This window comes from Pseudoalteromonas tetraodonis, from assembly GCF_002310835.1.
Classification (GTDB): Bacteria; Pseudomonadota; Gammaproteobacteria; order Enterobacterales; family Alteromonadaceae; genus Pseudoalteromonas; species Pseudoalteromonas tetraodonis.
Window position 1 is genome coordinate 460,021 of sequence record NZ_CP011041.1, and the last position, 115,343, is coordinate 575,363.

Here is a 115,343-nt window from a genome sequence, read left to right on the forward strand (position 1 = left end):
CCAGATTCAGACATGTTATTACTTGATGTGTTACCGTTGTCGTTAGGCCTTGAAACAATGGGTGGCTTGGTTGAAAAAATCATTCCACGCAATACCACGATTCCGGTTGCGCGTGCGCAAGAATTTACTACGTTTAAAGATGGTCAAACGGCTATGTCGTTGCATGTTTTACAAGGTGAACGTGAACTGGTTGACGATTGTCGATCGCTGGCTAAATTTAGCTTAAAAGGCATTCCTCCTATGGCGGCGGGGGCGGCGCATATTCGCGTTACCTTTAAAGTAGACGCTGATGGTTTATTAAGCGTGTCGGCAATGGAAAAATCAACGGGTGTTCAAGCAGAAATACAAGTAAAACCGTCGTTTGGTTTGTCTGACGACCAAGTTGCTAATATGCTTAAAGAGTCGATGAGTAACGCTAAAGGCGATATGCAAGCGCGTATGCTTAAAGAGCAACAAGTTGAAGCGCTTCGTGTAATAGAAGCGATGGAAGCCTCATTAGCTGCTGATGGCGATTTACTTGAGCCTGAGCAATTAGCGACGCTAAAAGTGGAAATAAGCGAACTTGCGAAAGTACGCGAGAGTGCGCAAGAGCCAAGCGAAATTAAAGCGGCCATTGAAAAAATGGATAATGCGAGCAGTGATTTTGCCGCGCGCAGAATGGACGCGTCAATTAAAAAAGCCTTAACGGGTCAGTCAGTAGACAATATATAAGAGAGATTAGAATGCCACAAATTGTTTTTCTTCCCCATCCGGAGTTGTGTCCTGACGGTGCAGCAATAGAAGCGCCCGCTGGCGAAACGGTACTTGATATCGCGCTTAAAAATGGCATTAGCATTCCTCATGCCTGTGAAAAATCATGTGCATGTACAACGTGTCATTTAGTGATCCGTGAAGGTTTTGACTCATTAGATGAAAGTGATGACCTAGAAGATGACATGCTAGATAAAGCATGGGGTTTAGAGCCTGAATCGCGCTTAGGTTGCCAGGCAATTATTAGAGATGAAGACTTAGTGGTTGAAATACCTAAGTACAATCTCAATATCGTTAATGAAGAACACTAGTTTTTAATTAATGACTATCATATTAAAAGCCGCTGTTTGATACAGCGGCTTTTTTGTTTGTATTTGGTAGCAGCGGGTTTACCCCGCGTCTTTTTAAAGTTAAAGGCGAAAGGTTAAAGGCGAAAGGTTAAAGGGTTACGAGCTTCGGGTGACGGGCCTCGAACCTAGTACCTGCGCAAGCTTTTTTCTCTGTGTAGCGCGCAGCGCCTCGGTGCACTCTGTGGTAAAAAACATTTTGTAGCAGCGGGTTTACCCCGCGTCTTTTTAAAGGTTAAAGGCGAAAGGCAAAATGTTACGAGCGACGGGCGGCGGGTAAATTAAAATTAAAAAGTCTTGTAGCGTTAACCACAAGGCTTTTTTAATTTATCGAAGCCCGAAGCCCAAAACCCGAAGCCCAAAACCCAAAACCCATTTTGGAGGTATATTTTGAGTGATCTTATTTTTTCAGACTCGTTTATTAACGGTGAATTTTATCAAACCAACTCACGCTTTAGCGTTGATGATCCGGCCACCGAACAAAGTATTGTTGATGTAAGTGATATTGACGAGCAAGGCGTAAAAAATGCCATAACAGCAGCACAAGGCGCTTTTGTAAAATTAAAAGCCACCAATGCGACCGAGCGAAGCGAAACCCTGATGCGTTGGTATGATCTAGTAATAAAGCACAAAAAAACGCTAGCTACACTTATGACTAAAGAGCAGGGAAAACCGCTTAAAGAATCTCTTGGTGAAATAGATTATGGCGCCGGTTTTATTAAATGGTTTGCAGAGGAAGCTAAACGCAGCTACGGCGATGTGATCCCCGCCACCGATAACAGTCATCGTTTAACTAGCTTCAAGCAACCTATTGGCGTGGTAGCAGGTATTACGCCATGGAATTTTCCTGTTGCTATGGTGACTCGAAAAGTCGCGCCGGCTTATGCCGCGGGCTGTAGTTTTATACTCAAGCCTTCTGAGCACACACCATTATGTGCTATCGCTTTAGCTTATTTAGCTGATCAGGCTGGCTTTGTTAAAGGTGCATTTAATGTGCTTGTGTCACAAGATGCCAAAAAGGTTGGCAAAATGCTGACAGACTCAGAGGTGGTACGTAAGTTTACTTTTACTGGCTCTACAGGTGTAGGTAAGCAGTTACTCTCTCAATGTGCATCTACAATAAAGCGTACTTCAATGGAATTGGGGGGAAATGCCCCGTTTATAATATTTGATAATGCTGATATTGACGATGCGATTGATGGATTAATGGCGGCCAAATTTAGAAACTCAGGACAAGCTTGTGTTGCAGCAAATCGTATTTTTATTCAGCGTAATATATTAAATGACGTGCTTGAAAAAATTACACCCAAAGTCGCTGCGCTCAAAGTTGCGAACGGTTTTGATGAAAATGCCGACATAGGGCCGCTTATTTACCCCAAAGCAAAAGAGAAAGTGCAACAACTGATTAAAGACGCTCTTGATAAAGGCGCTACGCTAATTGGAGATAACAGCAATTTAGGTGGCAGTTTTCAAAACCCATTAATAGTCACCAATGTCACTACACAAATGGATATTTATCACGAAGAAGTGTTTGGTCCTGTATTAACGGTGATCCCATTTGATGAAGAAAGCGAAGTACTTGCGCTCGCTAATGACGTCCCTTATGGGTTAGCTGCGTACTTTTATAGCCAAAACATTAAACAAATCTATCGTATAAGCGAAGGGCTAGAGTTTGGCATGGTAGGTGTAAATGAGGGAGTTATATCAAACCCAGTTGCGCCGTTTGGTGGTGTAAAGCAATCAGGTCTTGGTCGTGAAGGCGGGCATCAGGGTTTAGATGAGTACTTAGAAGAAAAATACGTATGTATTAAGCTGTAATGATTAAGACTGTTCCGATGAGTTAATGGTTGTAAGATAAAACTCGGTTAAATGTTGCTAGATAATGGGCTAAATGTTACCTTTTTAATATATATTTTTCGTAACAAAATAGTAAAAAAATTTCTATAAGTAGAAATACCCCCGTGTGTAAATGCCACCATTTGGTGGCATTTTTTTTAGCCACTTTTGTGGCGAACCTTATCGCTTCGGTCTAAAATTACTCTATAAGCAGTGATTGGTGTTTAAACTTTGTATATAAGCTTAAAATAAAGTAATAACTATTCTCGTTTGTTTTTGTGAGTTTTTGTAACCTTATGTTTTTAAATGTATATTTTTACTAAGCTGAGGTGTAATATGAAGTTTCAGGCTCTTTTGAACTGTTAGAATATAGTAATAATGTATAATTGTGTTTTATACATTTATAAATTAACATCCCGCAAATTCACCCATTAAAAAATAATGAAGCACCCACTATGAGTAGAAGAAATCAAGCAACGGTAGACCAGGAAGTTTCGTTTGGCATTGACGAAGAATTAGTTTCTACAACAGATTTACGAGGGGTTATCACCTATGCAAATGATAGCTTTTGTAAAGTTTCAGGGTATACCATCAATGAGTTAAAAGGGAAAAATCATAATATGGTTCGTCACCCAGATATGCCACCTGCGGCATTTGGTGATATGTGGTCTAATTTAAAAAGCGATACCGCATGGCGAGGAGCTGTAAAAAATAGATGTAAAGATGGGCGTTATTACTGGGTTGATGCATTTGTTACCCCTATTTACGAAAACGGTAAAAAAGTAGGTTATCAATCAGTTCGCCAACAACTCCTTCCAGAATATAAACACCGCGCAGAAAAGCTTTACCAACGTTTAAACAACGGTCAATCAATTACGCCTTTAAGTGAAAAATTAGCTGCATTTAAATTGCCTCTATTTATTGGGTGTGCCGCTTTAATTGCTTGGTTAACAAGTTACATGTTCTGGTTATGTTTGCTGTTTGTTCCTCTGCCTTTTGTTATTTTTTATGAAGAGTTAATTCGCTCGCAAAGCAAAATCAAAAAAACCAAGGCAGGCCCAGATAGCGTATCTCGGCATATTTATTCTGGTAGCGATAGCCTCAGCTATAGTGATTTTCGGATTAAATTACTTGAGGGTAAAGTAACGACCATTGTTGGGCGTATTATTGATGGCACTTTAAGCCTTAGCAAAGGAGCTGATTCGCTTAAAGTTTGTGCTGAAGCTGCGCAGGCTGGCGTTGAAAAAGAAGCATCTGAATTACATCAGGTATCGTCTGCGGTCGAAGAAATGGTGCATTCAATTGACGAGGTAGCAAAAAACACCTTAGTCACTAATCAACGAGTGCAACAAGCTCACCAAGATTGTGAGTCAGCAACGCAAGCCATGTCTGGGACAATGCGAGAGGTGTCGTTACTTGCAACTGAAGTTGATAACTCAGCAAGCTCTGCGAGTGAGTTAGCAACAGAGGCTGAAAAAATTGGTGGTATAATGCAAGAGATACAAGGGATTGCCGATCAAACAAATTTACTTGCACTCAATGCCGCTATTGAGGCTGCGCGTGCTGGTGAACATGGTAGAGGCTTCTCGGTTGTTGCTGATGAGGTACGTGCACTCTCAAGCAGAACGCATACCGCCACAGAGCAAATTCAAGTCTCAATATCTGAAATGCAATCTACGCTACTCAACTGGTCCAAAACAATGGAAGCGGGTAAACACGCTGCTGAAACATGTGTTAAAGAAACCCGTAATAGCCAAGATATCGTCTCAAAAGTCTATGCGGCAATTACAGATATTTCCGATTTAGCAACGCAAATATCAACCGCTGCGGAAGAGCAAAGTATGGTATCGCAAGAAATTAGCCGCAATATTTCCAATATTAGTAGTGCGTCTTCAGAAAATTTAGCCCAAGCGCATTGTGTAGGGGCAGAGTCTGATGCGATTGAAAAGCACTCTAAAGCATTAGCGTCATTAGGTCTTTCTTTCAAAGTAGGTTAGTAAAGTGAGCAAGGATAGCAAGCAGTTAGATATAGGTGCAGCCTATGATGTATCGTATTCTCAATGTGCAAATTTAAGTGCACAATTGAGAGTACTGCAGCACGAAATTAAAGCCGATTACTTATTTATTGCCTCTGTAAATGAAGATAAATTAGCAACTACGCAGTTGGTTTTATATAACGCAGAGGTCGTTGATAACTTTTCTTATTCGCTAGAAGGCTCGCCTTGTGAACAGCTGCCTTCAAAAAGTGCGTGTTTTATAACGGATGAATTACAACAACACTATCCTGAAAATAAGCTACTAAAAACTATAAATGCGCAAGCTTACATTGGCGTCTCTATAAGCAATGATGAAGGCCAATTAAGCGGCGTACTGGTTGGTCTTTATTTAAATAGTGATCCAACAATCGAACGCTACCTACCAAGGCTAATTAGCTTTGCGAGTTATACAGCAGTGTTCTTGCAAAAGTGTTTTTTAGAAGATAAATCAAGCTCACAGCAATCACTATTTAGTGCTGTTGAAGCTATGTCGAAGGTAGGCACGTGGGAATACACAATTTCAACCGGCGAGCTAAATTATTCACCCGAGGTTTATAATATTTATGGCCTTGATAAGCACAAACCGCTCACGACCACACAAGCGATTGCGCATTATGCTGGTGAAAAAGAGCAAGCGCGTATTCGTGATTTTTTTAATCGTTTGCAAACACATGGTCTTCCTTATTGTGAAGACTTTGAGTTTGTAGATGCTCATGGCAATAAAAAGTGGGTACGGACGAGTGGTCACCCTGTTTTTAATGATGATCATCAGGTTATTAAAGTGCATGGTGCTTTTGAAGATGTCACTTTAGAGTATGAATTAAAGGCCAAGGTTGATGATAAAAATAATCGCCTTGAAGCTATTTTAAATAACTTAAATGATGCAGTGATCACTATTAATCAGCAAGGCGTTATTGTTCACTGTAACTCAACCGCATTAACTATGTTTGGCTATAAGCAAAATGAAATGCTTGGCTTGTCGATTAACAACTTAATGCCTGAGCCTTATGCATCTAAGCATCACTCGTATATGCGAAATTATGAGCAAACAGGTGAGGCTAAAATTATTGGTGTTGGTAGGCAACTACCTGCAAGAAAAAAAGACGGCACTATTTTTCAAATAGAATTGTCACTTACCAAAGCCGTTAATGAGCAAAGCGTTGAATATATTGGTGTAGTTAGAGATATTAGTGAAAAACTCAAAGCGCAAGATACCATTTATAATTTAGCTTATTCAGATCCCATAACAGGATTAAAAAATAAGCGGTGGTTTGAGCGCGAATGCAGAAGTTTACTTCAAAGTGCCAGCATTAATAATGGCTATATATATGCTGCATTATTAGATATGGATAAGTTAGCGCAATTTAACTTTAAGTACGGTATTGAGGCGGGCAACGAAGCACTCATTTTAACGGCTAAAAAACTATCAAATGCGGTACAGGGCGAGTACAAGCTATACAAAAGCGGAGTCGATTCTTTTTTAATTATAAGCGCCAATATAAGTAATGACTTATCCTACCTAGAGCAACAACAACCAAGTATAGACTCTAAAATATTAGCGCTAGATAACTTCTCACATAAGATCAGTGATCTTGATGTGGTACTAAGCGCCTCGTTGGGCAGTACAATTATTAATGCGAGTAGAGACTCCTATAGCTCTATGTTTGATAAGTTGGAATACGCACTAAAACAAGCCAAAAAGTTGTCTCCTTTTGGTTATTACTTTGCAGATTTAGATGCATTAAAACGTTACGAACGTACCAATAAAATTCGTTACTTACTAATAAATGTTGATAAAAGTGATGAATTAACACTGGTACTACAGCCACAATTTATTAATGAAAATACCTTTAATTCAGCCGAAGCATTATTACGTTGGGATTCTGAGGAATTAGGCGTAATAAGCCCTGGGGAATTTATACCCCTAGCAGAAGAGAGTGAAGCCATTATTAAAATTGGCGATTGGGTGGTTGATCAAGTATGTAAGTTGCTGCATGAAGTCAGCCGAGCAGGAAAAAACACCTGTATTGCCGTTAACATTAGCGCTAAACAAATTGTAGCCCCCGATTTTAAGGAAAAATTGCTCGCCAGTGTTCATAAGTGGCAAGTGTCACCACGTAACTTAGTGATAGAGCTGACCGAAACGACTTTAGTGTCAGACATCGAACTAGTAAAAGAGACTATGCTTGAACTTAATAAAAAGGGCTTTAGGTTTTCAATTGATGACTTTGGAACGGGTTATTCAAGCCTGAGTTATTTGAAAGAGTTGCCAATTTCTGAGCTTAAAATAGATAAATACTTTGTCGATGGCATTATGGATACTGACGATAATTCAAGTAAAACTATTGTGAATATGATCATCGACATGGCCAGTGCTTTAGGCGTAAATAGCGTTGCTGAAGGCGTTGAGGAACCTGCGCAATTTAATTATTTAAAGCAGCGCGGTTGCAACTTATTTCAAGGCTATTTATTTTCAAAGCCACTGCCTATTGCACAGTGGAAAGAACGCCTTAAATAATATGTAGCAGCGACTTTATTTTGCGTTTATTAAGTTTATATGTTCAAAGCTTCAAATGCGGGCATCGGGCTTCGAGACGCGGGGTAAATCCACTGCTACGTGTGTAGTTTTTAAATCTATGGTAGCAGCGACGTTATGTCGCGTCAGGTTTAAGATCTAATAAATGCGTAAGGTAAACTCATGCCTACAGACAAGTTGGCGTAGTTTCTTTATTTCTGACTTGGCTTTGTATCGGGTAAATATAATTTAGAGATTAGCTTTAGATATTACTGAGGAGACTTAGAAATAGTGGGGCGATTGACGGGGCTCGAACCCGCGACAACCGGAATCACAATCCGGGGCTCTACCAACTGAGCTACAACCGCCACTACATACACCTTGTTTGGTGTGGCGCGCATAATACATAATATCCCCATGCTTGTGAAGCAAAAAATCAAAAAAATTAAACTTATTTTAAGTATTCTATATTTAAGCTATTGGCAACGGGTAACGGGCAGCTCGAATCCCTAATTCCGCGCAAGATTTTCTTCTCTGTGTAGCGCGAAGCGCCTCGGTGTACTCTGTGGTTCAAAATGGTTTTTTAGGCGGGGGTTATCACGCGCAGGTGGTTTTAGGCAATAAACTTATTCACAAAGAGGTTAAGAGACGCTGCTCTTTTAGAGCTAGTGAAAAAACAATTAATCACTCGGGCTCATGGTTATTGTTTTCTCATTTACTCCTCATTCACCTCTCTTTGTGCAAAAAGATCTTAAAGAGATTTTATTCACCACAGAGGGTTAGTGCACACAGAGGAAATGATTAAAGACATGTTTTATTTGTTTTGTCTTCTCTGTGAAGCGCGTAGCGCCTCGGTGTACTCTGTGGTTCAAAATGGTTTGTAGGCGGGGGTTATCACGCGCAGGTGGTTTTAGGCAATAAACTTATTCACAAAGAGGTTAAGAGACGCTGCGCTTTTAGAGCTAGTGAAAAACAATTAATCACTCGGGCTCATGGTTATTGTTTTCTCATTTACTCCTCATTCACTTCTCTTTGTGTAAAAAGATCTTAAAGAGATTTTATTCACCACAGAGGGTTAGAGCACACAGAGGAAATGATTAAAGACATGTTTTATTTGTTTTGTCTTCTCTGTGAAGCGCGTAGCGCCTCGGTGTACTCTGTGGTGCAAAAAATTAAAACACTATTTACCACAGAGGTCACAGAGGAAGAGATTAAAGACAAAGATTTTAGGTTTTAGGTAGAGATTAAGCCAAGCATGATGTTTGTATTGAACGTGAGCGGTGGTTATCCCGCGCATTTCACTAAACCCTGCGCGAGGTAAACTCCCGCCTACGGGTATAAAAAACCTTGCTATATTAACCGTAAGGTTTTTAAATTCCTCGAACCTCGAACCTCGAACCTCGAACCTCGAACCTCGAACCTTGTAAAACGCTGTTGCAAACACGTATTAAAGATTTACAATACAATAAACAACACCGCTAAACTGCTTAATAACACTATCAGGAGTTAATATGGATTCAATACTCAATTGGCTGAATGAAAATTCAGGCTTAATCTTACACTACGGTATTCAGGCAGTTATAGCGCTTGTTATATTTTTACTGGGTGGACGAATTGCTAAATTTTGTGCAAAGTTAACCGAAAAAGCATTCGACAAGAAAAAAGTAGATAAAGCGGTTTCATCGTTTGTCTCTAGTATTGTATATGCCATTGTATTTGCAGCCACTATTTTAATGGCGCTGTCACAAATTGGTATCGAAACTACGTCATTTATTGCTATTTTAGGTGCGGCAGGTTTAGCCGTTGGCTTAGCACTGCAAGGGTCGTTATCTAACTTTGCGTCAGGCGTATTAATTATTCTACTTCGCCCATTTAAATCAGGTGACTATGTTGAAGCGGGCGGTAAAGCCGGTACGATTAAAAAAATCGAAATATTCTCAACTGAAATGCGCACACCCGATAACAAAGTTATTGTAATGCCTAATTCAAAAATCATGTCAGATGCGATCATTAATTACTCGCGCGAATCAACACGCCGCGTTGATCTTGTGATTGGTGTTGGCTACGACGCCGACTTACGAAAAGCAAAAGAAGTACTTAAATCAGTGCTTGATAACGAATCGCGTATTTTAAAAGATCCTGCATACAATGTATCAGTTTCTGAACTTGCCGATTCAAGCGTTAACTTTATAGTGCGCCCGTGGGTTAACTCAGAGGATTACTGGCCAACATATTGGTCGTTAATGGAAAACATTAAAATAGCGTTAGACGACGCAGACATTACCATTCCATTCCCGCAAATGGATGTACATTTACACAAGCAAGACTAATTTTTTAAAATACTTATTTATTAAGGCTGCGCTCAAATTCGATTTATTAATATGCGCGCTGCCTTTTTAATAGGTATTAATACATTTTTTACAGGGTTATTTTTTAATGAAACTTAAGCTTTTATCAATTTTAGTAGCAGCCTCAGCTACAACCAATGCATTTGCAGCAGAAGAAGAACAAAAAACCTGGGAAGTTACCAGTGAAGTAGGCGCTATTATTACCAGCGGTAATACCGAAACAACCACCCTCAAAGGCGGTATTAAAGTATTACATAACTTAGAAAATTGGAACAACGAGTATAAGTTAGACGGCATCTACAAAGAAGACGAAGTAGAAAACGACGACGGTACTAAAGAAAAGCAGCGTACTAACGAAAAGTACTCTATTTCAGCGCAGGGTAATTACAAATTAAATGAGAAACACGCTCATTTATTTATTTATGGGTCGCACGTATCTGATTACTTTGGCGCATACCGAAGCGAGTCGGTTATTTCAGCGGGTTATGGTTTACGTTTATTAAACGAGTCAAACATGAAACTAAACGCTGAAATTGGTCCAGGTTATAAGTACTTTAAATACCCAGATGTAAGCGAAGAGGTTGATGAAAACGGCAACTCACTAGCGGGTGAATACGAAGGTGAAGTAATTGCGCTAGGTAAAGTAGACTTTAGCTGGAAAATTTCAGACAACGCACGTTTTACTCAGTTAGTATCGGTAGAATATGGTGATACCAATACCAAAACGCGCTCAGAAACCGCACTTCTGACTAAAATTAATGGCTCACTACAAATGAAAGTAGCCTACAATATTACTAATAACTCAGATGTTGCTGACGATAAAGAGGCAACTGATACAGAGACCTCATTAACATTGGTGTATAGCTTTTAACATCAAGTAGTAAATTAATTGTAATAAAACTATGAAAGGGGCTAAAGTCCCTTTTTTATTTGCTCATAAATAATGTATGATACCCACCAATTTTGGTTGTAGACCTAGGGAAATACCTACTCGTGAACGTTATTAAACATTTATTAAGTGCTTTTGTACTTATATGTAGCTTTAGCACATTAGCATTTGCGCCAACAGCCGCTCAACTTGAGCAGTTTCAAAAGTTGCCTAAGTCTCAACAGCAGGCACTTGCAAAGCAATATGGCGTAGACATTTCAAGCCTTGAAGGTGCAGGCAATGCCAGTGGCAAAAATAACGAACAAGATAAACCCACAGTAGGTGAGCGTAATACCGCCGACGAACAAGCTTTTACAGATGAAGAACGCTTTAAGCCCGAAGATAACACGGTAAAACCATTCGGTTATGACTTATTTGCCGGCGAACCCACCACATTTATGCCCAACGAAAATGCTGCAGTACCCGATACGTATTTAGTGGGGCGTGGCGATCAGCTATTAATCAACTTTTACGGTAAAGAAAGCGCAAGCTACGAAGTCATCGTTGATAGGGAAGGACGTATTAACATTCCCGACTTAAGTCCTGTTCAGGTAGCTGGTTTAACCTTTGCTGAAGTTAAAGAGTTAATAAAAGTAAAAGTTGAACAAGAGATTATAGGTGTTAAAGCGTTCGTATCGCTTGGTAAACTTCGCAGCATTCGTATTTTAGTATTGGGTGAAGCATACAAACCAGGTAGCTATAGTGTGTCGTCATTGACTACAGTGTCGCATGCATTATTTGTAAGTGGTGGCGTGTCGGATATTGCCTCACTGCGTAATATTCAAGTAAAGCGCGGTGGTAAGGTTGTTACTAACTTTGATTTATACGACTTACTTATTCGCGGTGATAGCAGCAACGATATTATTTTAAAACCGGGTGACGTGGTATTTATACCGTCGGTTGGCGAGCAAGTAACCGTTGATGGTTTAGTAAAACGCCCTGCTATTTTTGAGCTTAAAAAAGGCGAAACGGCAGAACAATTATTAAAAATGGCGGGCGGCATCAAGCCAAATGCTTACGCTAAAAGCGTGATAGTTGAACGTTTTAATAACCAACATAAAGAAGTGCTTTCGGTAGATTTTAGCAAAGAGCAAGTTAACTACATTCCACAAGATGGCGATCGTATTCGTTTTAGCGCGATTGGTGAGCAATACCAAACTTCAATTAGTTTAATTGGTGCTGTAGTACGCCCTGGTAATTACCAGTGGTACAAGGGTAAGCGCATTTCAGACATATTAGGCTCAGTACGTGGTGACTTACTACCGCAAGCCGATTTAGATTATGCATTAGTAGTGCGCGAAACCAACGTAAATGGTGATATTGAAATTCATCAGTTCGATTTAGCAAAAGCTATTACAAAAGATACTGAGAACAACTTACAACTTAACCCTAACGATAAAATTATTGTATTCAGTCGTTTTGAAGAAAAAGCATTAGAAGATATAGCGCTTGCAAATTTAGCGTTAACTAAAGAGCAGCAAGATCAACAACGCAAAGCAGAGCTTTGGCATGAATACCAACAAAAAGAGTTCGAAAAGTATGTTGGTGTAGCGACTAAAAAGTCAGAGTTTGAAGAGGTAAACCCAAATTTAAGCATGGCGGAAATGCTTGAGAAAAAGCTTAAAGAACAAGAAGAAGATGCAAAAAGCTATGCCTTGTTCAGCCGCCATAATTTACTTAAACCGGTAATTGCTAAGTTAGAGCAGCAGGCCGGTGTAATGCAGGCGATGCAAATAGTGGAAATTAGCGGCAGTGTAATGTACCCAGGCATTTACCCGTTAATGGAAGGCGGTGAAGTAAAAGACCTAATTACTGCTGCGGGGGGCTTATTAGAGTCGGCTTATACACAACAAGCTGAAGTAACAAGAATTGCCAATAACGATGTATCAAACATTGAGCATATTAAGTTTGATTTAAAAAGTGCTATGCAAGGTAAAGCGGCATCTAATATTTCATTACAAAGTAAAGACAGCGTAAATATATTTGCTATACCAAACTGGCAAGAAAACCTAAAAGTAGAGCTAAGGGGGGAGCTTAAATTTCCGGGCACCTATACTATTCGCCGCGGTGAAACCTTAAGTAACTTACTTGAGCGCGCCGGTGGCTTTTCTGAGTTTGCTGCAACCAATGCCGCTGTATTTACTCGCCAATCAATTAAAAAGCAAGAGCAACAACAGCTAGCGCGTTTATCTACCGAGCTTCGCCGTGATATAGCATCAAAAAGCTTTCAAAGTTCAGTTAGTAGCAACACACTTACTTACGATGAAATGAATAAACTTCTCGCAGATTTAGCAAATGTAGATGCCGTAGGCCGTTTAGTTATAGATTTACCGCTTATTGTTAATAATGAGCAAAACCTAGTACTGCAAGATGGCGATGTACTTTATGTGCCTAGTGAACGCGACTCAATCAGTGTAATAGGTGAGGTTAATTACTCTACCTCGCATCTATATAAAGCAGGCATAAGCGTAGACGAATACATAGACCTAAGCGGTGGCTTAAAAGAGCGCGCTGCTGATGACCGTATTTATATAATTAAAGCAAATGGCTCAGTAAAAATACCAAATACCGGCAACTGGTTTGCAGTTAATAACTCAAACCAACTTGAACCTGGCGATACCATTGTTGTCCCACTAGATGCAGGCCATATGGATAAGCTAACGCTTTGGAGCACCGCAACACAGATTCTATATCAACTAGGTGTAGCAGTAGCAGCCATAAGCGGTATTTAATATAATGTAGCTGCGGGTTTATCCCGCAGCTGTTCTAAGGTTTTAGGCACAAGGTACTAGGTGCGAGGAAAGCCTAGAACCTAGAACTTAAAAAAGGAATTACTATGAAGTTTGAACAGTTGGATGTTTGGAAAAGAGCTTCAAGGCTGGCTTGTGATATTTATAAAGCAACAGCCAAATGTAAAGACTATGGTTTTAAGGATCAAGTTACGCGTTCTGCTATTTCAATTCCTTCTAACATAGCGGAGGGCTTAGAAAGAGACTCGCAGGCCGATCAAGCTAGGTTTTTATATTATGGCAAAGGCTCTGCCGGTGAGCTGGTAACGCAGATATATATAGGTATTGAAATAGGTTTTATAGAGCGAGAACTGGGTTTGAAATTGATTAATGAATCGAAAGAAGTTGCTAGTATGCTTGCAGCATTAATTAACATTAGGAAAAGTCATATTAAAGAGCCTGAGCCGAATTATAATTTTGACGAACCTAGAACCTAGAACCTAGAACCTAGAACCTAGAACCTAGAACCTAGAACCTAGAACCTAGAACCTAGAACCTAGAACCTAGAACCTAGAACCTAGAACCTAGAACCTAGAACCTAGAACCTAGAACCTAGAACCTAGAACCTAGAACCTAGAACCTAGAACCTAGAACCTAGAACCTAGAACCTAGAACCTAGAACCTAGAACCTAGAACCTAGAACCTAGAACCTAGAACCTAGAACCTAGAACCTAGAACCTAGAACCTAGAACCTAGAACCTAGAACCTAGAACCTAGAACCTAGAACCTAGAACCTAGAACCTAGAACCTAGAACCTAGAACCTAGAACCTAGAACCTAGAACCTAGAACCTAGAACCTAGAACCTAGAACCTAGAACCTAGAACCTAGAACCTAGAACCTAGAACCTAGAACCTAGAACCTAGAACCTAGAACCTAGAACCTAGAACCTAGAACCTAGAACCTAGAACCTAGAACCTAGAACCTAGAACCTAGAACCTAGAACCTAGAACCTAGAACCTAGAACCTAGAACCTAGAACCTAGAACCTAGAACCTAGAACCTAAAACCTAGAACCTAAAACAATAACTTGACCTAATGTTCTCGTTATTCAATTTTTGATAGCTGATAGCTGATAGCTGATAGCTGATAGCTGATAGCTGATAGCTGATAGCTGATAGCTGAACTTATGAGATTTAAATGGAAAACAACTCAAACAATCTAAATCAGGCAAATACACCAGTGGTTAATTATAATGCTGCTGATGACGAAATAGATCTACGCGAACTATTTACCGCTATTTGGCAAGGCAAGTGGATTATCATTGCTGTAACTACCTTATTTGCTGTTGCATCTGTTTTTTACGCCATTAACCAGCCTAATATTTATAAATCAGAGGCGTTACTTGCTCCTGCAGAGCAAGACAAAGCGGGTGGCTTAGGTGCATTAGCCGGCCAGTTTGGTGGCCTAGCAAGTTTAGCTGGGGTTAACTTAGGTTCCGGTGGCAGGGTCGATAAAACGCAAATGGCGCTTGAGGTACTAAAATCACGCCAGTTCACCAGCGAGTTTATTAAAAAGCACAATATACTACCCGATTTAATGGCAGCTAAAGCGTGGAACCGTGAAACTAATACAGTTATTTACGACGATAAGCTTTATATTGCAGAGCAAAATAAATGGATACGTAAAGTTGAATTACCCTTTAAACCCGAGCCTTCAATGCAAGAGGCGTATAAAGAATTTAGTAAAACTATTAGTGCAAATAAAGATAAAGAAACTGGCATGGTTAAAATTGCCATAGAGCACGTATCGCCTTATGTAGCGCAGCAATGGGTAAACTGGTTAATACAAGACATAAACGCCACCATGAAACAGCGCGAAGTGCTAGAGGCAAACAAAAGCACCGATTTTTTAACTCAGCAATTAGAGCAAACTAAAATAGCTGACATACGAGCTGTACTTTATAAGCTAGTAGAAGAGCAAACAAAAACAATTATGTTTGCCAATGTGCGTGATGAATATGTGTTTAAAACGATTGACCCAGCGATAATTCCAGAGCAAAAGTTCAAACCTAAAAGAGCCCTGATTTGTATCTTAGGGACATTAATAGGTGTCTTTTTAAGTAGTGTACTTGTGCTAATAAAGTACTTTCTTAAACAAGACAAAGAATGACAAGGTAAAAACAAATTAGACCTAGTTGGTAAATGATAAGGAACCGAGGTTTAGGTCTTTAATCATTATAGGCAAGGTGTTCACTAGCATATTAGACTAATTGGAAGTTTTCATTGTTTACTAAGAGTTTTAAGTCAAAAAAAGAGGCGTTAAAGCAAAATATAATTTATGTATTTTGCCCAGATGAATGTGCTTCTAATATAATAGAAATTATTAATGATCACACATTTGAGCTCGTTATTAATGATTTTTCGATAACTGACTTTACAGAAAAAGTAATATGCCACTATAGAAGTGCGCATTTGACCAAAGAGCAACGTGCATTTTTAGTTAGAGCAACTGAAAGTGGTGCCTGGGTTGAGCCGTTAGTAAGCTACTTAGACGATAGATTAAAGTATACTGAAGTGCGCTTATTACATAGTAGCTATTTTCTACACCAAAAAGCTTTTTCAATTTTATCTAACAAAAGAACTCAAATAACGAAAAGAGCTTTAGACGTAGTAAGTTCAGTTTTTTTACTTTTTGTAACTATGCCTCTTTCGTTAATAGCGGTTTTGCTTATAAAGTTAGAAAGCCCTGGGCCTGTTTTATATAAACAGAAAAGGACTGGCCAATATAATGAAGAGTTTAAAGTTTATAAGTTTAGGTCGATGCGAAATGATGCTGAAAAAAATGGCGCGCAATGGGCTAGCGAAAATGATGCCCGCATTACTAAAGTAGGTAAGTTTATTCGTAAAACACGTATTGATGAAATACCGCAGCTTATAAATGTTTTGCAAGGAACTATGTCAATAGTTGGTCCAAGGCCTGAAAGAGAAGTTTTTATTAAGGATCTTGAGCAAGAAATTCCATATTATCGTTTCCGCCATGCTGTTAAGCCGGGTGTTACAGGATTGGCCCAAGTCAGCTATCCTTATGGGGCCTCTGTTGAAGATGCTGTTTGGAAACACAAATATGATATTTATTACATTAAACATCATTCAAGTATGCTGGATCTGAAAATATTATTGCTGACGGTTAAAACTGTAATCTTTGGTATGGGGCGATGATAGAAAATAAACCTTTAGTTTCGATTATTATGCCTGCATATAACTCAGAGCTATATATAGGCGAAGCGATTAAATCCGTACTTTCGCAAACTTATGATAATTGGCAGTTATTAATAACTGATGATTGCTCAACCGATAATACAAGAGATATTGTAAATGCATTTATTGCTACAGATAATAGAATAAAACTTTTTATAAGCAATGAAAATGGTGGAGCTGGAAAGGCACGGAATAATTCTATAGAGAAGGCAAAAGGGAGGTTTGTAGCTTTTTTAGATGCTGACGATCAATGGCTCCCTGAAAAGTTAACTACTCAAATTAGTTTTATGCTCCAACATAATTATGCTTTTACATTTACAGCATATCAAAAAGTTGAAGGTGGTGTTAGAAAACGAAAAGTGCTGCCTCCTAAATCTACTTGTTATAAAAGGTTGTTAAGTAGTAATGTTATAGGCTGCCTCACAGTAATATATGACACTTACACTTTGGGAAAGAGATACATGCCTATAATACGGAAAAGGCAAGATATGGGGTTATGGTTAAATATATTAAAGGATGTACCCAATGCATATAGTATAAATAAAGTTCTAGCACTTTATCGCGTAGATTCAGGTATGACTCAAAATAAGTTTAAAATACTTAAATGGCAATGGTTATTTTATAGGGATGTAGTCAAATTAAGTCTCCCCCAAACGATTTATCATTTTTTCTTTTATTCACTCAAAGGCTTTTCAAAGTATTTTAGTTGAGATTGATAGATTAAATAATAGAACATTAATCACAAGGTATTTAGTTACCAAAGTCACTACTTAACAATACTGCTTAAATTTTTAATGAGGAAAAAAATGAGAATAACAGTTGTAGGAACAGGATATGTTGGCCTTTCTAATGCGATGCTATTAGCGAAGGAAAATGAGGTTATAGCGTTTGATATTGATGAAAAAAAAGTAGCACTTTTAAATAATAATAAATCTCCTATAGTTGATAAAAATATCAGTGAATACTTAACTCGAGCTAATTTAAATTTTGAAGCTACTTCAAATAAAGAGTTCGCGTATAAAAACGCTGATTTCGTAATTATTGCTACACCTACTGATTATGAGCCCACTACAAATCACTTTAATACCAGCACGGTTGAGTCTGTTATTGCTGATGTTTTAAAAATAACTCCAAAGGCTGTTATAGTCATAAAATCGACCGTACCGGTGGGTTACACGCAATCGGTTAAAGAGAAGTTTGCTAGTAATAATATAATATTTTCTCCTGAATTTCTTCGCGAAGGTAAAGCGCTACACGACAATTTATACCCATCTCGAATTGTAGTCGGTGAGCAAAGCGAACGCGCTATTGTATTTGCGGAGTTGCTTAAACAGGGCGCTATTAAGAAAAATGTTGAGGTTTTGTTCACAGATTCAACAGAAGCTGAGGCAATTAAATTATTCTCTAACACTTATCTTGCAATGCGTGTTGCCTATTTTAATGAACTCGACAGCTACGCTGAGGCACATGGCTTAAATAGCAAGCAAATTATACAAGGTGTTAGCTTAGATCCACGTATAGGTGACCACTATAATAATCCGTCGTTTGGTTACGGTGGTTATTGTTTACCTAAAGATACCAAACAGCTCCGCGCTAATTATGCCGATGTACCAAACAACATTATAGGCGCAATCGTTGATGCTAATACGACTCGTAAGGATTTTATTGCAGATTCAATTATTAAACGTAACCCAAAAGTGGTTGGTGTATACCGATTAGTAATGAAAACAGGGTCAGATAATTTTAGAGCTTCAGCCATACAAGGTATAATGAAGCGCATTAAGGCAAAGGGAATTGAGGTTATAGTATTCGAGCCTGAGCTTCGAGAAAACGAGTTTTTCCATTCGCGTGTAGTTAATGATTTAAATGAGTTTAAACAGCTTTCAGATGTTGTTTTATCAAACCGTATGGTTGATGAGTTAAATGATATTGTTGATAAAGTATATACACGAGACTTGTTTGGAACTGACTAACTAAGTTTAGTTAAGTTCCTCCTTAGATGAATAACTTTGTGTGGTTTTAAGTAATAATGATCACAAAATATCAACTATTTCTATTTGAATTAAACATGCTCTCACTTGATACGTTTAAAACAGTTATAAAGTCAACACCGTTAGTGTCGATAGATCTAATTATAAAGAACAAAAAAAAGCAAATTCTATTGGGTAAGCGCACTAACCGCCCAGCTAAAAGCTTATGGTTTGTGCCAGGTGGAAGAGTATTGAAAGATGAATCACTTGAAGCAGCTTTTAAGCGCTTAATTAAAGATGAATTAGACTTATTAAACGTCAATTCACATTTTAAAGGTGTATATCAGCATTTTTATAATGATAACTTTACAGGTGATGACTTTACCACTCATTACGTGGTACTTGCTTATGAAATTAATTTTAATATTGAATTATCAACATTACCTAAAGAGCAGCACTCAGCTTATAAGTGGTTTACAGAAAGAGAGTTGTTATTAAATGAGGAAGTGCACGAACACACGAAATGGTACTTTGAAAGTGATAAACAAGCAGATAGTCTGTTTAAATAATTAATATTCAAGTTTCACTTAAATTATAAATTGGAAAATACTTTATGATCACTCCTATTATTATGGCTGGCGGGACTGGCTCTCGATTATGGCCACTTTCGCGTGAGTTATACCCAAAACAGTTTTTAAAAGTAATTGGGGAGCAATCGATGCTTCAACAAACAATAGCGCGTCTGTCAGGTTTAGAGCATAAAGCTCCTGTGTTAATCTGTAATGAAGAACACCGCTTTATTGCCGCTGAGCAAATGAGAATAGGTGGCTTTGAGCATAGCGGAATTATTTTGGAGCCCATAGGGCGAAATACAGCTCCTGCAATTGCATTAGCCGCTTTACAAGCTGTCAGTAATGCAGCAGAAGGGGAAGAGCCTATTCTATTAGTACTTGCAGCGGATCATGTTATTGAAAATATAACTGCTTTTGAGAGCGCAGTACAAAGAGCGCTACCTTATGCGTTAGAGGATCAACTAGTCACTTTTGGAATAGTACCTACAGCTCCAGAAACAGGTTACGGCTATATAAAAGCGGGTAAGCAAAATGGTAATGCATTTACAGTTAGTGAATTTGTTGAAAAGCCTAACTTAGCAACCGCCCAAAAGTATATATCAAATGGTAGTTATTATTGGAATAGTGGAATGTTTTTATTTAAAGCTAGTCGCTACCTTAAAGAGTTGGAAGTATTTTCACCTGAAATATTAAGTATTTGTAAGCAAGCAATAGCAAACCCTAAGCAAGACTTAGACTTAGACTTTGTAAGGGTAGATAAAGATATATTTGAAACCTGTCCTGATGACTCTATTGATTATGCGGTAATGGAAAAAAGTCAAAATGTAATGGTTGTTCCAATGGATGCAGGCTGGAGCGATGTCGGATCTTTTTCATCTTTATGGGAAGTATCAGCTAAAGATAATAATAAAAATGTTATAAAAGGCGATGTAATTTCTGTTGATTCGACTAATAACTATATTTACGCTGAAAATAAACTCGTTTCTACAGTTGGGGTTGATAACTTGGTCATTATTGAAACTAAAGATGCCATTTTAGTAGCAGATAAAGATCAAGTACAAAATGTTAAGACGATCGTAAAAAAATTAAAAGATGCGGGTCGGACTGAGCATAAATTACACCGTGAGGTTTATCGACCTTGGGGTAAGTATGACTCAATTGATTTTGGTAAACGAGATCAGGTGAAGCGAATTACGGTTAAGCCGGGTGAAAAGCTGTCTATTCAAAAACATCATCATCGTTCAGAACACTGGATTGTAGTATCAGGCACTGCAAGCGTATTAAATGGAGATAAAACTATTTTAGTAACTGAAGATGAGTCTACTTATATCCCTTTAGGTACAATACATGCGTTAGAAAACCCAGGTAAAATTCCTCTTGAAATGATAGAAGTTCAAACGGGTAGCTACTTAGGTGAAGATGATATTGTACGTTTTGAAGACCGCTATGGTCGAGTATAATAGGTCGATTCAGTTTAAATAAGTATGGATGATAATGAATAAGATATTGGTAAGCACAGATGTTTTAGAACAAAGTGGTGTTACTTTTGGTACCAGCGGTGCAAGAGGATTGGTGACCCAGCTAACATCTAATGTTTGTGCTGCATTCAGCGTTGCGTTTATTCAAAGTATGCAACAAAGCTTTAGCTTCAGTACAGTAGCACTTGCAATTGATAATAGGCCTAGTAGTTATGCAATGGCGCAAGCATGTGCAACAGCGTTACAACAGCGTAACATTCATGTTGTATATTACGGAGTAATACCCACCCCAGCTCTAGCATACAAAGCAATGCAAGATAATATACCTGCAATAATGGTAACGGGAAGTCATATTCCGTTTGATCGCAACGGGCTTAAGTTTTATCGACCTGATGGCGAAATTAGCAAAGTAGACGAACGAGCAATTATTACTGAACAAGTTGAGTTTTTTGAACTTACAGAGCTTGTTGAACTAACTGTAAGTAACCAAGCCACTGAAGAATATATTAATCGTTACACATCTTTATTTACTAAACAATGGCTTACTGGTAAGCAGATCGGTATATATGAACACTCTAGTGCTGGTCGTGACCTCTACTTTAGAATATTCGAAGCACTAGGCGCTGATGTTTTTCGTTTAGAGAGAAGTGATAAGTTTGTACCTATAGATACAGAGGCTGTTTCCGAGCAAGACACTATCAAAGCAATAAATTGGTCAAAAGAATATAATTTAGATATGGTGTTTTCAACAGACGGTGATGGTGATCGGCCCCTCGTATCCGATGAAAATGGAAACTGGTTACGTGGCGATATTTTAGGCTTATTATGTGCAGACATACTGGGTATTGAAGCCTTATCCGTACCTATTAGTTGTAACACTGCTATTGAAACTAGTCATAAATTTAAGCATGTTGAAAGAACGAAGATAGGATCGCCATACGTTATTGCTGAGTTTTCTAAGCTATCTAAAAGGTTTAACACTGTTGCGGGTTTTGAGGCTAATGGTGGTTTTTTATTAGGTAGTGACGTTCTATTAAATAATAAGCAATTAAAAACACTACCGACTCGCGATGCTATGTTACCAGCTATTATGCTTCTGCTTGCAGCCGATGATACTAAAATTTCAGCCTTAGTAAATGCACTTCCAGAACGATTTACCTACAGTGAGCGAGTTCAAAACTTTGCTACCCAAAAAAGCCAAGAAATTATTTCCCTAGTCAAAAAGAATCCTGAAAAGCTTCTAGTTAAACTCGGTTTAACCAACATTAAGGTTAATACTATCGATGAAACTGATGGATTAAGAATTGCGCTTAAAGATGGAGATATTATTCACTTACGGCCGTCTGGTAATGCGCCAGAGCTTCGGTGTTATGGAGAGTCAAATAACTTTCAATCGGCAAAGAAGATTGTTATGACCGCATTAAGCAAAATTAAAGAACTTAATACAAATTTAGATACGTAACTCTTGAATTTGGGTATTATCTAGAAAATTTCCAAATTTTAAGTAAAGGAATTAAAAATGACAGAAAAGAAAGTAGCATTAATCACGGGCGTTACAGGCCAAGACGGTTCATATTTAGCTGAGTTATTGTTAGAAAAAGGCTACGAAGTACATGGTATTAAGCGTCGTGCATCATCATTAAATACTGAGCGCGTTGATCATATCTATCAAGATAATCACGAGGAAAATCAAAGTTTTTTCCTGCACTATGGCGATTTAACCGACTCATCAAACTTAACGCGTATTATTAAAGATGTACAACCAGATGAAGTTTATAACTTGGGTGCGCAATCACACGTTGCTGTTTCGTTTGAATGCCCAGAGTATACAGCAGATGTAGATGCGATGGGCACACTGCGCTTACTTGAAGCAATTCGCTTTTTAGGGCTTGAGAAAAAAACTAAATTCTATCAGGCTTCAACTTCAGAGTTGTACGGCGAAGTACAAGAGATTCCTCAGAAAGAGACAACTCCGTTTCACCCTCGCTCCCCATATGCAGTCGCTAAAATGTATGCTTATTGGATAGTCGTCAATTATCGTGAATCGTATGGTATGTACGCATGTAATGGTATTTTGTTTAATCATGAATCGCCTCGACGTGGTGAAACCTTTGTAACACGTAAAATTACTCGTGGTATTGCTAATATTGCTCAAGGATTAGAAAGTTGTTTATACCTAGGTAATATGGATGCTTTACGTGATTGGGGCCATGCTAAAGATTATGTTCGTATGCAGTGGATGATGTTACAGCAAGAAGAAGCTGATGATTTTGTTATTGCAACAGGGAAGCAAATATCAGTGCGTGAGTTTGTAACACTCTCAGCTAAAGAAGCAGGCATTGAGCTTGAATTTAGTGGTGAAGGAGTTGATGAGGTAGCAACAGTTAAGTCGATTGCAGGTAATAACGCGCCAGCTCTTAGCGTTGGTGATGTTATTGTTAAAGTTGATCCTCGATACTTTAGGCCTGCTGAAGTTGAAACGCTCCTTGGTGATCCATCAAAAGCAAAGGCAAAATTAGGTTGGGTACCTCAAATTACTGTAGAGCAAATGTGTTCAGAAATGGTCGCAAATGACTTAGATAAAGCTAAGCAGCACGCAATTTTGAAAGAGCACGGTTACACAAATTCAGTAGCAGTTGAATAGGTTTAAACTAGATGAAAATTTTATTAACCGGTGCTAATGGCATGGTTGGCAGAAATATTTTAGAAGTAGCTAAACAGTACGACTATGATTTTTTGTCACCAAGTAGCAGTGAACTAAATTTACTTGATTCTAACTCAGTCAACCAGTATGTAAGCATACACAAGCCCGACATGGTAATACACGCTGCAGGTATTGTTGGTGGTATTCAAGCTAATATGGCACAGCCTGTAAAGTTTTTGGTTGAAAACATGCAAATGGGGCTTAATATTCTCACTGCAGCTAATAATTCAAATGTTAATACCTTTCTAAACTTGAGTAGCTCTTGTATGTATCCTCGTGATGCTGCAAACCCTTTAAGTGAAGATTTGATTTTAAAAGGTGAGTTGGAGCCAACGAATGAAGGTTATGCGCTTGCAAAAGTGACTAGTACACGGCTTTGTGAGTATATTATAAAAGAAAATCCAAACCGCCAATATAAAACAATTATTCCATGTAATTTATATGGGTGTTTTGATAAGTTCGATCCGAATCATTCACATATGATTCCTGCGGTTATTCGAAAAATAGATGAAGGGAAGAAAAATAATCTTCCTGAAATAGATATTTGGGGAGATGGCGAAGCTCGTCGTGAATTTATGTATGCAGAAGATCTAGCCGATTTTATTTTTTATGCAATAAGAAACTTTGAAAAAATGCCTCAAAACTTGAACGTTGGTTTAGGTACTGATTATTCAATTAATGATTATTACCAAACTATAGCAAAGGTAGTTGGTTTTAAAGGAAAATTTAAGCATGACTTAGATAAGCCTGTTGGTATGAAGCAAAAATTAATAGACGATAAAAAGTTAAAAGAATTTGGCTGGCACTATAAAACTAAATTAGAAGCCGGTATTAAGAAAACGTATGAATTTTATTTAAGAGAGTATTGTAATGACTAATTACGCACTAGCAAGCAGCACATGGGATGAGAACGAGTATTCTGCAATTCAAAGAGTAATAGATTCTGACATGTTTACCATGGGTAAAGAAGTTGCTCAATACGAAAAAGATTTCGCTGAGTTTTTTGGTTCGAAATATGCGCTAATGGTCAGTTCAGGTTCGACAGCTAATTTATTAATGATCGCCGCATTATTTTTTACCAAAAATGAGTCTTTAAAGTTAAAACGTGGTGATGAAGTAATTGTACCTGCCGTCTCTTGGTCGACTACTTACTTCCCATTGCAACAATATGGCTTAAAAGTTAAGTTTGTAGATATAGATCGCAATACTTTAAATATGGATCTAGACAAATTAGAAGCTGCTATTACAGATAAAACACGAGCTATTTTGTCGGTAAATTTATTAGGCAACCCTAATGACTTTAATCGCATGAACGAAATTATTGCAGATCGTAACATTTTTGTTTTAGAAGATAACTGTGAGTCAATGGGCGCAACCTTAAACGGTAAGCAAGCAGGTACATTTGGTGTTATGGGGACGTTTAGCTCATTCTTTTCTCATCATATCGCCACAATGGAAGGTGGTTGCGTAGTTACGGATGATGAAGAACTTTATCATATCCTTCTTTGTATTCGAGCCCATGGTTGGACGCGTAACTTACCTAAATTTAATAAAGTCAGTGGCGAGAAAAGTGATGACCCATTCGAAGAGTCATTTAAGTTTATGTTACCAGGCTACAATGTACGTCCACTTGAGATGAGTGGTGCACTAGGAATAGAGCAGCTTAAAAAATTACCTCGTTTTATTGAAATGCGTCGTGAAAATGCAAAGTTATTCCAATCATTATTTGCTAATCATCCTTATATTGATATTCAGCAAGAAACGGGCTTAAGTAGTTGGTTTGGTTTTTCATTAATTTTAAAGGAAAATGCACCATATACCCGTGCCGATTTAGTTAAATTACTAACTGAAAATGGTATTGAATGCAGACCAATTGTAACTGGTAATTTCTTAAAAAATAAAGAAGTACTTGAGTACTTTGACTATGAAGTCGCTGGTTCATTAGAAGCTGCCGAATATTTAGATGAAAATGGTTTATTTGTGGGTAATCATCAAAATAGTATTACTAAAGAAATTAAATTGTTAGCAGATAGCCTTAGCTAAAAACCAATTGTAACTATATTAGAACCTTTATTTTATATGGATTGTTAGTGTGTTATTAATATTAAAAAGTATTGCGAGTAAGCTTTATCGTCAAATTAGGTTGATCTTCTCCCAGCGAGATAACCGAATATTTAGTTATAATGTAAGCTTAAAGTCTCTTAACGGTAGTAGTATTGAAGTTAAAGAGGATACTTTTATAGATTCAAACTCAACTATTGGTTCGTATAGTTACATTGGACGGCATTGCTCTATTAGTAAATCATCAATTGGAAGATATTGCTCAATTGCAAATAATGTTTCAATAGGGCAAGGTGAGCACGACTTAAAGGAAATAAGTACAAGTAGTATCTTCTATCATTCGCCATACGATTTACTCACAAGTAAAAGTTGCAAAATAGAGGATGATGTTTGGATAGGAGTTGATGTTATCATCTTACGCGGTGTTACAATTGGCACTGGTGCTGTTGTAGGGGCAAACTCTGTTGTTACTAAAGATGTGCCACCATTTGCGGTGGTTGTAGGATCGCCAGCAAAACTAATTAAATATAGATTTGATGAAGATAAAATAACTGCAATTTTAAAAAGTAAATGGTGGAATGAGAAACCTGAAATGGCGAAAATAATATTTACTGAGTTAAATAAAAAATGAAAGCATCCTTAGTAATAGATTACCATTTAAATAATAAAATATTCGATGTGAGTGATAGATCTGTAAACAGAGATGATTATGCTTATAGCATTTGGTTATTAAAACAGAAGTGCAAGAGCGTGAATATTGAGCTTTCAACATGCGATATTAATAAATTATCAGATTCAGATATGGCCTTTTATTTTGACTTACCCAAGCATGAGGAAAAAGTTGAAACGGAAATAGCCTATCTTTTTTTATTTGAAAGCGAAGTAATTAAATTAAATAATTGGGAAAAACTAAATCATAATCAATACAGTAAAGTTTTCACCTGGAATGATGAGCTAGTTGATAATAAAAAATATTTTAAGATCAATTTCACTCATAAGTTTCCTGAGAGTCGAGAGGCTCATAGAAGTAATCAAAAAAAAATTGCATCTAAAAAGTTGTGCACATTAATTGCGGGTAATAAAAAAGTTAATCACCCACTAGAATTATACTCAGAAAGAGAGAAAACAATTCGTTGGTTTGAACAAAACACCAATAATGAGTTTGACTTTTATGGAATAGGGTGGCAAAAACATACGTCAAGTAATCGATTATTGCGCGCACTTCTATCTAAAATGAGTTTCTTAAACACACTTTTTCCTCCTAGCTATCCCTCTTATAAAGGGCCAGTGGATAGTAAAAAGGCGACATTAAACAATTATAAGTTTGCAATTTGCTATGAAAATGCTCAACTAATTCCAGGCTACATAACGGAAAAAATATTTGATTGTTTTTTCGCCGGATGCATTCCAATTTATTGGGGAGCGCCCAACGTTACTGACCATATCCCTGCTAATTGTTTTATAGATAGACGAAAATTTAACTCTCATGAGGAACTCTACCATTACATCAGTAACATGTCCGAAGTGGAATACAGCGTTATTCTATCAAACATAGAGGATTATCTGTTTTCAGAACAATCGACCCCCTACAGAGCTGAAACATTTGCAAAGACGATAGTTAAACATGTCTTAGCTGATTTGAAGTAAACAGCATTTTATATACAATTTATTAGGTTAATAATGATAAAAGTTAAAGCAATTGGAGGCTTAGGCAACCAACTTTTTCAATATGCGGCAGCCAGATCTATTGCTGAAAAGCGTAAAGATAAAGTCTTGGTCGATGTGTCTGCTTTTCAGTCTTATGAAACACATCCATTTTGTTTAAATAAGTTTAATTGTAAAGCTACTTTCGATAATCGGTTAAATCTTAAAAAAAAGTTACTAAGCAATAGTAGAATTAATAAAATACTTTTTAGTTTTGGTTTTTTAAAAAATCACTATATTGAGAAAAGTTTAAAATTTGATGACTCTTTATCGCAAAATACAAATATTACTCAAATTACTGGTTTTTTTCAGTCAGAAAAATACTTTTTAAGTATCCGTGATTGTTTGTTAGACGAGTTAACTTTGGTTAACGAGCTCAATGAGTATGAGCTGTCTGTTAGTAATGCAATTAGAAATGCTAAAAATAGTGTATCAATCCATATAAGGCGAGGTGACTATGTTTCTGATGAGGGGGCTAACAAAACGCATGGCGTCTGTGATAGTGAGTATTTTAAAAAGGCGCTAAGGTATCTTTCGACAAAAGAAATATTAGATAAAAACACGGAACTTTTTATTTTTTCTGATGATATAAAGTGGTGTCGTAACAATCTAAGTTTTGACTACAAAATGAATTTTGTCGATGGCTCGAGTGAACGACCTGAAGTAGACATGATATTGATGTCAGAGTGTGAGCATCAAATCATTTCAAATAGTACTTTTAGTTGGTGGGGAGCTTGGCTTAATCAAAATGAAGATAAAGTTATTATTGCGCCCAAGGTTTGGTTTCAATCAGCCGAGCTGGATTCTACAGATATAATTCCTGATAATTGGGTTAAGTTGTAATTAGATGTTGAATATTTTAAGTAAAGTTAATAAAGATATTACAGCATTAGCTATAGGAAAGATGCTACAGGTAACCCTGGCTCTCCTTTCTGTCCGGTTATTGACAACGTTTTTATCAGAGACACAAATAGGAAGTTATTACCTTTTACTTACTCTATTAACTTTATTTAACTTCGCATTCTTGAACCCAGTTGGCCAGTACTATAATAGATATGTTCTTTACTGGAAAAATAATAGTAATTTATCAAATGCTAATGTAATGCTATTTCTTGCCCGCACATTGGGAATTGTTTTATCGTTGTTTGTAGCTGCATTTATTTTTTATATTTTTGACTATTCTGAATTATTTACAATAGGAAGCTTTCTTTTCTTTATTTTTTTTTCCTTGGCTGCAGGTAGCTATTTAGTCTTTTTGAATGTTATTAATCTATTAGGAAATCGCCTTTGTTTTATCAAATATTTATTAGCTTCCCTAATTCTAGGCATTGTTATCGCTATAGTGACTAATTTATTCATTAGCAAGACAGGTATGGCTTGGCTGTATGGAGTAGCTATCGCTCAAATTATCTTATTTGTGCCTATGTATAAAGTGATTGGCAACTACGATAAAGTAGACGTTAGCTATTTATTCCAAAAAATAAACTTAGCAACGTGTAAAAAGGTACTCATATTCTCTCTACCTGTGACTCTCACTCTTTTTTTACAATGGGGTCAAAATAGTTCGTATCGGATCATTGTTGAAGACAAGTATACTGTTGAGGTGCTCTCCTATATTGCAGTCGGTTTAGCTGTATCAACGTCTATTTTCACAGCGGTTGAAGGTTTGGCTACGCAGTATTTTATGCCAGATTACTTAAAAAATATTAATAATAGTACTAAAGATACTCGGGCTTTGGCTTGGAATTATTTAGCGAGCTATATGATACCTATATATTTTTTATTGATGATTTTTGTAATATGTACTTCCCCTTTTTTAATGACGCTGTTAGTTAATGAAAAATATCACAACGCTTATCCTTACGTAATGATAGGTGCTTCTATTGAGTTTTTTAGAGTAACCTCTAATTTGATTTATTTGGTTTCACAGTCAGAAATGAGAACTAAAACTACTATTTTTCCCTATCTATTAGGTTTTTTATTAATGATGGTTGGCTTATATAGCCTGAGTGAAAGTAGTCCTTTATGGTTTGTCCCTATTATTTTATCTTTTACATATTTTCTAATTTCTACGCTACTTTTCTTTAATATGAGAAAGCTATTAATAATTAAGATTCCTTTTAAAAGTTTAGGCATAGCTATTATTTTGTCATTACCATTTATTACTTTGCTATTTATTAATAGTAATATTGGGCTTGTTGCTAGTTTTATTGCTGTTGGTGCTTTTGGTTGTTTTTTCTTGTTTTCTAGCTTTCTTATAATAAAAAGAGCTAAAAATAATAACGTATATCTTGATAGAAACTGATCTTATATAACTACTTATTCAATTATTGGATTTATAAAAACTGTGAAAATAAGTGACAAAATGATTAGGCGCTTTTAATGTTATTCTATATTACTATGTTTTTAACTATAGTTATTCTTGGGCTATCAAAATTTAAGTATAAAAATTTATCAATGATTTTTATTCTATTTTTAGTATCTGCGCTGCGTTTTGACGTTGGTTTCGACTTTCTTTCATACTACACCTCGATTGTTGAATTTAAACCTGGCGATATGACGTATATAAGATTTGGCTTACTGCATGGGGCTTTAATAGAGTTTTCTAATAGAATAAATTTTACGCAGCTTTATTTTATAATCACCTCTGCGGTCATGTACTTTTTTATTCATTTAGCATTAAAAAACCATAGTAAAAACTATTTTTATTCAGTACTCATTTTTATCTCAATACCTTTTTTTTTCCTTATGTCGGTTAATTTTATAAAACAATTTACGGCGATGGCGGTAGTTTTATATAGCACCAAATATATTTTAAACCGTAATTTCATTAAATTTTCTTTCGCTATTATATTTGCTGCTATGCTCCATAGTACTGCGTTGGCTTGTATTTTCTTGTACTTTCTCTATCCTAGAAGAATATCTAGCTGGGTACTAATTTCTTTATTCGTAGGTTCTTTCTTCTCTTTTTCTTTAGCACAAAAAGCCGTCGATGCTGTTCTACCATTTTATTCTCATTATTTGCTCGTCAAAGTGGATGGGGGTAAAGTATTCCAGGTTTTGTTGGTTATCCTTTTTTCTTTATTTATTATTATTAGGCGATTACTTCCGAGCGCAGAAGCTAACTTTTATTTTTATGTTTTTACTTTGGGCGCTTGTATTTATAATACGTTTCAGCCTATAGGTTTTTCAGCAACAAGGGTAAGCTATTATTTATTAGTTTATCTGATCTTTTTGGTTCCTTTACTAAGTGTCAGGATACGCAAAAATCAATTTTTACTTGTCATTTTGACTATAACTTTTCCCCTTTTTGTAATTTCACTTTATATGAATTCAAAGGTAGGAACACGAAGTCCAAGTATACCTTATCAAGTGTTTTTTAATAAAGATATTCATGATATCCGTCCTTATGGATGGGTCAAAAAAGATGAATAACAGAGGATTTAATGTCTATTTCAATAATATTACCTGTATATAATGCTGAAAAATTCTTAGATAAAGCAATTAAAAGTATTTTGATACAAACACATAAACAATTTGAACTTATATGCATTGATGACGGTTCAACAGATCAGAGTTTAAATATTCTAAAAAAATATGCGACGTTAGATGATAGAGTTATAGTTATAAGTCGTGAAAATAAGGGGCTTATTTATACTCTTAATCAAGCTATTGATATGTCAAAATACAACTATATTGCAAGAATGGATGCTGATGATGTTTGTTTATCGACACGTTTAGAAGCGCAGCTCAAACTGATGCGAAAAGAAAGGCTAGCAATAGTTGGTTCTTCTTATACTTACATTGATATTGCTGGAAACATTATTGGGTCGCGATCTTTACCTTCAAGTAATAGCGTTATTTCATGGTTGATGGATCTTGGTTCTCCGTTGTGCCACCCCTCTGTTATGTTTGATAAAACGCTTTTAGGCAAAGAATTGTACTATAATGCAGATTTCAAGCATTGTGAAGATTATGAACTATGGTTTAGGTGTCGCTCCATAGGAGTAAAATTTGGGAATTTAAAAGAAAAACTTTTTAATTATAGAGTATTGGATACAAGTGTATCGCGACAAAATCGTCAAGAGCAAAAACAGACCTCGATTAATCTTGTAACACGTTATTGTTCTTATGCACATAATAAAACTGAAGCTGAATATCTTTTATTTGACCGAAATACAAAAAGAAATACAAAGTTAAACTTAAAATTCTTTTTTAGAATTTTTAAGAAACTTAGTTTTGCAAAAGCTATTTTTGTTTTCTTGTATCTTACAAAATAAAAAGGAATTTACATTGCTTAGTGTTCTTATCTCATGCTTGTTTAATCGTCTTGAAAACATAGAAAAAGTTATTAAATCCAAGGTTGTGTATGTTGAATATGTAGTTATAGTGCAAGGCACTAATCAAGATACTTTATCTACTTTTAAAGAATGTAATTTGTGGACAAACCGCGATGATTTGAAAATCATTTGCGATCCTAACATTGGAGTAACTTACAGCCGTAATCTAGCAATTGAACATGCTAATGGTGATTTAGCTTTATTTACAGATGACGATGTAACCTTGTGCGATGACTTTATCGAATTGGTGAATGAAAGTTTTCTTTATAATAAGAATTGTGACTTTTTAACTTTTAATGTTGAAGATGAAAACGGGGATTTTTTAAAGCCTCCTTTATCTAAAAAAGAGCATAATCTTAGAACGATTCTTGGAGTTGGTACCATCCAAATAGCTGTACGATTAAATGCTTTAACGCGAACTTATAAATTTCCTTTAAATCTAGGGGCTGGCGCAAAATATCCCTGTTGTGATGAACCCGTATATTTATCTATATTTTTAAACCAAGGGCACAAAGGAATGCATATACATAAAACCATCTGTCAACACCCTAAAGAGTCATCTGGGAGCTCACTTGATAGTTACGTTAAGGTAATATCTAGATTAATTGCTTTTAAATATATCTTTGGAAAAGGGCTAGGTTACATTTTTTTTATAGTTTTCATTATGAAAAATATAAATAAAGTGTTTACTAAATAACTTACCTAATCGATGACTCATTTTAGTTATTCAGTTAAGAGTTACTAATTAATTGTATACTAACCAGAATATTAACTACCTAAAGGACTACCCTTGAAAGCTGTAATTCCTGTTGCCGGTTTAGGCACCCGTATGTTGCCTATGACTAAGGCAATCCCAAAAGAAATGCTCCCCTTGGTTGATAAACCGCTTATTCAATACATAGTAAATGAATGTGTGGCGGCGGGTATTAAAGAAATTGTGCTCGTGACACATAGCTCTAAAAATGCCATTGAAAACCATTTTGATACCAGTTTTGAGTTAGAAGCCACGTTAGAAAAACGCGTAAAACGTACTTTGCTAGATGAGGTGCGCTCTATTTGCCCAGCAGATGTTACTATTATGCACGTTCGCCAAGGTGAAGCTAAAGGCTTAGGGCACGCTATTTTATGTGCCAAGCCAATAGTTGGTGATAGTGACTTTGTTGTGGTTTTACCCGATGTAATTTTAGATGCTTATACGGCAGATCAAAAAACTGAAAACTTAGCGGCGATGATCGCACGCTTTAAGCAAACCCATGCCAGCCAAATTATGTTAGAGCCTGTTGCTATTGAAGATGTAAGTAAGTACGGCATTGCTGATATTAATGGTGCAGAGCTTGCTGCTGGTGAAAGTGCAGCAATTAAAAAAATGGTTGAAAAACCAGCCGCAGATGTTGCTCCCTCAAACTTAGCCGTTGTTGGTCGTTATGTTTTAAGTAAAAATATTTGGCCATTACTCGCTAAAACTCATGTAGGCGCAGGCGGTGAAATACAGCTAACAGATGCTATTGATGCATTATTGGCTATTGATACGGTAGAAGCGTTTCATATGAGTGGTCGCTCACACGACTGTGGCGATAAACTCGGTTATTTAAAAGCGATTGTAGAATACAGCATGCGCGATAAAAGCTTAGGCGATGAGTTTACTGAATATATGAAAGAGTTGGTTAAAGGATAACGGGCGATGGGCATCGGGTAACGAGCTACGAGCGACGGGGTATGGGCATCGAGCCTAGAACCTCGAATTAACCAGTTGGGCTAATGGTTTTATTTTCTCATTTACTCCTCATTCACTTCTCTTTGTGAATAAGATCTTAAAATATTTATGCACAAAGAGTTTAAGAGACGCAGCGCTTTTAGAGGAAGTTACGGACTGCGAGCTTCGGGTTACGGGCGACGAGCTTCGGGCCTAGAACCTAAATCCTAATACCGACGCGGGGTGAACCCGCTGCTACAGGTATAAAAAAACCTTGCGATATTAGCCGCAAGGTTTTTAAATATCTGGAACCTTTAACCTTTAACCTTTAACCTTTAACCTTTAACCTTTAACCTTTAACCTTTAACCTCGCAGCTCGAACCTAGCACCCTTTTAAGCCCGACCTCGCAGCGCAGAAATACAGCTTGCCAGCATGACAAATCCTAATGACATTTTAAACGCCAATGAAATGGTGCTCATTAGTGCGTAGCTATTTTGCGCTGAGAAGGTGCTGTCGCCAAGGTAATAGTGCACAATTAAGTTGATTAAGCTCATGCCAAATAAATTACCAATAGTGCGTGATAAGTTCATTGAGGAAGACGCCACACCTAGCTCACTTTTATCCACTGCACCCATAATGGCATTGTTGTTAGGGGTCGAAAATAAGCCAAACCCAATCCCTAATAATAACAGTGAGCCACTAATGTAAGTGGTGCTTGAACTAACCGATAGCTGGGATAACAGAAAGAATCCAACCAGAACAATTACACAGCCTAGCGTGGCAAGTAAGCGTGGTTGTATTTTATCGGCAAGCTTGCCTGCTAGGGGCGCCATAATAGCCATTGAAACCGCTTGTAGTAATACTATTTGTCCTGCATGTGCGGGGCTTAATCCTTTTATATATTGCAGGTACAAACTTAACAAAAAGGCCAGTGAAAAGTTACTAGCATACATGAGAAACGAAGTAGACAACGATAGGCTGAATACACGACTTTCTAAAAACATTTGTACTCTAATTAAGGGGCGCCGACTGCGACTTTGGTGAACAATAAATAGCATTAAACAAATGATTGAAAGTGCGGTTAATAGCCAGCCAGCTATATTCGGTAAATCACTTAACCCTAATACCAAGCACAGTGCAAAGAGCGAGAAAATAACCATACCCCACCAGTCAAACGGCGATTTTTTATCGTTTTTCCATTCGCCATGTAAAAATAGTTTAATGGCAATAAGTAGCATAAGTACCAAGGGGATTTGCGAGTAAAACACGGCGCGCCATCCCCATATTTCAGTGAGCCAGCCACCAACCGCAGGCGCTGCACTGAGTCCTATGTATACACACGCCGCAGAGATGCCCAGTGCCATTCCGCGTTTATTATCAGGCGTAACAGAGGTAATAATGGCAACGCCTATACCAAAAATCATGGCGCCTGCTGCCCCTTGTATAAAGCGCCAAAAAAGCACCCACTCAATAGAGTTTGCTAACGCACACATTAGCGAGGCCAGCGCATTTAAACCTAAACCAAATGCATACACGCGTTTGCGACCATAGTTGTCTGCTATTTTACCGCACGGCAGCATAAAAATGACGCTACTGAGTAAATACAAGGTGGGCATCCACGCAATCATTTTTGCGCTTGCGTGTAAATCTTCAGCAAGGTCAGGAATAGCGATATTAACGCCTGCCATGCCAAGCGGTCCAATAATAGAGCCGCTACAAACGATAATAAGTGCAATCGTAGTGGGGGGGAGATTAAACAAGAGGTATCCTTTTATTTACTGGCCTTAAAATGATACGTGAATATACTTGCTTGTACAGGATTTAAAGGGCCGCGGGTTGCGGGCGACGAGCGGTGGGCAACGGGCTATGGGCTGCGAGCTACGAGTTACGAGTTACGAGCCTAGAGCTAAACACCGAACCTCAAACCTAAAGCCTAAATCCTGCGCGAGGTAAACTCCCGCCTACGGGCAAGTTAATATGGGTGTGTGAATGTAGGCGTGGCTTTATACCGCGTATTTTACGTTTTGGATTAAAGGTTAAAGGTTGAGATTAAGCCAAGCACGGTGTTTGGATTGAACGTAGGCGGGGCTTTATGCCGCGCACTGGTAGCTTTATGTCGCGTCAAAGGTAAAAAATTATTCACCACAGAGGTCACAGAGGTCACAGAGGAAGTGATTAAAAGTAAAAACAGTTAGCTGTCAGCGTTCAAAAAGGTATTACTCTGTGTAGCGCGAAGCGCCTCGGTGCTCTCTGTGGTTCAAAAATAAATATTTTAGGTTAAAGGCGAATGGTTAAAGTAAAAGAGCAGGTTTTAGAAATCAGATAGCAGACAGCAGATAGTAGAAATCAGACATCAAGCAGAGTCGAACCTATTTTTTAAGCTAGTTAGCATAGCTGCTAACTCTTTTGTTTCTAAAACCCATACTTGGCTTATACCTTTTGGTAAATAGCCAATTTCATCCCCAATATAGATTTGGGTGCGCGCTTCACCTAGTGAGGCGCGTGCAATATCAATAAAGCGGCTTTTTTCTTTAAAGCTTTCTCTGCAAACCCCCTCAGCTATATTGCTGGGAACCGATAGCGCAGACCGAGTTAACTGATCTCTAAACCCATAATCTTTTAAATTAGCGGTAGATTTATAAATTTCACAACTTAGTTTTACAGATCTTTTCCATACATCTAAATGCTCAAAGTTCATTACGATCTCCTAGGTTAAAATAAGACTTCTGATATCTGACTTCTTATTTTACTGTTATTTATCCCTTGCCAATTTCTACCGTCACCTCATCTCCCAATATTTCTCTGTATTTTGCTGCGAGTGTATTTTTAGCGTCATCATCGCCGTGAACTATTTTTATATGGTGGGGCTTTTTGCGCATACCGGTTACAAATTTAATGAGACCTGCCTGATCTGCATGAGCACTATAACCGCTTATAGTGTGTATTTTGGCGTTAATATTCACCCTAGTATTATTTATCAACACGTAGCCATTTTTTGGTCCGTAGGTTTGTATGTCGCGACCTAATGTACCGCGCCCTTGGTAACCTACAAAGAGTACGTCGGTGGTTTTGTCGGTTAAAAAGCGCTCTAGGTAGTTAACTATTCGTCCGCCAGTGCACATACCGCTTGCAGCTAGAATAATTGCAGGTGTTTGGCGGCTGGCTAAGTAATTTATTAACGCTAAGTGCTCGCTATGGGTGTTTATAGTAGTGAGGTTTTCAAAGTCGAGTGGGTGACGACCTTTGGCTACTTTTTGTTTGGCTTCTTCATCCCATAAATATTTAAATTTTCGGTACTGCTGAGTAAAGTTAGCTGCCATGGGGGAGTCGAGTATTACTTGTATTGTGCGCCAAGGTGAGTTTTTAGCAGAAGCATGAATTAGCTGTTCAAGTTCGTATAACAGCTCTTGCGTGCGGCCAATACTAAAGGCAGGCACAAGTACTACGCCGTTATCGGCAACGGCGCGTTCAATCACGTTTTTTAAGGTTTGCGTACGTTGTTTACGACCTTGGTGATTTTTATCACCATAAGTTGACTCTATGACTAAGGTATCGGCTTTATAGGGCGCTTTAGGTGAGGGTAGTAAAGGCGTGTAGGGCGCACCTAAATCACCAGAAAAAACCACTCTATGATTATTGCTCGCTTTATAAGGAGGCGTGCTTATGTCTATTTCTACATAAGCGGAGCCTAAAATATGCCCTGCTCGTTGTAGTCGGGCTTTAGCTGTGTGTTCACCTTTGCAAGGAAGCTCAAACCAGGCTTTAAAGTCTACTGCTACAACTTGTTGTTTAAGCAGCCTTAAGCAGGTATCTATTATTTTTTGGTCTCGCGTAACGCCCACTTTTAATGCATCTTCAATGACTAACGGCAATAAGCTTGCTGATGCAACAGAGGTAAATATAGGGCTTTTAAAGCCAGCCATTAACAAATACGGAATTCGGCCAACATGATCAATATGGCAATGGGTAACTATTAATGCGCGAACAGTGTCTATATTAAATTCAATGCTTAGATCATCTACAGAGTCTTCACCCTGGAATAGTCCGCAATCAATTAGAAAAGAGCTTTGGTCGTTTATTATCAGCTGGTGGCATGAGCCTGTTACGCCATTGACTGCTCCATGGTGAAGTATGTGCATTTTATGTCCTTATGTTTGGCTGCGGGCCACGAGCCACGGGTTACGGCTCGAAGCTCGAGCCTAGCACTTAGAGCCTAACGCCTTTATTTTATAAGTAAATATAGCAGGTATTTTAATGTTGGTGGGACTTCATACCGTAACGGGCGGGCAGCGTGCCACGAGCGACGAGCCTAGCAACTAACATCTTGAGCCTAATACTGACGCGGGGTAAACTCCCGCCTACAGGTATAAAAAAACCTTGCGATATTAACCGCAAGGTTTTTAAATTTCTCGAACCTCGAACCTCGAACCTCGAACCTCGAACCTCGAACCTAGCTCTTAAAAGCGTCTTGTAGTGGTGGTACTACTTGCTTTTTACGGCTCAATACGCCATCTAGCCATACTTTACCGTCTTCTGGCTTTTCACCATAGGCTTGCTCAACAAGGCTGGCATCGTCTGATGCAATCAGCATTTGTGAGCCTTCTTTCATAATGTCGGTTAGTAGTAAAAATACTGAATGACGACCGCCTTCTTCTTTAAGCTTGGCAATGTCAGCTTCAAGGTCAGCTTTAATCTCGTCAAATACTGCAAGGTCAATAACTTCTAACTGACCAATGCCAACAAGGTTACCGTTCATGTTAAAGTCTTTAAAGTCACGCATTACTAAATCACGTACAGGCGTATCTTCAACGGCTGATTTAACGCGGAACATGTCCATGCCTAGTTCTTTAAAGTCTTCAATGCCTGCAATTTCAGCAAGGGCTTCAACACATTTAATGTCGGCAGTGGTACAGGTTGGTGATTTAAAAATAACCGTGTCGCTTAATATGGCGCAAAGCATAATGCCAGCAATATCTTTAGGGATCTCTACGTTATAAAAATCGTACATCATCTTAATAATGGTGTTAGAACAACCAACAGGGCGGATCCAGCACTCAAGTGGTGTTGATGAGGTTAGGTCACCTAACTTATGGTGATCTACCACGCCAACAACGCGAGCTTGGTCGATATCATCAGGTGCTTGGGTTTTTTCTGTGTGGTCTACAATGTAAACGTCTTCGCCAGCGTAGCTAAGTTTAAGCTCAGGTGCTTCGAAGCCAAATTTATCTAAAATAAACTGTGTTTCTGGTGATACTTCACCAAGGCGGGTTGGAATTGCCGGCTCATCAATTTGGTTTTTTAAATAAGCCAGTGCAATTGCACCACATATTGAATCTGAATCTGGGATTTTATGGCCCACTACATACATTGACATGACTAAACTCCTTAAAATTTGCCGATATTCTAGCAAAGTCTTTGGGTTTTAACATATAGACAGTGTAATTAAGTTTTGGTTACACTTTAAATCGATATTATTAATTGGAAGACCCACATGCAACTCGGCCGAAAAGGTTGGAACAATGTTATTATTTTTTCGATGTTGATTATGATCTTCTTTTTAAATGGACTGCATAAAAACATAGGGAATGATGAAACACAGGCACAATTGCAGCCACTACTTCCTTCGCAAAGTTTTGTATTAACGCTTAAATTTATCGACCAAAAAATTGAGCGTATTGGCACTAGTTGGCGTACTACTGCTTTGCAAAAAAGTGTACCGCTTAGTTGGCAAGGCTCAGAGCAGCAACTTAGTGAGCTAGTTTATTTATGGCAAAATACCGCGCTGATGACCACCACTACACCTGATGCGCTTGATATGAATAAGCCACTATCGGTAGCCACGCTTGAACTCGCCGGTGAGTCCTTACCTTGGGTGTACTTATTATATGAAGCAAATGGTCAGTATTATCTATTCGATAAAACCAGTCAGCGATTATTGTTGCTAGATTTAACTACTGCAAAACAATTATTTCCAAGTTTTACCTTTTCATAAGTGAGTTTTATAAATGCCTGAATTACCAGAAGTAGAAGTTAGCCGTATGGGTATTACCCCCCATGTGCTAAACCAAGTTGTGACTAAGGTAAATATTCATAATGCCAGTATGCGCTGGCCTGTGCCAGATGAGGTGTATCAACTTGAGGGGGTAGTGGTTAGCAGTATTGAACGACGTGCAAAATACTTATTGTTAGAATGCGAGCTAGGCTCGGCTATATTGCATTTAGGTATGTCGGGTAACTTGCGGGTTGTGAACGCCAATGAGCCACTTAAAAAGCATGACCATGTTGAGTTTATTTTAGCGAATAATAAGGCGCTGCGTTTAAACGATCCACGTCGCTTTGGTTGCTGTTTATGGCAAGCCCCCAATGAAGAGCATAAGTTACTTGCTAAATTAGGCCCCGAGCCACTCACCGATGACTTTTTTGCTAAACGTGTTTATGAGCAATCTCGTAATAAAAAAGTGCCTGTTAAACAGTTTATTACGAATAACGCCGTGGTGGTGGGGGTTGGTAATATTTACGCTAACGAATCATTATTTAAAGCGGGTATCGATCCGCGAAAAGAAGCAGGTAAGGTAAGCCTTAAACGCTACCAAGCGTTAATCCCAATTATAAAAGACACCCTAGCCGCAGCAATTACTCAAGGCGGCACAACGCTGAAAGACTTTGCCCAAAGTGACGGTAAGCCAGGCTACTTTGCGCAGCAGCTATTAGTGTATGGCCGAAAAGGCCAGCCTTGTGTAAATTGCGAGAGCGAACTAACTGAAATTCGTCTAGGGCAACGCAGTACCGTTTTTTGTGAGGTGTGTCAGAAGTAGAGAATAGCTGTCAGCTGTAAGTTTTCAGCTGTCAGTAAGAATGGTTACTCACTTGTTTTTATTTTTGCTATCAAACTTGTTAGCATTTTTGACAGCTGGACTGTTTCATTTAGCCAAGACTTACCTATGTCGGTATCAATATAGTTAATATCGATGCCAATATATATTTGGGTTCTTGCCTCAGCAAGCGAAGAGCGAGCGATATCTAAAAAGCGTGTTTTTTCTTTATCACTCTCTCTTGTCATGCCCTCAGCTATATTACTAGGAACAGATAAACCAGAGCGTGTTAATTGATCTCTAAAGCTAAAGTCTTTAATTAGTTGTGTATTTCTGTAAATATCAGCGCTAAGGCGAGCTGAGCGCTTCCATACATCTAAGTTTTCAAAGTTCATAATACAAAATCCTTATGCTCAGTTTTTATCCTAGTTGATATTTTATTAACTACAAATATCTATTTTCAGCAAGGAAGTATTTTCTGTTGACTCTAAAGTTATAATTAGCTTTTCTGACCGCTGACCGCTGACCGCTGACCGCTGACCGCTGACCGCTGACCGCTGACCGCTGACCGCTGACCGCTGACCGCTGACCGCTGACCGCTGACCGCTGACCGCTGACCGCTGACCGCTGACCGCTGACCGCTGACCGCTGACCGCTGACCGCTGACCGCTGACCGCTGACCGCTGACCGCTGACCGCTGACCGCTGACCGCTGACCGCTGACCGCTGACCGCTGACCGCTGACCGCTGACCGCTGACCGCTGACCGCTGACCGCTGACCGCTGACCGCTGACCGCTGACCGCTGACCGCTGACCGCTGACCGCTGACCGCTGACCGCTGACCGCTGACCGCTGACCGCTGACCGCTGACCGCTGACCGCTGACCGCTGACCGCTGACCGCTGACCGCTGACCGCTGACCGCTGACCGCTGACCGCTGACCGCTGACCGCTGACCGCTGACCGCTGACCGCTGACCGCTGACCGCTGACCGCTGACCGCTGACCGCTGACCGCTGACCGCTGACCGCTGACCGCTGAGTAATAACTTTTCTTGAGGAAAAAACAACCGGCCGGTAGCAATGTGATTTAAGTGCTGGTATACTCCCGCGTCTGCCACGTTGCGTTCTATGTCCTCATATAGTTTAGCCACTTGTGAGCGGCGCAAAAGTCTAAAACTCGAAGGGGTTGTAGCAAACTTAGAGCGGTAGTTAAACATAACTACCTGTGGTTTTAATTGAAAAACATTGGATTTTTATAAATGAAAACGTTTGTTGCTAAACCAGAAACAGTAAAACGTGACTGGTACGTAGTTGACGCTGAAGGTAAAACTTTAGGTCGCATCGCTACTGAAATCGCTCATCGCCTACGCGGTAAGCATAAAGCTGAGTACACACCGCACGTAGATACTGGTGATTACATCATCGTTATTAACGCTGAGAAAGTTACTGTTACTGGTAATAAATTCAAAGACAAAGTGTACTATGCTCACTCTGGTTTCCCAGGTGGTCTTAAGTCTACTACTTTTGATAAACTTCAAGCTGCAAAGCCTGAAATGATCATCGAAAAAGCTGTTAAAGGCATGTTGCCACGTGGTCCTTTAGGCCGCGCTATGTACCGTAAACTTAAAGTTTACGCGGGTACTGAGCACAATCATGCTGCACAACAGCCTCAGGTTCTAGACATTTAAGGAGCACTATCATGGCAAATCAATACTACGGTACAGGTCGTCGTAAAAGTTCAAGTGCTCGCGTATTCTTACGCCCAGGCACTGGTAACATCGTAATCAACAAGCGCTCTTTAGAAGAGTACTTTGGTCGCGAAACAGCACGCATGGTTGTTCGTCAAGCTCTTGAGCTTGTTGACATGACTGAAAAGTTTGACTTACACATCACCGTTGCTGGTGGTGGTACTACTGGTCAAGCTGGTGCTATCCGTCACGGTATCACTCGTGCACTTATGGAGTTTGACGAGTCATTACGTCCACAACTTCGTAAAGCAGGTTTCGTTACTCGTGATGCACGTAAAGTTGAACGTAAGAAAGTGGGTCTTAAGAAAGCGCGTAAGCGTCCACAGTTCTCAAAACGTTAATTTTTACGTTATCAAGAATTCAAAAACCCAGCTTATGCTGGGTTTTTTGTTTTGTAGCTATAAGATTTTGGTTCAAGGTTCAAGGTTCAAGGTTCAAGGTTCAAGGTTCAAGGTTCAAGACTCAAGGTTCAAGGTTCAAGGTTCAAGGTTCAAGGTTCAAGGTTCAAGGTTCAAGGTTCAAGGTTCAAGGTTCAAGGTTCAAGGTTCAAGGTTCAAGGTTCAAGGTTCAAGGTTCAAGGTTCAAGGTTCAAAGCTCAAGGTTCAAAGCTCAAGGTTCAAGGTTCAAGGTTCAAGGTTCAAGGTTCAAGGTTCAAGGTTCAAGGTTCAAGGTTCAAGGTTCAAGGTTCAAGGTTCAAGGTTCAAGGTTCAAGGTTCAAGGTTCAAGGTTCAAGGTTCAAGGTTCAAGGTTCAAGGTTCAAGGTTCAAGGTTCAAGGTTCAAGGTTCAAGGTTCAAGGTTCAAGGTTCAAGGTTCAAGGTTCAAGGTTCAAGGTTCAAGGTTCAAGGTTCAAGGTTCAAGGTTCAAGGTTCAAGGTTCAAGGTTCAAGGTTCAAGGTTCAAGGTTCAAGGTTCAAGGTTCAAGGTTCAAGGTTCAAGGTTCAAGGTTCAAGGTTCAAAGCTCAAGGAGCAAGGTTCAAGGTTCAAGGAGCAAGGTTCAAGGTTCAAGGTTCAAGGTTCAAGGTTCAAGACTCAAGGTTCAAGACTCAAGGTTCAAGCTATAAGTTTGATCTAAGCTTTGTGTCTTTCTTATTTTACAGTTATAAGTTAAGCATGTTTTAGCTGACTGGTTATGTTATGAGGTTTGAAGATTTAAGGGTATGGCAACGTTCAGCCGATTTAGCTTGCGAGATTTATTTACATTTTAAGCAGAGTAAAGAGTTTGGTTTAAAAGATCAAATAACACGATCTGCGCTTTCAATTTCTTCAAATATAGCAGAGGGTTATGAACGGGTAACACCTAAAGATTATACTCGATTTTTATCATATTCTAAGGGGAGTTGTGGAGAATTACGCTCTCAAATTTACATTGCATTAAAAATAGGAGAGGTTGATACGACAAAGGCCACTGAATGGATTGAGGAAACTCGTGAACTTTCCCGTATGATTTCAGCATTGATGAAATCAATCGATGCTTGGGAATAAGAGGTTCAAAATTTAATATTCATTCAAAAATATATGAGTATGTTTCGCCTTTCGCCTTTCACCTTTCACCTTTCATCTTTCATCTTTCATCTTTCATCTTCAATTTTCCCTTTAAGACTAATGTCGACATTAGCTTGATCAAAATAGGCCAAGTATGCGTATTTATTGAACGAAAGCTTAAAAATGACCGACTAACGCAAAAAAAGTTAAATAATTATCGCAATTAGTTTAAATCCATCAGTTAATTGGTGAATTTTTTTGCTACAATTGGCGGGCAAATAAAGTGAATGAGTTTAATGTCGCCAAATTCAGTGGTTACTTTACTTAGTTGGTGAGATTGTACTTGTTTACAAATTGTTTTTACGGAAGCGATACTATAGTCATTTGGTTTCATACTCGAGCTAACTTAATCAACTATTTGAGCAAGTCAGGATTATTCGAGCAGGAGGCTGTGAATAACCTTGTTTTAAACAAGGGTTTTAATTATGATCGTTTCTCTTTTAAAATTCGAAAAATTAACCTGCTGTAACTGATGTTCTCAATATAGCAAGTGTTGAGAATCATAGTGGAGATAAGTGGATGAGCAATGCGCCTGTAGACAATGGCCGACGTCGCTTTTTAACCATAGCTACCTCTGTTGTTGGTGGTGTTGGTGCGGCTGGGGCTGCTGTTCCTTTTATTGCGTCTTGGAATCCAAGTGAGCGAGCTAAATCTGCGGGTGCGCCTGTAGAAGTAGATATCAGCAAACTTGAGCCAGGACAATTAATACGTGTCGAGTGGCGTGGTAAACCTGTATGGGTTGTATCACGGACCCCAAAAATGCTTGAGCAGATGAAAGAACATGAAGGTCAACTTCGTGATCCGCAATCGCAAGAGCCACAACAATTAGAATCATCAACCAATGATTTCCGTTCATTACGCCCAGAGATTTTTGTCGCTGTAGGTATTTGTACGCATTTGGGTTGTTCACCTAGCTTTTTACAAGGTGGCTTTGGTGAGAAAGTGGAAGGGACTGATGACGGTTTTTACTGTCCATGTCACGGTTCTAAGTTTGATATGGCCGGCCGTGTATTTCAATCGGTACCTGCACCATTAAATTTAGAAGTTCCACCATATACTTTTCTTGATGAGACCACTATTTTAGTGGGCGAAGAACAAGGGGTGGCCTAATGTTTGGAAAAATTGTTGAGTGGATAGACGACCGTATCCCAATGACACGTGTTTGGAACATGCACATTGCACAGTATCCAGCACCAAAAAACTTTAACTTCTGGTACTTCTTTGGCTCACTCGCTATGTTAGTACTAGTTAACCAAATCCTTACCGGTATTTGGTTAACGATGAACTATGTACCATCTGCTGAAGGTGCGTTTGCATCAGTAGAATACATCATGCGTGATGTAGAGTACGGTTGGTTATTACGTTATTTGCATTCAACGGGTGCATCTGCGTTCTTCATCGTTGTTTACATGCATATGTTCCGTGGCATGATCTACGGTTCTTACCAAAAACCACGTGAATTACTGTGGTTATTCGGTATGTTTATTTTCCTAGCCCTAATGGCTGAAGCATTCATGGGTTACTTATTACCATGGGGCCAAATGTCGTTCTGGGGTGCACAGGTAATCATTTCATTATTCGGGGCTATCCCGGTTATTGGTGATGATTTAACACTGTGGATCCGTGGTGACTACGTTATTTCGGGTGCAACGCTTAACCGCTTCTTTGCATTACATGTAATTGCACTGCCATTGGTTATTGTTATCTTAGTATTTTTACACATTGTTGCACTACACGAAGTGGGTTCAAACAACCCAGACGGTATTGATAACAAACGTAAAAAAGGAACTGTGGCTGAAGAAGATAAGCCTAAATTTAAGTTCCATGAATACTACACTGATAAAAAAGACATCATTGATGCGATTCCGTTCCACCCTTATTACACAGTAAAAGATATTGTGGGTGTGGTTGGCTTCTTAATCTTGTTCTGTTGGGTGGTGTTCTTTATGCCTGCTATGGGTGGTTTCTTCTTAGAAGCGCCAAACTTTGAACCGGCAAACCCACTCAAAACACCAGCGCATATTTTCCCTGTTTGGTACTTTACGCCGTTTTATGCAATCTTACGTGCGATTCCAGACAAGCTAATGGGTGTTGCAGCAATGGGTGCATCTATTGTCGTGCTAGCATTATTGCCTTGGATTGACCGTGGTTCGGTTCGTTCAGTTCGTTACCGTTGTGGTTTCCACAAATGGAACATTGCAGGCTTTGTAGTTACTTTCGTTCTTTTAGGTTGGGTTGGTGCTACACCTCAAACTGACTTTAAAACGCTTGTTTCGCAAATCTGTACTGTGACTTACTTTATGTTCTTCGTACTGTTATTTGTTTACAGTAAGAATGAAAAAACTAAGCCATTGCCTGAGAGGTTAACGAAATGATGAAAAAGCTACTTATTGGTTTATTCGCTTTATCAGTAAACGTATTACCAGCAATGGCGGCAGGCCCGTCAGTTCCTCTAATGGAAGCGGGTAACGATATATCTGATCAACCTTCTTTGCAACGTGGCGCAAAGTTGTTCATGAACTACTGTCTTGGTTGTCACCAAATGCAGTATCAACGTTATGAACGTACTTTCCGCGATATTGGTATTCCAACAGAGATTGGTCAAGAGCAACTTATTTTTGATGGTTCAAAAGTAGGTAGTCATATCAATAATGCAATGAAGAAAGAAGATGCTGCAAAATGGTTTGGTGCGGCTCCGCCGGATCTAACAAATGTTGCGCGTGTGCGTGGCAGTGATTGGATTTATACCTATTTAAAATCGTTTTACAAAGATGAATCTCGTCCGTTTGGCGTAAATAATACGTTATTCCCATCGGTGGGTATGCCACATGTTCTTCAAGAGTTGCAAGGTGTTCCTACTGCAATTACTGAAGAAGTAACAGTAAATGGTAAAACAACCACTCATATTACTGGTACAGAAACAGATGGTACGGGCGAATTAAGTGTAGATGAATATGACCAAGCAGTTCGTGATTTAACGAATTTCCTAGAGTATGTAGGTGAACCTACACGTCTCGAATCGGAAGCGCTAGGTATTAAGGTACTTGGATTCTTAGTGATTCTATTTATCTTGGCATTTATGCTGAAGAAAGAATACTGGAGAGATGTTCATTAAGTTTGAACATATTTAAAGGTAATTTTGCAATAGGGGCTTAAGCCCCTATTGCTGTTTTAGTTATTTAATGGAGGTAGGCATGGCCGTAGCTGCCAATAAGCGCCCTGTAATGACCCTTTTTTCTGGTGCTAACTGTATGTATAGCCACCAAGTACGCATTGTACTTGCTGAAAAAGGTGTAAGTGTAGATATTCATATGGCTGAAAAGGATAATCTGCCAGAAGCACTTCACGAAATTAACCCTTACGGCACAGTGCCAACACTGATTGACCGTGAGCTTGGTTTATATCAGGCAAACATCATCATGGAATACCTTGATGAACGTTTTCCTCATCCTCCACTAATGCCTGTATACCCGGTCATGCGTGGTCGTAGTCGTTTAATGATGCACCGTATTGATACTGATTGGTACAGCCTAGCTGAAAAAATCATTAACAACACGTCTGAAGCAGCGCAAGCGCGTAAAGAGCTGACAGAAGCATTACTTGCAATAGCACCCATCTTTAGTGAAGCGCCTTACTTTATGAGTGAAGAGTTTAGCTTAGTTGATTGTTACTTAGCTCCACTATTATGGCGTTTACCTGAGTTTGGTATTGAGCTAAATGGTGCAGGCTCTAAAGAACTTAAAGAGTATATGATCCGTTTATTTGAACGTGAATCATTCCAAGCTTCTTTAACTGAAGCAGAGCGTGAGATCCGTTTATAATGACCTCTAATCGTCCTTATTTACTACGCGCTTTTTTTGATTGGATTGTTGATAACGAATGCACACCACACTTAGTGGTTAATGCTGATTTTCCTGCAGTGCAAGTGCCAACACAGTTTGTCCAAGACGGCCAAATTGTATTGAACATAAGCCCTTCAGCGGTTACGCAGTTTTCGTTAGATAATTCTCAGCTTAGCTTTAACGCACGCTTTGGCGGTCAGCCAATGCAAGTGTACGTGCCTTTAGGGGCTGTACTTGCAATATATGCACGCGAAAATGGCGAAGGCACAGTCTTTACTGCAGATGAGTTTTTAGAGGACGAAGACGATTTTGCTCCAGAGCTTGAAAGTGTCGATTCATCACCTGACCTAGTTGGTGAAACACCTGATCATAAGCGTGAAAAGAAAAAAGGCTCACATTTACGCGTTATAAAATAACTCGTAAATGTTAGAAAAAAAACCGCTTAATAAGCGGTTTTTTTATGCCTGATTAAAAGTAGGCGAAAGGTGAAAGTTCACGGGCGACGAGCTGCGAGAAGCGGGTTAAGGTTGATTGGTGTAGCAGCGGGTTTATTCCGCGCATGTGGTTTTAGGTAATAAATTTATTCACAAAGAGGTTAAGAGACGCTGTGCTTTTAGAGCTAGTGAAAAAACAATTAATCACTCGGGCTCATGGTTATTGTTTTCTCATTTACTGCTCATTCACTTCTCTTTGTGCAAAAAGATCTTGAAGAGATTCTATTTACCACAGAGGGTGCAGAGCACACAGAGAAAATGATTAAAAACATGTTTTATTTGCTTTGTCTTCTCTGTGTAGCGCGTAGCGCCTCGGTGTACTCTGTGGTAAGAAATGTTTTGTAGGCGGGGCTTTATGCCGCGCATGTGGTTTTAGGTAATAAATTTATTCACAAAGAGGTTAAGAGACGCTGTGCTTTTAGAGCTAGTGAAAAAACAATTAATCACTCGGGCTCATGGTTATTGTTTTCTCATTTACTTCTCTTTGTGCAAAAAGATCTTGAAGAGATTCTATTTACCACAGAGGGTGCAGAGCACACAGAGAAAATGATTAAAAACATGTTTTATTTGCTTTGTCTTCTCTGTGTAGCGCGAAGCGCATCGGTGTTCTCTGTGGTAAGAAATGTTTTGTAGGCGGGGCTTTATTCCGCGCATGTGGTTTTAGGTAATAAATTTATTCACAAAGAGGTTAAGAGACGCTGTGCTTTTAGAGCTAGTGAAAAAACAATTAATCACTCGGGCTCATGGTTATTGTTTTCTCATTTACTCCTCATTCACTTCTCTTTGTGCAAAAAGATCTTAAAGAGATTTTATTCACCACAGAGGTGGCAGAGCACACAGAGGAAATGATTAAAGACATGTTTTATTTGTCCTGTCTTCTCTGTGTAGCGCGAAGCGTCTCTGTGTACTCTGTGGTAAAAATGTTTTACGCCGTGCAAGTTTGATTTAAGTTCACGAGCGACGGGCCTCATACCTAAAACCTTGAACCTAATACACGCGGGGTGAACCCGCTGCTACAGGTATAAAAAAACCTTGCGATGTTAACCGCAAGGTTTTTAAATTTCTGAACCTCGAACCTCGAACCTCGAACCTCGAACCTCGAACCTCGAACCTCGAACCTCGAACCTCGAACCTCGAACCTCGAACCTCGAACCTTATTTTTTACAAATACTCAAACACTTTAATAACGCGCTCTACGCCAGAGATATTACGGGCAATATTAACGGCTTGGTTTGCTTCAGCGTCAGATACTAGCCCCATTAAGTATACTTCGGCATTTTCAGTCACTACTTTTATATTATTACTGCTGATGTTTTCAGCCGCTAAAAGCTGCGCTTTTACTTTTGAGGTTAACCATGAGTCGTGAGTTTGCGTGGTAATACCAATATTAGAGCCAATGCGTAGTTGGTTGTGAATTTTACGAATGCCAGATAGGTTCTCAATGGTTTTAAACGCTTGGTTTTTCATTTCTTGGTTCGGAACTTGCCCTACCATTAAAACCACGCCATTAACGCTTATAACGCTGATATGAGCAAACTTATTAAGACGTTCATCTTCACTAATAGCAATGCTGGCTTTTATTTCAATGTTGTTGTCGTCTATTTGCGAGCCAATGGTTCGTCTATCGTTTGCTGCAGTAACAGCACTGGCTGTGCCGGCCACTACAGCAGCAGCACAACCTTGTAATAACACAACGGTGCCTAAAATAATCAGGGAGCGTTTAAACATAATTTTCATCCTGCGGGAAAAGAGTTAAATCTACCAATTCACTTAAACAGTGAAGGTTAACTAAATGCGATTCAATAATGCGACTAGGGCGTTTAGACGGTGTACGTATTTCTACATCGTTGTGCCCAAGTAAGCCAACGAGTTCGCCGCCATCATCACCTACCATTACTATGACCTTCATATCTTTGGTTAGTGCCGCTTCTACTGCAGAAATTATATGTTTTTCATTGCCATTAATTGCTAATGCAAGGAGCAAATCACCTTGCTGAGCAAAGGCACGTACTTGGCGTGCAAAAGTATCGTGGTCATCTATTTGATGGCCTTGACCTAGGTTAATATTTTCTTGGGAGAGAGCGATTGCAGGTAAGCAAGGGCGCTCTGTTTCGTAAAAGTTTACTAATACGCCAGCCATGTGTTGTGCCAACATGTGGCAGTTTGCTGTGCCGCAACATATCAGTTTATTACCATTGATCAGGCTTTGTGCAATGGTGAATGCCGCTGATTCCAATGCGCTAGGAAGTACTTCACCTGCTGCAATTTGAACTTGAATACTTTCTTTAAAAATTTCTTTTATTGTGTCTTGCATGGATTACCAACAATTAATATCTAATTCTGTGTGAGCTCACACCCGCTTTATTAAGGATGATGATTTTTAGAAGCAGCTTGTTAATTTTTAACTACGCATTAATGCATTTAGCTGTTGTAATAATTGCTCACTCATTTGTATGTGCTCGGTATTAAAATACGTTTTTTAGCCAGTTTATGTGTAGTGATGGCTCGCCTGTTATAGCAACATAATCAATACGTAATGGCTGATTCTTTAAGTTTTTAGCCGCGAGGTAATGATAAATAGTTCGTCTTAATTTTGCTTGCTTTTGCGGGCTTAAAGCATAATTAGCGCCGCCTTTTATATTATTTTTACGAAACTTAACCTCAACAAACACTAAGGTGTCACCGTCTTTCATAATGACATCAAGTTCGCCATAGGGGCAGTAGTAATTACGCTCAATCGCTTTTAAGCCTTGTGCTTCTAAATACTTTTGCGCTTGGCGCTCATAATACTGGCCTTTTTCACGACTATTTTGCCACAGCTGTTTAAACCACGACATGTCGACCCCTTAGTTAATTATGGTTATGCCATCGTTAGCTGATTGCATAAATAGCGGTACAGGGCGTTGTGTTTTTAACTCCACCGGTTTTATTCGGCGGTTGCTGTACTGAGCCCATTGCAGTGAACGTTCAATATCACCGGCACTATTAATCGACAATTTACCGCTCAACCCTGAAAAGTATTTATCGGGTGTAACACTCAATTGTCTAATATCGTTAAGCATGGTGACGGAATCATAAGCCATCGCAAATAAACGTTGGCTTATATCGGCTTGTTCAGGCCATAAATCATTGTATTGCTGACGCAGATTATGTTGCTTAATTTGTGAGTCTAACATCCAAGGCAGTTCAGTAAAGTAGAGTCCGTCTAAATCACCTTTGTCAGTGGTATCTATTTGCTTACTGTGGCTTTTAGAGCTGGCGTAAATAGGAATTCTATCGGCAAAGGTACTCACATTAACATCAAGGTAAGGCTTAATTAATCGGGTTTCAATGGCGTCGCCGAGTATGTAAATGGCATCAATATCTCCACGTGAGCGTGTTTCGCTTTCAACTTCTTTATTAAAAAGTGCTTTAACAGATTTAATACGCTCTTTTGACTTATCAACTTCTAACAAGCTAGTAATCGTATTGGGCATATCTTTGTTATCGTTGTAAAAACCAACTTGCGTGGTTGTTTCACTATAGCGTTGCCACTGCAGATTAAAGTAGTCAACTAAGCGCTGGCCATTGGTATTATTTGGCGCTAGCAACATCGGCTTTTGATAACCCTGTGCTAAAAAGTGCTCTAGCGTTTGCTGTACTTCATGTTCAGGATTAAGCGCAAAAAAGTAATGTTGCAGCGAGGTTCTTTCGCCATCAAAGGTATTTAAATGTAAGGTGGGTATATCGAGTAATGTATTGATATTAGCGAGCTTATCTATATTGGCTTTTAATAGTGGACCAATAACAAAGTCAGGCTGTAACTGAGAAATTTGTGCGCTCAACGCTTCTGTTTCAGTGTTTTCATCTATAAACAGTGTTTCGTTGATCTCTTTTTTATCAAGGGCTGCCAATATACCGGCTTTTAAGGCATCCCCAAGGCGCTTATTAGCACCTGACTGAGGCAGTAAAACAACCAAACGCTCAATATTAATTGGCGCTAATTCATTAGCATACGTTTCTTGTTTTGGCAGTACATTGTTACCAGGATGCCCCAGGTAACGGCGGCGCCAATTATTAATGGCTTGGTCTAAATCAACCGAGCTGTTGGCGTAAACTTGATGATACAAAGCTAAGTTAACCCAACCTTGTTGGATCACAGAACCACGGTTAAATCGTTCTAATGCGTAAGATGAGAGTTGCTTTAAATTTTTCCAAAGTGCATCACTAAGCTGAGGAATTGAAATAGTGTTTTTAGTTGCAGATTCTGACGCCGCAAAAAAATAGGGTGCAGCACGTTTTGGCAAGTTTTGAGAAGCAAAAATGCTGGCAGTTAAAAATTGGTGCCAGGCAAAATGTTCGGGTTGCTTGAGTTGTCCCTCAAGTGAGTTTAAAACTTCAAGTGCTTGCTGGTTTTTATTCTGCTCTTTTTGTGCAAAGGCAATATATAAACGGTTTTGAATTTGATCAACACTGGCAGTAAGTGCAAGTTCGCTACATATTGTTTCGAGTAGCGGCCAGTTTTCTTCAGTAATGGCGCTATCACGGGCACTATAAAGCAGTTGAATTTTATCCGCACCAAAACGGTTTTGCGCTAATTGATAAATCGATTGCGCGTTCAGTGCTTCATTTTTCAGCGTATTGGCACTGCTATTTAAGTTATCGCTGGTTTTAGTTGGTTTTTCGGTTGTGCTACACGCCGATAACCCTGACAATATAATTAATAGACTAACTAGTTTAAGTCGCACAATGATTTCCCATACGTTAACGCGATTTGCTTATATTACTGACTGACGCAGGAGACCTCAATGTTAAATGAGGAGAATTCACAGAAAATTGGCACTCTTTACGTTGTTGCCACCCCAATCGGCAATTATGACGACTTAAGTCAGCGTGCAATCGCGACATTATCGCAGGTTGACTTAATCGCTGCTGAAGACACTCGCCATACTGGCAAGCTACTCAGCCACTTTGGTATTAAGGCTAAAACCTTTGCGTTACATGACCATAATGAAAAGCAAAAAGCGCAGCAAATTATCGACCAACTTAATCAAGGGTTAAATATTGCGTTAGTATCCGATGCCGGCACGCCGCTTATAAGCGACCCTGGTTATGCCGTTGTTAATTTATGCCGTGAGCAGGGCGCACTTGTCACACCTGTACCTGGTGCATGCGCTGCTATTACGGCGGTATGTTGTTCAGGGCTGCCAACCGACCGTTTTCAGTTTGTTGGCTTTACGCCCGCTAAAAGTAAAGCACGCCAAGACTTTTTTATTGATGCGGTTAACTCAAGTATTACCAGTATTATGTATGAAAGTACCCACCGTATTATGGCAAGCTTAGACGATTTAGAAGCAGCGCTAGGTGGTGAGCAGCAAGTGGTATTTGCCAAAGAGCTCACTAAAACATTTGAAACCTTTTTTAATGGCACAGTGACTGAGTTAAAGCAGTTTTTAACTGACGATCCTACTAAACAGCGCGGTGAAATAGTACTTATGCTGCCGGGTAAACCTAAGGTAGTTGACGATATTCCGCCAGAGGCACGCAAAATGTTAGCGCTACTTGAAAACGAAATGCCAATGAAAAAAGCCTGTGGCGTGGTGGCCGATTACTTTGGTATGAAGAAAAACGCGCTGTATAAAACAATTATTGAAGAAAAACAGTAAATGTTTACTGCGTAGTGTGGTGCTCTCATGTATACTGCGCGCCGAGTTAGCCAAGATAATCGCTGCCTGCAACGAAAATGCGCAGGGGGAGGAAAGTCCGGGCTCCACAGGGCAGAGTGCCAGTTAACGGCTGGGGGGCGTGAGCCCACGACAAGTGCAGCAGAGAGAAGACCGCCAATCTTCGGATTGGTAAGGGTGAAAGGGTGCGGTAAGAGCGCACCGGGCCGCTAGTAATAGTCGGTTGCAAGGTAAACTCCACTCGGAGCAAGACCAAATAGGGTTCCTTATGGCGTGGCCCACGTTGGAACCGGGTAGGTTGCTTGAGCCATAGAGCGATTTATGGCCTAGACGAATGATTATCACTTTCTTCGGAAAGGACAGAACCCGGCTTACCGGCTGACTCACTCATTCAATAAAAAAGCCCGCAGTTAACGCTGCGGGCTTTTTTGTGTTTGGAATAAGCTGTCAGGTTGCGGGCGTCAGGCTACGGGTTGCGGGCTTAAAACCTAACAACTAACCCCGGCGCGAGGTAGACTTCCGCCAATAGGAACAAAAAAACCTTGTAATGTTAACCGCAAGGCTTTTAAAATTCTCGAACCTCGAACCTCGAACCTCGAACCTCGAACCTCGAACCTCGAACCTCGAACCTCGAACTGGGTCGCGTGATTCATCGGCTTGCTCGCGAATATCATCCGTATCACTACTTACATCATCAATACTGTGTTCATGCTCTGTGATTTTATGTTTTTGAATATGTGATTGCTCGTTAATTTCTTCTGTTGTCTCTGTTTTAGCTTCGTTTGCTATGGGGTAAATGTCTTCACCTTGGCTATTGAGCAATACACGCTCTCTGGCATCGTCAGGCATACTTATATTATGTTGCGTAAAACTGTTAATTAACTCTCTCATAAGCTGTGAGGCTACTTTAACAATGCTGTATTGTTCGCCGTTGACCCAAAAGTAAACAGTAAAATTGATAGTGGCGGAGCCTAAGTTATCAACCAATACTTGGGGAGGTGGATCGCTAAGCACAGAGTTTTGTTTTTTTATAACACTAATAGCAAGACTTTGTGCGTCGCGAATGTCATTATCGTAGCCAATACCGATTGAAAAATGACCGCGCATTTTTGGATTAGCGGTTAAGTTTTTAATGGTATTTTTATACACAGTCGCATTGGGTATTTGAATATGATTGCCATCGTAGTCAACTAAAGTGGTTGCCCGTGCAGTTACTTTTTTAACAATACCAATTCTGCCATCAACTTCTATTACATCATCTATTTTAAATGGACGCTGTACACTTAAAAGTAAACTGGCAATAAAGTTCTCAGCAATATCCCGAAAGGCAAAGCCTAAAATAAGCCCAATTAATCCGGTGCCACTCATAATTGCGACCGCGAATTCGGTAAGTCCTGCCAAGCGTAAAAATAGATAAAACCCGAGTAAAATAATTAAGGTGCTAATACCTCGCCTCGCAACTAGATGTACTAATTTACTCTTGGTCATGTAAGTAACAGGCTTTATTAACAAGCGTGATAATGGTGTGGCAATTAAATAACTAATCACCAAAATAACAATCCCTAATAATAAAGTGGGCAGTAATTGCATGAATGTGTGTAGTAATTGCACGCTTTGATCTTTTAAAAAGCTCCAAGAAATTGAGTTTGGCTTAACGGTGTCGATTGCTGGAATTGATGTGTTATTAGCGAGTGTTGCAATTAAAGCACTGAGCATAGAGGTCATCCGTGTTAGGTCGAAGTAATTAGGGTCTGTGTTAAACAATAGCAGCAAGTTTAATACCAAGCAGTATTTGTTTGGCAAACATTTTGCTACTTAATTAGGAAAAGGGAGTTAACTATGAGTGACTTTAAGCGTGGCCAAAGAGCCAAGCAGCCTAACCATATCCCTCTGCGTGGCTGGTGGGATATTGCAAAGCGAATAGTAAAACAAATGAGCCGTGATAATTTATCTTTAGTGGCGGCTGGCGTGGCATTTTATGCGTTACTGGCTATTTTTCCCGCCATTGCGGCATTGGTGTCTGTGTATGCTTATTTTGCATCACCGAATGATATTAGTGTGTATTTAAGTCAGTTTATGGCGTTATTACCACAAAGCACTCAAGAAATTATTTTATCTCAAGTTTCAAGTCTTGCGCAAAAGTCACAAACTAGTTTAAGCCTTAGTGCGCTGGGTACTTTACTGTTAACTATCTGGAGTAGCTCTAAGGGCAGCCAAGCGTTGATCACAGCATGTAATATTAGTTATCACGAATACGAAAAACGCTCATTCTTAAAGGCGCAACTTGTGCGTTTGTTATTTTCAGTGGGTGCAATTGTGGTGGCTGTAATAGCACTGGTAATTATAGGTATATTACCGCTAGCGCTTAATTTACTCGGAATTAAAGAGAGTATTGATTTTTTAATCATGCTTATATCATGGCCGTTGCTGGCATTGACCTTTAACTTTGCATTATTAATTTTATACCGTTATGCGCCTCACAGAAAAGCAGCTAAATGGCGCTGGGTTACCGTGGGCTCATTCACCGCCACCGTATTATGGATTGTGGCATCTTTTGGCTTTTCATTTTATGTATCTCATTTTGCTAGTTACAACGAAACATATGGCTCTTTAGGTGGAGTGGTTATTATGCTTATGTGGCTATTTATTAGCGCTTATATCATTATTTTGGGAGCCACAATCAATGCTGCGTTAGAGCAGCAAACCGCTCAAGACAGCACCATTGGACCAGATAAAAAAAGAGGGCAGCGAGGTGCGTATGTAGCAGACCACCTCGACACAAAATAACCAGTATTAGGGCTAAATGACTTTTATTTTAAACTAATTACTTGATTTGTTGTTATCAGCTGCATAAACGAGGCTTTGTGCAGCGGCTTTGAAAACAAATAGCCTTGGCCATAATCACAACCGGCCTCAAGTAATAAATCCATTTGTAATTTTGTTTCTATGCCTTCGGCAATCACTTTTAAACCAAGCTGATGAGCCATCATGATAATTGCTTCACACAAAGCCAGCTCTTGACTGCCTTTTTGAATATTATCAACAAAGCGTTTATCTATTTTTAGGTAGTCGGTATCCATTTCTTGCAAGTAAGCAAGCGATGAATAACCGGTGCCAAAGTCATCAAGGGCCAATTGCATCCCTGACTTAACCAAGGCTTTCAAACGACTTTGGGTAAGTTCTTCAGGGTTAACCATTAAGCCTTCAGTAATTTCGGCCACAATCGCTGAGGCTGGTATATTTGCCGTTGCTAGCATATCGTACCATTCGTCTATGCCGCTATCGACGGTTGCCAATTGCACTGGTGAAACGTTAATGCTTATTTGAAATTCATCTTGAATGTGTTTTTTAATATCATTAAGTGTTTGTAGTGCCTCAGCAAATACAAATTGACCCAGCGCATTTATTTGTCTGGTTTCTTCAGCAAGAGGAATAAAGTCAGCAGGGCTGATCAGGCCTTTTTCTGGGTGTTGCCAACGAATAAGTCCCTCAGCTTTATGAACGTGTAAATCATCAAGCGATACGATAGGTTGGTAATACAATTCAAATTGTTCTAGCTCTATAGCTGAGCGAAGCTCTTTGAGTAGTTGCATTCTTGCGTTTGCATCTTCACGCATATCATGTGAGAAAAATTCAAAGCCATTGCGACCGCTATTTTTTGCTTTATACATAGCTTGGTCAGCGGCTTTAAGTAATTGCTCTGGATTTTGGCCATCATCTGGCGCGCAGGCAATACCAATACTGGCACTGATATACACTTTTTCATCTTCAATAAAAATAGTGGAGGCAAGGCTAAGCAAAAGTGATTTTGCCATTTGCTTTATATTATCGCTGCCATGTAAATCACTAAATACAACAACAAACTCGTCTCCGCCAATTCGTGCTACAAAGTCAGCCTCTTTGGCCGTTTGCACAATTCGCTCAGATACTAACTTAAGTAATCTATCGCCGTAATGGTGGCCCAATGTGTCGTTAATATCTTTAAAATGATCAATATCTAATAGCATAATGACCAGTTTTTGATCTGCATTGGTAAGGTTTGCGAATCGTAGATTTAAGCGCTCTTTTAGTTCTAATCGATTAGGCAAGTCGGTTAAATGATCAAAGTGCGCTTGTCGCCAAATTAATTCATCTGCTTGTTTTTTCTCGGTTAGGTCGGTAAAAATAGCAATACGACTAGTCGGGGCTTTATTTTTATCGTAAATAGTATCGATGGTTAACCATTCAACATACAGCTCGCCATTTTTACGACGATTGGTTATTTCACCTTGCCAACGCCCTGTTTTATTGAGCGATTGCCACATGTAATTATAAAACTGCTTATCGTGTTTACCCGATGATAAAATACCAATAGTTTGATTGAGTACTTCTTTTCGAGAATACAAAGTTGTTTCACAAAACGCAGGATTCACATCATAAATAACCCCATTTTCATCCGTGATTGCCATGCCTTCACTGCTGTTGTTGTAAACTAATGACGCTAAATGCAACGATTCTTGATTTTGCTTTCGTTGCGTGATGTTACTAATAACGATAATAAACTCATCGGCTTTTTTCATTGGGCTAATTTTAGCTTCATAAAAATGATTATCTTGTTTATGTTCAAGCTCAACAGTGACAGGGGCGTTCAGGGGTATTAAGTACCCTTGCACTTGTTTTAAATTAGCATCAGAGAATAAACACGATAATTTTTTAGGGGGTGTTGAATGGCTATAATTTAACGATTTAATACGTCCACCGGTATCAAGAATATTGCCATTGGCATCTACGCGTAAAAAAGCATCGGGTAATGCATTAAGCAGGCTATTGAGCTCGTCATGCTTATGTTTAAGGCATGCTTCAGCCGTTAAGCGAGTCTCGGCCATGTATTTAAAACGATGGTAAAGTCTATTTAGCTCAGGACTATTGGGCTGCTCATCGTCATGAGGCATATTACCGGCCGCTAAGCGGTTAACCGCCTGCGTTAAACTTTTAATCGGATTTAAAATGCTTTTATTGACCAGTCGTCTAGCTAATACAGCTAAAAGAAGAATGGTCATTAAAAATCCTAAAACCATTTTTACAAAGTTAATATCTATCCGCTCAAGTGTTTTATCTATTGGTTGAGTAATATAAATAGAGAGCTTATTGTCATTGCCATCTCGATAGAGAGTCGTTTGATGAAAAACTCTACGGATACCATCTTTTCCTTTAAAAATGACACCTGCTTGTAAATTATGTTCTAAATCAAACTCTTCCAATTTATAACCTAATCTATCGGCTGAAAAAGGGGAGTTGGCTAAAATAAGATTATTAGAGTCAGTGATGGCGACTCGAACTTCTGTCGGTAAATTCAAGCTATTAAGTGCCGAGCTCCACCAGTCTAAAGCAATTACAGTTACTATCACGCCTTCAATATCATTGTTTTCATTAAGAATAGGGGAAGCAAAGTTAATGCTCTGGGCTTCAAGGCTGCGATCGTGCTGGAAATGGCCAATACTAAACTCTTTACTGGCGAGTGCGTTTTTAAAGTAGGGACGATCACTAACGTTGATATTAGGGGCACCATTATTTGAGGAACAAATTAAATCGCCGTCTTTGTTTACTAAACCAATATTCGCGATATTGCCATTGAGTGCCTTAACATCTAAAAAATACGAAGGGCAGCGAGAAGATAAAGACTTAATGTCTTTCTGCTTTTTTGCTAAAAACTCAGTAATATGCTCTACATCATTAATCATGCTTTGCTGCTTGATAATTAGGTGCTCAGTGATAGAGCGCACTTTTTTCTCGTGCTCTTTAATAGCCGCGTCACGACTAAACCACAAGGTTACTAAAATGACAGCAGCTACAGGCATGCAAATTAGCATAAGTAGTCGATAAAGCTGATGTTTTAATGATGCAGTAAAAATAATCGTATCCAAATAAATATAGGGTAAAACTCTGACCAATAATTCTACTATAAATAACCTTTAATGTACTAAGGTTATATCGCAAATATTAAATTTACTTTTATTGTATATAACTGAAATTTATTAATTAATTTTCGGGTAGAGTCATAATAATAAATTAATATTTTATACTTTTACTTAACCTATTTTAGGCAACAAAAATGAAAATAACCAAAGTACTAACTGCTTATGCTACCCAAGATGGGGATGGTGTTAATATTCGTCGTATTCCAGGATTTGATGGTAAATATTTAGATCCATTTTTAATGATAGATGAACTTAAATCTGACGATGAAAGTGATTATATTGGTGGCTTTCCTCCTCATCCTCATAGGGGGATCGAAACCTTTACCTATATTTTAAAAGGCGGGTTTGAACATCAAGACCAAATGGGTAACAAAAAGGCGATTCGTGCGGGTGACGTACAATGGATGAGTACCGGTAGCGGTGTTATGCACAGTGAAATGCCCCTTGCCGATGCTGAACAAGGCTTACATGGTTTTCAAATTTGGCTCAATATGCCAAGTGCTCAAAAAATGCGTGAGCCTCAATACCAAGATACCACAGAGCATCCAGCACCGAGTTTTACTAATCAACAAGGTGTTTCACTTAAAGCCTTAGCAGGTACATGGCAATTTGAATCACACCAATTGGCTGCAAGCTTACAAAATTTAGCTGCTAATGGTGCTATAGCTGATGTAGCTTTGCCTGCGGGTGAAGGGCTTAATTTACCGGCTTTAAAACAGCAAAAAGTGATGATTTATATTCATACAGGCTCATTAATATCTCAGACCGGTGACGTATTTAATGCGGGTAATTTGCTTATATTAGAACCATTGAGTGACATTGCATTGCAGGCAAAGAAAACGGCGGGGGTCCTTATTTTAGCAGGCGATCCACTTAACCAGCCAATTGCGCACATGGGACCTTTTGTGATGACCACCGAGGCTGAAATTCGCCAAGCTGTTAGCGATTATCAAAATGGTTTTTTTGGCTCATTGTCGTGATAAATCGATGCGCGAATGACTTTTAAGCAAGTAGCTTTAATAACCAAGTGTATTTTTTTATCGTGTTAGCATCACCTTTAGCAGACTCAACTACAGCGCCAGCTGCAAACGCACTGGCGAGCCCCACTTTTGTTGCTGCAAAGCGTTTGGCTCTGTATTTTATAGCTGCAAGATGCTGACGTTTTAGCTCTGATCGCATAACAACTTCTTTATCTAGCTGTTGCACGCGAGCGTTCGGTGAGTTGATCAAATAATTGATTAACATAATAGTGTGTGCCTTATAATTTAAGCAGCTGCCTTAGGCTATTTAGCGTTTTAGTAAAGCCAATTTTTTTGCTTAGATAAACGGCGTTTCGCCACAGCCAAACTAAGCATAAAATTTGTAGGCTGATCACCACTGCAATGCTCAGCCAGATAGAGCTAAACAGATCAAAGGTGGCAAAGCCTACAATACCTAAAAACCCCACCCACAGTAACACCAAGCCACTGGCAAAACATCCTAGTAGAATGGTGATCAGTGCTAAGGATCTTAGCGATAGCTTCCACTCTGCTATTGCCAGCTGATGTGTCAACTTTCCTTGTTGATGATAATCATCCTTGAGCTGCGCTGCATAGTCAGCAAGCTTAGCAACATGATCTTGCCAGTCATCGGCGTGTTTTGCCGATGACGGCGAATCTGTCCCTTGTGATTCACTTGGTGTTGAGTGTTGGTTTTGCATTAGTATTACTTACGACGAAACAGTGCTGTAACTAACATACCAGCAGCAAACGCCAGACCCGCCGTTGCTAATGGGTTTTCTGATGCGAGTTGACGCGTTTTAGACGAACACTCTGCTAGTTTCTCACGAGCGGCTAACTGCTTTTCATTAAGCGTTTCAGCTGAGCTGCTTGCGCCTTTACGAACACCATTTTCAGCTACCGCCGCTTTACTTGATAATGCATCAACTGCGTCATGCGCTGCTGATGTCGCTTTATCTGTTAGCGGTGCTTCAATCTCTTGTTTTGCATCAATAGGAGTTTTGCTCTTTGTTGCCGTAGCCATAATCAATCCTTAATAGATTTTTAAAAGTAATTATTTAGATGCAATGATTAAACCAGTCTTTAACCTGTTGTTTTATATGAATTGTATTTTATTTACGAATTTTGAGTGGGTTTATAGCTGTAACTATTGCGACAACAGTTTGTAATTTTTACAAACTAGGACGTGTTGATCATTCGAGATTGATTTTTTCTTTGTCCACTCAGTTACAAACCTCGCGACGCGATTAAACCGCATCTAGTTTGACCAAACTCTAATTCACAAAGGTCAGCAGGGCTCAAATAAATTGTAATTATTCACTGTTTATTCATTAAGCAAATAATGCCAACGAGCTAATAAAAAGCACGATAAAAAATTTTTTACTGGCTGATCAGATTTTTTATTAAACAATTCAACCGCTTTAATCGGAGCCTTATTTTTTCAGGCTTCGCGGGGTGCTAAAGCTGGGTGACTTACTTGACAAAAAGGCTTGTCAAGCCCTAAACTGGAGCACTGTGGTAAAAAGTGGTGTTTAGTGGATCAAACTGGATCGGGTTAATCAAAAAGTTGATTAAAATAAATTTACAATAGGCTTTTTATGTTTCGTGGCGCAAGTTCACTGAGTTTGGATGATAAAGGACGTTTTGCGGTACCGACAAAGTACCGAGATACGCTATTGTCTGAAGATCAGGGAACGGTAATTTGCACAGTTGCACTCAATGAGCCTTGCCTTTGGTTATACCCTCTTGCTGAATGGCTAGAAATAGAAAGCCGTTTAGCAAAAATATCTAATATGAATCCTAGAGCACGACGGATGCAACGTATGTTGTTAGGTAATGCGACAGAATATCAGCTTGATAAAAACGGTCGAATTTTGTTGGCGCCTTCATTGCGCTCACATGCAGAACTTGGCAAAAAAATTATGCTGGTGGGTTTAATGAATAAATTTGAAATTTGGGATGAAGCACGTTGGCACGAGCAGATGCGCCAAGACACTGAGCTTGAAAGGCTCGGTGATTTTGAACCGAATGACGATTTAGATAACTTCACCCTCTAGCAGCAAAATAAAAGGCAAATAACAGCTAATGACAGCGCAATTTGAACACGTATCCGTATTAATGGACGAAACCATAGATGCACTTGCAATTAAGCCAGACGGCATATACATGGATGGTACCTTTGGACGTGGCGGACATTCAGGGCAAATATTAGCGCGCTTAGGTGAAAGCGGTCGTTTGCAGGCCATTGACCAAGATCCACAAGCGATAAAGTCTGCTGAAAAGTTTGCTGATGACCCGCGTTTTTCAATTGCTCATTCTCGTTTTTCAAAGTTATACGAGGTAGCTGAGCAAAACGATCTTATTGGTCAGGTTGATGGCATTTTACTTGATATTGGTGTGTCGTCGCCGCAGCTAGATGACGCAGCGCGTGGCTTTAGCTTTATGAAAGATGGTCCGCTCGATATGAGAATGGATCCAAGTACAGGTCGCAGCGCAGCGCAGTGGTTAGCTGAGGCTGAATTAGATGACATTACTCATGTGATCAAAAAGCTAGGTGAAGAAAAATTTGGTAAGCGCATTGCGCACAAAATTTTAGAAGTGCGTGAACACACGCCAATCACTACCACTAAGCAGCTCGCTGATTTAGTCGATGAAGCCGTACCGGTGAAAGATAAGTTTAAACACCCTGCAACGCGGACTTTCCAGGCTATTCGTATTTATATCAATAGCGAATTAGAGGAAATTCAAACGGCATTACAAGCGGCGATTAAAGTTCTTAAGCCGGGTGGTCGCTTAGTGGTTATTTCGTTTCATTCTTTAGAAGATCGCATTGTTAAACAATTTATTAAAAAACAGAGTAAGGGAGAAGCGATACCCAGAGGTCTGCCTTTAACCGACGCACAAATAAATAAAAATCTGACGTTAAAAGCAGTGGGTAAAGCTATTAAACCAAGTGCTGATGAAGTGGCGCGTAATCCACGCTCTCGCAGCTCAGTGCTAAGGATCGCACAGAGGTTGGGATGAGTAAAAAAGCGAGCTATCGCCAACCCAATTTATTTCTTGAAATAATTAAAGGCCTAGGTGCGAACAAGATCACCTTGGCCTTGTTGGTTGTGATATTCGCATCAAGCTTGAGTGTGGTGCAAGTAACTCATCTCTCTCGAGCGCAATTAATTGAGCAAGATTCGTTGCTCCAAGAGCGTGACGAATTGGATTTAGAATGGCGTTATTTTTTAGTGGAAGAAGAGTTTTATTCACAACATGCGCGCATTGAAGAAGTGGCAACGTCACAACTCGAAATGAAGCGGCCAACCAGCCAAGATGAGCAGGTAATTATATTACAATGAGAATGCGAGGCAAAAAACCAGTCAATAACCTAATAGCATGGCGCTTTATTTTAGTGTGCGCGGTGATTTTTTTAGTGTTTGTGACCTTGGTATCGCGTGCTGCGTACTTGCAAGTAATTGAACCTGATAAAGCGCGCTCTGAAAGCGATAAACGTACGGTACGGATTGAAAAACTGCATGTGCAACGCGGGATGATTTTCGATCGTAACGGTAAAGAGCTTGCCGTTAGTGTGCCTGTGGTAAGCGTGTATGCGGATCCTAAAGCCCTGCATAAATCACTGGTTAGTAAAGTACTTAGGCAAGCACGCAAAAACGGTGAAGATCAGCAAACGCTTCGTGAAAATGTTGCTGAGTTAAATAAGCGTACCGCCCTGTATTATAAAAATGATTTACGCTGGCGTGAATTGGCTGATGTGTTGCGCATTGAGCCTAGTAAAATTAACACGCGATTACTTGATGATCCTACTCGTCGCTTTGTGTATTTAAAACGCCAAGTGACTCCCGCTGTGGCTAATTACATCGGTGATTTACGCCTACCTGGTATTCATTTATTGGATGAATCAAAACGTTATTACCCTGCTGGTGAAGTAAGCGCACATGTTATTGGGTTTACCAATATTGATGGTAAAGGCATTGAGGGCATAGAAAAGCTTTATGAAAACGCGTTAACCGGTGAAGAAGGTCGCCGTACCATTCGCAAAGATGCGCAAGGGCGTGAAGTTGAAGTGCTTGATGAACGCGAGCGAGTAGAGCCTGAAAGCATTCAACTAAGTATTGATCAGCGAATTCAAGCCATTGCCTATAAAGCAGTTAAATCAGCGGTATTAACTTATAAAGCGACCTCAGGTTCTGCCATGGTAGTAGATGTTAAAACCGGTGAAGTCTTGGCCATGGTCAATAGCCCATCATTTAATCCTAACAACTTAAGCGGGGCGGCTCCTCATAAACGTCGTAACCGCGCTATTACCGATTTGTTTGAACCCGGCTCAACTGTTAAGCCTCTAGCCATTTTAGCTGGATTAGACTACGGCACAATCCAACCGGATGACAAAGTTGATACCTACCCAGGCTGGATGCGCTTAGGGGGCAGCTTAGTACAAGATACCCGTAATCATGGCGAAATGACGCTGCGCGAAATTTTAAAATACTCCAGTAATATGGGAGTAACCAAAATAAGCCAAACAGTACCCAAAGAGTACTTTGTGGGCCTGTATCAAAAAGTGGGGTTTGGCAGTGATAGTGGTACTGGCATGGTAGGCGAAAGTAGTGGCTTATTTTACCCTAATCGCCGTTGGTCAGATCATGAAATTGCAGCGCTCTCGTTTGGTTACAATATTGCCGTGAGTACCGCGCAAATGGCACGTTTTTACGCCATGTTAGGGGCTGGCGGGGTTAATCGTCCGCTTACTGTACTAAAACAAGATTCTATACCTGAAGGTGAGCGTGTCTTTCAACAAGAAGATGTTGAAGCCGTTGTACACATGATGGAAAGCGTATTTGAAGAAGGCGGTACCGCACGCCGCGTTAAAGTGGATGGTTACCGCGCTGCTGGTAAAACAGGCACCTCTAAAAAAGCCGCCGCAGGGGGCTATGGTGACGAATATGTAGGTTATTTTGCGGGCATTGCTCCTGCGAGTAACCCGCGATTAGCCGTTGTGGTATTAATCAACGAGCCCGGTGGAGATGTTTATTATGGCGGCGCAACAGCAGGTCCAGCGTTTGCAGAAATAATCTCTAATTCATTAAGAATTTTAAACGTTGCCCCAGACAAAGACTCGGTGGCATACGTGAAGGGCAAAGATGATGGTGCGTGATTTACACACAATTTTAAAACATTTAGAAATAGATGCAGCACGTTTAATGGTAAACGAGCTGCGTTTAGATAGCCGCGATGTAAAACCAGGTGATGTGTTTGTGGCGATAAAAGGGCACCAGTTAGATGGTGGGCACTTTATTAGTAAAGCAATTGAAAATGGTGCCAGTGCAATTATTGCCGACAGACTGTGTGAATTTGAAAGTGATTTTGAGCCGCTTTATTTAGTCTCAGAGTTGAATAAGAAACTGCCTGTATTGGCGAGTCAATTTTACCAACAACCGAGCAAGCACTTAGATTTAGTTGGCGTAACGGGCACCAATGGTAAATCGACTACCACAGCAATGATTGCTCATTTAGCGCAATTTTGTCATACCCAAGCCGCTATTATTGGTACCTTAGGTTACGGCCATCCAGATAATTTAACACCACTGCAAAATACTACGCCTTCGGCAGTCGATTTACAGCGTATTTTAAGCGACTTAAAAAATGAGCAACACCAATTGGTTGCTATGGAAGTGTCATCGCATGGTTTGGTACAGCACCGTGTTGATCAATGCTATTTTAAAGCCGCAGTGTTTACTAACTTGTCGCGCGATCACTTAGATTACCATGGCAATATGCAAAGCTATGGTGATGCTAAATTAATGCTGTTTCGTGATTTTGATGCTGATCATGTCATTCTTAATCAGGATGACGGACAAGCAGAGCAATGGATTGAAAAATACAGCTTTAATAGTCTTATTTGTTATGGCCGTAAAAACTTAGCCCCTAAAAATGCACAGTTTGTGTATTTTTCAGATGTTCAGTATTCAGCAACCGGTATTTCGGCGCAATTAACTACTAGCTGGGGTGATGTTGCCATAAAATCACCGCTGTTTGGTGAATTTAACCTTTATAATCTAACGGCTGCGTTAGCAACGCTATTAGCGCTAGGCTATCCATTAACACAGTTAGTAGCAGGATGTGAGTATTTACAGCCGGTAGCCGGCAGGATGCAAGCATTTACAGCGCCAAGTATGCCTACTTGCGTTGTTGATTACGCGCATACGCCAGATGCGTTGGCTTTAGCGTTACAAGCGCTGCAGCAACATGTACCAGGTGGAGTTAGTTGTGTGTTTGGTTGTGGCGGCGACAGAGATAAAGGAAAGCGTGTACTAATGGCACAAGCTGCTGAGCAGTTTGCAGACAAAGTGATCATTACCAGTGATAACCCACGCTCTGAAGACCCTAATGACATTATTAATGATGTAGCTGCGGGATTAGAGCATCCAGAAAACGTTCATTTAGAGGCCGATCGCGGTGCCGCGATACAATTTGCTATAGATAACGCAAAAGCCGGTGAGGTTATTTTAATTGCCGGTAAAGGGCATGAAGACTATCAAATTATAGGCGATACACGCATCGATTTTTGTGACCGCCAATTTGTACAACAACAATTAAAAAAAGCAGTAAGAGGGTCTCAAGCATGATCCCGATGGATTTTGATTGGCTAGCTAATGTGCTAGCAACCGATTATCAAGGTGATAATCGCAAGGTGATAAATATAAACACCGATACCCGTACTTTATGTGATGGTGAAGTGTTTTTGGCGCTTAAGGGCCCAAATTTTGATGGCCATAAATTTATTGAACAAGCAAAACAAAAAGGCGCTATAGGCGTGATTGTCGATCACGCTGTTGATACCGATATTGCTCAATTTGTAGTTGCCGATACCCGTATTGCATTAGGCACAATTGGTACAGCAGTGATGGCGCAAGTTGCACCTAAAACTATCGCTATTACTGGCAGTGTAGGTAAAACCACAGTTAAAGAAATGTGTGCCGCTATTTTATCAAGTAAAGGGGATGTATTAGCCACTAAAGGTAATTTTAACAACGACATTGGCGTACCGTTAACTTTACTCAGATTAGAGCCACAACATCGCTTTGCGGTTATTGAATTAGGCGCTAACCACATAGGTGAAATTGCGTACACCACCGCGATGACCAAACCGGATGTAGCTGTGGTATGTAATGTTGCTGCTGCCCACTTGGAAGGCTTTGGTAGCCTGCAAGGTGTGGCACAAGCAAAAGGTGAAATTTACGACGGATTAAAAGAGGATGGCATCGCCATCGTCAATTGCGATAGTGACTTTAGTCAATATTGGCTTGATAAGTTAGCAACGCGCAATATTAAATGTTTTTCGAGTAGTGAAAAGCTCGATATTTGGGCTGAAGACATCAGCCTAGATGCACAAGCTCGCGCAAGCTTTACTTTGTGCACCAAGCAACACAGTGTGCCGGTTAAGTTAGCACTGCCAGGTAAACACAATATTAGTAACGCGCTTATTGCTGCGGCGTTAACCAGTGAGTTTGACGTGTCACTTGAGGACATTGCCAGCGCGTTAGCTACCATGGGTGAAGTTAAAGGACGGGTTAACCTAATTGAAGCCAGTGATTCACTCACCATTATCGATGATACATACAATGCTAACGTAAAGTCGGTGAAAGCTGCGATTGATTTACTTAGTGATATTCAAGGTCATCGTATTTTGGCACTCGGTGATATGGGTGAACTTGGCGAAGATGCCCGTAAATATCATCAAGAAGTCGGTGAATACGCATTAGCGCAAGGCATTGATGAGTTATTTACACTCGGAGTATTAAGTAAATGTGCCAGTGATGTATTTGGGCTGCCAAATCGCCATTTCTCTAATCGTGAGCAAATGCTGCAGCAAATTCAAAACAGCATTAGCAAAGTAGATAAAAAAATTACCCTTGTCGTGAAAGGATCACGCAGTTCTCGCATGGAGCTTTTAGTAACCGATTTAGTTAATGGCCAGCAACAAGCCATCAATGGAGTATCATCATGTTAGTTTGGCTGGCTGAGTATTTAACTCAATATTATAGTGGCTTTAATGTTTTTTCGTATTTAACCCTGCGTGCCATTTTAGGTATTTTAACCGCATTGATGATGTCGTTGTATTTTGGTCCTAAGTTAATTCGTGCGCTGCAACGCATGCAAATAGGACAAACAGTACGTGATGATGGTCCGCAATCGCACCTATCTAAATCGGGTACGCCGACCATGGGTGGCTTACTTATTTTAGGGGCTATTTTTACCAGCACATTATTATGGGCAGACTTGTCTAATAAATACGTATGGGCCACTTTATTTGTAATTGGCTCATTAGGTATTGTGGGCTTTATTGATGATTACCGTAAGGTGATCCGTAAAGATCCAAAAGGACTTATTGCAAAGTGGAAATACTTTTGGCAATCGGTAATTGCACTGGTTGTAGCCACTGCGCTTTACATGAGCAGCACACAAGCAACTGAAACGTCACTGGTAGTGCCATTTTTTAAAGATGTACTGCCACAGCTGGGGCTGTTTTATATCGTGATCACCTACTTTGCGTTGGTGGGCACGTCAAACGCGGTTAATTTAACCGACGGTCTAGACGGTTTAGCCATTGTACCTACTATTTTAGTGGCTGCAGCACTGGCCATTATTGCTTACTTAACGGGTAATATTAATTTTTCGGCTTATTTGCATATTCCGCATCTACCACTGGCGAGTGAGTTGGTTGTGGTATGTACCGCTATTGTAGGGGCTGGGTTAGGTTTTTTATGGTTTAACACGTATCCGGCGCAAGTATTTATGGGCGATGTAGGCTCATTAGCACTGGGTGGTGCATTGGGGATTATTGCCGTACTTGTTCGCCAAGAGCTGTTACTGATTATTATGGGGGGCGTGTTTGTAATGGAAGCGCTATCGGTAATTTTACAAGTTGGCTCTTACAAATTACGTGGGCAACGCATTTTTAGAATGGCGCCTATTCATCACCATTACGAACTTAAAGGTTGGCCGGAGCCACGCGTTATTGTGCGCTTTTGGATAATTTCTATTGTGCTGGTACTCGCTGGCCTTGCGACATTAAAGATCCGATAAATGCAGTATTTAAACGAGATAAAAAATAAACACATAACAGTGCTCGGACTCGGTGTAACCGGTCTGGGCATTGTGCGTTTTTTATTATCTCAATCAATACAGCCTTATGTGGTCGATAGCAGAGAGAATCCGCCAGGTGTTGATTGGCTCAATCAGCACGCACCTCAATTAAAAACGCACTTTGGTGACCTAGAAAATGCGGCGCTCAGTGCTTGCGATATGATTATTATTAGTCCCGGGCTAAGCTTAAAAACACCAGCGGTTGCGAAGGCAATGAATGCCGGTGTAGAAGTGATTGGTGATGTTGAGCTATTTGCCCGCATTAATAGCAAACCAGTCGTTGCTGTAACCGGCTCTAATGGTAAATCAACCGTAGTAACACTTGCCTACGAAGTATTAAAAACCGCAGGTTATAAGGTGGCACTCGGTGGCAACATTGGCACAGCAGTACTGGATTTACTTGACGGTGACTTTGATGTATTTGTATTGGAGCTATCAAGTTTTCAGCTTGATACCACACGCAGCCTAAAAACGACTAGTGCAACCGTGCTTAATATTTCAGAAGATCATCTCGATCGTTATGATAGTTACCAATCCTATATAGATTCAAAACTAAGTATTTATAATGGTGCTGAACACTTAGTGATTAATGCTGACGATAAGCAAACACACCCTGTGAATCGCACGTTAGCACCACAACTGAGTTTTGGTGAAACACAAGGCAATTACCACTTAGCACAGCACAATAACGAAGCGCACTTTATGGTAAAGGACGAAGCTTATTTACCAGTAAGTGCTTTAGCCGTTGTGGGTAAGCATAACTATTTAAATACCTTGGCAGTGATGGCATTACTCAGCCCATTTGCAATTACTAAGGCGCATTACAAAACCGCATTAGCTCAATTTAATGGCTTAGCGCACCGTTGTCAGTTTGTGGGTGAGTTTAATGACGTTAAATATTTTAATGATTCTAAAGCCACCAATGTAGGCGCAACAATTGCCGCTATTGATAGTTTAGCGGGTGAACAACAAAACTTAGTGGTGATTGCTGGTGGTGATGCTAAAGGTGCTGATTTAGAGGTGTTAAAGCCTTATATTGAAAAGCATGTAAAAGCGCTGATTTGTTTTGGTAAAGATGCCAAAGATTTAGTGGCACTGAGTGCTAAAGGTCATTTAACCAATAATATGTCTGAGGCTGTGGCGCTTGCAAAGCAATTAAGTAAATCGGGCGATACCGTTTTACTCGCACCTGCCTGTGCCAGCATTGATATGTATAACAATTATATGCAACGCGGCGATGATTTTGTGCAATGTGTATTGCAGGAGCAGTCATGATTGCTTTTGCGGATATTAAAGAGGCACTCACCCCTAAACCTTCAGCGCAGCTTTATGATGTGCCACTGCTTTATTGCATGCTAATGCTGATTGGCGTGGGCTTTGTGATGGTCACCAGTGCTTCAATGCCGACTGCCGATAGACTGTTTGGTAATATCTATCATTTTACTATCCGCCATGGCATCTTTTTAGGGCTATCGTTTTGTTTATTTTGCATTAGTACTCAAGTACCTATGTCGTGGTGGAAAAAAGCTAACCCCTACTTGTTACTTATCGGTTTAGTACTGTTATTAGTGGTACTTATTGTAGGACGTGAAGTCAATGGTTCGACCCGCTGGATACCCGTAGGACCGTTTAATATTCAAGCCTCCGAGCTCGCTAAGTTATTCTTTTTTAGTTATATCGCAGGCTACTTAGTACGTAAGCGCAGTGAAGTACAAGAAAACATAAAAGGCTTTGCTAAACCCATAGCGGTATTTGCAGTTTATGCAGCACTTATTTTAATGCAGCCCGATTTAGGGACTGTGGTAGTGATGTTTGTTACTACGGTTGGTTTGTTGTTTTTAGCCGGAGCCAAGCTTTGGCAGTTTTTTGCACTTATTTTAACCGGTATTGCGCTGGTGGTTGGGCTTATTGTGTTAGAGCCTTATCGTATGGCGCGTGTGGTTGGCTTTTTAGAACCTTGGGATGACCCTTTTGGCAAAGGCTATCAATTAGTGCAATCACTAATGGCTTACAGCCAAGGTGATTGGTTTGGCCAAGGCCTAGGAAACAGCGTACAAAAATTACAATATTTACCAGAAGCGCACACCGACTTTATTTTTGCTGTTATTGCTGAAGAGTTAGGTTTTATGGGGGTGCTGAGCATTTTAATGGTACTCGGTACTTTAGTATTTAGAGCTTTACTCATTGGCCAAAACGCGCTTAAAAACGGCAAAGAATATGAAGGCTACTTAGCCTTAGCAATTGGTATTTGGTTTGCGTTTCAAACTATGGTGAATGTGGGCGCCAGTGCCGGTATTTTACCAACCAAAGGATTAACCTTGCCGTTTATTTCTTATGGTGGCTCAAGTTTATTAATGATGACCATAGCAACCGGTATTTTATTACGTGTAGATTTTGAGACCAAGATGGCAACGAAACAAGCCACGTCAGGTGGAGCTAAGCGATGAGTAAAAAAATAGTCGTTGTAGCAGGGGGCACAGGTGGACATATTTTTCCAGGGATTGCCGTTGCTGATTATCTCAAACAGCAAGGTTGGCAAGTTAGCTGGATAGGCACCCCAGATAGAATGGAAGCCAGTGTCGTGCCCAAGCACAACATAGAAATTGATTTTATTGATGTAAAAGGCGTGCGAGGGAATGGTTTAAAACGCCTTATTAAAGCGCCATTCATGGTTATTAATGCAATATTGCAAGCGCGTAAGGTATTAAAACAACAACGCCCTGACGTCGTTTTAGCTATGGGGGGGTATGTAACTGGCCCAACAGGTATTGCGGCAAAAAGCCTAGGTATTCCTTTGGTGATTCACGAACAAAATGCCGTAGCAGGCATGAGCAATAAATGGCTAGCGAAATTTGCGAATCGCGTGTTAGCGGCTTTCCCTAGTGCTTTTGCCAGTGGAAAGGCAGAGCTGGTGGGTAACCCTGTGCGTCAGAGTGTGGTTGATATACCTAAGCGGGAAGTATCAAGCCCAATCAATATGCTTGTTGTGGGTGGCTCGTTAGGTGCGCAAGTACTCAACCAAACACTGCCAGAAGCATTTAAGCGCTTGAATGATACTTGTGCCATTAATATTTGGCATCAAACAGGTAAAGGGCACCTTGCTAGTGTAAGTGAAAGTTACCAGCAGCAACAAATGGGCAATGAGCAAGTGACCGTTGCTGAATTTATTGATGATATGGATACTGCTTATAGCTGGGCAGATATTGTGATTTGTCGTGCGGGTGCGCTTACGGTAAGTGAAATTGCCGCAGCGGGTAAAATGGCGGTATTTGTGCCGTTTCCACACGCGGTTGATGATCATCAAACAGCCAATGCACAGTATTTAGTAATGGCAGAGGGGGCGTTATTAATGCCACAAGGGCAATTTAATCAGCGCAGTATTGTTGAACTTTTAAGCCCCTATTTAGCCGAACCTTTATTAATAACTAAAATGGCAGGCAAAGCAAAACAGCAAGCTATTTTAGATGCCACAGCAAGCGTAGCGATGCACTGTGAGCAAGTAACAAATAAGAGAACATAAGTGAAACAGACATTAGCAAAAGAAAAATATACACGCCCAGCGATGCGCCGCATTGAAACTATTCACTTTGTAGGGATAGGCGGTGCAGGCATGGGTGGCATTGCAGAAGTACTTGCTTTTGAAGGTTACCGTATTACCGGTTCAGATATAGCTCACAGCGCAATGACTGAGCGTTTAATTAAAGCCGGTGCTGAAGTATTTATTGGCCATCATGAAAATAATGTAAAAGACGCTAATGTGGTGGTGGTTTCAAGTGCAATAGATAAAACAAACCCTGAAATTCAAGCCGCGCAAGCTGCACGTATTCCGGTGGTTCGTCGTGCAGAAATGTTAGCTGAACTGATGCGCTTTCGCCACGGTATAGCCATTGCGGGCACCCATGGTAAAACGACCACAACCAGCTTAATTGCGAGCATTTATGCACAAGCCGGGCTCGATCCAACCTTTATTATTGGTGGTTTGCTTAACAGTGCTGGCAGCAATGCTAAGGTAGGTAAAAGTGACTTTTTAATCGCCGAAGCAGATGAAAGCGATGCCTCATTTTTGCATTTACAGCCTATGGTGTCGGTGATCACTAATATTGAAGAAGATCACATGGAAACCTACGGCGGTAGTTTAGAAAAAATGAAAGATACTTATGTTGAATTCATTCATAACCTGCCTTTTTACGGGTTAGCGGTGGTGTGCATTGATTCAGACGTTGCTGCTGAATTGATCCCCCGTTTTGGTCGTCCGGTGATCACTTACGGTGAGTCACACGAGGCTGATTATCGAATGAGTGACTTTAGCCAAACAGCGAACACATGCCAATTTACGGTAACTAATAAACAAGGTGAGAGTTTAACCGCCAAGCTGAATATGCCGGGTAAACATAATGCCCTTAATGCAACCGCAGCGATTGCCGTAGCTAAAGATCAAAATATTGCGAATCATGCAATTTTAGCGGCTTTAGATACTTTTGAAGGTATTGGCCGTCGTTTTCAGCACTACGGTGAATTTGAAAATGAACGCGGCAGCGTGATGCTTGTTGATGACTATGGCCATCACCCATCAGAAGTGGCCGCTACTATCACTGCAGCACGAGAAGGCTGGCCTGATAAGCGTTTAGTGATGGTGTATCAGCCGCACCGTTATACGCGTACTCGTGATTTATACGAAGATTTTGTTAAGGTATTGGCTGATGTTGATCAGCTTTTATTACTCGATGTTTACAGTGCTGGCGAAGAGCCGATTGTTGGCGCTGATAGTAAGAGTTTATGCCGTAGTTTGCGCCAGCGTGGCAAAGAGCCATTACATGTAGCCTCAAGCTCAGAGCTTGCGGGCGTACTTGCCAACTGCCTACAAAATAACGACCTAGTGCTCACACAAGGTGCAGGTAACATAGGTCAGCTTGTTAAAAATTTAGCAGCCACGAATATGTCGATAGAAAAATTAAAGCAAGGTGAAGTATGACACAGGTAAATTCCCAGTTTGGTAAAGTAGCGGTGCTGCTAGGTGGAAATTCAGCAGAGCGTGACGTGTCATTAAAATCTGGTCAAGCGGTATTAAATGCGCTGTTAGACGTTGGCATTGATGCGATAGCGTTTGATCCACAAAATCGTTCGTTATGGGAATTAAAGTCGTTATACGTTGATCGCGTTTTTATTGCTTTACATGGGCGTGGTGGTGAAGACGGCACGGTACAAGGTGCTCTAGAATTTATGAACCTGCCGTATACCGGCAGTAATGTTCTGGGTTCGGCACTGGCAATGGATAAAATTCGTTGTAAGCATTTGTTTAAATCGGCAGGCTTAAGCACCGCACCTTATGCCGTGGTTGATGCTAAAAAAGGCTTTGATGCCAATGCCATTATGGCGCAATTTAAAAAGGTAATGGTTAAGCCATCGCACGAGGGCTCCAGTATCGGTATGGCGCAAGCAAGCTCTGCAGAAGAACTTGAAGATGCGCTCACTAATGCATTTAAGTTCGACAGCCAAGTATTGGTAGAGCAGTGGATCACGGGTCGTGAATTTACCATTACGGTCTTGGGTGATGAAGTACAACCTGTGATTGAAATGAGCACCCCAAACGGATTTTATGACTACCAAGCTAAATATCAGTCAAGTAGTACGCAATATCATTGTCCTGCTGATTTATCACCATCGGATACTCAAAAATTACAAGCGATGGCGCTTGATGCGTTTGATTTAGTAGGTGCAAGTGGCTGGGGACGAGTCGATGCGATGCAAGATGAACAAGGACATTTTTACTTACTAGAAGTGAATACCGTACCAGGCATGACAGAAAAATCATTGGTGCCAATGGCAGCAAAAGCCAACGGGGCAAGTTTTGAGCAATTAGTTGTTCGCATTTTGGAGCAAACCCTTTAATATGCATCCCTTTTTAGAGAAAGCGCAGCAACTAAAACAGCAACTTAACTGGTCGCTGATTTTTGGAGTGAGTTTTTTTCTAGCCGTGGTGATAGGGTTAATTGAAATAACCAGTGGGGTTTCGCACTGGTTAGTTGAAAATAAAGATGCACAAATTAAGCATTTAACGGTGCTGGGGAACCCTAAGTACACCGATGAAAAAGCAATAACAGCGGCAATAAAAAAAGCAGATTTAAGCAGTTTTTTTGAGCTAAACGTAAAGCAAGTTCAGCATTTAGTACAAGAGCTGCCTTGGGTTGCAACGGTATCGGTAAGAAAGCAATGGCCTGATACCATTCAAGTTTACGTGGTAGAACATCAAGCGGTTGCTCACTGGAATAGTGACTTGCTGATTAATCAAAGCGGTGACGCGTTTGAAGCAAAAAGTGATAAATTAAGTGCCACTTTACCCCAACTATATGGGCCAGAGGGCAGTGAAAAAGAAGCATGGGTAGCGTTTAAACAGTTTGATGAAATGCTCAAAGTCAATGCATTAACGCTCACTAGCCTTGCGCTATCTGAGCGGTTTTCGTGGCAACTTTGGTTAGATAACGGTGTGCGTTTAAATTTAGGACGCAAAGATAAAGCCAAACGTGTACAACGTTTTATAGACGTTTATTCACGTATAGAAAAACGTGCTGATGCACAGATAGATGCAATTGATTTACGCTACGATACCGGCCTTGCAGTGAGCTATAAGCCACTGCAAGAACAGCAATTATAATAAAGAGTAAGGCATGACTAAGTCAGCAGAAAGAAACCTAGTGATTGGATTAGACGTTGGCACTTCTAAAGTAGTGGCCACGGTAGGTGAAATCACCACAGATAACAAGCTCAGCATTGTTGGCGTGGGGAGCCAAGTATCTCATGGAATGGATAAAGGCGGTGTTAACGATTTAAATTTAGTGTCTGAGTCTATTCGCCGCGCTATAGATGAAGCCGAATTGATGGCTGATTGTCGTATTAGCTCGGTTTATTTGGGTATTTCTGGCAAGCATATTCAGTGTCAGAACGAAAGCGGTGTTGTGGCTATTAATAACACCGAAGTAACCGATGAAGACATTGAAAATGTAATACACATTGCTCGTTCAGTGCCAATTTCAGCTGAACGCAAAATGTTGCATGCTTTGCCGCAAGAGTACAGCATTGACATGCAAGAGGGGATTAAAAACCCACTCGGCATGAGCGGTGTGCGCATGGAAGCACGCGCGCACATTATTACCTGCTCCAACGACATGGCTAAAAATATAGAAAAATGTGTTGAACGTTGCGGGCTTGAAGTTGACCAACTTATATTCACAGCGCTTGCTTCGTGTTATTCCGTACTGACGGATGACGAAAAAGAGTTAGGTGTTGCGGTGCTTGATATTGGTGGTGGTACTATGGATATCACTATTTATATTAATGGTGCGCTGCGTCATTCGGCGGTTATTCCGGTGGCAGGTAACCAAGTAACCGGTGATATTGCAAAAATATTTCGTACACCTATATCACATGCTGAGTCACTCAAAGTACAATATGCCTGTGCAAGTAGCCAAATGGCGAGCAGCGAAGACACGATTGAAGTGCCAAGCGTAGGTGGGCGACCAGCAAGACTGATGTCTAGGCACACGTTATCAGAAGTGGTTGAGCCACGTTTTAGAGAATTATTTGAACTGGCGATGGAAGAAATTCGTCGTTCAGGATTAGAAGACCAAATTGCAGCAGGTCTCGTCATTACTGGCGGAACTGCTAAAATGACTGGCGCAATGGAAGTGGCTGAAGATATTTTTCAGATGCCAGTAAGAATAGGTAAACCAATTGGTGTAGTAGGTTTAACTGATTATGTTGATGATCCATCGTACGCAACCGCTGTAGGTTTGTTACAATACGGGCGTACTATGCAGTCGATGAATGCACAAAAGTCGAAAGCGGATGATAATAATAATTGGTGGAACCGCATCACAAAATGGTTTCAAGGCGAGTTTTAGTACTCAAGTCGGAGAGTAAATATGTTTGATATAATGGAACAACACAGCGAAGAAGCTGTAATAAAAGTAATCGGTGTTGGTGGCGGCGGCGGTAACGCAGTTGAGCACATGGTAAAACAACAAATAGAAGGTGTTCGTTTTATTGCAGCGAATACGGATGCACAAGCATTACGTAATTCAGCCGCTGATGTAACGGTACAATTAGGTACGCAAATAACCTCTGGGTTAGGTGCGGGTGCAAACCCTGAAGTAGGCCGTCAGTCGGCTGAAGAAGACGCAGAAACGATTCGTGCCAGCCTTGAAGGCGCCGATATGGTATTTATAGCGGCAGGTATGGGCGGCGGTACAGGGACCGGAGCAGCGCCAGTCGTGGCTAAAATAGCTAAAGAGCTGGGCATTCTAACCGTGGCAGTTGTAACGCGTCCATTTGATTTTGAAGGTAAAAAACGTGCTGCTGCTGCAGAGCAGGGGATTAGCGAATTGTCTGAAATCGTGGACTCGTTAATTACTATTCCAAATAACAAATTACTAAAAGTATTAGGTAAAGGGACAACTTTACTGGATGCGTTTGCTAAAGCAAATGACGTATTATTTGGTGCGGTACAGGGTATTGCTGAGCTAATCACACGCTCGGGTCTAATTAACGTGGATTTCGCCGACGTACGTACTGTTATGTCTGCAATGGGTACAGCCATGATGGGGACTGCATCTGCCTCGGGTCCTGATCGTGCACAAGAAGCAGCAGAAGCGGCTATTTCAAGCCCATTATTAGAGGACGTTGATTTAACCGGTGCTAAAGGTATCTTGGTTAATATTACTGCCGGCATGGATATCGCGATTGAAGAATTTGAAATCGTGGGTAATCACGTTAAGGCGCTAGCGTCTGAAAACGCAACGGTGGTTGTGGGTGCGGTAATCGACCCTGAAATGACAGACGAGCTACGTGTAACGGTTGTTGCAACTGGCTTAGGCGGCGATCGTCGTCCGCAGTTTGGTATTGTAGATAACGGCTTTAAAAAAGCATCAGGTTCTGATGTAGCCAGTTCAAGCACGCAAACGAGCAGCAGCATGTATGTACCTAGCTTTGCAAGCCAAGGCACAAGCACGACTGAAGAGCCTGCCACGACATCGCAAACAGAATCAAAAGAGCAAAGCACATCGACGAGCTCTTCAAGTTCTTCAGCGAATACGTCGTCAAGTAGTGCTAAGAAAACAGATAAATCTGAAGGTGGCGATTATTTCGACATCCCTGCTTTTTTACGTAAACAAGCAGATTAATAAAAAACAGTACTTTTGTGCGAAATGTGAACGAATATTGTAGTTATACCGTATTTATGCTACACTCCGCCGTCTAACTGTAATATATACTAAAGTGAGCGAACCTATGATTAAACAGCGTACGATTGCACAAGTAGTCAAAGCCATAGGAATTGGACTTCATAAAGGTGAGAAGGTCACAATAACTCTCCGACCTGCGAGCGCAAATACTGGGATTGTATTTCGTCGTGTCGACCTTGATCCGGTTGTTGATTTTGAAACAACACCTGAAGCCGTTGGTGATACGCAATTGTGTACCTGTTTAATTAACAAAGATGGCGTTCGCTTATCGACTACTGAGCACTTAATTGCGGCGGTTGCGGCAATGGGAATCGACAATTTAATTGTTGAACTTGATAGCTCAGAAGTACCAATAATGGATGGTAGTGCATTGCCATTCATTTATTTATTACAAAAAGGCGGCATTGAAGAGCAAAATGTTGCAAAACGCTTTATTCGTATTAAAGAAAAAGTACGTATTGAAGAAGGTGATAAATGGGCCGAAGTAGAACCTTACGACGGATTCCACATCGATTTCGAAATTGCCTTCGATCACCCTGCAATCAATGAAAGCCGCCAACGTGTTGGTTTAGATATTACGGCACAAAGCTTTACTGAAGAGATAAGCCGTGCACGTACTTTTGGCTTTATGAAAGACATTGAATACATGCATGCTAACAACCTAGCACTAGGTGGCAGCATGGATAGTGCAGTGGTACTTGATGAATTTAAAGTTTTAAATCCGAACGGTTTGCGTTACGCAGACGAGTTCGTCAAGCATAAGATACTAGACTGTGTAGGTGACATGTTTATGACAGGTCACAACCTTTTAGGCAAAGTAACCGCATTTAAATCAGGCCATGATTTAAATAATAAGTTACTACGCAAAATTATGGCAACAGAGTCAGCATGGGAGTGGGCAACCTTTGAAACGCCTGTGACGATGCCTGCCCCCGGCCTTGAGCTAGCTAACGCCTAATTAGTTAATCACTTATATACAGTTATAAAAAATGACGCTTATTAGCGTCATTTTTTGTTTGTTAATTAGCTAAACAGCTAAATTACACTCAGGCTTTTATTATCAAAGTCCTAATATAGTTTGCAACTGTTTAAGCTGGGTTACCTGATATGTTGGTTTAATTCCCTCAGGCAAGTTCACGCCAGGATGTTGCAGCCAACAAGTGTCAATTCCCACATTTTGACCGCCAAGAATATCACTGCTGGCGGTATCACCGACCATTAAAATTTGCTCTTTCGGTGGATTACCCATTAAGTTAAAGGTGTGCTCAAATATCTCTTTTGCAGGTTTAGCAATGCCGACTTGCTCAGAAATAACCAACCAGTCAAACATATCTTGCAGCCCTGTATGCGCTAGGCGACGTGCTTGTAACTGAGAAAAACCATTGGTAATAATGCCCAGCTTGGCATGGGGTTTAAGGGCATTTAATAATTCAACGGCGCCGGGTAAAGGCATACAAATTTCGGCCATAGCTGATAAAAAATCATCATTGAGCTGTTGAGCTGGCACATCTAGTTTATTTGCCAGTTCGCTAAAACGAGTTACTTGTAAGTGACTTGAGGTGATCTCGTTGTTTTGATAAGCAATCCATAATGACTTATTGGTGTTTTGATAATGGGCATAATCTGCCTCGGTAAAATCCATGTCATAGGTTGCTAGCATGTTTTTAAGGCCAGCAAAGGCATTAAAGCTAAATAAGGTTTCGTCGGCATCAAATAATACGTAGTTATACTTCATTAAAACATCCGTTATTGATTATATAGAGTGGGATTAAGAAAAGGCGCCATGGCGAGTGTCAGCGCTTGAGTATAGGTACTTTCTCGTGTTGCATGATGATCAGTTAACAAGCCAATAGCACCCCCTTGCTGTTTAATATTGGTGGTATTAAAGGCTTTATCCATCACGTCACCAAGCTCTTCACCTTGAAGCAATGCTTTATAAAACACAGTGGGCAGGGGTAAGTTACTGCTTCGGCCTGTAACTTGCTGTGCGCCATTATCAATAACTACATAGGCAAAGGTTGCCGCACCATAGCTAAATTGCGCTGCACCACCTTCCATCGCCACATAGTAGTCTGCCTGATAGTGGTTTTTACAGCAATTAACGCGATTTTGTGCCCCTAAGCAGGTTTGCTCTTCACCTAAGGGTTGATCGGGTACCTCTGAGGGCGCGTGAACACCACTACATTCGATTACACGCTCAGGAAAATACATCGCAAAAATATGTTTAGCGGCATTGATTTTTACTGGGTTTTTAGACCCAACAATAATTTTAATTGATTGCGACATATTAAACTCGTCATACTTAAAATCAGCAGTGTACGTGAGTTAGGGTTCACAAAAAAGAGTCTAAATAGGAATTTCAGGCGGGGCTAACTTTGCTAAGGCGCGTTTTTTCAAAATAATATCTTTTATTAGAGGCGTGAGCACCAGTTCCATCGCGAGACCCATTTTACCACCAGGCACCACTAAGGTGTTTATACGCGACATAAAACTGCCTTCAATCATCCGCAAATAATACGGAAAATCAACATCATCAATCCCCCTAAAGCGAATCACAACAAAGCTTTCATCAAGGGAGGGGATATCTTTAGCGCTAAATGGGTTGGAAGTATCAACGGTGGGGACTCGCTGAAAGTTAATATGGGTACGAGAAAATTGCGGCGTTATATGATTAATGTAGTCATCCATACTGCGCACAATAGAGTCCATGACTTTTTCACGAGAGTGGCCGCGTTCTGAGGTGTCGCGAATGAGCTTTTGGATCCATTCAAGGTTAATAATAGGCACCATGCCTATGAGTAAATCAACATGTTTAGCAACATCATGATCTTCATCAACTACACCGCCATGTAGACCCTCGTAAAACATCAGATCTGTATTTTGCTCAAGTTCTTGCCATGGGGTAAATGTCCCAGGTAACTGGTTATAAGGCACGGCTTCATCAAAGGTGTGTAAATAACGACGAAGTTTTCCTTCGCCTGTTTCACCGTATTTAGTAAATAAGTCTTCTAAGGCGCCAAAGTCGTTAGCTTCTCGGCCAAAATAGCTAATGTGTTTACTTTCTTGCTGTGCTTCACGAATTTTTTTGTCCATTTCAGGACGTGTATAACGATGAAAGCTATCACCTTCGATAAATGCCGCATTGATATCAAGGCTACGGAAAATATGCTTCACGGCGTTAGTGGTGGTCGTTGTGCCCGCTCCAGATGAACCGGTGATTGCAATAATAGGGTGTTTAGCTGACATGTTTGTTCTCTTTTTTATGACCCGTTAGTTATAAAGAGTTGACTGACTTAGGTCAAGTGACGTCATTAGTAAATAACGTTATCATGAGGTGCTTAAAATTAAAACGAGAGAAAGCATGAAACTGATTAAACCATTGTTAGGGCTTATAGCTATAAATGCTTTAACGCTAGATATTGCTCAGGCAAGTATGCCTAAAAGCCAAATTTTGCTCGCCGATTTAAATACTCCGCATGGTATACGTGTAAGCATTGTTAGTGATAAAACGAGCTATAACAATCAACCCCATTTAACCGACACCGGCCTATACTATACCCGAGAAATAATCAGTAATGACCAGAGTCAAACAGATATTGCGCTTTACAGCTTATCATCAAAACAAACGTCTATGGTCACTAATACGCCACAAAGTGAATACTCGCCCACTTTAACACCGGATGGGCAGCACTTATCGGCGATTGTCGTTGAAGACGATGGTAAACAAAAGCTATGGCAATATCCGTTGGCACCCGAGTTGGCTGCAAGTCGTATTTTTGATTGGATTGAACCTGTAGGCTATCACGCTTGGGGAAGTAACAACGATTTAGTGATGTTTATTTTAGGCGAACCACACACTTTGCAATATACCTCGGTTGCTGCGGCAAAAGGTGAGGTGGTAGCAAGCGATATTGGTCGCACGCTTATTTATAATAAAGCGCAGGCTGAGTTTTTATTTAGCCATAGTAAACACGGGCAGCATCACTTAGCGCGTTTTGATCCACAAACTAAGCAAGTTACCGATATACTTAGACTGCCAAACCAAGTACAAGACTTCATCTTAAAAGATGAAAATACCATTGCTTACGCAATTAAAAACCGTGTTTACCAGCGTAAATTAACACGCGGCTCTGCTATATCGCAGTGGCTTGATTTAAGCCAATATTGCGATACTGAAATAAGCCGGTTGAGTTATAAAAATCAGCAATTAGCGTTTGTGTGTAGTGAATAAATAAATTTCGGACTTTCACTCATGCATGAGTTAGTCTAGGGTCTGTTGACCTTTGCGGATTACAATTTGTTCAAACTAGGGGCGGTTTAATCGCGGCGCGAGGTTTGTAACCTAGTGGGCTAAGTCAAAACTGAGCAAAGCTTCCGCGTCCTGCTCACGCCCCTTACCTACATCCATGTAGGCAACAAAGAGTAAATCGCCCCTAGGCAGAACCCGAAGGGCAGTGCCTGTTTGGCATTGATGCTGCGTTATCGCCTATTTATGGGGAATAACCACATCACATATGCTTTACCTTGGCTAAATACCAAACAGACTGCTGCAAATTTAACTTTGAAAGGTCAACAGATCCTAACCCCCTATTAAATAAAAAGGAAAGTCACGTGGCATTTAGTGCAGACGAGTTAACCGAGCAGCTGATCAAACTAGAGTGTAGAAGTAACTTTAAAATAAAAAACATAGCTGAGTATATGCTAGTAAACTCTAAAGAGGCGTTTTATACCCATGCTGAAGCAGGTAAAGGTAAAATTGTGATCCGCCCGGCATTTGAAGTGTTTAGCGATGACTTTACTGATATTGATGGGGTTGTGCGTACTCAAGGCTATTTTCATAGCAGTGAAATGACCCGTTTTCCTACCCGTATTTATAAAAGTACGCAGCCTATTCATTATGGTGTCGCTTTTAAAATTAACTCTGAACAAGCGGCAAAAGAGTTTATAGCTAAGCTAACGATGATTATTGGCGGTTAATAGAGTGGTGCAGGGCTAAAGGCAAAAGGTGCAAGATAAAATCTTTAACCCTTAACCCTTAACCCTTAACCCTTAACCCTTAACCTATGTCTTTAATTACTACCTCTAAAAGCGCAGCGCCTCTTAACCTCTTTGTGAATAAATTTTTTAAGATCTTATTACACAAAGAGAAGACAATGAGAAGTAAATGAGAAAACATCAGCCATTAGCCCGAGTTTGAGGTTTTCGGCCCGTTACTCGTCGCCCGCAGCCCGCCATCCTTTAAACTTTAACTTATTTGCTATTTAAAAAGCTATTGACTGATTTCAGTTCACGGTTTTTAAGTGCAATACAGTCATTGGTACTCTCTGCAAGTTTACTTAATGTACGCGCATAACCGGGTACAGCTTCCAGTTTAGCGTCAAAGAAACTTTGCGTTGTAGCTAAACTGTCAGCGTCACAGCTGGCGGTAGTAAAGTAAGGTAAGTTTGGCACAAAAAATGGTGGCAAGCTTGCTGTTACTTTATCGTAGTTGTTATAAATCCAATCAATAAACAGTGCTTGGCGTTCATCGGTGTAACTTTGACCCGATAAAATAGTACGCATATCAGAAGCCGTTACTTCGTCTGTTAAGCTATACGCCAGTACCGCTTTTTGTAGTTCAGGTTTACCAAAGTAACCCATTGCTGCCAGCATATTGGTACGCACTTGTGGATCTTTGGTGGTTTTAAAGGTTGTCATAAACTGATCTAGCAACGCCTTATCCCCATGAAAAGCCGCAAGACGTAAATAAGTACCTGCTAAATAAGGATCTACCTTTTGTGGATCGTTTAAGTAAGCTTGTGTTTGCTGTTTGGCTTTATTGATCACATTTTTATCTTCACCATCAAACCCTAAGCGTGATACCACCGCGGCACGAAGTTGAGCTACTGCGCCATCTTCGCCCATTTTTGCTTCTAGGCCATATTTTTTAGCGGCAGGCATCACCGCATTTTGAATAAACGTAGGCCATAAATCTTTATTGCTATCGTCTTTAAAAGTACGCTGCTGTGACGCTAAATAACCTAAAGCAGTATTAGCAACACGCGGATGACTATCGCTGGCAAATACTTCAAGCGTTTGCATTAATTTAGCCGCTGAAATGACACCGGCATCAAGTAGGGCATCTGTTGCCGATAATAGGGCTAAGCGTTCACGGTCGTTTAATACCCTAGCTGCATTATCTATTAACGCATTAAATTGCGCATCATCCATTACCCAACGGTAATAACCTAGCGCGCCTTGATCTGGATAAATCCACTCTGGTTCAAAGTCTAATGCTAGCGTTTGGCTTTGTTTATTTAATAATACATTGGCTGTTTGTACTTTATCGCCAGCACCATATTTAATCGCAACCGGTACATTCCACAGTTGAGCAGGGGCTTCAACACCGGCATTGGCAAAACGACTTTGCGAAATCGTAATGCTTTTACCTTGCTGCTTAACGTTAATTAGCGGGAATGACGACTGTTCAATAAACGATTTTAAAACGCTCGCTACATCTTTATTTGAAGCCTTACCAAGTGCTTCCCATAAATCGGCAGCTTCTGCATTTTTATAGGAGAATTCTTTTAAGTAGTTCTGAATACCAGCTTGAAATGCCTCTTCGCCAATCCAGTTTTCAACCATCGCCAGTACTGAGCTGCCTTTGCTGTAGGCAAGGCCTAAACCGTCCATAATATCGGCTTCGGTTTTAATTGGTTTACGAATTGGCTTAGTGCTTAAACGTGCATCTAACGCCATTACGTTGTTTTGTGGTAAATCTAGGTGTGATTCAAACTCAGGATTAAGCTGCTTAGTAATTTTTGCCGCCATCCAGCTTGCAAACGCCTCGTTTAACCATAAGTCGTTCCACCACTTCATAGTCACTAAGTTACCGTACCATTGGTGAGCTAATTCATGGGCAATAATAGAGACATTACGTTGTTTTTTACTACGCGTTGCAGCTTCTAAATCAACCAGAAGAATATCTTCGCGGTAAGTCACTAAGCCTGAGTTTTCCATAGCGCCAAACGGAAACTCTGGAACAGCCACTGAATCTAGCTTTTTATATACATAAGGAATACCAAAGTACTCTTCAAGTGCGCCCAGTACTTTAGGCATGTTCTCTTTTGCATATTGCGCTAAATGAATTTTACCTTGTGGGGTGATCACACGCCCAGGAATAGGCATGCCTTTAATTTCTAGCTCTTCAAATGGACCTACAGCCATAGCCACTAAGTAAGATGGAATTGGTGGCGTTTTATCAAAGTAATGGGTGGTCATATCGCCATTCACCGTCGTTTTTAGCTCAGGTGTATTTGAATACACTTTTTGTGAGGTGGGGGCGGTAATGGTTAACTGAAACGGAATTTTATAGCTTGGTTCGTCAAACACCGGAAATGCACGGCGCGCATCACTCATTTCAAATTGCGTGAACAAGTACGGAACGCCTTGATCTAGGGTTTTATATAACCCCACACTCTGGCGGTTATAAGGCGCTGAAAAATCTATTTTTAAGGTGTATTTACCTGGCTGAATTTGCTCTTCACAGCTAAATTTAACTTTACCTGTTTTAAGCATTTCGCTGTTTAAATCACAGTTTTGCTCACCTAGGAGTTGCACCATTTTAGTTGCATAATCAACACCATTGAGCTCAATGTAGTGTGTTGGTTTGAGCACTTCTAAGCTGATCTCGGTCATTCCTGCAAAGGTATCCTGACTTGGGTCGAGCGTTAAAGCGACTTTTTGTGAACTTGGCTTTGCGAGTTTTTCAATGACGAATTCGTTAGCGTGAGCAGCATTCATCGCAAGCGCAACGCTCACGGTTAAGAGGCTTTTTAAAAACATAGTTATCCCTAGATTTTTTGTTGTTAGAAACAGTCATATAGACGGCACTTCATCCTAACAGCTTTTTTTACTAGAGTAAGCGCAGATCGCTAAGGAAAAGAGTAACAAAGTTTGTCAGTGGCTATCTCGGGCTAAAAACCGCTGCCAATGAATATGGGAATTGATAACCCGGATCTGTTGTAGTACCTTATTTAACAAGGCTATATCGTTAAAGTTATCATGAGGGTAATCATTAAAGCCCATTAAATAATTAAAGCAGTCTTTGTTGCCTGCTTGCAGGGCATAAATACGAATTTGCTGTTCAAAGTTAAGCCGTAAGCTACTAATGGCGGTTTTCATACCGAGTTGATCCACCGAAGGAATTGCACATTTTTGCAAATACCCCGCGCGTTCACCTTCTCCCGAAAACCATATGCGCACTTTTTCGCTATAGCGCCCTGTTTTAGCAGGAAGATCGAACATTAAACGGGAGTGATTTTGTGCTTTTACATAAGCTAAATAGTCATTAAACCCAGCGCTAATAAGGGCGTGATGAACAGGCACTAAACGTGGCTTAATTTTACCGTGGGTATGAAAACTAAAACAGAGAATATTATTTTTAAGTATTAGGTCATCAAGGGTTAAGCAGCCAATTTCATCACTGTAAGCGCCACTGTAATAAGCAATTAAGGGCAGCCAAAAATGCCAGTGTTTAGCTTGTTCGCGGGCAAGCCGTGTATCACTATAAATATATCCGTTATAGAGCGTATGCAGCTCCATAGCTGAAAATGGACGACGACCAAGATGGGTTTTCAACGTATTACCTTGACAGTTTTTATTATTTTTATACCCCAACTAACCGTTGCTGTTAGTTGGGATAATGTCAGCGAACTAACGCCTAAAACTTATTCGCTTAGCGCGCGAGCTAAACCAACTGGTTCAATTTCTACACACACCTGATCGTCATTCCAATTTAAACCCACTAATGCATCATCAGATTTTAGGTCTTCAACCCAATCATCTAAAAACTCATCAAGGTTTATTTCTACAGGGCTGTAGTCTTGCCACTCTTCTTTACATTGTGCTTGTGCTGCGTCTTGTGATTCCCACAGTAAAAGTACATCGGTGTCGTCAAACTGATTTGACTCACATACAACAAAGCCACCATCATCGGCACCCAGTGCCCAGATCTGCTCACTAACACGTACTTTTTCTACAAAGCTAACTAGTTGTGATTCAATTTCGATATCGCTCATGTATCCACCTTTTAAAATTTAAGTCGAGGGTTGGTATTTTTAGCCGCTTGACGCTGACTAAACGCTTCATAAAACTTAACTAATTGCGGCTGCGCGCTAAAATCAGTGAGTTCACGAAAGCATATCCAATCAAGTAAGCAGTATAAACTGATGTTGAGGCATTCACAGCTTTTAAATTCATCATCGCATAAATGATCATTTAAATAGTGTAATGTTTGCGCAACTCGCTCATTTTGCAGATTAAAAAACAGCTTATCGGCTTGCGTATCAAATCCAGAACGTTGGCATAACAGTAATTCAACGAATGAATCATTGCAGACATTGATGCTAGGGCCTGTTGACCTTTACGGATTAAAATTTCTTCAAACTAGGGGCGATTTAATCGCGGCGCGAGGTTTGTAACCTAGTGGGCTAAGTAAAAACCGAGCAAAGCTTCCGCGTCCTGCTCACGCCCCTTACCTACATCCATGTAGGCAACAAAGAGTTAATCGCCCCTAGGCAGAACCCTTCGGGCAGCGCCTGTTTGGCATTAATGCTACGTTATCGCCTATTTATGGGGAATAACCACACCACATAGGCTCTGCCTTGCCTAAATACCAAACAGACTGCTGTAAATTTAACCTTGAAAGATCAACAGGCCCTAATTAAAAAGTGCTCTTGAGGCCATGTAAGTGGGGGTTGCTGGGTTTTTTCAAGTAAATAACGCAGTATGGTATTTGAATCACTTAGGGTAAGCGTGTCATCGACCAATATAGGAATTTTGGCTGCTGGATTTTTTGTGACCACCAACGGCCGATCGTCTTTAGAAAAAATATCGAGATTAATAAATTCAAGCGCACAATTGTTTTGTTGTGCCCAGATTCTAATACGGCGAACATAAGGGGAAGGAATAGAGCCAAATAGTTGCATAATGGGGCTTTTGCCAACTCCACATAAATAAAAAGCCGCTGATGCGGCTTTATTAATAAATCGATTTACTTACTCTGAGCGGCTGGTTATTTCTAATAAATGGTAACCAAACTGTGTTTGTACAGGGCCTTGTACTTGATTTAGCGGCGCTGAAAATACCACCTTGTCAAATTCAGGCACCATCATACCTGGGCCAAACTCACCTAATGCACCACCATCTTGACCTGATGGACAATTAGAGTGCAGTTTAGCGAGTTCTGCAAAGTCTTCACCTTGCTCAATTTTATCTTTAAGGTCTAAACATTGTGCTTCACTGTCTACGAGTATGTGCCTTGCACTTGCAACTGCCATAAGTTCTCCTACCTGTAAGTTTAGTTTTTTAAATTTGATAGCAACATCTTAGTAAGGTTAAACTGAAAACACAAAGTTAAAATGCACTTTTGATTGCGCTTTCTAGTTTTGCTGAATCCGGTGCTACGCGGCTGTTAAAGCGCGTAATCGTTTTGCGATCGGCCGATACCACGTATTTATAAAAGTTCCAGTTTGGTGAACTGGTTTGGGCGTTTAAATGCTTAAAAATAGGGTTTGCGTCACTACCACGTACTGCGCTGGTGGCCAGCATAGGGAAGGTAACACCATAATTTACATAACACACTTTTGCGGTATCTTTTTCATCGTTCTCTTCTTGAAAAAAATCATCTGATGGAAAGCCTAATACCACCAAGCCTTCGTCTTTGTATTTATTATAAAGTGCTTCTAAACCTTCAAATTGCGGCGTAAAACCGCAGTTACTCGCAGTGTTAACAATTAAAAGAGGCTGGTTCTTAAAATCACATAAGTTAATGGTTTCAGTTGAGCGCAACTTTCTAAGTGAAACATTCGTGAAGTCATTGCAGGTGTTTGCATCTAATGAAGGGGGGGGCGAGTCTGCGGCATATGTATTTAGCGAAACACAACTTAACGCGAGGGTTAAACCAAGTATTATTTTTTTTATCATGCTATTACCTTAAGTGCGTTTTTAGAGTATTTATGTAACTTATCATACGCTACTATAGGCTAAATTGATCAATTTTACTTTATTTTCTATGACTATACGTTTAGCAAAACCTGATGATTTAACTGCCATTGTTGCTATTTACAATGAAACTATCCCTAGTCGAATGGTCACCGCCGATACCGAAGAGGTGACCGTCGCTGATAAACAACCTTGGTTTGATAGCCATACTGCTCAACGCCCTATTTTTGTTTACTGTGAGAACAACCAAGTATTAGCGTGGCTTAGTTATAAATCGTTTTATGGTCGCCCAGCTTACGATGGCACCGTTGAGTTAAGCATTTACATTACGGCAGCAGCCCAAGGAAAAGGGTTGGGTAAAAAGCTGATGCAATTTGCACAACAACAAGCCAAGCAGCTTAATATCGAAGTATTACTTGGGTTTATTTTTAGTCACAACGAACCGAGCATTAAATTATTTAAGCATTTTGATTTTGCAGTATGGGGAGAGCTGCCTAACGTAGCAAGAATGGACAATCAGCTGTACAGCCTGACTATTTTTGGTAAGCATTTAACCTAGTACCATAACAAAAGGCAGCAAAATTCACTTTTACGTAGGTGATTATGCTAAACCAAAAATTCTAGACTATGCTGAAAAGGTGTTTAATTAACTCTTTAAAGTGTGTCTAAATGGCGAGAAAAATACTTATTATTGATAGCAGTAGCATGATTGCTATGCGCTTAAAAGTGTTGTTAGAACTAATTGGCTGCCAAGTTGAATTAGTCCACTTTGCTATGTTTGATGAAAATACAGACATAGACATTTATGACTTACTGGTATTTTCTCAAGGCGTGCCAACCGATGTTGTATCGATAGTTGTTGAGAAAGCGACTTATCAATCATTTTTGTTATTAGCGCCAAAAGCAGAATCAGGGGAGTTGCTTAGCGCATTTTCCAAATTAAATGACTTGATACCCAATGCCACCATTATCTACCCCTTCTTTTCTAATAAAGAAATAACGTCTTTAATTGAGGCCTTATTAGAGATAGGTCCAGATCACATTTTTAAACTACCGACAATTTTACTCGTTGACCATGTTAATGAGCGATTAGAGTCACTCAAAAGTAGCCTTTATGGCGCTCATATTGAGGTATACACCGCAACAAACCATGATGAAGCAATTAATATTGCCAAGCTCAGGAGTATTGATATTTTAATCAGTGACTTTAGCTTACAACCGGGTTCTGGTTTAGAGATATTTTCGAGTTTAAAAAAAATACAACCGCATAGTCGTTGCTTGTTAGTAACCTCACGCCCTGAACAATCTATGTTAGAAGCCATTCGCCAAGGTGTTGAAGATGTTTTAATCAAGCCTTTAAATGACAATGTGTTACTACAAGCTGTACATAAATTATGGCAAACCGAGCTGCTAAAACGTCACAATGCTGAGCTAGTAGAAAGATTACAAGAAACAGTTGATGTGCTGATTGAAAAAGACAGCCTACTGCAGGTCATTTTTAAAAATACCCCCGATCCTATTTTATTATTTGAACGCAAAGGCAAGATAGTCGAGGCCAATGATGCTTGCTTAAAATTATTTAATTTAAAGTTTAAAAAGCTCATTGCTCACTCGTTATTTCATTTTTTAGATGATGACTCGGTGCAGGCAATAAAAGATAAAATCTCTACATTAAACAGTAATCGTCAGTTTAGTTGTGACTTACACATTGTAAATAAAGACGGAAGTAAAATTCCGCTAGTTGGATCATTTAATGAAATAGACCACCATGGCGAAATAGCGTTAGCGGTTATTTTTAAAAATGTTAGCCATTTAAAACAAAAAGAAGATCTACTGTTGGAAGCCAAAGATCTTTTAGAAGAGCAAGTAAGGGCACGTACTTCACAGCTTGAGCATGCGAAAAATATTGCCGAAGCGGCTAATCTAAGTAAATCAGAGTTTTTGGCAAATATGTCGCATGAGCTAAGAACCCCTATGCACTCTATATTGAGCTTTTCACGTTTTGGTATTAGCAAGTTACAAGAGGGTGATTTTAGCAAAGATAAACTTTTGAAGTATTTAACTCGTATTGAATCAAGTGGGCAAAGACTACTATCGTTACTTAATAATTTACTCGACCTTTCTAAATTAGATGTTGGTAAATTTCCATTCAACCCACGGGCTTATGATTTAGCGACTATTGTTAAAACCAGTATTGATGATGTTGCCGGTATTGCTATTGAAAAAGATATAAATATTGTTTTTAGCTCTGATAACGCGCCGATTGTTGCACAGTGCGATGAAGAGCAAATAAATCAGGTTTTGAGAAATGTATTGAGTAATGCACTCAAATTTAGTGAAGAGCACAGTACTGTTGAAGTTGTAATGCAAAGAGACGATGACAATGCAAACATTGCAGTGATAGATAGCGGTATTGGAATACCTGAAGAGGAACTTGAAACGGTTTTCAATAAATTTGAGCAAAGCAGTAAAACGAATAGTGGTGCAGGTGGAACCGGGTTGGGTCTTACCTTGTGTCGTGAGTTTGTTTCATTGCATCAAGGCAGTATTAAAGCATGCAATAACAGCCTTGGTGGAACAACAATTTCGATTCAAGTTCCTTTAGAAATAAACTTAGATGAATACCTAGCTGATGAGCAATTAGTGAAAAATAGCGGCTAACAATCGAATTTTTTTAATTTATATGGATGAAAAATTATGGCTTTAACTAAAATTCTTGCAGTCGACGATGAACCATTTAACCTCGAAATAATTGAAGAAATATTAGAGGATCTTGATTTTGAACTTAAGCTAGCTTCAAGCGGCCCTGAATGCTTAAGTATGGTTGAAGAGTATATGCCTCAAGTTATATTACTTGATGTAAGTATGCCAAAAATGAATGGTTATGAAGTATGTAAAGAGCTTAAAGCTAACCCCAATACCCATGACATCATCGTGATGTTTGTATCTGCAAGAGGTACGGTTGAGGAGCGCATGGAAGGTTATTCAGTAGGCGCGGAAGACTATATTGTAAAACCGTTTGGGCACGACGAATTAAAGCAAAAACTGAATAAACTAAATCAAGTCTTAATAGAAAAACAACAGCTTGAAAAGCAAGTAAAAGAAGCGACCTCTACCGCCTTTAATGCCATGGCAAATAGCAGCGAAATGGGTCAGATAGTAAATTACATTGAAAATATTGGTTTTATTAACGATATACAAGAGCTTGGCAAAGCATTAGTAGAATGCTTACAGGCATTTGGCCTACAAAGTAATATTGAATTTAGATGTAACGATACTAAGTCGCACTTTGCGCTCAATGGGGTGTGTTCGCCAATTGTAATTGAGTTATTTGAAATGCTTAAAAGCAAAGGACGACTGCATGAGTTTTCTCATCGCATTTTGGTTAACTACGAGCTTGTGAGTTTACTGATTTTAAATATGCCAGAGCATGACGAGCAAAAGCACGGACGCATACGTGATCATATTTGCTTTATTGTAAGTGTAACCGAGCAACAATTACGAGCCATTACCACTAAGCAGATGCTGGTATCGCAGCAGGAGCGGTTAAATAAAGTTGCCGGTACTGTGCATAGTAAGTTTCATCGTTTAATTGGGATGTTGAACGACAGTCGTATTAATAATGAAAAAGTATTTAAGCATTTACAAGAAGAACTCGAAGAGCGGATCCCAACTATGGGATTGGATGAAGACCAAGAAATTTTTATTTATAAAAAAGTAGACGAAACCATACAAAACTCGGTTGCACGTCAGGAGTCAGTAGATCAAGTTAAAAAAGCCTTTGCAGAAATAGAGCAAGATCTTGCTTTATTGTTGAAAGGTTAAAGGTGCGGGTTACGGGCTGCGAGGCGCGGGGTAAATTCCTTGCTACGATTAGGCAGATAGCTTGTATCAGCGACATTATGTCGCGTTTTTTAGGCAATAGGCTTATGCGTCTCTGGGTAGGCCTTTTTCAACAATCCGTATTAGCCGTGCTGTTTTGCGCAGCTTTTGTCTTTGTTTATCATGTTGCTGGGTAAGTGCCCATTCTATGTGCTCATTCACCATGTCACTGACCGTTTTGCGTTTATCTTCAAGTGCATGAATAATCGCTGGGCTAAAATCTGCGTTGCCTAAGCCAACCGCTATATTTCGTAACCAACGCTCATGGCCAATACGCCGAATAGGGCTGCCCTCGGTATTTGTTAAAAAGGTAGTTTCATCCCAGGCAAATAATGCGAGTAAGTCTTTATTTTTTAATTGTGTACGGGGGTGGAAGTCTTGCTCGTCGGTAATTTGTCCATAGCGATTCCATGGGCACACTAACTGGCAATCATCGCAACCATAAATGCGGTTACCCATTAAGGTTCGGTATTGCTCTGGAATAGCCCCTTGATGCTCTATGGTTAAATACGATATGCATTTACGTGCATCTACCACATAAGGTTCTACAATAGCGCCGGTAGGGCAAAGGGTTATACAGGCAACACATTTACCACAACCTTCGAACGTGTTTTCATCATCAATAGGCAGTGGTAAATCTACAAATAACTCGCCTAAAAAAAACCAAGAACCAGCCTCTTTATTGATTAATAAAGAATGTTTACCTCGCCAGCCAAGCCCTGCTTTTTCAGCTAATTGACGCTCAAGCACTGGCGCTGAATCAACAAAAGGCCTAAAGCCATAGTCACCTACCTGCTGTTCAATTTTTTTACCTAATTGCTTGAGCCGATTACGCATTAATTTGTGATAGTCACGGCCAAGCGCATAGCGGCTGATATAGGCTTTCTCGGTATTTTTAAGGTTTTTGGCAAAGCCTGAATCTGGCGGCAGGTAATTCATTTTTACTGAAATAACTCGTTGCGTGCCAGGGACTAGCTCGCTAGGGCGGGCGCGTTTCATTCCATGTGCAGCCATGTAATCCATTGAACCATGATACCCTGCATCAAGCCAACGCTGAAGCTGTGCTTCATGCTTAGTTAAATCAATGTCAGTAATGCCCACTTCACTAAAGCCAAGTTGTTGGCCCCATAATTTTATTTGCTGGGCTAGCTGCTCATAGTTTGGTTTTACGTCGCTCACATACTTCACACAGTTAAATGACAAGCCGCTTAATTTAGCATAATCGCGGCTTGGGTGAAATTATTATTGCCTAATCTACAAAGCGTTTTAACTGTTGTTGGGTTTGTTGGCTTAGCTTTTGTGATTGTTCAGAATCATGCAGTGCTGTATCTATTTGTTGCTTGGCTTGTTCGCCTAGCGCCACAATTTGCTCAACCGATTCATGCGTTTGGTTTTGGGTATCTTCGAGCAAGTGTACGGCATTGGCTATTTGCTGCAATTGTTGTTGATTAAGTTCAAACTCATTGAGCATTTTACCAAACCCATCAGAGGTGGTGTTAATTGATGTTTGCGCATTATTTGAGTGGTTTATTAATTGCTCTGACTCTTTATTCGTTTCATTAACGAGCTCATTCATTTGGGTAATAAAATCACTAATTTGGCGTGTTGCGTCGCTTACTTTAACCGATAGGGTACGAACTTCATCGGCAACCACGGCAAAACCTCGCCCCGCTTCACCAGCGCGTGCCGCTTCTATGGCTGCATTTAGTGCTAATAAGTTAGTTTGATCCGAAAACTCTTCAACCATTTTTAAAATACTGCGAATGTTTTCGCTGTTCTCTTTCAAGCCCGCAATCGTTTTAGAAAAACTACCCAGCATTTCATTAATAAGCCTTACCTGCTCAACTAGTTTTGATAGCTCACCAGCAGAGAGCTTTACAAAATTAAGGTGTTCATTATTGACCTGATGTACGCTATCAGTGTTGCTTACTATAGCCTGCAGGCTTTGGGTAATTTGGTTACTGGCATTAATAATGGTGTGGCTTAAATTAATTTGCTGTTCGCTTAGCTGCTCTGTGTGCTGCATTGATTGCGTTACTTGGCTATTACTTTGCACGCTTTCCTGAGCGCTGCTGTAGGTCGTACTTAATAAGCTGTTTAAATGCGTAGTAAACTGATTATATTGTTCACTTAAATCTCTAAATTCATCAAAAGTAAAATGAGGAAGTTTGGCAGCTAAGTTGGCATCTTGTTGATTAATATTAATGAGCGTATCGCGCATTGCTTTTACCGGGCGCACAATTAAAAAGCGCATATAAAAAATAGTAAAAATAAAGCCTGCAATAATAAGTAGCGCAAGTGCCCAAAATAAGCCAGTGCTTTGCTGGTTTTCGGTTAAGCTACTGTGCAACCAAAACAAAGTAATGGCTTGAAATAAAAAAACAAAACTTAAATTCCCAACTATTTTTCGGGTTAAAGTATAAAACAGTGTTTGTTCTAAAAAATTATAAATACGCATGTAGCTACTCATTAAATAGTGACCTACTAAATTATTGTTTTTATAGCATAAATGGCAATTAAATAATTAGTTATAGTTCATTTAATTGCGCTAAATAATGCTTAGTTCGTTCAGGGTCGTTAGTAAAAATACCATCAACACCACAGGCAAGCATCAGTTTAATATCTTCGACTTCATCTACGGTGTAAGCAAATACTTGTAAACCGCGCATTTTGGCATCGTCTACAAACGGTTTGTTCATAAAGTTTTTGTCAATATGAATGCTGTAGGCCTGTAAGTCTTGTGCAAACTTTGCATACTGCAATGGAATTGATGCAGTAAGTGCGCCAATTTTAAGCCACGATAAACGGCTCTTTAGCCAGTGTAGTTGATGATGATTAAATGATGAAACTAAAATATTGTCTGCGGTTATTTTTTTGTTCGCAATGTTGCTTTCAAGCACGGTTGCAAACTTTTCAAGTTCAAAGGTATGCTTTAGCTCTAAATTGAGTAAGGTTTGGTTATTATTCCAGTCTATTAATTGCTGCAAAGTAGGGACTTGTTCGCCATTTCCTGCATCAAACTGTTTAATTTGCTGGGCACTAAAGTCGCACACTTTGCCTTTGCCATTAGTGGTTCTATCGAGGTAGGTATCATGAATAATAACGTAATCATCAAGCGCGCTTTGTACATCAACCTCAATGCCATCTACATTCGCTTTTAACGCCGCTATAATGGCGCTTTGCGTATTTTCAGGAAAGTGTGTGCTTGCGCCTCTATGTGCAAATATTTTCATGGCTGCTTTTTCCGTGAAATTGACCAAGTTTCAAAGCACGCAGCACTAACAATCAGTGCGCCACCAATCAGGGTCATCACTGAGGGGCGTTCGTGCAGAATAATTATAGCCAGTATTGTGCCATAAAGGGGCTGTAAGCAAGAAATCAATCCAGCGGTTGCTGCTGATAAATGTTTTAAACTCGCTGCAAATAACGAATGCGGCATCGCAGTAAACACCACACCGGCAATAAGCAGCAATATTAAATCAGTATCATTAATTTCTGTTATGGGCACTTCAATAAAAGCACACAGCATCAGGCTTGCGACTAAGGTTTGGTAAAACATGGTTTGCGGTCCACCATACTCGCTAAAGTAGCGTTTATGAGTAATATTACGAAGAGCAAAAAATAATGCTGATACCACGCCCGTCACAACACCTAAAGTGATGTCATCGCCTAAATTAACGTTAGGGATCAATAAATAAATGCCAAAAATCACCACTACAGCACTTATTATATCTTTTGTTTTGGGCTTACTTTTATTAAATAGGGGCTCTAAAAATACCGTGATCACGGGATAGGTAAAAAAGGCTAACATGCCCACGGTAATTCCCGCCAATTGCATGCCTACAAAATAGGTTACCCAGTGAATACCTACGGCAACGCCTAATAAAATGGCAATCACATAATCTTTAGCGCGATGCAGCTTAATTGGTTTTTTTTGCAAAGTTAGTAGCACACAAATTGCCAGCCCAGCGATAGCCGCGCGATAAGCGGTAATATCTAATGCATTCAAACCAATTAGCTTTGCGAATAAGGCGGTACCGCCAAATAAAAGGACGGCAATGTGTAAGTAAATTAAGCTTTGTTGTTGGGACTGCATTAAATTTTCCAGGTCACTTTTTTTGGCTATATTAGCATTGCTTTTACACTCAGAAGATGAATTTTTCTATTTCATGACAAATGTCAGCCAAGTTAATGACACTTCACACTCTTATCTATTTTACCCACTGGCATAGTTACCTTACTTATATTGGAGGGTGTTATGAATTCTTTAATTTTAACAAGCTTAAGCATTAGCGATTTTTTAGAAACACTAAGTTTTACTATCACTTATGTAGATTGTTTTATGTTCGTATGCATTTTTATGTTATTTGTATTTATTAATAAAAAGAGTGCTATAAATAAAAATAATAGGCCAGAGGTATTGGTATGAGCTCGGTTAACAGGTTTTCTCAGCAAAGCGATAAAGATTTTTGGAAATATGGTCATTTAGTTTTTACCGGTTTTTATTTACTCCCGATGATCATTGATTTTGCCAACTTTACGGCTAACCAAATCACTCTGTCTTTAGCCTTTTATATTGCGTTTATATTGTTATATGTAAAAGCAATAAATTGCAAAAATAGGGGAGTAACTAAGTTATTTATCGCTATGTTACTGGTGTGTTTTAGTGCCACTTTTTATAGCGCTGGTACACCAACCTTATTTGGCTTTATAGCTTATGTAGCGGGCTATACATATAGCAATTATCAAAGAGTTTATGCCGCATTAGCGATAATTTTAACTGTTTTGCTAAGTTCATATGTGGGTGACATAGCCAAGCTTGAGTACTTTTTAGCGGTGGCTTTAATTTTATGTGCGGCCCTATTTAGCTATGGTATAGCGGCAAAAAGAGAGCATTTACATAAAATTCGTGAGCAAGAAAGCGCAAAGCAATTAGAGCAACTAGCAGCCATTGCTGAGCGTGAGCGCATAGCCCGAGATTTACACGATATTTTAGGTCACTCACTGTCATCAATAGCTTTAAAAGCTGAGCTTGCGAATAAACTAAATCAAGGCGAGCGATACGATCAGGCCAATAACGAAATTGCCCAAGTAGCAAACCTTGCAAGGCAATTGCTTAGTGATGTAAGAAGCGCGGTAAGCGATTTAAAGCAACTCGATCTAGTGAGCCAAATCGCACAGCTAAAACAAACGCTTATAGCGCAAGGTTTTAACATAAAATTTAACGTTAATTTAGCGACCTTACCCGTTAAAGTAGAGGGCATTGCGAGCCTTATTATTAAAGAGTCGGTTACTAATTTATTACGCCATAGCAGTACAAAAAACGGCTCTATCAATATAGAGCAAACAAAGCAGCAATTAATTATCAACGTTATTGATAATGCGCCATGCACTACATTAAAAGCAGGTAATGGTTTAAATGGCATTAAAGAGCGGGCTGAGCAATTAAATGGCAATGCAACATTTACCTGTGGCGACACATTTACTTTAACTGTTGTGCTGCCACTGAGTGCTGAGGATTTAAAATGATCAAAGTATATTTAGTTGAAGACCAAGCGCTGGTTCGCGACGCAGTTGCAGCCTTATTAAGCCTTGATTTCAATATTGAGGTGATTGGTCAAGCAAGTAATGGCCAAGATGCGTTAAATGAAATCAACGCGCTTAGTGAAGACTTACACCCAGATATTGTTTTAACCGACATAGAGATGCCAAGCATGAATGGTATTGAGCTTAGTGAACAAATAGCCGCTAAGCACCCTGCAATTAACATGGTAATTATGACCACCTTTTCGCGAGCCGGTTATATTAGGCGTTCTTTAAGTGCGGGTGTTAAAGGTTTTATTTTAAAAGAAGCGCCAAGCGAAGAGCTAATCAATGCGCTTAAAAAAGTAATGCAAGGGCAAAAGGTGATTGACCCAGAGCTGGCAATTAACGCATTAGACGATACCGATCCACTCACAGATAAAGAACGCAAAGCGTTAAAACTTGCAAGTGATGGATTAAAAACCAGCGAAATAGCAAAACAGCTTTATATAAGTGAAGGCACAACGCGTAATTATTTATCCGATGCAATTGCTAAACTCAATGCCACAAACCGAATTGATGCAGCACGTATAGCCCGACAAAAAGGGTGGTTGTAATTGCGCGAATATTTAAACGCTATGGCTTAAGCTCTCGCTCCTTTAATGGTTACAAAAATAGACGCTTTATAAATTTCATACAACGTATTACTATTCTATTTATAATTATAAAAGTAATGAAAAGTGCTAAAAGCGCAGCTAAAAGCACTAAATGAGGGTCTAATGACAGCATTAATAGAAATTACCACGCAAGGAAGCACGGCTATCCTTACTATGAATACAGCAGAAAACCGCCATAATCCAACCTTTATAAACGAGTTTAATCAACACCTAGATACGATTGAGGCTAACGAGCATATTAAAGCGGTGGTGCTAACCTCAAGTAGCGATAAAAGTTGGTCGTTAGGCATTGATCTACAGTGGATGGCAAACCCTGACAACACACCACAAATAATTGCCGATTTCATGAACTCGATAGGTGCCTTGTTTAAACGTATTGTTACTTTTCCTATGCCTATTATTGCCGCGCTAAACGGCCACAGTTATGGTAATGGTTCGGTGTTGGCATGTGCCTGTGATTTTAGATTTATGAAATCAGACAAAGGCTTCTTTTGTTTCCCCGAAGTCGATGTATTAGTGCCGTTTGTACCGTCTATGTTTCCTATTATTAATAAAGCCATAGATCAGCAATTTTTTAATCGTTTAGCCATGACCGGTGAGCGTGTTGATGCGCAAAAATTATTACAACATAACGTAGTAGAGGCCACCTTTGCTGATGAGCAAGCCTTGCAAACGGGTGTGTTAGAGTTTGCGCAAAGCTTTAATAAAAATCGCTGGATATACTCTCAAAACAAAAGCCAAATGAACAAACCAATACTCGATGTTATGGCTGCACAAGATGCGGCTTTTATTGAACACATCAGCACGCTATTGTGGAAGAAACTACAGCAAAAGTAAGCTGTTTATATAAAAGTGAGTAAACATCAGCATTGCTATTTTACTCACTTTTAAGCTCTTAAATTAAGTACATGTTAAGCGTTATTTAGTTATATTTTCACAAAATGCAAAAGGTAATAACGCTTTATTAAAAGTTTAATGGCTTTTACCTGTCTCATTGCGAGTATATGAGTTAAAATACTTACATAACCAACTAACAAGATAGTGAATGTCAAACCAAGATCCAAATCTCAGTCGAGAACAAGAAAAGTACGAAAACCCAGTCCCTAGTCGTGAGTTTATACTTACTCACCTGCAAGAGCGTTCCAAACCTGCTAACTACGCACAACTATGTGAAGAACTCGCAGTCAACGATGAAGAACGACAAATAGCATTTAAGCGCCGACTTCGCGCCATGGAGCGTGATGGGCAGCTTTATTTTAATAAATTTAAATGTTATGCCCTGATTGACGAAGCCGGTTTAACCAAAGGCAAAGTAGTCGGTCACAGAGACGGTTTTGGCTTTTTAGAAGTTGAAGGCGAGAGCAAAGATTGGTTTATTGCCAAGCATCAAATGAATATGGTGCTACACGGTGACATCGTTCTTGCCAAAGGCACTAAACGCGGCTCAGGCTCAAAATGCGACGCACGCATCATCAAAGTACTCACTAACGAGCGCGCACCCATTGTAGGGCGTTATTTTGTTGAGCATGGTATTGCCGTTGTTGTGGCTGAAGATCCGCGCATTACCCAAGACATTATTATTCTACCGGGTAACGAAAAAGGCGCGCGTCATAACCAAATGGTGCAAGTGCAAATAACCCAAAATCCAAGTCGTAATATGAATGCGGTAGGTAAAGTTATCGACGTACTGGGCGAGCATTTAGCGCCGGGTATGGAAATTGAAGTTGCGCTGCGTAATCACGATATTCCACACGTATGGCCTGAAGAGGTTGAACAACAAGTTGCCCACTTAGGTGAATTTGTTGAAGAAGCCGATAAACAAGGTCGAGTTGATTTACGCGGCTTACCGCTTGTGACCATAGATGGCGAAGACGCTCGTGATTTTGATGATGCCGTATACTGTGAGCCTAAAAAGTCGGGTGGCTGGCGCTTATGGGTAGCCATTGCCGATGTATCACATTATGTAGGTATGAACACGCCGCTTAACAAAGAAGCGATAGAGCGCGGTAACTCAGTGTATTTCCCTGAGCAAGTTATTCCAATGCTACCAAAAGTATTATCTAACGGTTTGTGCTCGCTTAACCCTGAGGTTGATCGCTTGTGTATGGTTGCAGAAATGACCGTATCGCAAGAGGGTAAGCTCTCAGGTTATAAGTTTTACGAAGCGGTGATGAACTCACATGCACGTTTAACTTACACCAAAGTAAATGCCATTTTACAAAACGATGAAAAGTTACGTAAAGAATACGCAGCTGTAGTGCCGCATTTAACTGATTTGCAGCAAATGTACATGGCATTAAAAGCAGCGCGCCAAGAGCGTGGCGCCATTGAGTTTGAAACACTCGAAACTCGCTTTGTATTTAACGCACAGCGTAAAATAGAATCAATTGTGCCGGTTATTCGTAACGATGCGCACAAGCTCATTGAAGAATGTATGATTTTAGCCAATGTTTCGGCGGCTAAGTTACTTGAAAAACACGAAGCCAGCGCACTGTATCGAGTACATGATGAGCCCGATAGCGAAAAGCTGGGTAACTTTACTCAGTTTTTAACTGAGCTGGGGATTGAAAGCACGCTAAGTGATGAACCAACCCCGAAAGAAATTACTCATGTATTGGCTCGTTTAGGTGACCGTCCAGAGGCTGAGCTTATTCAAACTATGCTGCTGCGCTCAATGAAACAAGCGGTTTATCAGCCAGATAACATAGGTCACTTTGGTTTAGCATTATCGGCTTACGCGCACTTTACCTCGCCAATTCGCCGTTACCCCGATTTAGTGGTGCATCGTGCAATTAAAGCAGTATTAAAAGCACAAGGGCAGCAAACCTCTGGTGAATACGCTTATAGCGATGATGAAGTCGATCAACTTGGTGAGCAATGTTCTACCACTGAGCGCCGCGCAGATGATGCCACCCGTGAAGTAGCCGATTGGTTAAAATGTGAATACATGCAAGATCATGTAGGCATGGAGTTTAACGGGGTTATTTCATCGGTTACTAACTTTGGTTTATTTATTCGTTTAGATGACTTACAAATTGATGGATTAATTCATGTTACCAATTTAGGTGATGAATATTTCCAGCATGATGCAGCTAAACATTGCTTGGTGGGTGAACACACACATACGGTTTATCGTTTAGGCGACAAAGTCACTGTGCAGGTTGCCTCGGTAAGCTTAGATGATCGTCGTATAAACTTAACGCTTAAAGGCGATGTTGCCCAAGATCGTTATGCGCGTCGTCGTGCACCTAAAAAAAATGCTCCAACCAGTGTTCGCTCGCAACTTAAAGCCGGTAAAATCCCGGGTAAAAAGTCAGCAAGTGATGACAAAAAGCCAAAGGCGAGTAAAAAGCCTGCTGCAAAAGGCAAATCAGCGAGCAAATCAAAAGTAAAAGCGGATGACACCACCGCTAAGAAAAAAACCAAAAAGAAAGCGGTCAAAAAGCCTAAAAGACCAGGTAAAAATGCCCGTAAACGTAGTAGCCCAGGAGCAAACAATTCGTGAGTAATGAATTAATTTTTGGCTTTCACTCTGTTGAAGCAATTTTGGCAAAAGAGCCAGAGCGTTTTATAGAAATATACGCCCTTAAAGGACGTGATGATAAGCGCTTATCGCCGGTGATTGAGCAAGCGCGTCAGTTTGGTATTTCAGTACAGTTTATGCAACGAAAAGCGCTTGATAACAAAGCGAAAGATGAGCAACATCAAGGCATTATCGCCAACGTGAAAGCGGCACGTGTGTTTAACGAAAAAGATCTTGATGAGATCATTGAACGCGAAGACACCCCGTTTTTACTGGTACTTGATGGCATCACCGATCCGCATAATTTAGGTGCCTGCTTACGTAGCGCCGATGCTGCCGGTGTTCATGCGGTGATAGTTCCTAAAGACAAGTCAGCAAAGCTTAATGGCACGGCACGTAAAGTGGCCTGTGGCGCAGCTGAAACAGTACCGCTTATTCAGGTTACTAACCTTGCACGTACATTACGTGAAATAAAAGACGCAGGTGTATGGGTTGTAGGCACAGCCGGTGAAACCGACACACATGTATTTGATGCCAGCTTAACAGGCCCAATGGCGATTGTGATGGGAGCTGAAGGCGAGGGTATGCGCCGTTTAACCCGTGAGCACTGTGATGTACTCGTTAAAATTCCAATGGCGGGTACGGTTTCAAGTTTAAATGTATCGGTTGCAACCGGTATTTGTTTATTTGAAGTATTACGCCAGCGCGCAGAAACAAATTAAGCCTATTAATTACATAGGCATTAAAAAGCCGAGATTGATTTAATCAACCTCGGCTTTTTTGTACTTTTAAGTTAGCACTTTATTAAAAACTGTAAGAGTAGCCCATTTGTACTGAACGTGGCTTACCAGGTTGAATACCGCCATTTGCACGGTTAGCAATGTAGGTTTTATCAAACAAGTTATCTACGCTTAGGTATACTTTTTGGTTTTCGTCGATTAAGTACTTAGCAGCTAAATCCCATACAACACGGCTATCAATCGCATTTAAGCCTGAGTTAGTTAAATCAGCATGTGCATCAGACACGTAACGTATTTGGCTATTTACCACAAAGTTATTCACTTCTGCGCCAAACGATAAAGCAACCTGGTTCTCAGGTACGTAAGGCATTGCATCGCCTTTTTCTACTGAGCCCCAAATTTCTGAATCAAACGTGTTTTTAAATTCTGAATCTGTGTAGGTGTAAGTTAATTTTACTGGGAACGCAACCGATGCAGTATTAAACGTTCGACCTGCGCTAAATTCAAAGCCCGATACTTCTACTTCACCGTAGTTGTATTGGTCACCAATGTTATCGTCATTACAACCTACTGATGCAGTACAGTTACCATGCATATTGTCGTAATCAGAGTAAAACGCAATTACTTCACCGTTAAAACCGCCCGCATTAAAACGAGAGCCAAACTCGATGTTGACGCTCTCTTCTTCGTCTTGGTCGGCATTACCCGGTGCTGCAGGGGCGTAACCTTTTTGAATACCAGCAAGTAACGTAACATTGTCGTTAAGTGTGTAAGTAGCACCTAAAGACGGTACTAAAATTTCAGTATCGTTAGAGATATCTTTCGTTAAGCCTAGGCTACGGGTTGGATCTGACTTAGCCCACTCTTCACGGGTAATAGTTATGTCTTCATAACGAAGACCAGCACTCACTATTAATGCATCCATTGTCCATTCGTCTTGAATAAATAGCGTGCTTGCTTTTGCACTGTCTAAACGGTTGCTGTTAGAGCCTGGAGCGCCTTGTGAGGTAAGAGTCATGCTTAAATCTTGATTAAGCGTGTATTTGTCTTCCCACTGGAAACGATCCATTTCATCTTCGTGGTAACGTACGCCAACCGTAATGTAGTGAGCGCCCGCTGGGATGTGTAATTCAGACTGCACACCTTTTGCTTGGTAGTCACGGTTATTGGCTTTAACACCGATGTTTTCAATACCCGCAGCTGTTGGGTTTGCTTCAAACTCGCTGTATTGCTCAAGTGTGCTTGAACCAACACTGCTTGCTTTGTACCAGTTACGGTGGAAGTCGTTTAGATAAGCGGTTGCTAAAACTTCATAACCTTCACCAAAACGGTATGCATAGTTTACTTGGTATGCATTATGGCGAGTGTTCATTTCATCATTTTGTGATGCTGCGTAACGACGGTACGGGTTTTGTTGGTAATCGGCATCGGTTAAACCCATGTAAGTTTCGTCTGATGTTTCTTCAGAGTACTTTAATTTGAACTCAATGTTATGCGCATCGTTTTCACCAAAGGTATGGCCAAACTTTACCAATACATCGTTTTTTTCAAAACCTGTGTTGTCATCACCTACTGGCAATTCTTTAAAGCCATCAGCGCCGTAAGAAAACACTTCAATTAAGCCTGCAGTGTTGTTTTTTTCTTTTGCGAAGTAAGCGTGACCTTTGTAGTAACCATCGCTACCAAGGGCAGCATCTAGCATGCCTGTTGAGCTATTTGCTTCAGTTGGTAGGCTGCGAGAAAGTAAATTTAATACACCACCGGTAGTGCGCGGGCCATATTTAACTGAGGCAGCACCTTTTAATACTTCAATAGATTCCATACGGCCCATAGTTGGGAAGTAGTAAGCCGATGGCGCAGAGTAAGGAGCCGGAGCAACAAGTACACCGTCTTCCATCACAGAAATTTTGTCGTTACGACCAGTACCTGTACCGCGCATACCAATATTAGGGCGCAGGCCGTAGCCATCTTCTTCTTGCACGTATACACCTGGTACAGATGCTAATACGCGAGAAATATCGGTAAATTCGAATTTTTGCAATTCTGCATCTGAAATAAACGTAGCAGATCCTGGAATATCGTTAATAGCGGCTTGTGAGCCAATAACGGTAATTTGTTCAAAGTTACGCTCAACTTTGTCGGCATCTTTTGCCATTGCTGTTGTGTTCAAAGACAGCGCAACAGCTGCAGTTAACGAAGAAACTAAAAATTTATGTGACATTGATTACCCTAAAAATAGTTCAACTACTGAAATTGGCGTAATTTAAACATGTTAACGAATGAGAATCAATATTATTAAGTTTTACTATAATTTACATCTGTCGTAAAAACAGGCTGTTTTTATAACATTTTTAACTAGGTGTTTATTTTTGTTTTATAAAAACAGGGATAATGTATTGGCTGGTGGCGGTTAATTTAACCTGAACGCTGCTTGAGATAGATTTATTATTCAGAGTTCAGGTTATTTAAGCCGTGGGGTAACCTAAGCGCAGCTTAATAAACTCAGCGAGTTTAAACACGGCGTTTTCAGGTTCGCGGGCAGTTTTAACTAAACTAATGCCAATGCTACCGAGCGCAGGTAAATTTTTAGTGTGTAATTGATAGGTTAAATCGTTCGGCACCGTACTTCTTGCCAATACAGTAATACCTAAACCTTCTTTTAATGCCGCAATTAAACCGGTTAAATCGGCGTTGCTGTAAACAATACGGTATTTAATACCTGCTTTTTCAAGCGCTTGGGTTGCTCTGCGTCGGTAAATACAGCCCTCAGGCGCTGTTACTAAGGTAACGGTTTCATTTTGCGCCAGTGAAAGATCGCCAACCCACACTAATTGGTCTTGAATAAAAATAGGGAATTTTTCTGAATCAAGCTGCTCATTTAGCGCCAATACTAAATCAAATTGATCTTGGCGCTCATCCGAAAGTAAGTGTTTACTCAAACGTGACTTCACTTCTAACGATACATCAGGGTAGAGCGCCACAAAGTCGCCAATAATAGAAGGTAAAATACGTGCTGCAAATTCGCTAGGGATCCCTAAGCGCACTTTACCAGTGACACTTTCGGAGGTGAACAACTGTAAAATGGCATCGTTATGTTGCACCATTTGTTTTGCCATAGGCAGTAACAGTTCACCATATTGATTAAGTACTTGGCGTTGTCCCTGCTTTTTAAATAATTTATAGCCTAATAAGTCTTCTAAACGTTTTACTTGTAAGCTTACCGCCGGTTGCGAAAGGCCAAGTAAATCGCCTGCTTTGGCAAATCCACCTACCTCAACCACCATAACAAATGTGCGTAAACTGTCGGTTGAAATGTTTTTCATATTTAAAATTACTATTTATATGGCTATATATATAAGTATTATTTATCAATTGATAAGTAATTACAATTTGTTGTTGTAAGCCTTGCGCAATATACTTTTGCTATTAAAGATAGATAGGTATTTGTTATGACTTTTAACCCGATAATGTTTGCCCGCCATAGCAACGCTAACAGCGCGGTTATTAATGCCTTACAAGCTAATAACAGCCACGTTGTTATTGATTTTAGCGGCAGTGAAGCATCGGTATTTTTAAGTGCTATTTTAGGTCATGACCTCACCAAACTAACCGCCAGTGGCTTTGGTTTTAAAGGCACATTGGATGGCGATTTAAATTCTGATTTTAGCTACGCCGTTTACTACTTTAGCGAAACCGCCTTTAGATTTGTACTCTCAGTAAATGCCAGCTTGCAATTACAAGCACTCATTAACGAGCAACAGCTTAGGTACGATATCGACTTTGTGGTACGCACCGATTTAGCAACCTTTACCTTAACCGGTAGCAACGCCTTTGATACCTTAGTTGATGCGTTTAAATTAACCCCTGGCTTACGCCTTGCTGATGCGCAGCTTTGTTATGGCGCGCAAAGTGGCGAAGTGTTTGTTACCGCGGTAGATAAAAACAACGAGCAGCAGTTTATAGTGATTGCTAAAACGCCTACGCTTGATAAGTGGCAGCAGTATATGCAGCAACAAGGCTTTAGTGTTACTAACACCTAAGCTGTTTAATTCGTTAAACATATTTTTGTTAAAGATTACAATTTGGTAGGCGTATTAATGGCTACCATGTTATTCCCCCTCATTCAATTGAGGCCACGCCCACACACATGGGTTAATTTAAAAGTGAAGGAATATTATGACTTCTAAAACAGTATTACATGCAAAGCACCTTGAAGCCGGCGCAAAAATGGTTGATTTTCATGGCTGGGAAATGCCAATTAACTACGGTTCACAAATAGAAGAACACAACGCCGTACGTAACGATGCGGGCATGTTCGACGTATCGCACATGACCATTGTTGATATACAAGGCGAGCAAGCACAAGCATTTTTACGCAAGCTTGTGGCTAACGACGTTGCTAAATTAACAGTACCTGGTAAAGCACTCTACACCGGCATGCTTAACGAGCAAGGTGGTGTAATTGACGACTTAATTATTTACTACTTTAGCGAAACATTTTATCGCTTAGTGGTTAACTCAGCGACCCGTGAAAAAGACCTAGCACATTTAGCTAAGGTATCGAGTGACTTTGCAGTAACGGTTACTGAGCGCCCAGAATTCGCCATGATTGCGGTTCAAGGCCCTAATGCACGCGCTAAAACTGCCCAGGTTTTAAACGCAGACCAGCAAGCTGCAGTTGAAGGCATGAAGCCATTTTTTGGTGTTCAAGCCGGTGATTTATTTATTGCTACAACAGGTTATACTGGCGAAGACGGTTACGAAATTGTAGTACCAAACGAGCAAGCAGCCGATTTATGGCAGCAATTGCTTGATGCCGGTGTAGCGCCTGCGGGCTTAGGCGCGCGCGACACACTACGTTTAGAAGCAGGTATGAACCTTTACGGCCTAGATATGGACGAAAGCGTATCACCACTGGCAGCTAACATGGCATGGACTATTGCATGGGAACCAGAAGATCGTGACTTTATTGGTCGTGATGTTTTGGTAAAACAACGTGCAGAAAAAAGTACTCACAAGCAAGTAGGTCTTATTCTTGAAGAAAAAGGCGTACTACGCAGTGGTTCTAAAGTAATTGTTGATGGTGGCGAAGGTGTTATTACATCTGGCACATTCTCACCAACATTGGGCTATAGTGTTGCATTAGCACGTGTGCCACGTTCAACCGGCGACACAGCTCAAGTAGAAATGCGTAAAAAATTAGTTAACGTAAAAGTAGTTAAATCGGGCTTTGTACGTAACGGTAAATCAATAATCTAAATAATTTGGTTATACCAGTAAATAGGTCACCCTCATTTATTGGTATTCTCCCAATCTAAACCAAAGGATGAAACAAAATGAGCAATATCCCTAGCGAGTTAAAATACGCACCTTCACACGAGTGGGTTCGTAATGAAGGCGACGGCACTTACACTGTTGGTATTTCTGAGCACGCCCAAGAGCTGCTTGGCGACATGGTATTTGTTGAATTACCAGAAGTTGGCGACGTAGTCGATGCAGGCGAAGACTGTGCAGTAGCTGAGTCAGTAAAAGCGGCGTCAGACATTTACGCACCAATTAGCGGTGAAGTTGTTGCTATTAACGAAGAGCTAGAAGATTCTCCAGAAACAGTAAACAACGACGCTTACGGCGACGGTTGGTTATTCCGCATTAAAGCATCTGACGAATCTGAAGTTGATAACTTGCTCGACGCAGAAGGCTACGCACACACTATTGACGAAGAGTAATCGTTAATTAGTTAAAAGCCCCTCTATTTAAAACATTGGGGCTTTTATGATTTTACAGCTTATTACCATACCCAGTAAGTTGCCAAATCATCACATATTTTAATCAATACTAGTTACCCATTAGTATTTAGGATCATAGGAATCTGGACACATGTCAAACGCCAAATCTCTTGAACAATTAGAGCAAAAGCAAGATTTTATTCGCCGCCATATTGGGCCAAGCCCAGCGCAAGTAAACGACATGCTTAGCGCTCTTGAAGTATCGAGCGTTGAAGAGCTGATCGGTCAAACTGTACCTGCTGGTATTCGTCTTGAGCAAGGTCTTAATATCGGCGAAAGCCGTACCGAAGTTGAAACACTAAGCTACTTAAAATCAGTAGCAAGCAAAAATAAAGTTTTCAAATCGTATATTGGCCAAGGCTACCACCCAACTCACGTACCGCACGTAATTTTACGTAACGTACTTGAAAACCCGGGTTGGTACACAGCGTACACACCGTATCAGCCAGAGATTGCACAAGGGCGTTTAGAGTCACTATTAAATTTCCAGACTATGACCTTAGACATTACCGGCCTAGATTTAGCAAGTGCTTCACTGCTTGACGAATCAACTGCTGCAGCCGAGGCAATGGGCCTTGCAAAACGTGTATCTAAAGCTAAAAAAGCCAATGCGTTCTTTATTGCCGACGACGTACACACGCAAACCATTGACGTAGTGAGCACCCGTGCAGAGCAATTTGGTTTTGAAATTATTGTAGGTAAAGCCGCTGATGCCGTGAACCACGACATTTTTGGTGCGTTATTTCAATACCCGTCAACATCAGGCGAAATTGTTGATATAACTGACCTAATTGCTGGCGTACAAAGCAAAAAAGCGATTGCCTGTGTGGCAGCCGATATCATGAGCTTATTACTGTTAAAAGCACCAGGTAAATTAGGTGCAGATGTAGTACTTGGCTCTGCTCAGCGTTTTGGTGTGCCAATGGGTTACGGTGGTCCACATGCTGCATTTTTTGCAACACGTGATGCATACAAACGTTCATTACCAGGGCGTATTATTGGTGTATCAAAAGACCGTTTAGGTAACGATGCACTGCGTATGGCAATGCAAACCCGTGAGCAACACATTCGTCGCGACAAAGCCAACTCAAACATTTGTACTGCGCAAGTATTACTAGCGAACATGGCGGCGTTTTACGCGGTATACCATGGCCCGCAAGGCTTAAAAACCATTGCACAACGCATTCACCGTTTTGCTGATATTTTAGCAACTGGCTTAAAAGCAAAAGGCGTGGCACTTAAGCACACTACCTGGTTTGATACATTAACTGTTGTTGATGAAAACAAAGCTGACGTGATTGCCCGTGCTGTGGCTAAAGGTGTTAACTTTGCTGCTAACCATGCAGTCGAGTACTCAATTTCAGTATCAGAAACCACAATACGTGCAGACATTGCCGAGTTATTTGATATTATTTTAGGCGAAGGCCATGGCCTAAGCGTAGATGCGATTGCCGCTGATATTGAAGCAAATGGCAGCGACTCTATTCCTGCAAGCCTAGTGCGTGATGATGAAATTCTAACGCATCCAAACTTTAACAGCTACCACAGCGAAACAGACATGCTTCGCTATATTAAGCGACTTGAAAACAAAGATTTAGCGCTTAATCACTCTATGATCTCGTTAGGTTCATGTACCATGAAACTAAACGCGACCGCTGAAATGATTCCAATTACCTGGCCTGAATTTGCAAACCTTCACCCATTCTGCCCGCTAGACCAAGCAGAGGGTTATCAAGTAATGATTAACGAGCTACACGATTGGCTAGTTAACATTACCGGTTACGATGCGGTTTCACTGCAACCAAATTCAGGTGCACAAGGTGAATACGCAGGCCTAATCGCCATTCGTAAATACCACGAGTCACGAGGGGACGCGCACCGTAACGTATGTTTAATTCCAAGCTCTGCGCACGGTACTAATCCAGCGTCGGCACAAATGGCGAGCATGAAAATTGTGGTTGTTAACTGTGATAAACACGGCAACATCGACATGGAAGACTTAAAAACCAAAGCTGCTGAGGTGTCTGAAAACCTATCATGTGCCATGGTAACGTACCCATCTACACACGGTGTATACGAAGAAACAATTCGTGAGCTATGTGAAATTGTTCACCAGCACGGTGGCCAAGTTTACATGGATGGCGCAAATATGAACGCCCAAGTAGGTGTTACTAGCCCGGGCTTTATTGGCTCAGATGTATCGCACTTAAACTTACACAAAACCTTCTGTATTCCACACGGCGGCGGTGGCCCAGGTGTTGGCCCAATTGGTGTTAAATCGCATCTAGCGCCATTTATGCCAAACCACAGTGTAATTAACGTACCAGGTACTAATGCTGGTAACGGCGCAGTATCGGCAGCGCCTTACGGCTCTGCAGCTATTTTACCTATTTCATGGGCTTACATTGCCATGATGGGCTCTGAGGGCTTAAAACAAGCGACAGAAATGGCGATTGTAAATGCTAACTACCTAAGCAATGAGCTTAGCAAGCACTTCCCAATTTTATACCGTGGCCGTAACAATCGCGTTGCCCACGAATGTATTATTGACCTACGCCCATTAAAAGAAGCCTCAGGCATTACTGAAATGGACGTTGCTAAGCGCTTACAAGATTATGGTTTCCACTCACCAACAATGTCGTTCCCAGTAGCGGGCACATTAATGATTGAGCCAACTGAATCTGAGTCTAAGGGCGAGATTGACCGCTTTATCGAAGCGATGGTATCGATTAAAGGTGAAATCGATAAAATCATTTCAGGTGAATGGTCTATCGAAAACAACCCATTGGTATTTGCACCGCACACGCAAGCCGATGTGTTAGGTAATGAATGGGACCGCGCGTATGACCGTTTTTACGCTGCCTTCCCAGTACCAGCAGTTGCTAAAGATAAGTTCTGGCCAACGGTTACACGTATCGATGACGTATACGGCGACCGTAATTTAGTATGCGCATGTCCTCCGATTGAGACATACCGCGACTAATTTTTGAACTTTAATTGGTAGTAAGTTCCACTGTAGAGTGGGGATTTATCGAAATTATGAAAGCCGTTGCAGCAATGCAACGGCTTTTTTGTGTGAGGTGATTCGCCATAAATTATATGGGGTAGGTTGGGTAGAGTGAAACGAAGCCCAACGATTCTCCAATATCATTACCATCTCCCAAGCACGTAAATATGCATTGTTTGTAGGTCGTCCTTTAGGGCGAAAAAAGCGAGAAAAAGAATTTCACCACAGAGATCATAGAGGCGCTTCGCGCTACACTGAGGGTAAATTTTGTTATAGGAGTCGGTTTTAGCCGTGAATGGTTTGTAGGTTGGGTAGAGCGCAACGAAACCCAACGATTCTCCAATATCATTACCACCTCCCAAGCACGTAAATATGTATTGTTTGTAGGTCGCTCTTTAGGGCGATAAGTGAATTTCACCACAGAGAACTCAGAGGCGCTTCGCGCTGCACCGAGGTTAAAGGTATTTCTGTAGGAGCCAAGCTTGCTGGCGTGCGTGGTTTGTAGGTTGGGCTTTAGCCTGAAATGGCTGATGGTTTTTATTGCTAACTTTTGTCTGGATAAATCCGTGACCTAAATTAGAAACCTTATTCAAGGTTTTGTCGCGCTGGCGACGGCAGCCAAAGAGGGATCTATTTTCAAATTGACTCTGCTGCAAGCAATTCATCCCTGAAGCTGGGTTACTGTCGGCATCCATGCCTCCACTTCCTCATACTGCGAAGCTGCGCTTCGGTTATTCGTCATCTCCCTGCGCACCCGAGCATCACGCTTAATCCTTCAAATAATTAATTGATGTGAACGTAAACGGCGAAGATAGGCCATCTTTCACATCCCTGTACGCTCCCCAGTTCAGCCATCCATGGCCTCTCGTTCAAAGCTGCGCTTTTCACCCATGGCCTAGTTTCGCCTTATCGCGCATCCATGCGCGATATTACTCATCAATTGCTTATTTTCAGGGCGTGATGACGGGGGGAGGGGATTAAACGTGAGGTTGGTGTTTGGTCTTGGCAAAGTGTAATGTTTATTGGTTAATATTTTTATGTATGTAGTAAAGTTTTGATTCCTTTGGTTCTTAGAATAGGTCTTAATAATTTATTGGACTAAAGACTAAATAAATGGCTCATAAACTGGATTTGTCATGCTGGTGGTAAATCCAGTTTATGAGGATGATAATCACTGTAAAGTTGTTTTTATCAGTGGGAGCTATAGAGCTTTTCTGTTAGATTAAATTAAAAAGACACAAAAATACAAGGAGCTAGCTAATTTAGGTTTACAATTTTAAACCTAGGAGTATTGATTAGACAAAGTTAAATTAATTGCTGGAGTGTTTTATGAATGGAACCTGCAAACTATGTAAAAACCCAAGCGCTCTTGAAAAGAGCCATTTTATTCCCAAATTTATAGGTAAATGGTTAAAGAAAACATCCATAACAGGTTATATCAGAGAGAAAAATGAGGTTCATAAACGAGCTCAAGATCTTGCTAAAGAATATTGGTTATGCGGCAAATGTGAGGATCTCTTCTCTGATTGGGAAAGAGAGTTTTCTCTAAAAATATTTTACCCGTTTATTAATGATTCAACTACAAGAATGCCTTATGGCAATTGGTTGTCAAAGTTTGCTGCGTCTCTTTCATGGAGAACTCTAACCTTTATCAGAAGTAAAAATTTAAAAGATGAAACAAGCAAAAGTAAAGATTACTTGAAAAATTTAGACGGCGCAGAGTTAGCTTTAGCTAACTACCTCTTAGGTAAGACTGATAACCTTTTTCAATACGAACAACACATTTACCCTGTAGAAGCAATTGATACGCATAATGTAGATAATTTACCTAGGAATATAAATCGATATTTTCTACGTAATATAGCAATGGATATCATAGGCAATGATAGTGAAACTTATATCTATACAAAGTTACCTAGCTTTATAATTTTAGGGGTTATTAAAACAAACGCCTCGAAAATTATTAGGAGCAGTCGAATATCAATCAAAGGAGATGTTCTAAAGCCAAGGGATTACACTTTTCCAGATGGCATAGCTGAATACATTTTCGAGAAAGCTGAAGAAATATCAAAAATTTATGATGAGATTCCAGTAAAGCAATTGGAGAAAATTAATAAGTTTATAAGTGATAATCCTGACAAAGTGATTGAGTCAAAATTATTTCAAGCTATACAGCATGATTATGATCAATTTGGTTCTGAAGCATTTAAGAAAGAGAATTAAGACCAAAGTGGTCACCCATTAGAAATTTCCAGTCAAGCAGGCACCTGCTGACCTTTTCATTCAAAAAAATCAAGTGTTCTTATTTTAAACTCTATTTATTAAGTGCTTAGTACTGATGAATAAGTACAATAGTTAAAATTTATTTATTTTAATTTTATATTTACAAGGAAGTTGTTTATATGAATGATGTAACGCCATTTTTATATATTGCTATTTTAGCTTTTTATTTTTTACACAAAAACGAAGAAGGTAAAATACTAGTACCGATTGTTGCTTTTGCAGCAATA

The 115,343-nt window shown here is 40.2% G+C and carries 102 protein-coding genes, 1 tRNA gene, 1 other RNA gene and 6 pseudogenes (2 of these 110 only partly in view); 74 read left to right on the forward strand and 36 right to left on the reverse strand.

The features are described from left to right. The 5 genes from hscA to PTET_RS02185 all read left to right on the forward strand — a co-directional run. Positions 1-711 carry the 3' portion of a Fe-S protein assembly chaperone HscA gene (gene hscA / locus PTET_RS02165; RefSeq protein WP_096038127.1) on the forward strand. Its footprint begins 1,152 nt before the window's first position, so only the last 711 of its 1,863 coding nucleotides appear in the window; the start codon falls outside the window, past its left edge; its stop codon occupies positions 709-711. A gap of 11 nt (positions 712-722) precedes the next feature. Next, complete coding sequence (fdx, locus tag PTET_RS02170; protein WP_008113929.1) at positions 723-1,061, forward strand: ISC system 2Fe-2S type ferredoxin; 339 nt, start codon at positions 723-725, stop codon at positions 1,059-1,061. Positions 1,062-1,487: 426 nt separating this feature from the next. After that, positions 1,488-2,915 (forward strand): NAD-dependent succinate-semialdehyde dehydrogenase, encoded by a 1,428-nt coding sequence (locus PTET_RS02175; protein ID WP_013464000.1) that lies wholly within the window; start codon positions 1,488-1,490, stop codon positions 2,913-2,915. Positions 2,916-3,388: 473 nt separating this feature from the next. Then, positions 3,389-4,930: a methyl-accepting chemotaxis protein gene (locus PTET_RS02180; RefSeq protein ID WP_058154133.1), complete on the forward strand. Its 1,542-nt coding sequence runs from the start codon at positions 3,389-3,391 to the stop codon at positions 4,928-4,930. Between the two features lie 4 nt (positions 4,931-4,934). Continuing rightward, entirely contained in the window at positions 4,935-7,487 is a 2,553-nt protein-coding gene (locus PTET_RS02185) for a sensor domain-containing protein (protein WP_096038128.1), read from the forward strand. A gap of 289 nt (positions 7,488-7,776) precedes the next feature. Here the strand turns inward: PTET_RS02185 and PTET_RS02190 are convergent. After that, a tRNA-His gene (locus PTET_RS02190) sits at positions 7,777-7,852 on the reverse strand. A 1,143-nt stretch (positions 7,853-8,995) separates the two neighbouring features. On the opposite strand from PTET_RS02190, the gene PTET_RS02195 reads away from it, so the two are divergent. The 22 genes and pseudogenes from PTET_RS02195 (at position 8,996) to galU (ending at position 33,250) form a co-directional block, all read left to right on the forward strand. After that, positions 8,996-9,814 (forward strand): mechanosensitive ion channel family protein, encoded by an 819-nt coding sequence (locus PTET_RS02195; RefSeq protein WP_013464003.1) that lies wholly within the window; start codon positions 8,996-8,998, stop codon positions 9,812-9,814. Positions 9,815-9,920: 106 nt separating this feature from the next. Next, entirely contained in the window at positions 9,921-10,703 is a 783-nt protein-coding gene (locus PTET_RS02200; protein ID WP_096038129.1) for a DUF481 domain-containing protein, read from the forward strand. A gap of 368 nt (positions 10,704-11,071) precedes the next feature. After that, positions 11,072-13,492, forward strand: a pseudogene (locus PTET_RS02205) (SLBB domain-containing protein); the annotation flags it as partial. 104 nt (positions 13,493-13,596) lie between these two features. Then, complete coding sequence (locus tag PTET_RS02210) at positions 13,597-13,986, forward strand: four helix bundle protein (RefSeq protein ID WP_096038131.1); 390 nt, start codon at positions 13,597-13,599, stop codon at positions 13,984-13,986. Between the two features lie 700 nt (positions 13,987-14,686). Next, positions 14,687-15,658, forward strand: coding sequence for a Wzz/FepE/Etk N-terminal domain-containing protein (locus tag PTET_RS02215; RefSeq protein ID WP_096038132.1), 972 nt, complete (start codon positions 14,687-14,689; stop codon positions 15,656-15,658). A gap of 113 nt (positions 15,659-15,771) precedes the next feature. Continuing rightward, positions 15,772-16,707, forward strand: a complete 936-nt coding sequence (locus PTET_RS02220) for an exopolysaccharide biosynthesis polyprenyl glycosylphosphotransferase (RefSeq protein ID WP_096038133.1) — start codon at positions 15,772-15,774, stop codon at positions 16,705-16,707. Further along, a complete protein-coding gene (locus PTET_RS02225) occupies positions 16,704-17,456 on the forward strand; it encodes a glycosyltransferase family 2 protein (RefSeq protein ID WP_174818651.1) in 753 nt (250 codons plus the stop codon). The genes PTET_RS02220 and PTET_RS02225 overlap by 4 nt, the downstream gene beginning before the upstream one ends. Before the next feature lie 96 nt (positions 17,457-17,552). Further along, complete coding sequence (locus tag PTET_RS02230) at positions 17,553-18,719, forward strand: nucleotide sugar dehydrogenase (RefSeq protein ID WP_096038134.1); 1,167 nt, start codon at positions 17,553-17,555, stop codon at positions 18,717-18,719. 95 nt (positions 18,720-18,814) lie between these two features. Then, positions 18,815-19,285 (forward strand): GDP-mannose mannosyl hydrolase, encoded by a 471-nt coding sequence (locus tag PTET_RS02235; RefSeq protein WP_096038902.1) that lies wholly within the window; start codon positions 18,815-18,817, stop codon positions 19,283-19,285. A 44-nt stretch (positions 19,286-19,329) separates the two neighbouring features. After that, positions 19,330-20,748: a mannose-1-phosphate guanylyltransferase/mannose-6-phosphate isomerase gene (locus PTET_RS02240; protein WP_096038135.1), complete on the forward strand. Its 1,419-nt coding sequence runs from the start codon at positions 19,330-19,332 to the stop codon at positions 20,746-20,748. Positions 20,749-20,776: 28 nt separating this feature from the next. Further along, entirely contained in the window at positions 20,777-22,228 is a 1,452-nt protein-coding gene (locus PTET_RS02245) for a phosphomannomutase (RefSeq protein ID WP_096038136.1), read from the forward strand. Between the two features lie 57 nt (positions 22,229-22,285). Then, the gene (gene gmd, locus PTET_RS02250; protein ID WP_096038137.1) at positions 22,286-23,410 is read left to right on the forward strand and encodes a GDP-mannose 4,6-dehydratase; all 1,125 of its coding nucleotides are present in this window, start codon (positions 22,286-22,288) and stop codon (positions 23,408-23,410) included. Positions 23,411-23,421: 11 nt separating this feature from the next. After that, entirely contained in the window at positions 23,422-24,348 is a 927-nt protein-coding gene (locus PTET_RS02255; RefSeq protein WP_096038138.1) for a GDP-L-fucose synthase family protein, read from the forward strand. Beyond that, complete coding sequence (locus PTET_RS02260) at positions 24,341-25,513, forward strand: DegT/DnrJ/EryC1/StrS family aminotransferase (RefSeq protein WP_096038139.1); 1,173 nt, start codon at positions 24,341-24,343, stop codon at positions 25,511-25,513. The genes PTET_RS02255 and PTET_RS02260 overlap by 8 nt, the downstream gene beginning before the upstream one ends. A gap of 49 nt (positions 25,514-25,562) precedes the next feature. Continuing rightward, positions 25,563-26,162 carry a CatB-related O-acetyltransferase gene (locus tag PTET_RS02265; RefSeq protein WP_096038140.1) on the forward strand — a complete coding sequence of 200 codons (600 nt, stop codon included), beginning with the start codon at positions 25,563-25,565 and terminating at the stop codon, positions 26,160-26,162. Then, entirely contained in the window at positions 26,159-27,178 is a 1,020-nt protein-coding gene (locus PTET_RS02270) for a glycosyltransferase family 10 domain-containing protein (RefSeq protein ID WP_096038141.1), read from the forward strand. Before PTET_RS02265 ends, PTET_RS02270 begins: the two co-directional genes overlap by 4 nt. A 33-nt stretch (positions 27,179-27,211) precedes the next feature. Further along, positions 27,212-28,078: an alpha-1,2-fucosyltransferase gene (locus tag PTET_RS02275; protein WP_096038142.1), complete on the forward strand. Its 867-nt coding sequence runs from the start codon at positions 27,212-27,214 to the stop codon at positions 28,076-28,078. 4 nt (positions 28,079-28,082) lie between these two features. Beyond that, entirely contained in the window at positions 28,083-29,540 is a 1,458-nt protein-coding gene (locus PTET_RS02280; RefSeq protein WP_096038143.1) for a polysaccharide biosynthesis protein, read from the forward strand. 77 nt (positions 29,541-29,617) lie between these two features. Continuing rightward, positions 29,618-30,670, forward strand: a complete 1,053-nt coding sequence (locus tag PTET_RS02285) for an EpsG family protein (RefSeq protein WP_075170469.1) — start codon at positions 29,618-29,620, stop codon at positions 30,668-30,670. An 11-nt stretch (positions 30,671-30,681) separates the two neighbouring features. Continuing rightward, positions 30,682-31,515: a glycosyltransferase family 2 protein gene (locus tag PTET_RS02290; protein WP_096038144.1), complete on the forward strand. Its 834-nt coding sequence runs from the start codon at positions 30,682-30,684 to the stop codon at positions 31,513-31,515. 13 nt (positions 31,516-31,528) lie between these two features. Continuing rightward, the gene (locus PTET_RS02295; protein WP_096038145.1) at positions 31,529-32,272 is read left to right on the forward strand and encodes a glycosyltransferase family 2 protein; all 744 of its coding nucleotides are present in this window, start codon (positions 31,529-31,531) and stop codon (positions 32,270-32,272) included. 93 nt (positions 32,273-32,365) lie between these two features. Continuing rightward, a complete protein-coding gene (galU, locus tag PTET_RS02300) occupies positions 32,366-33,250 on the forward strand; it encodes a UTP--glucose-1-phosphate uridylyltransferase GalU (RefSeq protein ID WP_096038146.1) in 885 nt (294 codons plus the stop codon). Positions 33,251-33,661: 411 nt separating this feature from the next. Here galU and PTET_RS02305 read toward each other — a convergent pair whose 3' ends face one another. From PTET_RS02305 to PTET_RS02320, 4 genes are all read right to left on the reverse strand, one after another. Beyond that, positions 33,662-35,029 (reverse strand): MFS transporter, encoded by a 1,368-nt coding sequence (locus PTET_RS02305; RefSeq protein ID WP_096038147.1) that lies wholly within the window; start codon positions 35,027-35,029, stop codon positions 33,662-33,664. 593 nt (positions 35,030-35,622) lie between these two features. Next, positions 35,623-35,967 carry a four helix bundle protein gene (locus PTET_RS02310; RefSeq protein WP_013464033.1) on the reverse strand — a complete coding sequence of 115 codons (345 nt, stop codon included), beginning with the start codon at positions 35,965-35,967 and terminating at the stop codon, positions 35,623-35,625. Positions 35,968-36,025: 58 nt separating this feature from the next. Then, entirely contained in the window at positions 36,026-37,408 is a 1,383-nt protein-coding gene (locus PTET_RS02315) for an MBL fold metallo-hydrolase RNA specificity domain-containing protein (RefSeq protein WP_096038148.1), read from the reverse strand. Positions 37,409-37,719: 311 nt separating this feature from the next. Next, a complete protein-coding gene (locus PTET_RS02320; RefSeq protein WP_013464036.1) occupies positions 37,720-38,643 on the reverse strand; it encodes a manganese-dependent inorganic pyrophosphatase in 924 nt (307 codons plus the stop codon). A 117-nt stretch (positions 38,644-38,760) separates the two neighbouring features. On the opposite strand from PTET_RS02320, the gene PTET_RS02325 reads away from it, so the two are divergent. Both PTET_RS02325 and mutM read left to right on the forward strand, forming a co-directional pair. Beyond that, entirely contained in the window at positions 38,761-39,261 is a 501-nt protein-coding gene (locus PTET_RS02325; protein ID WP_096038149.1) for a hypothetical protein, read from the forward strand. A gap of 13 nt (positions 39,262-39,274) precedes the next feature. Beyond that, positions 39,275-40,084, forward strand: coding sequence for a bifunctional DNA-formamidopyrimidine glycosylase/DNA-(apurinic or apyrimidinic site) lyase (gene mutM, locus PTET_RS02330; RefSeq protein WP_096038150.1), 810 nt, complete (start codon positions 39,275-39,277; stop codon positions 40,082-40,084). 44 nt (positions 40,085-40,128) lie between these two features. Here mutM and PTET_RS02335 read toward each other — a convergent pair whose 3' ends face one another. From PTET_RS02335 to PTET_RS19360, 5 genes and pseudogenes are all read right to left on the reverse strand, one after another. Continuing rightward, the gene (locus PTET_RS02335) at positions 40,129-40,476 is read right to left on the reverse strand and encodes a four helix bundle protein (RefSeq protein ID WP_013464039.1); all 348 of its coding nucleotides are present in this window, start codon (positions 40,474-40,476) and stop codon (positions 40,129-40,131) included. Positions 40,477-40,525: 49 nt separating this feature from the next. Next, positions 40,526-40,744, reverse strand: a pseudogene (locus PTET_RS19315) (hypothetical protein); the annotation flags it as partial. Then, a pseudogene (locus PTET_RS19320) lies at positions 40,653-40,880 on the reverse strand (hypothetical protein); the annotation flags it as partial. The pseudogenes PTET_RS19315 and PTET_RS19320, both read right to left, overlap by 92 nt. Further along, positions 40,793-41,065: pseudogene (locus PTET_RS19325) on the reverse strand (hypothetical protein); the annotation flags it as partial. The pseudogenes PTET_RS19320 and PTET_RS19325, both read right to left, overlap by 88 nt. Next, a pseudogene (locus tag PTET_RS19360) lies at positions 40,968-41,180 on the reverse strand (hypothetical protein); the annotation flags it as partial. The pseudogenes PTET_RS19325 and PTET_RS19360, both read right to left, overlap by 98 nt. Before the next feature lie 158 nt (positions 41,181-41,338). On the opposite strand from PTET_RS19360, the gene rplM reads away from it, so the two are divergent. From rplM to PTET_RS02390, 9 genes are all read left to right on the forward strand, one after another. Next, complete coding sequence (gene rplM / locus PTET_RS02350; RefSeq protein ID WP_002957960.1) at positions 41,339-41,767, forward strand: 50S ribosomal protein L13; 429 nt, start codon at positions 41,339-41,341, stop codon at positions 41,765-41,767. Positions 41,768-41,775: 8 nt separating this feature from the next. Further along, complete coding sequence (rpsI, locus tag PTET_RS02355) at positions 41,776-42,168, forward strand: 30S ribosomal protein S9 (RefSeq protein WP_024600778.1); 393 nt, start codon at positions 41,776-41,778, stop codon at positions 42,166-42,168. Positions 42,169-42,202: 34 nt separating this feature from the next. Continuing rightward, entirely contained in the window at positions 42,203-42,946 is a 744-nt protein-coding gene (locus PTET_RS02360; RefSeq protein WP_157740495.1) for a translocation/assembly module TamB domain-containing protein, read from the forward strand. Between the two features lie 15 nt (positions 42,947-42,961). Next, complete coding sequence (locus PTET_RS02365) at positions 42,962-43,309, forward strand: four helix bundle protein (protein WP_036955980.1); 348 nt, start codon at positions 42,962-42,964, stop codon at positions 43,307-43,309. 579 nt (positions 43,310-43,888) lie between these two features. Further along, positions 43,889-44,479, forward strand: a complete 591-nt coding sequence (petA, locus tag PTET_RS02370) for a ubiquinol-cytochrome c reductase iron-sulfur subunit (RefSeq protein ID WP_008110867.1) — start codon at positions 43,889-43,891, stop codon at positions 44,477-44,479. Next, positions 44,479-45,744 carry a cytochrome b gene (locus PTET_RS02375; RefSeq protein WP_008110864.1) on the forward strand — a complete coding sequence of 422 codons (1,266 nt, stop codon included), beginning with the start codon at positions 44,479-44,481 and terminating at the stop codon, positions 45,742-45,744. The genes petA and PTET_RS02375 overlap by 1 nt, the downstream gene beginning before the upstream one ends. After that, positions 45,741-46,484 carry a cytochrome c1 gene (locus tag PTET_RS02380; RefSeq protein ID WP_008110862.1) on the forward strand — a complete coding sequence of 248 codons (744 nt, stop codon included), beginning with the start codon at positions 45,741-45,743 and terminating at the stop codon, positions 46,482-46,484. The genes PTET_RS02375 and PTET_RS02380 overlap by 4 nt, the downstream gene beginning before the upstream one ends. 79 nt (positions 46,485-46,563) lie before the next feature. Beyond that, entirely contained in the window at positions 46,564-47,190 is a 627-nt protein-coding gene (gene sspA / locus PTET_RS02385; RefSeq protein WP_013464041.1) for a stringent starvation protein SspA, read from the forward strand. Next, on the forward strand, positions 47,190-47,627 hold the full coding sequence (locus PTET_RS02390) for a ClpXP protease specificity-enhancing factor (protein WP_036955982.1): 438 nt from the start codon (positions 47,190-47,192) through the stop codon (positions 47,625-47,627). Before sspA ends, PTET_RS02390 begins: the two co-directional genes overlap by 1 nt. Before the next feature lie 1,239 nt (positions 47,628-48,866). Here the strand turns inward: PTET_RS02390 and dolP are convergent. From dolP to PTET_RS02415, 4 genes are all read right to left on the reverse strand, one after another. After that, the gene (gene dolP / locus PTET_RS02400) at positions 48,867-49,433 is read right to left on the reverse strand and encodes a division/outer membrane stress-associated lipid-binding lipoprotein (RefSeq protein ID WP_013464043.1); all 567 of its coding nucleotides are present in this window, start codon (positions 49,431-49,433) and stop codon (positions 48,867-48,869) included. Then, entirely contained in the window at positions 49,426-50,019 is a 594-nt protein-coding gene (locus tag PTET_RS02405; protein ID WP_013464044.1) for an SIS domain-containing protein, read from the reverse strand. The genes dolP and PTET_RS02405 overlap by 8 nt, the downstream gene beginning before the upstream one ends. A 151-nt stretch (positions 50,020-50,170) precedes the next feature. Beyond that, positions 50,171-50,542 (reverse strand): YraN family protein, encoded by a 372-nt coding sequence (locus PTET_RS02410; protein ID WP_016899512.1) that lies wholly within the window; start codon positions 50,540-50,542, stop codon positions 50,171-50,173. Between the two features lie 9 nt (positions 50,543-50,551). After that, positions 50,552-52,432 carry a penicillin-binding protein activator gene (locus tag PTET_RS02415; protein ID WP_096038151.1) on the reverse strand — a complete coding sequence of 627 codons (1,881 nt, stop codon included), beginning with the start codon at positions 52,430-52,432 and terminating at the stop codon, positions 50,552-50,554. A gap of 60 nt (positions 52,433-52,492) precedes the next feature. Between PTET_RS02415 and rsmI the strand changes: the two genes are divergently transcribed. Further along, positions 52,493-53,350 (forward strand): 16S rRNA (cytidine(1402)-2'-O)-methyltransferase, encoded by an 858-nt coding sequence (gene rsmI / locus PTET_RS02420; protein ID WP_008468384.1) that lies wholly within the window; start codon positions 52,493-52,495, stop codon positions 53,348-53,350. A 42-nt stretch (positions 53,351-53,392) separates the two neighbouring features. Next, positions 53,393-53,758, forward strand: an RNA gene (rnpB, locus tag PTET_RS02425) — RNase P RNA component class A. A 105-nt stretch (positions 53,759-53,863) separates the two neighbouring features. Here rnpB and PTET_RS02430 read toward each other — a convergent pair. Next, positions 53,864-55,084, reverse strand: coding sequence for a mechanosensitive ion channel family protein (locus tag PTET_RS02430; RefSeq protein ID WP_244186384.1), 1,221 nt, complete (start codon positions 55,082-55,084; stop codon positions 53,864-53,866). 123 nt (positions 55,085-55,207) lie between these two features. Here PTET_RS02430 and PTET_RS02435 point away from each other — a divergent pair, with 123 nt between their 5' ends. Beyond that, the gene (locus PTET_RS02435; protein WP_096038152.1) at positions 55,208-56,155 is read left to right on the forward strand and encodes a YihY/virulence factor BrkB family protein; all 948 of its coding nucleotides are present in this window, start codon (positions 55,208-55,210) and stop codon (positions 56,153-56,155) included. Between the two features lie 23 nt (positions 56,156-56,178). Here PTET_RS02435 and PTET_RS02440 read toward each other — a convergent pair whose 3' ends face one another. Continuing rightward, complete coding sequence (locus PTET_RS02440) at positions 56,179-59,205, reverse strand: bifunctional diguanylate cyclase/phosphodiesterase (RefSeq protein ID WP_244186369.1); 3,027 nt, start codon at positions 59,203-59,205, stop codon at positions 56,179-56,181. Positions 59,206-59,459: 254 nt separating this feature from the next. On the opposite strand from PTET_RS02440, the gene PTET_RS02445 reads away from it, so the two are divergent. Next, the gene (locus PTET_RS02445) at positions 59,460-60,305 is read left to right on the forward strand and encodes a pirin family protein (protein ID WP_013464050.1); all 846 of its coding nucleotides are present in this window, start codon (positions 59,460-59,462) and stop codon (positions 60,303-60,305) included. Positions 60,306-60,327: 22 nt separating this feature from the next. On the opposite strand, the gene PTET_RS02450 is transcribed toward PTET_RS02445, so the two are convergent. From PTET_RS02450 to PTET_RS02460, 3 genes are read right to left on the reverse strand one after another with little or no spacing between them, the layout of a single operon-like run. Beyond that, positions 60,328-60,570, reverse strand: a complete 243-nt coding sequence (locus PTET_RS02450) for a hypothetical protein (protein WP_008110702.1) — start codon at positions 60,568-60,570, stop codon at positions 60,328-60,330. 13 nt (positions 60,571-60,583) lie between these two features. After that, positions 60,584-61,024: a hypothetical protein gene (locus tag PTET_RS02455; protein WP_013464051.1), complete on the reverse strand. Its 441-nt coding sequence runs from the start codon at positions 61,022-61,024 to the stop codon at positions 60,584-60,586. Positions 61,025-61,029: 5 nt separating this feature from the next. Further along, positions 61,030-61,347: a hypothetical protein gene (locus PTET_RS02460; RefSeq protein ID WP_013464052.1), complete on the reverse strand. Its 318-nt coding sequence runs from the start codon at positions 61,345-61,347 to the stop codon at positions 61,030-61,032. Positions 61,348-61,921: 574 nt separating this feature from the next. On the opposite strand from PTET_RS02460, the gene mraZ reads away from it, so the two are divergent. From mraZ to lpxC, 16 genes are all read left to right on the forward strand, one after another. Beyond that, positions 61,922-62,380 carry a division/cell wall cluster transcriptional repressor MraZ gene (gene mraZ / locus PTET_RS02465; protein WP_008110699.1) on the forward strand — a complete coding sequence of 153 codons (459 nt, stop codon included), beginning with the start codon at positions 61,922-61,924 and terminating at the stop codon, positions 62,378-62,380. Positions 62,381-62,408: 28 nt separating this feature from the next. Continuing rightward, positions 62,409-63,347, forward strand: coding sequence for a 16S rRNA (cytosine(1402)-N(4))-methyltransferase RsmH (gene rsmH, locus PTET_RS02470; protein ID WP_008110698.1), 939 nt, complete (start codon positions 62,409-62,411; stop codon positions 63,345-63,347). Then, positions 63,344-63,670, forward strand: a complete 327-nt coding sequence (ftsL, locus tag PTET_RS02475) for a cell division protein FtsL (RefSeq protein WP_008110697.1) — start codon at positions 63,344-63,346, stop codon at positions 63,668-63,670. Before rsmH ends, ftsL begins: the two co-directional genes overlap by 4 nt. Continuing rightward, positions 63,667-65,484, forward strand: a complete 1,818-nt coding sequence (locus PTET_RS02480; RefSeq protein WP_013464053.1) for a peptidoglycan glycosyltransferase FtsI — start codon at positions 63,667-63,669, stop codon at positions 65,482-65,484. The genes ftsL and PTET_RS02480 overlap by 4 nt, the downstream gene beginning before the upstream one ends. Beyond that, a complete protein-coding gene (gene murE / locus PTET_RS02485) occupies positions 65,477-66,955 on the forward strand; it encodes a UDP-N-acetylmuramoyl-L-alanyl-D-glutamate--2,6-diaminopimelate ligase (RefSeq protein ID WP_058155454.1) in 1,479 nt (492 codons plus the stop codon). Before PTET_RS02480 ends, murE begins: the two co-directional genes overlap by 8 nt. Next, positions 66,952-68,340 carry a UDP-N-acetylmuramoyl-tripeptide--D-alanyl-D-alanine ligase gene (locus PTET_RS02490; RefSeq protein ID WP_008110694.1) on the forward strand — a complete coding sequence of 463 codons (1,389 nt, stop codon included), beginning with the start codon at positions 66,952-66,954 and terminating at the stop codon, positions 68,338-68,340. Before murE ends, PTET_RS02490 begins: the two co-directional genes overlap by 4 nt. Next, positions 68,334-69,416 (forward strand): phospho-N-acetylmuramoyl-pentapeptide-transferase, encoded by a 1,083-nt coding sequence (gene mraY / locus PTET_RS02495; protein ID WP_008110692.1) that lies wholly within the window; start codon positions 68,334-68,336, stop codon positions 69,414-69,416. Before PTET_RS02490 ends, mraY begins: the two co-directional genes overlap by 7 nt. Then, positions 69,417-70,751, forward strand: a complete 1,335-nt coding sequence (gene murD, locus PTET_RS02500) for a UDP-N-acetylmuramoyl-L-alanine--D-glutamate ligase (RefSeq protein WP_096038153.1) — start codon at positions 69,417-69,419, stop codon at positions 70,749-70,751. Further along, complete coding sequence (gene ftsW, locus PTET_RS02505) at positions 70,748-71,923, forward strand: cell division protein FtsW (RefSeq protein WP_096038154.1); 1,176 nt, start codon at positions 70,748-70,750, stop codon at positions 71,921-71,923. Before murD ends, ftsW begins: the two co-directional genes overlap by 4 nt. Further along, positions 71,920-72,996, forward strand: coding sequence for an undecaprenyldiphospho-muramoylpentapeptide beta-N-acetylglucosaminyltransferase (gene murG / locus PTET_RS02510; RefSeq protein WP_013464056.1), 1,077 nt, complete (start codon positions 71,920-71,922; stop codon positions 72,994-72,996). Before ftsW ends, murG begins: the two co-directional genes overlap by 4 nt. Positions 72,997-73,038: 42 nt before the next feature. Continuing rightward, on the forward strand, positions 73,039-74,448 hold the full coding sequence (murC, locus tag PTET_RS02515; RefSeq protein WP_013464057.1) for a UDP-N-acetylmuramate--L-alanine ligase: 1,410 nt from the start codon (positions 73,039-73,041) through the stop codon (positions 74,446-74,448). Then, positions 74,445-75,365: a D-alanine--D-alanine ligase gene (locus PTET_RS02520; RefSeq protein ID WP_013464058.1), complete on the forward strand. Its 921-nt coding sequence runs from the start codon at positions 74,445-74,447 to the stop codon at positions 75,363-75,365. Before murC ends, PTET_RS02520 begins: the two co-directional genes overlap by 4 nt. A 1-nt stretch (position 75,366) precedes the next feature. Beyond that, a complete protein-coding gene (locus PTET_RS02525) occupies positions 75,367-76,128 on the forward strand; it encodes a cell division protein FtsQ/DivIB (RefSeq protein WP_013464059.1) in 762 nt (253 codons plus the stop codon). Positions 76,129-76,141: 13 nt separating this feature from the next. Continuing rightward, positions 76,142-77,374 carry a cell division protein FtsA gene (ftsA, locus tag PTET_RS02530; RefSeq protein ID WP_013464060.1) on the forward strand — a complete coding sequence of 411 codons (1,233 nt, stop codon included), beginning with the start codon at positions 76,142-76,144 and terminating at the stop codon, positions 77,372-77,374. A gap of 21 nt (positions 77,375-77,395) precedes the next feature. Next, a complete protein-coding gene (gene ftsZ, locus PTET_RS02535; protein ID WP_013464061.1) occupies positions 77,396-78,652 on the forward strand; it encodes a cell division protein FtsZ in 1,257 nt (418 codons plus the stop codon). Positions 78,653-78,758: 106 nt separating this feature from the next. Continuing rightward, positions 78,759-79,670 (forward strand): UDP-3-O-acyl-N-acetylglucosamine deacetylase, encoded by a 912-nt coding sequence (gene lpxC / locus PTET_RS02540; protein ID WP_013464062.1) that lies wholly within the window; start codon positions 78,759-78,761, stop codon positions 79,668-79,670. A 102-nt stretch (positions 79,671-79,772) separates the two neighbouring features. Here the strand turns inward: lpxC and yjjG are convergent, their stop codons facing one another. From yjjG to PTET_RS02555, 3 genes are read right to left on the reverse strand one after another with little or no spacing between them, the layout of a single operon-like run. Then, positions 79,773-80,447 (reverse strand): pyrimidine 5'-nucleotidase, encoded by a 675-nt coding sequence (yjjG, locus tag PTET_RS02545; RefSeq protein WP_013464063.1) that lies wholly within the window; start codon positions 80,445-80,447, stop codon positions 79,773-79,775. 11 nt (positions 80,448-80,458) lie between these two features. Next, a complete protein-coding gene (yjjX, locus tag PTET_RS02550) occupies positions 80,459-80,998 on the reverse strand; it encodes an inosine/xanthosine triphosphatase (RefSeq protein WP_013464064.1) in 540 nt (179 codons plus the stop codon). 60 nt (positions 80,999-81,058) lie between these two features. After that, complete coding sequence (locus PTET_RS02555) at positions 81,059-81,958, reverse strand: phosphoribulokinase (RefSeq protein ID WP_008114793.1); 900 nt, start codon at positions 81,956-81,958, stop codon at positions 81,059-81,061. Between the two features lie 115 nt (positions 81,959-82,073). Between PTET_RS02555 and PTET_RS02560 the strand changes: the two genes are divergently transcribed. Then, positions 82,074-82,943 carry a TolB-like translocation protein gene (locus PTET_RS02560; RefSeq protein WP_013464066.1) on the forward strand — a complete coding sequence of 290 codons (870 nt, stop codon included), beginning with the start codon at positions 82,074-82,076 and terminating at the stop codon, positions 82,941-82,943. A 380-nt stretch (positions 82,944-83,323) separates the two neighbouring features. Then, positions 83,324-83,689, forward strand: a complete 366-nt coding sequence (locus PTET_RS02565) for a hypothetical protein (RefSeq protein WP_013464067.1) — start codon at positions 83,324-83,326, stop codon at positions 83,687-83,689. 273 nt (positions 83,690-83,962) lie between these two features. Here PTET_RS02565 and PTET_RS02570 read toward each other — a convergent pair whose 3' ends face one another. The 7 genes and pseudogenes from PTET_RS02570 to PTET_RS02600 form a co-directional block, all read right to left on the reverse strand. Beyond that, the gene (locus tag PTET_RS02570) at positions 83,963-86,536 is read right to left on the reverse strand and encodes a M1 family metallopeptidase (RefSeq protein ID WP_016899496.1); all 2,574 of its coding nucleotides are present in this window, start codon (positions 86,534-86,536) and stop codon (positions 83,963-83,965) included. Positions 86,537-86,650: 114 nt separating this feature from the next. After that, positions 86,651-87,331 (reverse strand): site-specific integrase, encoded by a 681-nt coding sequence (locus PTET_RS02575; RefSeq protein ID WP_013464069.1) that lies wholly within the window; start codon positions 87,329-87,331, stop codon positions 86,651-86,653. A gap of 89 nt (positions 87,332-87,420) precedes the next feature. Beyond that, positions 87,421-87,771 carry a DUF2750 domain-containing protein gene (locus PTET_RS02580; RefSeq protein ID WP_013464070.1) on the reverse strand — a complete coding sequence of 117 codons (351 nt, stop codon included), beginning with the start codon at positions 87,769-87,771 and terminating at the stop codon, positions 87,421-87,423. Positions 87,772-87,782: 11 nt separating this feature from the next. Next, a pseudogene (locus tag PTET_RS19145) lies at positions 87,783-88,100 on the reverse strand (glutathione S-transferase family protein); the annotation flags it as partial. 301 nt (positions 88,101-88,401) lie between these two features. Then, the gene (locus PTET_RS02590; RefSeq protein WP_013464072.1) at positions 88,402-88,680 is read right to left on the reverse strand and encodes a glutathione S-transferase family protein; all 279 of its coding nucleotides are present in this window, start codon (positions 88,678-88,680) and stop codon (positions 88,402-88,404) included. Positions 88,681-88,749: 69 nt separating this feature from the next. Beyond that, positions 88,750-89,031: a peptidylprolyl isomerase gene (locus PTET_RS02595; RefSeq protein ID WP_013464073.1), complete on the reverse strand. Its 282-nt coding sequence runs from the start codon at positions 89,029-89,031 to the stop codon at positions 88,750-88,752. A gap of 76 nt (positions 89,032-89,107) precedes the next feature. Next, positions 89,108-89,677, reverse strand: a complete 570-nt coding sequence (locus PTET_RS02600) for a glutathione peroxidase (RefSeq protein WP_013464074.1) — start codon at positions 89,675-89,677, stop codon at positions 89,108-89,110. 88 nt (positions 89,678-89,765) lie between these two features. Here PTET_RS02600 and PTET_RS02605 point away from each other — a divergent pair, with 88 nt between their 5' ends. From PTET_RS02605 to PTET_RS02615, 3 genes are all read left to right on the forward strand, one after another. Beyond that, a complete protein-coding gene (locus PTET_RS02605; RefSeq protein WP_013464075.1) occupies positions 89,766-90,254 on the forward strand; it encodes a GNAT family N-acetyltransferase in 489 nt (162 codons plus the stop codon). A gap of 110 nt (positions 90,255-90,364) precedes the next feature. Further along, on the forward strand, positions 90,365-92,356 hold the full coding sequence (locus PTET_RS02610; RefSeq protein WP_013464076.1) for an ATP-binding protein: 1,992 nt from the start codon (positions 90,365-90,367) through the stop codon (positions 92,354-92,356). 36 nt (positions 92,357-92,392) lie between these two features. Further along, the gene (locus PTET_RS02615; protein ID WP_013464077.1) at positions 92,393-93,520 is read left to right on the forward strand and encodes a response regulator; all 1,128 of its coding nucleotides are present in this window, start codon (positions 92,393-92,395) and stop codon (positions 93,518-93,520) included. A 102-nt stretch (positions 93,521-93,622) separates the two neighbouring features. On the opposite strand, the gene queG is transcribed toward PTET_RS02615, so the two are convergent. From queG to PTET_RS02635, 4 genes are all read right to left on the reverse strand, one after another. Then, on the reverse strand, positions 93,623-94,756 hold the full coding sequence (gene queG / locus PTET_RS02620; RefSeq protein WP_016899494.1) for a tRNA epoxyqueuosine(34) reductase QueG: 1,134 nt from the start codon (positions 94,754-94,756) through the stop codon (positions 93,623-93,625). Between the two features lie 70 nt (positions 94,757-94,826). Next, positions 94,827-96,047, reverse strand: a complete 1,221-nt coding sequence (locus PTET_RS02625; protein ID WP_013464079.1) for a methyl-accepting chemotaxis protein — start codon at positions 96,045-96,047, stop codon at positions 94,827-94,829. A gap of 58 nt (positions 96,048-96,105) precedes the next feature. Then, positions 96,106-96,810 (reverse strand): glycerophosphodiester phosphodiesterase, encoded by a 705-nt coding sequence (locus PTET_RS02630; protein WP_013464080.1) that lies wholly within the window; start codon positions 96,808-96,810, stop codon positions 96,106-96,108. Further along, positions 96,807-97,673 carry a DMT family transporter gene (locus PTET_RS02635; RefSeq protein ID WP_013464081.1) on the reverse strand — a complete coding sequence of 289 codons (867 nt, stop codon included), beginning with the start codon at positions 97,671-97,673 and terminating at the stop codon, positions 96,807-96,809. The genes PTET_RS02630 and PTET_RS02635 overlap by 4 nt, the downstream gene beginning before the upstream one ends. A 329-nt stretch (positions 97,674-98,002) precedes the next feature. Between PTET_RS02635 and PTET_RS02640 the strand changes: the two genes are divergently transcribed. The 5 genes from PTET_RS02640 (at position 98,003) to rlmB (ending at position 104,022) form a co-directional block, all read left to right on the forward strand. Beyond that, the gene (locus PTET_RS02640) at positions 98,003-99,106 is read left to right on the forward strand and encodes a sensor histidine kinase (RefSeq protein ID WP_013464083.1); all 1,104 of its coding nucleotides are present in this window, start codon (positions 98,003-98,005) and stop codon (positions 99,104-99,106) included. Next, on the forward strand, positions 99,103-99,717 hold the full coding sequence (locus tag PTET_RS02645) for a response regulator transcription factor (protein ID WP_013464084.1): 615 nt from the start codon (positions 99,103-99,105) through the stop codon (positions 99,715-99,717). Before PTET_RS02640 ends, PTET_RS02645 begins: the two co-directional genes overlap by 4 nt. Positions 99,718-99,879: 162 nt before the next feature. Next, positions 99,880-100,614, forward strand: coding sequence for an enoyl-CoA hydratase/isomerase family protein (locus tag PTET_RS02650; RefSeq protein WP_029609929.1), 735 nt, complete (start codon positions 99,880-99,882; stop codon positions 100,612-100,614). A gap of 208 nt (positions 100,615-100,822) precedes the next feature. Further along, on the forward strand, positions 100,823-103,282 hold the full coding sequence (gene rnr / locus PTET_RS02655; protein ID WP_013464086.1) for a ribonuclease R: 2,460 nt from the start codon (positions 100,823-100,825) through the stop codon (positions 103,280-103,282). Beyond that, positions 103,279-104,022 (forward strand): 23S rRNA (guanosine(2251)-2'-O)-methyltransferase RlmB, encoded by a 744-nt coding sequence (gene rlmB / locus PTET_RS02660; RefSeq protein WP_008112440.1) that lies wholly within the window; start codon positions 103,279-103,281, stop codon positions 104,020-104,022. Before rnr ends, rlmB begins: the two co-directional genes overlap by 4 nt. Before the next feature lie 82 nt (positions 104,023-104,104). Here the strand turns inward: rlmB and PTET_RS02665 are convergent, their stop codons facing one another. Further along, positions 104,105-106,261, reverse strand: a complete 2,157-nt coding sequence (locus tag PTET_RS02665) for a TonB-dependent receptor family protein (protein ID WP_013464087.1) — start codon at positions 106,259-106,261, stop codon at positions 104,105-104,107. A gap of 244 nt (positions 106,262-106,505) precedes the next feature. Beyond that, positions 106,506-107,363: a LysR family transcriptional regulator gene (locus tag PTET_RS02670; RefSeq protein WP_013464088.1), complete on the reverse strand. Its 858-nt coding sequence runs from the start codon at positions 107,361-107,363 to the stop codon at positions 106,506-106,508. Positions 107,364-107,489: 126 nt separating this feature from the next. Here PTET_RS02670 and PTET_RS02675 point away from each other — a divergent pair, with 126 nt between their 5' ends. From PTET_RS02675 to gcvP, 4 genes are all read left to right on the forward strand, one after another. Beyond that, positions 107,490-108,080: a hypothetical protein gene (locus PTET_RS02675; protein WP_013464089.1), complete on the forward strand. Its 591-nt coding sequence runs from the start codon at positions 107,490-107,492 to the stop codon at positions 108,078-108,080. Between the two features lie 136 nt (positions 108,081-108,216). Next, complete coding sequence (gcvT, locus tag PTET_RS02680) at positions 108,217-109,299, forward strand: glycine cleavage system aminomethyltransferase GcvT (RefSeq protein WP_013464090.1); 1,083 nt, start codon at positions 108,217-108,219, stop codon at positions 109,297-109,299. Between the two features lie 77 nt (positions 109,300-109,376). Continuing rightward, positions 109,377-109,766: a glycine cleavage system protein GcvH gene (gene gcvH / locus PTET_RS02685; protein ID WP_013464091.1), complete on the forward strand. Its 390-nt coding sequence runs from the start codon at positions 109,377-109,379 to the stop codon at positions 109,764-109,766. A gap of 151 nt (positions 109,767-109,917) precedes the next feature. Next, complete coding sequence (gene gcvP / locus PTET_RS02690; RefSeq protein WP_096038155.1) at positions 109,918-112,809, forward strand: aminomethyl-transferring glycine dehydrogenase; 2,892 nt, start codon at positions 109,918-109,920, stop codon at positions 112,807-112,809. A gap of 479 nt (positions 112,810-113,288) precedes the next feature. Here the strand turns inward: gcvP and PTET_RS02695 are convergent, their stop codons facing one another. Then, positions 113,289-113,528: a hypothetical protein gene (locus PTET_RS02695; RefSeq protein WP_096038156.1), complete on the reverse strand. Its 240-nt coding sequence runs from the start codon at positions 113,526-113,528 to the stop codon at positions 113,289-113,291. A 634-nt stretch (positions 113,529-114,162) separates the two neighbouring features. Here PTET_RS02695 and PTET_RS02700 point away from each other — a divergent pair. Continuing rightward, a complete protein-coding gene (locus tag PTET_RS02700) occupies positions 114,163-115,056 on the forward strand; it encodes a hypothetical protein (RefSeq protein ID WP_096038157.1) in 894 nt (297 codons plus the stop codon). 179 nt (positions 115,057-115,235) lie between these two features. Then, positions 115,236-115,343: the 5' portion of a hypothetical protein gene (locus PTET_RS02705; RefSeq protein ID WP_096038158.1), read on the forward strand. It continues 201 nt past the right edge of the window; 108 of the gene's 309 nt are visible here — the first part of the coding sequence; its start codon is at positions 115,236-115,238; the stop codon falls past the right edge of the window.

Excerpts from the sequence above, each read along its gene's own strand:
- fdx (WP_008113929.1), top strand. The coding sequence starts at position 723 with ATGCCACAAATTGTTTTTCTTCCCCATCCGGAGTTGTGTCCTGACGGT.
- PTET_RS02180 (WP_058154133.1), top strand. The coding sequence starts at position 3,389 with ATGAGTAGAAGAAATCAAGCAACGGTAGACCAGGAAGTTTCGTTTGGC.
- PTET_RS02195 (WP_013464003.1), top strand. The coding sequence starts at position 8,996 with ATGGATTCAATACTCAATTGGCTGAATGAAAATTCAGGCTTAATCTTA.
- PTET_RS02200 (WP_096038129.1), top strand. The coding sequence starts at position 9,921 with ATGAAACTTAAGCTTTTATCAATTTTAGTAGCAGCCTCAGCTACAACC.
- PTET_RS02210 (WP_096038131.1), top strand. The coding sequence starts at position 13,597 with ATGAAGTTTGAACAGTTGGATGTTTGGAAAAGAGCTTCAAGGCTGGCT.
- PTET_RS02215 (WP_096038132.1), top strand. The coding sequence starts at position 14,687 with ATGGAAAACAACTCAAACAATCTAAATCAGGCAAATACACCAGTGGTT.
- PTET_RS02225 (WP_174818651.1), top strand. The coding sequence starts at position 16,704 with ATGATAGAAAATAAACCTTTAGTTTCGATTATTATGCCTGCATATAAC.
- PTET_RS02230 (WP_096038134.1), top strand. The coding sequence starts at position 17,553 with ATGAGAATAACAGTTGTAGGAACAGGATATGTTGGCCTTTCTAATGCG.
- PTET_RS02235 (WP_096038902.1), top strand. The coding sequence starts at position 18,815 with ATGCTCTCACTTGATACGTTTAAAACAGTTATAAAGTCAACACCGTTA.
- PTET_RS02240 (WP_096038135.1), top strand. The coding sequence starts at position 19,330 with ATGATCACTCCTATTATTATGGCTGGCGGGACTGGCTCTCGATTATGG.
- PTET_RS02245 (WP_096038136.1), top strand. The coding sequence starts at position 20,777 with ATGATAATGAATAAGATATTGGTAAGCACAGATGTTTTAGAACAAAGT.
- gmd (WP_096038137.1), top strand. The coding sequence starts at position 22,286 with ATGACAGAAAAGAAAGTAGCATTAATCACGGGCGTTACAGGCCAAGAC.
- PTET_RS02255 (WP_096038138.1), top strand. The coding sequence starts at position 23,422 with ATGAAAATTTTATTAACCGGTGCTAATGGCATGGTTGGCAGAAATATT.
- PTET_RS02260 (WP_096038139.1), top strand. The coding sequence starts at position 24,341 with ATGACTAATTACGCACTAGCAAGCAGCACATGGGATGAGAACGAGTAT.
- PTET_RS02270 (WP_096038141.1), top strand. The coding sequence starts at position 26,159 with ATGAAAGCATCCTTAGTAATAGATTACCATTTAAATAATAAAATATTC.
- PTET_RS02275 (WP_096038142.1), top strand. The coding sequence starts at position 27,212 with ATGATAAAAGTTAAAGCAATTGGAGGCTTAGGCAACCAACTTTTTCAA.
- PTET_RS02280 (WP_096038143.1), top strand. The coding sequence starts at position 28,083 with ATGTTGAATATTTTAAGTAAAGTTAATAAAGATATTACAGCATTAGCT.
- PTET_RS02285 (WP_075170469.1), top strand. The coding sequence starts at position 29,618 with ATGTTATTCTATATTACTATGTTTTTAACTATAGTTATTCTTGGGCTA.
- PTET_RS02290 (WP_096038144.1), top strand. The coding sequence starts at position 30,682 with ATGTCTATTTCAATAATATTACCTGTATATAATGCTGAAAAATTCTTA.
- PTET_RS02310 (WP_013464033.1), bottom strand. The coding sequence starts at position 35,967 with ATGAACTTTGAGCATTTAGATGTATGGAAAAGATCTGTAAAACTAAGT.
- PTET_RS02315 (WP_096038148.1), bottom strand. The coding sequence starts at position 37,408 with ATGCACATACTTCACCATGGAGCAGTCAATGGCGTAACAGGCTCATGC.
- PTET_RS02320 (WP_013464036.1), bottom strand. The coding sequence starts at position 38,643 with ATGTCAATGTATGTAGTGGGCCATAAAATCCCAGATTCAGATTCAATA.
- PTET_RS02325 (WP_096038149.1), top strand. The coding sequence starts at position 38,761 with ATGCAACTCGGCCGAAAAGGTTGGAACAATGTTATTATTTTTTCGATG.
- mutM (WP_096038150.1), top strand. The coding sequence starts at position 39,275 with ATGCCTGAATTACCAGAAGTAGAAGTTAGCCGTATGGGTATTACCCCC.
- PTET_RS02335 (WP_013464039.1), bottom strand. The coding sequence starts at position 40,476 with ATGAACTTTGAAAACTTAGATGTATGGAAGCGCTCAGCTCGCCTTAGC.
- rplM (WP_002957960.1), top strand. The coding sequence starts at position 41,339 with ATGAAAACGTTTGTTGCTAAACCAGAAACAGTAAAACGTGACTGGTAC.
- PTET_RS02360 (WP_157740495.1), top strand. The coding sequence starts at position 42,203 with ATGCTGGGTTTTTTGTTTTGTAGCTATAAGATTTTGGTTCAAGGTTCA.
- PTET_RS02365 (WP_036955980.1), top strand. The coding sequence starts at position 42,962 with ATGAGGTTTGAAGATTTAAGGGTATGGCAACGTTCAGCCGATTTAGCT.
- petA (WP_008110867.1), top strand. The coding sequence starts at position 43,889 with ATGAGCAATGCGCCTGTAGACAATGGCCGACGTCGCTTTTTAACCATA.
- PTET_RS02375 (WP_008110864.1), top strand. The coding sequence starts at position 44,479 with ATGTTTGGAAAAATTGTTGAGTGGATAGACGACCGTATCCCAATGACA.
- PTET_RS02380 (WP_008110862.1), top strand. The coding sequence starts at position 45,741 with ATGATGAAAAAGCTACTTATTGGTTTATTCGCTTTATCAGTAAACGTA.
- sspA (WP_013464041.1), top strand. The coding sequence starts at position 46,564 with ATGGCCGTAGCTGCCAATAAGCGCCCTGTAATGACCCTTTTTTCTGGT.
- PTET_RS02390 (WP_036955982.1), top strand. The coding sequence starts at position 47,190 with ATGACCTCTAATCGTCCTTATTTACTACGCGCTTTTTTTGATTGGATT.
- dolP (WP_013464043.1), bottom strand. The coding sequence starts at position 49,433 with ATGTTTAAACGCTCCCTGATTATTTTAGGCACCGTTGTGTTATTACAA.
- PTET_RS02405 (WP_013464044.1), bottom strand. The coding sequence starts at position 50,019 with ATGCAAGACACAATAAAAGAAATTTTTAAAGAAAGTATTCAAGTTCAA.
- PTET_RS02410 (WP_016899512.1), bottom strand. The coding sequence starts at position 50,542 with ATGTCGTGGTTTAAACAGCTGTGGCAAAATAGTCGTGAAAAAGGCCAG.
- rsmI (WP_008468384.1), top strand. The coding sequence starts at position 52,493 with ATGTTAAATGAGGAGAATTCACAGAAAATTGGCACTCTTTACGTTGTT.
- PTET_RS02430 (WP_244186384.1), bottom strand. The coding sequence starts at position 55,084 with ATGCTCAGTGCTTTAATTGCAACACTCGCTAATAACACATCAATTCCA.
- PTET_RS02435 (WP_096038152.1), top strand. The coding sequence starts at position 55,208 with ATGAGTGACTTTAAGCGTGGCCAAAGAGCCAAGCAGCCTAACCATATC.
- PTET_RS02440 (WP_244186369.1), bottom strand. The coding sequence starts at position 59,205 with ATGCCTGTAGCTGCTGTCATTTTAGTAACCTTGTGGTTTAGTCGTGAC.
- PTET_RS02445 (WP_013464050.1), top strand. The coding sequence starts at position 59,460 with ATGAAAATAACCAAAGTACTAACTGCTTATGCTACCCAAGATGGGGAT.
- PTET_RS02450 (WP_008110702.1), bottom strand. The coding sequence starts at position 60,570 with ATGTTAATCAATTATTTGATCAACTCACCGAACGCTCGCGTGCAACAG.
- PTET_RS02455 (WP_013464051.1), bottom strand. The coding sequence starts at position 61,024 with ATGCAAAACCAACACTCAACACCAAGTGAATCACAAGGGACAGATTCG.
- PTET_RS02460 (WP_013464052.1), bottom strand. The coding sequence starts at position 61,347 with ATGGCTACGGCAACAAAGAGCAAAACTCCTATTGATGCAAAACAAGAG.
- mraZ (WP_008110699.1), top strand. The coding sequence starts at position 61,922 with ATGTTTCGTGGCGCAAGTTCACTGAGTTTGGATGATAAAGGACGTTTT.
- rsmH (WP_008110698.1), top strand. The coding sequence starts at position 62,409 with ATGACAGCGCAATTTGAACACGTATCCGTATTAATGGACGAAACCATA.
- ftsL (WP_008110697.1), top strand. The coding sequence starts at position 63,344 with ATGAGTAAAAAAGCGAGCTATCGCCAACCCAATTTATTTCTTGAAATA.
- PTET_RS02480 (WP_013464053.1), top strand. The coding sequence starts at position 63,667 with ATGAGAATGCGAGGCAAAAAACCAGTCAATAACCTAATAGCATGGCGC.
- PTET_RS02490 (WP_008110694.1), top strand. The coding sequence starts at position 66,952 with ATGATCCCGATGGATTTTGATTGGCTAGCTAATGTGCTAGCAACCGAT.
- mraY (WP_008110692.1), top strand. The coding sequence starts at position 68,334 with ATGTTAGTTTGGCTGGCTGAGTATTTAACTCAATATTATAGTGGCTTT.
- murD (WP_096038153.1), top strand. The coding sequence starts at position 69,417 with ATGCAGTATTTAAACGAGATAAAAAATAAACACATAACAGTGCTCGGA.
- ftsW (WP_096038154.1), top strand. The coding sequence starts at position 70,748 with ATGATTGCTTTTGCGGATATTAAAGAGGCACTCACCCCTAAACCTTCA.
- murG (WP_013464056.1), top strand. The coding sequence starts at position 71,920 with ATGAGTAAAAAAATAGTCGTTGTAGCAGGGGGCACAGGTGGACATATT.
- murC (WP_013464057.1), top strand. The coding sequence starts at position 73,039 with ATGCGCCGCATTGAAACTATTCACTTTGTAGGGATAGGCGGTGCAGGC.
- PTET_RS02520 (WP_013464058.1), top strand. The coding sequence starts at position 74,445 with ATGACACAGGTAAATTCCCAGTTTGGTAAAGTAGCGGTGCTGCTAGGT.
- PTET_RS02525 (WP_013464059.1), top strand. The coding sequence starts at position 75,367 with ATGCATCCCTTTTTAGAGAAAGCGCAGCAACTAAAACAGCAACTTAAC.
- ftsA (WP_013464060.1), top strand. The coding sequence starts at position 76,142 with ATGACTAAGTCAGCAGAAAGAAACCTAGTGATTGGATTAGACGTTGGC.
- ftsZ (WP_013464061.1), top strand. The coding sequence starts at position 77,396 with ATGTTTGATATAATGGAACAACACAGCGAAGAAGCTGTAATAAAAGTA.
- lpxC (WP_013464062.1), top strand. The coding sequence starts at position 78,759 with ATGATTAAACAGCGTACGATTGCACAAGTAGTCAAAGCCATAGGAATT.
- yjjG (WP_013464063.1), bottom strand. The coding sequence starts at position 80,447 with ATGAAGTATAACTACGTATTATTTGATGCCGACGAAACCTTATTTAGC.
- yjjX (WP_013464064.1), bottom strand. The coding sequence starts at position 80,998 with ATGTCGCAATCAATTAAAATTATTGTTGGGTCTAAAAACCCAGTAAAA.
- PTET_RS02555 (WP_008114793.1), bottom strand. The coding sequence starts at position 81,958 with ATGTCAGCTAAACACCCTATTATTGCAATCACCGGTTCATCTGGAGCG.
- PTET_RS02560 (WP_013464066.1), top strand. The coding sequence starts at position 82,074 with ATGAAACTGATTAAACCATTGTTAGGGCTTATAGCTATAAATGCTTTA.
- PTET_RS02570 (WP_016899496.1), bottom strand. The coding sequence starts at position 86,536 with ATGTTTTTAAAAAGCCTCTTAACCGTGAGCGTTGCGCTTGCGATGAAT.
- PTET_RS02580 (WP_013464070.1), bottom strand. The coding sequence starts at position 87,771 with ATGAGCGATATCGAAATTGAATCACAACTAGTTAGCTTTGTAGAAAAA.
- PTET_RS02590 (WP_013464072.1), bottom strand. The coding sequence starts at position 88,680 with ATGCAACTATTTGGCTCTATTCCTTCCCCTTATGTTCGCCGTATTAGA.
- PTET_RS02595 (WP_013464073.1), bottom strand. The coding sequence starts at position 89,031 with ATGGCAGTTGCAAGTGCAAGGCACATACTCGTAGACAGTGAAGCACAA.
- PTET_RS02600 (WP_013464074.1), bottom strand. The coding sequence starts at position 89,677 with ATGATAAAAAAAATAATACTTGGTTTAACCCTCGCGTTAAGTTGTGTT.
- PTET_RS02605 (WP_013464075.1), top strand. The coding sequence starts at position 89,766 with ATGACTATACGTTTAGCAAAACCTGATGATTTAACTGCCATTGTTGCT.
- PTET_RS02610 (WP_013464076.1), top strand. The coding sequence starts at position 90,365 with ATGGCGAGAAAAATACTTATTATTGATAGCAGTAGCATGATTGCTATG.
- PTET_RS02615 (WP_013464077.1), top strand. The coding sequence starts at position 92,393 with ATGGCTTTAACTAAAATTCTTGCAGTCGACGATGAACCATTTAACCTC.
- PTET_RS02625 (WP_013464079.1), bottom strand. The coding sequence starts at position 96,047 with ATGAGTAGCTACATGCGTATTTATAATTTTTTAGAACAAACACTGTTT.
- PTET_RS02630 (WP_013464080.1), bottom strand. The coding sequence starts at position 96,810 with ATGAAAATATTTGCACATAGAGGCGCAAGCACACACTTTCCTGAAAAT.
- PTET_RS02635 (WP_013464081.1), bottom strand. The coding sequence starts at position 97,673 with ATGCAGTCCCAACAACAAAGCTTAATTTACTTACACATTGCCGTCCTT.
- PTET_RS02640 (WP_013464083.1), top strand. The coding sequence starts at position 98,003 with ATGAGCTCGGTTAACAGGTTTTCTCAGCAAAGCGATAAAGATTTTTGG.
- PTET_RS02645 (WP_013464084.1), top strand. The coding sequence starts at position 99,103 with ATGATCAAAGTATATTTAGTTGAAGACCAAGCGCTGGTTCGCGACGCA.
- PTET_RS02650 (WP_029609929.1), top strand. The coding sequence starts at position 99,880 with ATGACAGCATTAATAGAAATTACCACGCAAGGAAGCACGGCTATCCTT.
- rnr (WP_013464086.1), top strand. The coding sequence starts at position 100,823 with ATGTCAAACCAAGATCCAAATCTCAGTCGAGAACAAGAAAAGTACGAA.
- PTET_RS02665 (WP_013464087.1), bottom strand. The coding sequence starts at position 106,261 with ATGTCACATAAATTTTTAGTTTCTTCGTTAACTGCAGCTGTTGCGCTG.
- PTET_RS02670 (WP_013464088.1), bottom strand. The coding sequence starts at position 107,363 with ATGAAAAACATTTCAACCGACAGTTTACGCACATTTGTTATGGTGGTT.
- PTET_RS02675 (WP_013464089.1), top strand. The coding sequence starts at position 107,490 with ATGACTTTTAACCCGATAATGTTTGCCCGCCATAGCAACGCTAACAGC.
- gcvT (WP_013464090.1), top strand. The coding sequence starts at position 108,217 with ATGACTTCTAAAACAGTATTACATGCAAAGCACCTTGAAGCCGGCGCA.
- gcvH (WP_013464091.1), top strand. The coding sequence starts at position 109,377 with ATGAGCAATATCCCTAGCGAGTTAAAATACGCACCTTCACACGAGTGG.
- gcvP (WP_096038155.1), top strand. The coding sequence starts at position 109,918 with ATGTCAAACGCCAAATCTCTTGAACAATTAGAGCAAAAGCAAGATTTT.
- PTET_RS02695 (WP_096038156.1), bottom strand. The coding sequence starts at position 113,528 with ATGGATGCCGACAGTAACCCAGCTTCAGGGATGAATTGCTTGCAGCAG.
- PTET_RS02700 (WP_096038157.1), top strand. The coding sequence starts at position 114,163 with ATGAATGGAACCTGCAAACTATGTAAAAACCCAAGCGCTCTTGAAAAG.